Genomic DNA, 114,369 nt, shown 5'->3' on the forward strand with positions numbered 1-114,369 from the left:
TCGCATGCTTCAGCCGCAGGTCACATTGAAATCGGGCGGCTACATCATCATCAACCAGACGGAAGCGCTGGTTTCGATCGACGTCAATTCGGGACGCTCGACCAAAGAGCACTCGATCGAGGACACCGCGCTCCAGACCAACCTGGAAGCGGCGGAAGAGGTGGCGCGGCAACTGCGGCTGCGAGACCTCGCGGGACTTATCGTGATCGATTTCATCGACATGGAGGAGAACCGCAACAATCGTGCGGTCGAGAAGAAGCTCAAGGACTGCCTCAAGAACGACCGCGCCCGTATCCAGGTCGGACGGATTTCCCATTTCGGCCTCCTGGAAATGTCGCGCCAGCGCATTCGGGCAAGCGTCCTGGAATCCACGATGAAACCATGCCCGCATTGCGGCGGCACCGGCCACGTCCGTTCGGATTCCTCGATCGCGCTGCTCGTCGTGCGGGCCATCGAGGAGTTTCTCCTCAAGGACCCGCGGCATCACATCACGGTGCGCACGCCCGCTGCCACGGCGCTCTATGTTCTGAACCACAAACGCTCCACGCTGGTCGATCTCGAGCGGCGCTTCGGCTTGACGATCACGCTCGAGGCCGACGATACGATCGGATCGCAGCACTACGCCATCTTCCGGGGCGCGGTTGTGGACAAGCCTGTCGAGGCTCATCCCGTGGTGGCGCAACCGACCTATGTCGAGCCGGAAGAGCCCGAGGAGGAGGTTTTCGAAGAGGAGCTCTCGGAGGAAACCGCAGGCGGCGAGCATCGGGAAGATGGCGAAAGCCATCGCGACCGCAAGCGCCGCCGCCGCAGGAGACGCCGCGGCAAGGATCGTGATCGCGAGGCCGATGCCGCCCATGAAACAGATGCGGCCGAGGTCGTCGTTTCATCCGAACCGATCGAGGGCGAGGACGAGACCGAGGCGGCTCCGGCGGAGGCTGCGGAAGTCGCGACAGACGGTGAGGCCGACCGGAAGAAGCGCCGGCGCGGCAAGCGTGGCGGACGCCGCCATCGGGACGAAGCCGCATTCGCCGATGCTTCCGAGGAAGCCCCCCAGCCGTTCGAAGAAATGGTGAACGCCGAGGCGGCAGACGTTACGGAACCGGCGCAAGCCCTTTCGACGGAAGCCGCGGTGGAACCGGATGCGGCCGAGATCACCGCCGAACCGGCCGCGCCGGTCGAATCGGTCGAGGAAGCGCCCGTGGAGAAGCCGAAGCGCAAGCCACGCCGCACGACCAAGGCGAAGAAGGTAGAGCAGGAGGCCGTCGAGGCGGAAGCGGTCGCGGCCGAGCCTATCGTCACCGAGCCCGTTGCCGTAGAGGCGCCGGAAGAGCCGGCATCTGTGGACGTCGAGACGCCTGCCCCGGAAGCGCCGCCAACTCGGACACGTGCAACGCGGCGTAAGTCCGCCCCGGAGAAAGGCGCACCCGCGGAACCTGTCGTGGTCTCCTCGACCGCCGACCAACAGGAACCCAACGAAGAGGCCAAGCCCAAGAAGGCCGGTTGGTGGCAGCGCAAGGGCTTCTTCTGAGCTGCCTTGATAAACAATGAAAAAAGCCGGGGATTGCCCGGCTTTTTTCATTTCACCTCTGAAGTCGAAATTGAGGCCCCTATCTGTCGAGCCATCGTCCCAGGCGGTTCATGGCTTCGATCATTTCCTTCTCGTTGCCGGCGTAGGAGAAGCGCATATAGCGCTGCCCGGCGAGCGGATCGAAGTCGCGGCCCGGCGTGGCTGCGACATGAGCTTCGGCCAGCATCCGGCGCGCAAATTCCATGCTGTCATTGGTGAGGCCGGAGATGTCACAGAAAGCGTAGAACGCGCCGTCCATGGGTGCGGCAATGCGGAAGCCCAGTTCAGGCAACCGGCGCATCAGCAGCCTTCGATTCGCCTGATAGCGGGCCTTCACCCTGTCGAGCTCGGCGCTCGCCGAAAACGCCTCGATCGCGGCGATCTGCGACAGTTCCGGGGCGGAAATATAGAGGCTCTGCTGGATCCGCTCGACCGGCCGGACAAGCGCCGAGGGAAGTACCATCCAGCCGATCCGCCACCCCGTCATGCAATAATATTTGGAAAAGGAGTTGATGACGACTGCATCTTGCGAAAATTCCAGCGCGGTGACGTCTGGGGCCGAGTAAGCCAGGCGGTGATAGATCTCGTCGGAGATCACCGATATGCCCAATCCATCCGCCGTCGCGATCAGTTCCTTCAGGTCGTCGCGCGGTATGATGGCGCCGGTGGGATTGGCGGGGCTGGCGAAGAGGACGCCCTTGATGGGCCCTTCCTGATGCGCCGCCAGCAGATGCGCCGCGGTCAGGTGCCCTGCCCCCTCCAACTCGATCTCGACGATCTCCACGCCGAGCGCTGCCAGTATGTTGCGATAGGCAGGATAGCCCGGCGCGGCAATGGCCACGCGATCGCCCACGTCGAACATGGCCAGAAAGGCCAGATTGAACGCTGCGGAGGACCCTGTGGTCACCACCACGCGTTCAGGCGAAAGCGAAACGCCGTAATGGTCCTGATAGTGGGTGGCGATCGCGTCGCGCAGCGATGCCAGTCCAAGCGAATCAGTATAGCCGATGCGGCCGTCCCGCAGGGCTCTGGCGGCGGCGGCGCGCACCGTCTCGGGCGCCGGATCGGACGGCTGCCCGACTGCCATGGAGATGACGGGATGGCCCAGGCCTTTCAGCCGATTGGCTTCAGCCAGCACGTCCATGGCATGAAACGGCTCGACATCGCCGCGCCTTGAAATCGAAACCGGCATGAAATGAAGGCCTTTCCGCATCTACCAGTCTTGCCTGTGGCCGCACAAATGCCCGAATGCTGTGCGGTTCACAAGGGATGATACTTCCGACGCCGTCTTTTCATCGTAGGCAGGCTGGTTTACCAGTGCGTCCAGTCATGCGGACAGGATCCTTACTCACGACGACGCTCACGCGTTTCGGACGCGGCCTTCTTGCCTGTGCCCTCGTGCTGCCGCTTGCGCTGCCCGCGCCGGCCGGCGCGCAGCAGAGAAACGTGCCAATCGTCCGTGACGCCGAGATCGAGGCGCTGGTGCGCGACTATTCGCGCCCGATCTTCAAGGCTGCCGGACTTTCCAATTCAAGCGTCGGCATCGTCCTGGTCAACGATTCCAGCTTCAACGCCTTCGTGGCCGGACGCCGCATGTTCATCAACACCGGCGCACTGGTGACATCCGAGACACCGAACGAGATCATCGGAGTCATCGCGCACGAGGTCGGCCATATCGCCGGCGGCCATCAGGAGCGGCTGCGCGACCAGCTTGCCAGGGCCCAGACGATGGCGATCGTCGGGGCGCTGCTCGGCCTTGGCGCGGTGGTAGCCGGCGCCGCGGCCGATGCGGGTGGCCTGGCGCAGGCCGGCGGCGGCTTGGCGATGGCCGGAGGTGAAATGGCCCGCCGCGGGCTCCTCGGCTACCAGCGTTCGGAAGAAACCACCGCGGACCGCTCGGCGCTCACCTATCTCAAGGCAACCGGCCAGTCGGCCAAGGGCATGCTCACCACCTTCAAGCGTTTCGCAAGCGCGCTGTCGCTTTCCGGCTCGAGGGTCGATCCCTATACCGTCAGCCATCCCATGCCGCGGGAACGCATCGCCAATCTGCAGTCGCTGGCCGAGGCGAGCCCCTATTTCAACAAGACGGATTCGCCCGAGCTCCAGCTCCGCCACGACATGATGCGCGCGAAAATCGCCGTGCACTTGGACGGACAGGCTGCGGCCGCACGGCTCTTCCGCAAGGACCCGCGCGGCCTCGCCGCACAATATGCCGACGCGATTGCGACCTATGTCTACGGCAATCCGAGAAGCGCGTTGCAGAAAGCGGACGCGCTGGCGAAGGCGCATCCGAAAAACCCATATTTCCAGGAATTGCGCGGCGATATATTGATCAAGGCCAACCGGCCGGCCGAGGCGGCTCAGGCCTATGCCACCGCCGTCAAGCTCGACCCGGCCAAGTCGAGCCTCCTTCAGGTCGCCTACGGCCAGGCATTGCTCGCCACCGGCAAGCCGGACTCGGTCGAGAAGGCGGTGTCGGAGATCAACAAGGGGCTCAGCCGCGACCGCGAGAATCTGAGCGCCTATCGATATCTCGCCCAGGCCTATGGGCAGCTCGGCCAGGTTCCTGAGGCCGAACTTGCGACGGCGGAAGGTTATTTCTACGGAGGCTCCTACAAGGAGGCGAAGATCTTCGCGGCGCGCGCCCAGATGAAAATGAAGCGCGGCTCGCCGGGATGGGTGCGCGCCCAGGACATCATTAACTACAGACAGCCCGGCAAGAAGAAGTGACGGCACCAGGAACAAGTGCCGTTCCCCGGCTGCAGCGACAGGACGAACGGATATGACAAGGGCGATTTTGTTGGGCGCGACCGGGATTGCGGTCGCCTTCGGGATGCTGGCGTTCGGTTACCTGGCGGGCCAGCCGCGGGGCGCGATCGCCGAGGATATTCCATCGCCGGCGGTCTCCTCGGCCACGCCCGGCACGCTCGACCGTAAGGAAGTCGAGCTCATCGTGCGGGATTATCTCCTCGCGAATCCCGAAATCCTGCTCGAAGTCCAGCAGGCGCTCGAGACCAAACAGCAGGAAGAGCAGCGCATCTCGCAGCTCGGCATCATCAAGGACGCCAAGGAGGAGATATTCAATTCCTCCTTCGACGGAGTGATGGGCAATCCGAACGGCAAGGTCACGATCGTCGAATTCTATGACTATAATTGCGGCTACTGCAAACGCGCCATGGCGGATATGCATGCCCTGATCGAGGCCGATCCCGAGGTGCGCTTCGTGCTCAAGGAGTTCCCCATCCTCGGCCCGGACTCCCAGAGGGCCCATATCGTTTCACAGGCATTCCAGAAGCTGATGCCGGAAAAATACGCCGAGTTCCACACGCAGATGCTCGGCAGCCAGGGCCGGGCCGGCGAGGAGAGCGCCGTCAAGCTTGCCGTTTCGCTCGGCGCCGACGAGGCGAAGCTGCGCGAAACGATGAAAGACCCGACCATCACCGAGACTTTTGCAAGGACCTACGATCTCGCCAACAGGCTGGCGATTACCGGCACCCCGTCATACGTGGTGGGCAACGAGGTCGTGTTCGGCGCACTCGGCAAGGACGTGCTGGCGGAGAAGATTACTGCCGCCAAGGCATGCATTGACGACGCCAGCTGCTGATCCCCGAGCGTTCGAGATTTGTGGACGGTGAAAGAAGGCGCTTGCGCTCTTTGCGCGGCCGCCTATGCCCATTATAGAAGTTTCGCGCGTCGGCAGGGTTCCGGCGCGGAAAGGCTCGCATTTTGAAGACTGTCTTCGTTCTCAATGGCCCCAATCTGAACATGCTCGGCAAGCGCGAGCCGGGCATCTATGGCGGCAAGGACCTTGCCGCCATCGAGCAAGACTGCCGCGAGGCGGCAAAAGATCTCGGCCTGTCCATCGACTTTCGTCAATCCAACCACGAGGGAGACCTGGTCGACTGGATCCAGGAAGCAGGCGAGAAGGCCGCAGGCATCGTCATCAATCCGGGCGCCTATAGCCATACGTCCATCGCCATCCACGACGCGATCCGGGCCGTATCACCCCTTCCAGTCGCGGAAGTCCATCTTTCCAACATCCATGCCCGTGAGGCGTTCCGCCACAAATCCATGGTCTCGCCCGTCGCAACGGGGATGATCTGCGGCTTCGGCCCCATAGGATACGTGCTGGCGCTGCGGGCGCTGGCCGCGCGGCTCTGAGCCGACGGCCCCAGAACAAGGAACCGATCCACGATGTCGATCAAGAAATCCGGTGTTGACCAGCAGCTTATCCGCGATCTTGCGGGCATACTGAACGACACCAACCTGACCGAGATCGAAGTGGAACTCGGTGACCTCAAGGTGAGGGTCTCGCGACAGGCGCAGGCCGTGCACGCAATCGCGGCTCCGCCCGCCCTGCCCGTGGCGGCGGTTCCCGCGGCGCCGGCAGCTGTTCCCGCTGCCGCGCCTGCCGATCCCGGCAAGAACGCCGTGACGTCGCCTATGGTCGGCACCGCCTACGCCTCTCCTGCGCCTGGCGCGCAGCCTTTTATCGAAGTTGGCCAGAAGGTGCGCGAAGGTCAGACGCTTCTCATTATCGAAGCCATGAAGACGATGAACCAGATCCCCTCGCCTCGCTCGGGCACCGTCACGGCGATTCTCTTCGAAGACGCCCAGCCGGTCGAGTACGGTGAGCCCCTGGTCGTCATCGAATAGCCTTCGAGGACGATCCCCGTGTTCCAGAAGATCCTGATCGCCAATCGCGGCGAAATCGCCCTGAGGGTGCTGCGCGCCGCCAAGGAACTGGGCATCCAGACGGTGGTGGTGCATTCCACGGCCGACGCCGATGCCATGCATGTGAGGCTTGCCGACGAAAGCGTCTGCATCGGACCGCCGCCGTCGCGCGATTCCTACCTTAACATTCACCAGATCGTGGCCGCCTGCGAGATCACCGGCGCCGACGCAGTGCATCCCGGCTACGGTTTCCTCTCCGAGAACGCCAGGTTCGCCGACATATTGGCGGCCCACAAGATCACCTTCATCGGGCCCTCGGGCGACCACATCCGTATTATGGGCGACAAGATCGAGGCCAAGCGCACGGCCAAGCGCTTGGGAATTCCGGTGGTGCCCGGCTCGGAAGGCGCAGTCAGCGACGACCGCGAGGCTTATCGCATCGCCACCGAGATCGGCTTTCCCGTGATCGTCAAGGCTTCCGCCGGCGGCGGCGGGCGCGGCATGAAGGTGGCGCGCTCGGCCGAGGATCTGCCGGTGGCGCTCGCCACGGCCCGTTCCGAAGCGGGCGCGGCCTTCGGCGACGACGCTGTCTATATCGAGAAATACCTGGAGAAGCCGCGCCACATCGAGGTCCAGATCGTCGGAGACGGCGCCGGCAAGGCAATCCATCTCGGCGAACGCGACTGCTCGCTGCAGCGTCGCCACCAGAAGGTTTGGGAAGAAGCCAACTCCCCCGCTCTCAATGCGGAGGAACGTTCCCGCATTGGCGAAATCTGTTCCAAGGCGATCGCCGATCTCGGCTATTCGGGAGCCGGCACGATCGAGTTCCTCTACGAGAACGGCGAGTTCTATTTCATCGAGATGAATACGCGCCTCCAGGTCGAACACCCCGTGACGGAGGCGATCACGGGTATCGATCTCGTCCATGAGCAGATCCGCGTCGCGTCGGGCGGAGGCCTGTCGGTGCGGCAGGACGAGATCAAGTTTTCCGGCCATGCCATCGAGTGCCGCATCAACGCCGAGGACCCGCGCACCTTCACGCCGTCGCCCGGCACGATCACCCACTTCCACACGCCAGGCGGCCTCGGCATTCGCGTCGATTCCGGCGCATATTCCGGTTATCGTATCCCGCCCTACTACGACAGCCTGATCGGCAAGCTGATCGTGCATGGCCGTAACCGCGTCGAGTGCATGATGCGGCTGCGCCGGGCACTGGACGAGTTCGTCGTCGACGGCGTCAAGACCACGTTGCCGCTCTTCCGCGAACTGGTGGGGAATATCGACATCGCCAATGGCGACTACGATATTCATTGGCTGGAGAAGCACCTCGCGGAGACCGCCGCCACGGCATAGAGACACAAGGGCCATGACGCGCCCCTACGCACCAGGATACCGAATCCCGCCGGACCTTCTTTTGAAGGCTTATGCATCGGGCGTGTTCCCGATGGCCGAGAGCGCCAACGATCCGGAAGTATTCTGGGTGCGTCCGGAAACCCGGGGCGTCATCCCGCTTGGTGGTTTCCATGTTCCGAAGAGCCTCGTCAAGACGATCAAGCGGGGCCGTTTCGCGATCCGATTCGACTATGATTTCGAAGGGGTGATCGACGCCTGCGCCGAGCAACGGGCGGAACGCAGGAACACCTGGATCAACGCCCCGATCCGCGAAGCCTATGTGCAGCTTCACCGGCGGGGCCATTGCCATTCCGTCGAGGCATGGTGCGACGGCAGGCTGGCGGGTGGCCTTTACGGCGTCCGGCTTGGCCGCGCATTCTTTGGCGAAAGCATGTTTTCCCGCGAGCGCGACAGCTCCAAGGTTTGCCTGGTCCATCTCGTGGAGCGCCTTCGAGCGCGCAAGTTCCTGCTGCTCGACACCCAGTTCACCACAGAGCATCTGAAACGCTTTGGCGCGATCGACGTACCGCGGTCGAAGTACGAAAGGATGCTCGCCGAGGCGCTCGAGGGCGAATCCGTGTTCAATCCCTAGACCAGTGTTTTGAAAGGACGAGCGCGATGTCTCACGCGACCCACATGCGTAGCTTCGGTATCTGGAGCGCGATCTCGCGCAACGCTCTCGTCCATCGCGACCGTCTCGCCTTTACCGACGGCGAACTCACCGAAACGCATGGCGACTTCCGTGCCCGCTGCGAGGCGCTTGCGGCAAAACTTGCGGCTGGCGGGGTACAGCCTGGTGAACGGATCGCGGTGCTGTCCGAGAACAGTCTCGGCGTTCACGCGTTGCTGGGTGCCGCCGCGCGTCTCGGGGCCATCCTTGCGCCGCTCAACTGGCGGCTCAGCGAGGCCGAACTGTCCGCGGTCATCGCCGACTGCCAGCCGAGCGCGATCTTCGCGGACGATGCCACGCTTCCCCTCGCCTCGTCGTTCGCGAATGTCGCGGACGTAAAGCTGCGTGCTACCTTCGGCGCAGCGGCCGGCGACTTCGTGGCTGTCGATGCGCTTAAACCCGGTGACGTTGGCTCGCTGCCGGAGCCGGCTGGCGGCGATGCGCCGCTCTTGATGATCTACACCGCGGCCACAGACGGCGTGGCGCGCGCGGCGATCATCACCGGTGCCAATCTCGTCGCCTCGGCAGTGCAACTCGTCGATGCCATCGGGACTACTGAAGCAGACCGTTTCCTCGGCAATCTGCCGATGTTCCACATCATGGCGCAGAGTTTTGCCTTCGCCGCGCAATTCGCCGGCGGCGCGACGATCGTGCGTCCGCGCTTCGACGCTGTGGACGCCGCCGCGACGATCGCAAGGCACAAAGTCACGCTGCTCGGCAGTTTTCCGCCGATGTTGGCTGGCATCCTCGACGCCGCGCAGGCATCGGGAGCCGACATTTCGTCGCTGAGGGCCGCGATCGGGCTGGAAGGGCCGCCCGTCATCGAGCGACTGGAGCGCGAATGGCCTGGTGCTCGGTTCTGGACGGGCTTCGGCCAGACCGAGACCAGCGGGATGGCGACCATCACGCGCGCCAGCGACAATCCGGGCGCCGCAGGCACTGCCGGGTCCCTTACCGAGATCGCAGTTGTCGATGGCGCTGACCGCCCGGTTGCGACGGGTAGGGTCGGCGAAATCGTCGTGCGCGGGCCGGCCGTCATGGCGGGCTACTGGCGCCGTGACGAAGAGAACGCCGTCGTCTTCCGCAACGGCTGGCACCACACGGGCGATCTCGGCAAGCTTGATGACCAAGGCCGGCTTTACTACGCTGGGCGGTCGCCGGCGAAGGAGCTCATAAAAACCGGCGGCGAAAACGTCTATCCGGCCGAAGTCGAGAAGACGCTGCTGGAGCATTGCGCTGTGGCCGAAGCGGTGGTGTTCGGTGTGCCCGATGGCAAATGGGGCGAACGGGTTGTCGCGGTCGCGGTGCTGCACGATGGCGATAGCGCCGATGAAACCGAACTGAGGGAGTTTATCGGAAGCCGCATCGCAGCCTACAAGCGACCTCGCAGTATCGTCTTCGCCGACAAATTACCCAGGAATGCCAATGGCTTGATTGACCGCGCCGCAACCCGTGAGACATTCGCGGGCCAGCTCGCCTGATGAGCGAGCCCTCGGGACCCGTATCTCCATCCGCCTTGACATGGCGTAATGAATGTAATTCACTAGCACGTATGAAGAATGTATCGTTGAGTCGGACGGGAGGCCGATAACTGCATGCATCAACGACCGTTTGATCCGAACGCCTTTCGATCGCTATGCAAGAAGCCCGAAGGAATGGGCCTGCGGCCAAGGCCGTGCCACCGGACCTGCGCAAGCAATTAATGAACATCATTCACTACTGTCGGTGAGGATTGCCGCCGACGCGCTGGGGAACCGCGAGAGGCAGGCGCGGAAGGCAAGGGAGGAAGCGTGACCGACCATTCGGCACAGCATGGCAGCGAGGCGCGAGTCCTCAGCTGTCGTGGGATCGAGCGTTCGTTCGGTGGCCTGAAGGCGCTGAAGGGCGTCAGCCTGCACGTCAACAGCGGCGAAATTTTCGGTCTCGTTGGCCCGAACGGATCGGGCAAGACCACAATGGTCAATGTCATGACCGGCTTCTATCCGCCCGACGCCGGCCAAATCGAACTGTTCGGCGAGGACGTCACCCGCGTCTCGCCGCATCGCATCGCTGAACGCGGCGTCGCCCGCACCTTCCAAAACCTCGCGCTCTTCAAGGGCATGAGCGTGCTCGACAACATCCTGCTCGGCCGTCATGTTCACATGCGGCCGAGCGCGCTCGCCTCGCTGTTCTATTGGGTCTGGGCGCAGCGCGAGGAACTGGCGCATCGACGCGTGGCCGAGGAGATCATCGAGTTCATGCAGCTCGAGGACATCCGCGACGAGCCGGTCGATGTGATCCCGATCGGCCTGCAGAAGCGCGTCGAACTGGCGCGCGCGCTGGTCTCCGAGCCGCGCTTCCTGATCCTCGACGAGCCCATGGCCGGCATGAACCAGGAGGAGAAGGAATACATCGCGCGCTTCATCCTCGATGCGCGCGACGAGCGCAACGTCTCGATCCTGATCATCGAGCACCACATGGACGTGGTGACCGCCATCTGTGACCGCGTCGTGGTGCTGTCCTACGGCGAGATCATCGCTCAAGGCGAGCCGCGCAAGGCGATCGCCGATCCAGCGGTAGTGAAGGCCTATCTCGGCGAGCGCGCAGCGCAACGGCATATCGGGGTAGCAGCATGAACGTGCCAGCGAAGATCGATGCCAAGGTTTCAGCTTGGCCGGTGCGCGAGGATGGCCATCCCATGACGCTGGTGGCTGGTGTTGCGCGCAACGCGGCCGAGGCCGGCTCGCGCGTCGCCTTCCGAGAGCGTGAGCATGGCATCTGGCGCGAGTGGACCTGGACCGACGTTCTGGGCGAAGTGTTGGCATTGGCTGCGGGCTTCGAAGCGGCCGGGCTGAAGCGCGGCGACGCGCTCACCGTGGTGGGCGACAATCGCGCCTCGATCTACTTCGCCATGCTCGCGGCCAATGCGCTGTGCGCCTTCCCTTCGCCGGTCTACCCGGATGTCCCGGTCGACCAGTTCGGCAGCTACATGCGCTTCGGCGACCCGAAGCTGGCGCTGGCCGAGGATCAGGAGCAGGTCGATAAGCTGATCGATCTGCGCAACCGCACGGGCAAGCCCGAGCGCATCGTGTTCGACGACCGACGCGGCATGGCGGCCTATGGCGATGCGGGCATAGTCTCCATCGAGACGATCCGGGCGGATGGTGCCGCTCGGCTCGCAACCGAGCCGGGGCTGGCGGCGGAGCTGGTCGGTCGTGCGAGCGGTGACGACATCGCCGTCCTGCTCTACTCGTCGGGCACGACCGGCCTGCCAAAGGGCATCCCGCTACGCCACCGCAATGTGGTTGGAGGCGTCTTGAACGCCACGGCCGGACATTATTTCAAGCTGCACGAAGAGCTCTTCGCCTACCTGCCGACGGCCTGGGTAGGCGACTTCATCTTCACGCTGAGTGCCGGTGTTCTCCTGCAGGCGTCCATCAACATCCCCGAACGCCAGGAAACGGCGCTGCACGACCTGCGGGAAGTAGCGCCGACCTTCTATCTCGCCGCCCCGCGCGCCTGGGAGAACATGCTGACGCGTGTCCAGGTCGGCATGGCGGATTCGACGCCGCTCAAGCGCCGGCTCTTCGACTATTTCATGCCGCGGGCCATTCAGTTCGAGCGGCGTCGCCTGGCGGGTGAAACGCTGTCGGCCGGCGAAAGACTGATCGAGCGCATCGGCGAGGTGCTGGTCTACGGTCCCATCAAGGACTTCCTTGGCCTGTCGCGCGCCGAGCGTGCCTTCACCGGCGGTGAGGCGATGGGCGAGGAAACGTTCCTGTTCTTCCGCGGGCTCGGCATCAAATTGAAGCAGTTCTACGGGCAGACCGAGACTTGCGCGCTTTCGGCCGCGCAGACCGAGGGCAGTGTGAAGCTTCATTCGGTCGGCCATGCAATGCCGGGCGTCGAGGTCAAGATCGACGACAGCGGCGAGATACTGCTCCGCTCGGCCTCTGTGGTGGATGCCTATTTCGACGACGCGGAGGCAAGTGCCAAGACCTTCGTCGACGGCTGGCTGCGTACCGGTGATGCGGGTCACATCGAGGACGACGGCGCGCTGGTCGTGCTCGGCCGGGTGAGCGAAGTGGTGCGCACCGGCAAGGGCGAGCGCTATATCCCGAACTTCATCGAGAACCGCGTCAAATTCAGCCCTTATGTTCGCAATGTCGCGATCTCGGGCGCAGGGCGCAACGAGCTGACGGCTATCGTCTGCATCGATTACGAGGCGGTGGGCCACTGGGCCGAGCGGCGTGCGATCACCTACGGCTCCTACGCCGAACTGTCGCAGAAGCCGGAAGTGCTCGACCTCGTCGAGGGCGTCGTCGGCCATGTCAACAAGACCCAGCCGGAAGGGCTGCGGGTCCGCCGGTTCGTCAACCTGCACAAGGATTTCGACGCGGACGACGGCGAAATCACCCGCACCCGCAAGTTGCGCCGCAACATCATCGAACAGAACTACGCCGCGCTGATCGAGGCGCTTCATTCCACCCAGTCAAGCGTCACCTTCGATGCCCCGATCGTCTACGAGGACGGCACGCGCGCAACGCTGAGTCGCGAACTGCAGATCCGGGAGGTCCGCGCCTGATGGACTGGCTCCTCGTCGCCGAACTCGCCATCAACGGCATCTTCATCGGCCTGATGTACGCGCTGGTCGCGGCCGGCATCGTGCTCATCTACAAGACCTCCGGAATCGCCAACCTGGCGCAAGGCGCGCTCGCCATGACAGGCGGCTACGCCGCCTGGGCTTTCACCGCGCTGGTCGGCCTGCCGATCTGGCTCGCGATTCCGATCGCCCTCATCGCCATGTTCGTCTTCGGCTCGCTGCTCGAGCGCTTCGCCCTGCGTCGCATGGTCGGCCAGCCGATCATCATGGTGATCATGCTCACCCTTGGGCTGGAGATCATGTTGCGCGGCGTGTTGCCCGGTTTCTTCGGCGCGGCGGTGAAGAAGCTCGATATCGGCATCCCGCCATCGCCGCTTTTCCTGGGCGACATCTTCATCAACAAGGCGACTCTGATCGGCGGCTGCATCTCCCTGGGTCTGATCCTGCTCGCCATCCTGTTCTTCAACTCGCGTCTCGGCGTCATCATGCGCGCCGTCTCCGACGACCAGACCGCATCCTGGTCGGTCGGCATCAAGGTCGAACGCGCAATCGCTATCGCCTGGGGGCTCGCAGCCGTCATGGCCACCACCGCCGGCGTGCTGTGGGGCGCGACGCAAGGCATCGACTGGTCGTTGTCGCTACTCCTCATCAAGGCGCTGGCGATCGCCATCCTGGGCGGGTTGGATTCGCTCCCGGGCGTGCTCGTCGCCGGCGTCGTCGTGGGGCTCGCCGAAAGCCTCGCCACCGGCATCCTCGACCCGATCGTGGGCGGCGGTACGCGCGACGTGGTGGCTTCCGTCATCATCGTGATCACCCTGCTCATCCGTCCCCACGGCCTGTTCGGCCGCGAACATATCGAGCGTGTCTGATGTTCTACCGTCGCGCTGGCATCCGCCACACCAGGTACCAGAGCGAGCGGCAGATCTGGCCGCTGCCCTTCGACCGCCGCCTGGCGATCCTTCTCTTCTTCTTCGCGCTTGTCGCGCCGTTCCTGCTCGACCGGCTGCACCTCGTCGGCTATCTGCTGCCCTGGATCATCTGGTCGACGGCGGCGCTCGGCCTCAACTTCCTGATGGGCGGCGCAGGCCAGATCCATCTCGGCTACGGCGCGCTGATCGGCATCGGAGCCTATACGACCGTCCACATGGCGCGTGCCGGCATTCCGTTCGAGATCGCGCTGATTGGCGGCGGGCTGCTCAGTGCGGCGGTCGGCATCGTCTTCGGCGCGACCGCGCTGCGGGTGAAGGGCATCTACCTCGCCATGGCGACGTTAGCCATGCAGTACATCGTCGACTTCGTAATCGTGCATTTCCCGGCGATCAGCGGTGGCACGCAGGCGGCCCTCACCGTGCCACGCGTCACGTTCCTCGGCATCCCGGTCGTCGGCGACCTGCCGAGCTATTACGTGGCGCTCGCAGTCTGCATCATCGTCACGCTTTTCATGCTGAACGTGAAGCGCTCCAGCTTCGGGCGAGCGCTGGCCGCGGTACGCGAGAAGGATTACGCCGCAGCCGTCATCGGCGTGAACACGTTCCGCTTTAAGCTCACCGCCTTCTGGGTTTCATCCTTCATCGCCGGTGTGGTCGGCGGCATTCTGGCGGTCTGCTACTACCGCACCATCTCGCCCGACCAGTTCCATCTCGAACTGTCGATCCAGCTCGTCGCGATGGTGATCGTCGGCGGGCTGGGTAGCGTGCTCGGCTCCTTCTTCGGGGCCGCGCTCATCATGTTCGCGCCCATCGTCATCAATCAATTGATCGGCTCGCTCGCCGTCACGCTGGGGCTCGGCATCTCGGCCGACCTCAGGGCCCATTTGCCGCTGATGCTCTATGGCGCGCTGATCATCGGCTTCCTGCTCTGGGAGCCGCTCGGACTTGCCAAGATCTATGCCAACATCCGCAACTACTTCCTGGTCTGGCCTTTCCGCCATGCCAGGCACTGAATGACAACAACAAGTGGAGGAAAGTTTTTTCGATGGAACGCAGGACATTTCTGACAGCGACGGCCGCCGCCGCGCTGATGTCGCAGATGCCGATCCGCATCGCCGCCGCGCAGGACAAGGTGATCAAGTTCTCGATGCCGCAGGACTTCACCAAGGTCTATACTTTCGTCACAGCCGAATACAACCAGGGCCAGCGCGACTATATCAGCCTGGTCAACGCCCGCGGCGGCATCAATGGCTACCAGATTGTCGCCGACGTGTCGGACCACGGCAATGACCAGCCGCGTGCGATCGAAGCCTATGAGCGCGCCAAGGCCGGTGGCGCGGTGCTGATAGATCCGTTGTCGACGCCGGTCGCCCGCGCCTTGGTTCCGCGCGCGCTGGAAGACAAGATCAACCTGATCACCGCCTTCTCGGGCCGGTCCGACGCCGCGGACGGAACGGTCTTCCCTTATGTGCTGCCGCTTTCGCCGAACTACTGGACCCAGGCAGCACTCCTCATCGACTACTTCAAGCAGAAGGACGGCGGCAGCCTGCAAGGCAAGAAGATCTGCTACGTCCATATCGACACGCCATTCGGCAAGGAGCCGCTACCGATCCTCGAGAAGCTGGCCGAAAAGGAAGGCTTTGAGCTCGTCGCTTTCCCTTACACCCCGCCCGGCAACGATCAGTCGGCGATCTGGCCGCAGGTACGCCGCGCCCGTCCGGACTGGACGATGTTCTGGGGCGCGGGTGTGGGCCAGACGGTCGCCCTCACCGAGGCGATCCGCAATGGCCTTTCGATGGACCGCGTCTCTTCCAGCGTATGGCTGTCGGAATCCGATATGGATGTGGTGGGTGCTGCTGCCGCCACCGGCGTGCTCAAGGTCGAGCCTTGCGTCTCCGGCCGCGAGCCGAAGCTCATCCAGGACATCCTGAAGGAAGTGGTGGAGCCCGGCAAAGGTGCTGGTCCGGAGAACAAGGTCGGCACGGCCTACTACAATTACGGGGTAATGCTAGCGGCACTGATGGTCGAGGGCGTGCGCAAGGCTTTCGAGAAGGCGCCGGACGGACCTGTCACCGGGGAGTGGCTCAACGCTGGCCTGACCTCGATATCGAATTTCGAGGCCGAAGGGCTGATTCCGCCGACGAGCGTGACGCCAGAGGATCATCAGGGCGGCGGCAAGGCCCGCATAGCGCATTGGGACGGCTCGAAGTTCGCGCCGGACTCCGACTTCTTCTCGGCCAACCAGGACATCGTCTGGGAGGAGATCAAGAAATCGTCGGCCGTGTTCAAGGAGACCGGCAAGTGACACAGGCGGCGCGGTTTCCACACCGCGCCCCACTTTCTTTTTCGCGGGAACATTCGGATGGCGCTTCTTTCGCTGAATAACGTCGAGGTCGTCTACGACAGCGTCTTCCTGGCCGTGAAAGGCGTCTCGATCGAGGTACCGGAAGGCGGGCTGGTGGCTCTGCTCGGTGCCAATGGCGCCGGCAAGAGCACCGTGTTGAAATCGATCAGCGGCCTGCTCAAGGCCGAGCGTGGCAACGTCTCGCGTGGGCAGATCCTGTTCCAGGGTCAGGACGTGCTCGCCATGGATCCACCCGAGCGGGTGCGCCACGGGCTGGTGCATGTGCTGGAGGGGCGGCGCGTCTTCGAGCATCTGACGCCACAGGAGAATCTGCTCGCGGCCACCTCGATGCATTCCGATCGCGCCGAGGTGAAGCGATTGTCGGAAGAGATGTTCACGCTTTTCCCGCGCCTTGCCCAGCGCGCCGGCGCCAAGGCCGGCTACCTGTCGGGCGGGGAGCAGCAGATGCTTGCGATCGCCCGCGCACTGATGACCAAGCCGAAGCTTATCCTGCTCGACGAGCCGTCGCTCGGCTTGGCACCTTTCCTGGTTGACGAGATCTTCGACATCATCCGGCGAATCAATACGCAGTCCGGTACCGGCATCCTGCTGGTCGAGCAGAACGCCATCGCCGCGCTTGATGTCGCGCATTCGGCCTATCTGATCGAGCAGGGCCGCATCGTCATGAGCGGCACGGCCGAGGCGCTGAAAGCCAATCCTGACATCCAGCAGGCCTATCTCGGCGGCACGTCGCAGGTAGACTACCACGCCGTCAAACACTATCGCCGACGTAAGCGCTGGCTGGCCTGATCAGCGCGGGCTTCGGTGCGCGGCCGGTACTGGTGTCTGCTGGTGGAACATCATTTTCCAGCCGTCGGCCCGGCGCACATAGCCGGAACTCACCAGCGCGTGATACTCGTCCCCATCGGCCCTCATCGCCTTGGCTTCATAGGTCAGGAGAAAGAAATCGTCGGAGGGCTGCATCGTTCCCTTGAGATCGAGATCAAGCGTTTTCCAACGATTCCCGTCCTGAACGGTGGCCGCGAGCTCCTTGTTCTCCATCACGCCCGCCATGTCCGGTGAAAACGCCACGAGACACTCGGCGTCGGTGTTCTTCTCGAAGAAACGGCGATCGCCCGTCCAAAATGCCCTTTCGAGGGCCAGGAGTTCGTCCATGGCGGCTTTCATCGATGAAACCTCGTCTCTGAGGTCTGGCAACGGAAGAGACGCGGGAAAAGTTCCAGCCGGGAGCGGCGTGGCTCAGTTCGACTTGGACGCCTCGGGAGGCGGAACATCGGACTTCTGCTTGCAGTCCTTCAGCCAGACGTCATAGACGGCGTGCTCGACCGCATTGAGGCCTGGGCTCTGCGCGAACATCCATCCGGTGAAGATGCGACGGATCTTGCGGTCCAGCGTGATCTCGTCCACCTCGACGAAGGAATCCGTCTTGGGCTCTTCCGTGTTTGGGCGGGAATAGCAGACGCGCGGCGTCACCTGCAGGGCCCCGAACTGCACCGTTTCGTCGATATAGACATCGAAGGTGATGATACGGCCGGTGATTTTGTCGATGCCGGTGAATTCGGCCACCGGGTTTGAGATTCGCTCGGCGCGGGCCGCAGGCGCGGCAACCAAAGTCGCGGCAAGCAACGCCGCAAGGCCGATACGGATTCGTTTTGCAGGGAACGGCAATCTGTCGTTGGTCATCCGGGAAACCGCAGGGCCAGCAGCGCACGGTTTTTTGGCCGGCGCAGCATTGAAGTACCGAAATCGGTTACGCGGCAATTGTGGCGACAAAAGTAATCCTGCCCCTCCAACACTTCTGTCGGGTGTTTCAGTTGCCCGGCGTCCAGGCGTCATAATCGCCGGTCACCTGAGGCCGATGGGTATTGCCAAGCACCGAACCTTTGGGGCGGTAGGCTGCGGCGCTGCCGGTGAGATTCGGCTTGTGCGGCTTCTGCCAATCGCGCGGCTTGTAGTTTTCCTTGCTGGGCGGCGTGTCGACGCGATGGTGCATCCAGCCGTGCCAACCGGGCGGAATCGCGGAGGCTTCCGAATAGCCGGAATAGATAACCCAGCGCCGTGTGCGGCCTTCCGTATCCTGGCCACCTTCATAATAGACGTTGCCGAACTCATCCTCGCCGACGCGAACGCCGCGACGCCAGGTATGGAAACGGGTCCCGAGCGTCTGGCCGTTCCACCAAGTGAAAAACTGAAGCAGGAATTTCTTCATACCGTTCCTCGTCGCCGGTCGAACCGGTCCCCGCCTTATGGCGTCAGCCAAGCGCTTAGGCAAGGGTCTCGGCGCGATTGGCAGCGATTGAATCCCGACTTATCGTCGCGCCGTCGAGCGACGCGGCACAGGCAATGACGCGCGTGAAGGCCGCATCAGGATTGCACCATGGCATTGATGACCGTTCTGGAAATCATGACTCACATCGTCACCATCGTCGGTCTGCCGCTGGCTGTCTTCGTCTTCGTCTACGAACAGCGAAAACAGCGCCGCAACGAGGAAGAGGAAATTTACCAGCTGCTTTCCGACCGTTATATCGATTTCCTCAAGCTCGCCCTACAGCATCCTGATCTCAAGCTGCAGTCGATCGAAGCCACTTCAGGCCTCAGCGAAGAGCAGACCGAGCGTATGCTTACCATGTTCGGGATCCTGATTTCGCTCTTCGAGCAAGCTTATCTTGCCGTCCATGACGAGAAGATGCCGCCCCACAGGGAGCGACGATGGCGCTCATGGGAGGATTTCATGCGCGAGTGGTGCCGCCGGGAGGACTTCCGAGCGGCATTGCCGCAGCTCCTGCCCGGAGAAGACCCGGAATTCGCAGTCTACATAAGACGCATCGCCAAAGAAGAATACGCAGCCCTCACCTCAGCTTCATCTTGAAGCCGACGTGGCTCTGGGTGAATCCGAGCCGATGATAGAAGCGATGCGCGGCCTCGCGCTTGCTGTTGGATGTCAGCTGCACCAGCCTGACACCGGTTTCCCGCCCCTTTTCTACGGCGAAGCCGATCATCGCCGCACCAATGCCGCGGCCGCGCAGATCCGCTCGCGTCTGGACCGCCTCTATCGTGAGGTTGGTCGCTCCTCTTGCCGTCATCGTGGTGGTCAGCGTGGTCTGAAACGTGCCGACGACGTCGCCGCCGAGTTCCGCGACATAAAGTGTATCGTTCGGGCTATCGAAGATCCTGCGGAACGCGGCTTCATAGTCCGGCAGCGCGGCGGGATCCCTGGTGTCGCCATGCCCCCCCACTGCGTCGTCGGCGAAAAGCGCGACCAACGACGGAATGTCGGCCGCCACGGCCCGGCGAATGACGAGATCCCCGTCAAAACTCACGGCTCGTATCTTTCTCAGCCAAGCGCTCGCTCCATGACCATCGTGCCACCATCGGTATCTTGCGTGGCACCTCTCCTGGCGACAAAGCCCTGTCCCTCATAGAAGGCGACGGCTCGGCCGTTGGCCGACTCGACTTCCAGGCGGATGGCGCGGCCTTCCGGAAAGCTCTCGATCACCTCGTCCAGCAACATCCCACCGATGCCGCGCCCTTGTTGCCGCGGCAGGACGTAGAGCTGGCGAAGCACGACCGTCGCGCCGCCGTCCTCGGCCACGGCGAAAGCCACTCCACCGATTTCCTTGCCGTTATCGGCAACCAGGAACTCGGAATTCGGACAGGTCAGGCGCGCTCTCAGCGCGGAGATGGAGTGGCACTCGTCGGTGATCTCCGTGACCCGGGCGGGCCCGTAGATTTCGTCATAGGTAGCATGCCATGTCTCGACCAGCAGCGAGCGGATCGCAGCCAAATCGCGTTCGCTCGCCGTCCGGACGAACATGGTTTCGGGCCTATTCCTCGATGCCAAGCTTGGCCTTGACCAGCGCGTTCACCGCCTGCGGATTGGCCTTGCCGCCGGTCGCCTTCATCACCTGGCCCACGAACCAGCCGGCAAGCGTCGGCTTGGCGCGCGCCTGCTCGACCTTGTCGGGGTTGGCGGCGATCACCTCGTCCACCGCCTTCTCAATGGCACCGGTGTCCGTGACCTGTTGCATGCCGCGGCTCTTGACCAGTTCGCGCGGGTCGCCGCCCTCGCTCCACACGATCTCGAAGAGATCCTTGGCAATCTTGCCGGAAATGGTTCCTTCTTTGATCAGGTCGATGATCGCTCCGATCTGAACTGGCGAAACCGGAGCGTTCTCAATATCTTTCCCGGCCTTGTTCAAGGCGCCGAGGAAGTCGTTGATCACCCAGTTGGCGGCTGTCTTGCCGTCGCGCCCTCCTGCGACCTGCTCGAAATAGTCGGCGATCGCCTTTTCCGAGACCAGCACCGATGCGTCATATGCGGACAAGCCGAGCACAGAGACGAAACGGTCCTTCTTCTCGTCCGGCAGTTCCGGCAAATCCGAAGCGAGCGCGTCGACATAGGCCTGGTCGAATTCGAGCGGCAGGAGATCCGGATCGGGGAAGTAGCGGTAATCATGTGCTTCTTCCTTGGAGCGCATCGAGCGGGTTTCGCCCTTGTTAGGGTCGAACAGGCGCGTTTCCTGCTCGACGCTGCCGCCGTCTTCGAGAAGAGCGATCTGCCGGCGCGCCTCGTATTCTATCGCCTGGCCGACAAAGCGGATCGAGTTGACGTTCTTGATCTCGCAGCGTGTGCCGAAGGGCGCGCCCGGCCGGCGGACCGAGACATTGACGTCGGCCCGCATCGAACCTTCATCCATATTGCCGTCGCAGGTTCCGAGATAGCGCACGATCGAACGCAGCTTGGTCAGAAAAGCTTTGGCCTCTTCGGAAGAGCGCATGTCGGGCTTGGAAACGATCTCCATCAACGCGACGCCGGAGCGATTGAGATCGACATAGGAAAGCGTCGGATGCTGGTCGTGCATCGACTTGCCCGCATCCTGCTCCAGGTGCAGCCGCTCGATACCGACCTCGATATCCTCGAAATTGCCTTTGTTGTCGGGGCCGACGGAAACCGTCACGGTGCCCTCGCCGACAATCGGCTGTTTGTATTGCGAGATCTGGTAGCCCTGCGGCAGATCCGGATAGAAATAGTTCTTACGGTCGAAGACCGACTTGTGATTGATCTTCGCCTTGAGACCAAGGCCGGTCCGGATCGCCTGGCGCACGCACTCTTCGTTGATCACCGGCAACATGCCGGGCATGGCCGCGTCCACAAGGCTGACATTGGCGTTGGGCGCCGCGCCGAATGCCGTCGACGCACCTGAAAAGAGCTTGGATTCCGAGGTGACCTGGGCATGGACCTCCATGCCGATGATGACTTCCCAATCGCCGGTGGCGCCGGGGATGAGACGCTTGGGGTCTGGCGTGCGGGTATCGATGATGGTCATGAAGGCCCTGTCGTTTGCTAGCCCCGCGCAACGCGTGGTCCGCGGGACCGAATAGATCGGCCTTCGCTAGTGCAAACCGGCTGGCGAGGCAAGGGCTGGCTGGCCTGTCGCGACAGTCCGCCTCCCCGCACCTATAGGATGGTTCAGGCGGTCGCGATGTAGGTGCGAATGTCTTCCGCCTCTCGCTCGACATCCTCGATGCGCCGTTTGACCACGTCGCCGATCGACACGATTCCGTAGAGTTGCCCGTCCTTCTCGACAGGGATGTGGCGGAAACGGCCGACCGTCATGATCTCCATGACCTCGTGGACCGTATGATGCTCGTTGCAGATCTTGACCTTCGCGGTCATGCCGTCCCGCACCGGATGATCGAGGGCGGACGCCCCGTCCTTGGCCAGGACGCGGACGATATCCCGTTCGGAAAGCATGCCGACCACCTTGCCATCGCCATTGGTCACGACAAGCGCGCCGACCCTGTTTTCGGCGAGCGTGCGGATGGCTTCCGAGAGTTTCGCATTGGGGCCGATCGTAAGGACGTCGTGACCCTTCTGTTCCAGGATTGCCTTCACCGTCATGGCTGCCTCCAAAACATTCTGCCGCGAGCCCCCTCTTCTATGGTGCTCTTGACGTAACGGCATTTCAAGGCTGTGCTTCGCGAAAGGGCCGATCAGTCCCCACGGGATCGCGGCCCGTCTCGCCTCACGAACCAGCCGATACCGAGGAAACCGGCCAGGAAGCCGCCTATGTGGGCTTCCCAGGCGATCTGATCGACGCCCGGCGCCATGCCCACCAGCCCTGTCACGAGATTGATCACCATCCATACGGCCAGGAACGTCATCGCGGCGCGCGAGCGCAAGACATCCGCGAAAGGCAGCAGCGGCCCGTCGAAGGACGGCTTGCCCGCCGTTCTGCTGGTCCGGAAACCGAACCGCGCGGCAGCACCCATCATCCCCGAGATCGCGCCCGACGCGCCGACGAGCGGAGCCTGATCGAGAGGATGCAGGACATAATGAAGCCCCACGGCGGCCAGGCTGGTGACGGCCCAGAACAACAGGAAACGCCCGCTGCCGAGGCGGTTGGCAAGCGGCGAGCCGAAAGCCGCGAGCCAGATCATGTTGACCGCGAGATGCGCCAGCGAGCCATGCATGAACGCGTAGGTGAAAGGCGTCGTGAAAGCATAGACGTCCAGCGCGTATTGGCCCGAGTAGCGTACGGGAATAAAGGCGCCCCGTAGCAGCAGAGCCAGATATTGCTGGTCCGTCAGGACGTAGGCCTGCATGAGATAGACCGCCACGCACACGCCGATCAGCAGCGCGACGATCGCCGGCAGGTTGAACACCGGCTCGCGTCCCCTGGCCGGCATTTCCGGGGAGGCATCGTTCCTGTTACTATCCATTCCGTCTCGCTGATCATCCAGTGGCCAGATAGTGGTCGTCTAGAACAGCGGTGGAAAATCGGCAAAGGAAAAGCCGCCCAAGGTTTCCCCCGGACGGCTGGTCGAGCCCCCTGCTCGGACTTCTGAGCGCCTCTTTCGAAACGCCGCGGCCGCTTGGCTGCGACCGTCTCCCCTGTGGCGGCGGATGTGCCATGCAGCTTCGGCCCGATCAACGGAAACCATTCGTTAACCCTAACCGGGCCGGCTCGTGAATAAAGGTTAACGGCCGCTGGCATGCCGCGTGCAGGGCAACGCATGTAGGCCATCGGAAAGGAGCGAATCTGTTCACCGATGGCACAACGGGATGGCGCAACGGGGAGCGGCGCGGCATGAAACAGGACGGATCCATTCAATTGTTCCACTACTGGAATAGATTGCGGAGCGGACGCCGTGCACCCAGGCGCACGGAGATCGAGCCGTCCGATATCAAGTCGCTGCTGGCCGATACATTCATCCTCGAAGAAGACGCGCGCAAGGAAGCGGTCTTCCGCCTGGCAGGCACGAGGCTGTGCGCAACCTATGGCCGCGAGCTCAAGGGGTTCTCCTTCCCGTCATTGTGGAAGGAAAAAGACCAGCGGCTGATCGCCCGCATCACCTTTGGCGTCTTCGCGATGAAATCCGTCGCGATCGTGAACTTCAGCGGCGTGAATCGCGACGGGCGGATGATACCGTTCGAACTCCTGCTGCTGCCGCTTGATGGCGGCGCCGAAAGTCCTCGCTGCATGGGCATTCTGTCCGCTGACAGGCGGCCTCTGTGGCTGGGCGTCGAACCCGTTCGCGAAGCCCGGATCGAGGCCGTGCGGGTCATCGACCCTGATCGGGAACCGCTGTTCCTTGCAAACCGACCGGCAATCCCCGTGCCCGGCCTCGTTCCCAGCGACGCCGCCTTGGGCGGAGCGCCGCGACTCGGCAGACGGATCAGGCATCTCGTGGTGCTTGACGGAGGCCGCACCTGACCACGAGATCCACAGGCTTCGGAAGGCCCGAACTTACTGGTTCTTAACCCACTCGCTTCTATCCTTCGTTGAATCCCTCGCGATCGCATGAGGGAAGCAGACGAACGGATTGAGGCATATGATGAGGCCAGCGGCGGTCGATCTCGCGCCGTCCAGGGCGGAGCGCCGGAATTTCCAGCGTGTCCGGATCAAGATTTACGGCCGCTTCATGCTGGAGGATCGCAGCGAGCATCCGTGCCAGGTTATCGACATGTCGCCGGGGAACGTCGCCTTCCGAGCCGATCGCCAGGGCGCGCCGGGCGAGAAGGTGATCGCCTATCTCGATCATATCGGCCGTGTCGAAGGGGTCGTCACACGAAACCTCGACGACGGCTTCGCCATGACCGTGATCGCGTCCGACCGCAAGAAGGACAAGCTCGCCGCACAGCTCACCTGGCTTGCCAACAGGCACGAGCTGGATCTGCCGGAAGATCGACGGCACGAGCGCGTCGCCCCACGCAATCCGATGAGCACGCTGCAGCTTTCCGACGGCCGGGAATATCAGTGCCGCATCATCGACTTGTCGCTCTCCGGAGCCGCGGTCGAGATCGATGTCAGGCCGGCCCTGGGCGTGCAGGTCGCGCTCGGCACGATGCGAGGTCGAGTGGTGCGTCACTTCGAGGACGGCGTGGCAATCGAGTTCGCGGTTGTCCAAAGACCGGAATCGCTCGACTCCGAGTTCAACGGCCGGCAATCATAAAAAGCCGGCGCGGCGTGACAAAGCGCTGTTTTCGCGTGTAGCCTCCGCGCGCCGATCCGCCATCCCAGCCCCTTCCGCCACCGCCTCGCAGCTCGTCGCTCCTATCGGACGGCCTGCTCGAAACCACATGCCTTGATGTTTCAAGGCGCGTTCCTGCCCTTGTCATGAAAGCGCTGGAAAGATCGCTTGTCCGTCACCGAGGCGACCGGGGCTTGCACATGAGTCCCCACCCCGAACATCGACGCAATGGCTAAAATTTGAAGCAAATTATATTCTTCGAATACACACCTATTTCCAGGTTCTTTCCAAGTTAATTCAATAAATACTAGGCGATTTTGCATCGAATAAATCCGACCCTGTCATTGTGCTCTCAAACGGGGAGACACAAAATTGACCGGGATCAAGAGCAGCCTTCTCGCGCTCGTCATGCCGCTGGTCCTGTGGACCGGCATCGCTCAGGCCGGCGCATCATACATGCCGACGGGCGGACGCGCGACACAGCCTGTCGGGCATTACGAATTTTGCCAGCGCCTGCCGGAGGAGTGCCGGCAGGTCACCGGCAAGCACCGGCCCATCGAGCTGACCCGCACACTCTGGACGGCGATGGTCGGCATCAACACCGCCGTGAACACGACCGTGACGCCGCGCACCGACCTGGAGATCTGGGGCCGCGAGGAATATTGGTCGTATCCCGACGGCGTCGGCGATTGCGAGGACTATGTGCTGGAGAAACGCCGCGAGTTGATGAAGCTCGGCGTGCCGGCTGGGGACCTGCTCATCACGGTGGTGCGTCAGCCCAATGGCGACGGCCATGCCGTGCTGACCGTGCGGACCAGCCGGGGCGATTTCATCCTGGACAATCTCGAGCCGCGCATCCTGGCCTGGCACGAAACCGAATACACCTATTTGAAGCGCCAGTCGGAACGGAACTCAGGGGCCTGGGTGTCTATCAATGACGGCCGCGCCGTCGCCGTCGGCAGCGTTCCCTCGCAATAACCGATCGGCAGGGAAAACCCGGTCGAGCCCCACTCCCCGCCCCGAACGATCGGGTTCAGGAGCCGGCCTCCCAAGAGGGGCCGGCTCCGTCGGTTTGGCTCAGAGCTTCTTCAGCCCCGTCTTGAAGCGCCGCGCGTTGGCGACATAATGCGCCGCCGAGGCATGCAGGCGCGCAACCGCCTTGTCGTCCAATGTACGAACAACTTTAGCGGGGCTCCCGACAATCAACGAATTTTCGGGAAACTCCTTGCCTTCGGTGACCAGTGCGCCCGCTCCGACTAGGCAATTACGCCCGATCTTCGCTCCATTGAGCACGGTCGCACCCATTCCGATCAGGCTGTTCTCGCCGATGGTGCAGCCATGCAGCATCGCCCGATGGCCGATCGTGCAGCCTCTCCCCACCGTCAGGGGAAAGCCGATATCGGTATGCATCACCGTGTGCTCCTGCACGTTGGAGCCTTCGCCAATGACGATGGGTTCGTTGTCGCCACGGATGACCGCGCCGTACCAGATGCCGACGTCGCGACCGACATGTACCTTGCCGATGATCGTCGCGTCCGGGGCGATGAAATTGCTCTCTTGATCGTCGAAGCTGGGCTTCGCCTCGTCCAGTTCATAAAGCGGCATGGGGTTCCCTTCGGCACGCAATCGATGGCTCGGCCACACTAACCATCGACACAGTCGATGCAAGGGCGACCTGTCAGGCTCGAAATCGCTTCCCAGGCGCGTCTTTTACGGCTCGTTTACCATAAGCAGACAATGTCGTTGAGGCTTGGCAGGACAGCGCCATCGGCGCCGTTCGGAAAACACACGGCAGAAGGCACGCATGAAGAATTCGATCACGCTCGACGATGACGAGGTAAAGCTCGTCGATTCGTCCTTCATGATGCGCGTCTTCTACGGTTTCCTTGCCATGGCTCTCCTGTCTGTGGCCATCAGCGTGGGTGGAAAATGGTTCGGCAGGTCCGTTTCCCTCGCGGGACACACGGAAGATACGACTATCCATGAGACAGTGATCGGCAACGATGTCGTGGCTGCGCCGGCCAATGCGATTCGTTTCGAGCGGGCCCGCCGCGACGGAATCGCCGACCGCCTCGATCTTTATCTACGCTGGCCCGACATGCGCGGCTATTCGGCTGAAACGCGCGACGACTTCAATCATGTCGGCGGCAGCCGTCGCATCCTGTTCCTCACCTTCGAACATCGCATAATGTCCCGCGATATGAGTGGCCGCTTCGAGCCTATCTACCGATCCCTGATCGAAGACAAGGGCACACCGGCCCCTGGCGGGCTGGTGCTTTACGAGTTCAAGCCGAACTCCGGTTACCTCAACGAGGTTTTGGCCGTGGCTGAAACTTCGACCGGGCAGCCTTTCGTCGCGCGGTGCCTGATCGGCATGAGCGCGGAGGAATCGCTGGCGCCATGCGAGCGCGACCTCCATGTCGGCGACAATCTGAGCTTGACCTATCGTTTTCCCCGCGAGCTGCTGCAGGGGTGGCGTGCGTTGGATGCCGCCGTGCTTGCGCGGGCCGGGGATTTCGTCAGCACGGCCCGCCAGTCACGCTAAAGAGCTGTCGACTCAGGCCAGATCGACGTCGAGGATCGCCATGGAGAAGTTGTAGTCGCCATCGTCCTCGTCCTTGAAGACGATGCCCAGAAACTCGTCACCGACATAGACTTCCGCCGAATCGTTCTTGCGCGGCCGCGCCTTCACCTGCAACTTGGGGTTCTGGAAGGTGCGCTTGAAATAGGCGTCGAGTTTTTTGATTTCTTCCGGCTTCACGACTTTTCTCCGGTTATATGGCTCTGCGGGTTCGCTTGGGAAAGCGCTTCTGGCATGTACGGAGCAGCCGTGTAAAGGCAATCCTCGGCCGGCCCACACCAGACCTGCGGCACGAGCGGTCGGTTCGCCGTCAAATGTCGAAGCTGACGACGTGATCCATCGACTGGGACGGCAGCAGCTGATCCATCTGACGCGACGGCTGGTCGCAACCGGTTTCACCGACCACGCGCGCCGGAACACCGGCTACGGTCTTGTTGTGCGGCACCGGCGAGAGAACGACCGAACCGGCCGCGATCTTTGCGCAGTGGCCGACTTCGATATTGCCCAGGATCTTCGCGCCCGCGCCGATCAGCACGCCGTAACGGATCTTCGGATGGCGATCGCCCCCGGCCTTGCCGGTTCCACCCAGCGTGACGCCATGCAGGATAGACACGTTGTCTTCGATCACGGCCGTCTCGCCAACCACGAGACCGGTGGCATGGTCGATGAAAATGCCCTTACCCATTTTCGACGCCGGGTTGATGTCGGTCTGGAACACGGCCGAGGATCGGCTCTGAAGATAAAGCGCGAAATCCTTGCGGCCCTGGTTCCACAGCCAATGCGCCAGGCGGTGTGTCTGGATCGCGTGGAAGCCCTTGAAGTAGAGCACGGGCATGATGAAACGGTCGCAGGCCGGATCGCGGTCGTAATAGGCCTGGATGTCCGTCCGGACCACCGAGCTCCAGTTCGGATCGTCCTTCAGCATGGATTTGAACGTGTGCTGGATCAGGTCCGCACTGAGGTCCTGATGATCAAGACGCTGCGCGATCCTATGGATGACCGCGTCTTCGAGGGTGTCATGATTGAGGATCGTGGCGTAAAGGAAGGCGGCGAGCAGCGGATCGCGCTCGACCGCTTCGATCGCTTCATCCCTGATCGATCGCCAGATCGGGTCGACCGGCTGCAGATGCCCGCTGCGTGCGATGCTGATGGAATTCATGGGGCAGTCTCCGTAGCCGCAGTTTGCCTTGATCGAGCGATTATAGGTGAAGGCGAGGGTCGATTGAATTCTATTTTCGTTAGCGCTGTGTCAAATGGATTTGGTTCATGGAAATTCAAGTCGCGATGGAAAACGAGACCTTGATCACCGACAGCGACGGCGGTGTCGTCACGATCACCTTCAACCGCCCGGAAAAGAAGAATGCGATCACCCACGCCATGTGGCGCCAGCTCGCAACACGCGTGGCGACAGCCGCCGACGACCGGGCAACACGCGCCATCGTGATAACAGGTCAAGGAGGTGATTTCTCGGCCGGCGCCGACATTGGCGAGTTCGCAAGCCTGCGTTCGGGCGGCGACGACGCCCGCGCCTACGAGGCCGCGAACTCGGCAGCCTTCGCCGCCATCCGGCGCGCCGCCGTGCCGGTGATCGCGGCGATCCGAGGTGTTTGCTTCGGCGGCGGCTTCGGCATCGCTGCCGCATGCGACCTGAGGGTTGCCACGCCCGATGCACAATTCGCCGTGCCGGCGGCACGGCTCGGTCTGGCCTATCCTCACGATGCAATGGGCGACATTGTCGAGGCCCTCGGGCCGCAGGCGGCGCGGTATCTCGCTTTTACCGCGGCACGCATCGACGCCGCCGCCGCCCTCGCCGCCGGCTTTCTGCTCGAGATCGTCGAGCCCAGCCGCTTTGACGAGCGCATTACGGAAATCGCGCGGTCGATCGCCGGCAACGCACCGTTGTCGGTGCGCGCGTCCAAGGCGGCGGTCAGGGCGGCGCTTTCCGGCGCTGCCGATGATATCGAGCATGCCAGGGTGTTGGGCGACGCCACCTTCGACAGCCTCGACTATGCCGAAGGCCGCAGCGCCTTCATGGAAAAAAGGCGTCCTCTCTTCGAGGGGCGCTAAAGCATGTCTCCCGAAAGTGTGCAGCGGTTTCGGGAAAAAGACATGGGCTAAATCAAGAATCTACAGCGCGTCGCGTGAATCCTTTTTCACGCGACGCGCTGTAGTCGTGAGCGCGCATCGATGACGTTGATCGCTGGTCCTTTGAAGGCGGAGCTCGAAGCTCTCTATGGAGCCGCTGATCGCCACTATCACGGCCTTGCCCACATCAAGGAGCTGTTGCGCCTTGCTGCTGAGTATCATCGTGAACTTGCGGATCCCGACGCCGTCGAAGCCGCCATCTGGTTCCACGACGTCGTTTACGACAGCCGCAGGGCAGACAATGAACTGCGCAGCGCGGCCTTGGCCGGAGAACGCCTGGCCAGCCGTGTCGAACCGAAGCGGCTCCGGCATATCACCGGAATGATCGAAGCGACGGCGGGACACGCGCTTCCGGATTTCGACGATCCGGCGGCGTTGCGGGATGCCGCCCTCTTCCTCGACATGGATCTTTCGATCCTCGGCGCACCACCCCATGTCTTCGACGCTTACGAGGCGGGCGTCAGACGCGAATATGATTGGGTCAGCGAAGCCGACTGGCGAACAGGCCGCCGCTCCGTCCTTCAACGCTTTCTGTCGCGCGAACATATCTTCCATACCGATATCTTCCGGACTGCCTGTGAGACCAAAGCGCGCGAAAACCTGTCCCGATCGCTTGCCCGTCTCTGAGCGCCAGCTTGTCTTCAAGGGATTTGCGCCGGTGCCGGACACGGCGCTCCCTAGCGGATCCGTTGATTTGTCTAGGCTTTGTTGAGATAATATTGGGAGTGCGTACGGGCGTCCGGCCGAGGGTTGGGCTAGAGCGCACATATCCTCGTGGACGTTTGGGCTACGCTCGAATGAGCCTAGAGGAGTCTCGTCATGGCAACAACCGATAGAACCGGCCGCTTCGGGCTGATGGAACATCGAAGCTGGGAGGACATCCTCACGATGATCCTCGGCTTTGTCATCATGATATCGCCGATGTTCAGGTTCTTTGGCGACGCTGGCGGCGATCGCCGCGTGGTGGGGATCACCGCGCTCGTCGGCGCCGCGATCATCGTGATCAGTGCTCTGGAGCAATACGCGTTGCGGCGGTGGGAAGAATTCCTGGTGCTCGTCGCCGGCATCTGGATGATTATCTCGCCCTACGTCCTCAACTACACGGGCACGCTGCGAACCTGGCACGTGATTCTGGGCGCGGCCGTTGGCCTGCTCGCGCTTCTCGAACTGTGGCAGGATCGCAACCGTAGCCTCACAGCCTGACGAACCAGGCGCGGGGGCATTGACGAAGCGACCGCCGACGATCTGCCGACGGTCGCGCAATGCGCACGTTTCAGGCCTGGCGGTCTGCAAGTCCAATGCATGTCGCCCAAAGCAGCGGTTTGGGCAAACGGCATGCATGAACAACCGCTTAAAGCGGATGCTCGCGCAGAAATTCAAGCACGCGTTTTTTGAAAGTGCGATCGCCCACCGCCAACATGTGATCGCGCCCTTCGATCACGAAGCTCTCTGCGTTCGGCATGAGGGCCGCCAGCGCGTCAGCATCGCCACCGATATCGTCCTTCGTGCCGACCGCCACCAGGGTCGGTTGCATGATGCGCGCCATGTCCGCCTCCGTCAGAAGCTCGCGCGACGTGGCAATGCAGGCCGCCAGCGCCTGGCGGTCGCTCTTGGTCTGATCGGCAAAGGCTCGAAACATCCTTCCTCGCGACGTGGCGATCTCGGCGGGATCGGCGACCAAAAGCGCAGCAGCGATCGGATCCCAATCCCCCACTCCGTCCACCATGCCGATGCCCAGGCCACCGAAGACGAGTGTGGCGACCATCGCCGGCTCCTGGAGCGCGAGGAAAGCGGCAACCCGGGCGCCCATCGAATATCCCATTACATGGGCGCGAGGCAGCCCGAGATGAGCTATTAGGGCTGCGGCATCACCCGCCATGCGGTCGGGGGTGTAGTCCTCAGGATCGTAACTCTTGGTCGACGCGCCGTGGCCGCGATTGTCCAGGGCGATCGTCCTGTAGCCGGCGTCGGTCAGTGTCTTCACCCATCCGGGCGACACCCAGTTGACCATGTGGCTCGAGGCGAAGCCGTGAATCAGAAGGACAGGTTCCCCCTGCCCCTCGTCGATGAAACCGATGTCGAACCCGTCGTGGGCGAAGAATTCCATAATGGCTGACAATTCCTGATCTGCGTTCCTGGTCCCCATCGGCGAGGCGAATGCTCAGTTCCCCGCGATCCTGTCGACCGCCGGGTGACGGATGCGATCGCCCTCCTCGACGCCCGCCTTTTCGGCGATGCCGGCCTTGACTTCAAGTACGAAGCGCACAGGCACGCCGGGCGATATCACCGCCTCGGAAAAGGACTCGCCCGGAAGAACAGCGCGCACACGGCCATCCTCCCCAATGAAGATGAGATCGAGCGGCAAGGGAGTATTCTTCATCCAGAAGCCGACCTCGCTCGTTTCCTCGAAGACGAAGAGCATGCCCCTGGTGTCGTCCATCTCGTCGCGGAACATCAGCCCACGCTGACGCTCGAGAGGGTCATCCGCGATCTCGATGCGGAAGCTTCGGTTTCCGCCCGATGTCTCGGCGACGAGCGGTACCGGATCGACGGGCAGCATCATGGCCCGGTTGTCGGCAGCCGCGGTCGGCACCCCGGAGAACGACACGCTCGAAACGGCAAGAAAAATGGAAGCGATCAGCCAGGAATATCGAGACATGGACTCCCCTCGCGGTACCGCTGCCCCGAACGAACGAGCCCCGAAGCTCCGGATCGTCTTTCGTGGGACCCGACCGCTATCAATGGGAAACCGGCAGCGTCCCTATATCGGGGTGGATTTCGGCGGCCATAAGGCCTTTGTCGCCACGCCCGAAGCGAACGAGCACGACCTGTCCCGGTCTCAGTTCGGCGATGCCGTAGCGGCGCAGCGTCTCCATGTGGACGAAGATGTCTTCGGTACCGTCACCGCGCGTGAGAAAGCCGAAGCCTTTGGTCCGATTGAACCACTTCACCAGCGCACGCTCCAGACCGCTTTCCGGCGCCACCGAGACATGGGTGCGCTGCTGTAGCTCCGCCGGGTGCACCGCGGTCGAACTGTCCATGGTGATCACACGGAAGGCCTGCATGCCCCTCTCGCCACGTCGGGCGAGGCAAACGACGCGCGCACCCTCAAGAGCCGTCTGGAAGCCATCGCGCCGCAGACAGGTGACATGGAGCAGAACATCGCCAATGCCGGGCTGGTCGGGCAAGATGAAACCGAAGCCCTTGGCGACGTCGAACCATTTGATGGCGCCCGATACTTCGAACAGCTCGGTGGTATCTCCGCCATCGTCCCGGGTCGACGCGTCGTTCCTCGTTCCCGCGCCGAGGCCCATGAAAGAGGCTTTTTCCCCCATCCGAGCACCCCCTTTCCTGTGTTCACGCCGCATTGATTCTTGCAGTGAGAATAACATCTCGTATTCGCCTGGACGCAAGGGCCGCATCGCCTTTTTTCACCTTTTCGAACCGAAGATTACTGTGGGTCATCTTCAGCGGCCCCAAGGCGTACACCACGAAGGTTGCCCGAAACAGGAATCGCGCCCTATGTTTTCCTCCGACATCCGAATCCCATCGAACAGGAAAGACGCCATGCGCTATCTCCACACAATGGTCCGCGTGACCGATGTCGATGCTTCGCTCGACTTCTATTGCAACAAACTCGGCCTCGAGGAGGTCCGCCGCATCGAGAACGAAAAGGGCCGCTTTACCCTGATCTTCCTCGCCGCCCCGAAGGACAACGCCTCGTCCGCCGCCAACCGCGCTCCGGAGCTCGAGCTCACCTATAACTGGGACCCGGAAACCTATACAGGCGGGCGCAATTTCGGCCACCTCGCCTATAAGGTCGACAATATCTACGAGACTTGTCAGCGGCTGATGGACATGGGGGTCACCATCAACCGGCCGCCCCGCGACGGCAACATGGCTTTCGTGAAGTCGCCCGACAATATCTCCATCGAGTTGCTTCAGGAAGGCGAACCGCTCCCGGTGAAGGAACCGTGGGCATCGATGCCCAACACCGGCACCTGGTAGGGCGGTTGCCCGCTTGCGCTCCCCGGACGGCATGTTAACACATCCTCGGAGCTCGGCCTGTCCGGCCGCTCCGGAGATTTAATCTGCGCTACGGCTCGGAAATCGGCCTCGATTTTCGGGCCAGCGATGCAGGGCCGGTCGAGGAGAACCCCATGAAAGATGTGCTGAAGGAACTCGAGCGCCGCCGCGATATTGCGCGCGCCGGCGGCGGCCAGGCACGTATCGAGGCGCAGCACGGGCGCGGCAAGCTGACCGCTCGCGAGCGCATCGACATCTTCCTCGACGAAGGCTCCTTCGAAGAGTTCGACATGTATGTCGAACATCGCTCCACCGATTTCGGCATGGAGAAGACGAAGATCGCCGGAGACGGCGTGGTGACCGGCTGGGGCACGGTCAACGGCCGACCGGTTTTCCTTTTCGCCAAGGATTTCACCGTTTTCGGAGGCTCGCTTTCCGAGGCCCACGCCGAGAAGGTGATGAAGGTTCAGGACATGGCGCTGAGAAACCGGGCGCCGATCATCGGCCTCTATGATGCCGGCGGAGCGCGCATCCAGGAGGGCGTTGCCGCACTTGGCGGTTATGCGGAGATCTTTCAGCGCAATGTGCTGGCGTCGGGCGTCATTCCCCAGATTTCCGTGATCATGGGCCCTTGCGCCGGCGGCGACGTCTATTCGCCGGCCATGACCGATTTCATATTCATGGTGCGCGACACTTCCTACATGTTCGTCACGGGGCCGGACGTGGTGAAGACAGTCACCAACGAAACGGTGACGGCCGAACAACTCGGTGGCGCGTCGATCCATACGACCAAGTCCTCGATCGCCGACGGCGCCTACGACAACGACGTCGAGGCGCTGTTACAGATGCGGCGGCTCATCGACTTCCTGCCTGCTTCGAACACGTCCGACCTGCCCGAGATCGAGTGCTATCAATCGGTCACCGAGCCCGACACGTCGCTCGACCGGCTCATTCCCGACAATGCCAACAAACCTTACGACATTAAGGAACTGATCCTGAAAACCGCCGACGAAGGCGATTTCTTCGAAATCCAGCCGTCCTTCGCGAAGAACATCGTGACGGGCTTTGGGCGGATAGAGGGACGCACCGTCGGTTTCGTGGCGAACCAGCCGATGGTGCTTGCAGGAGTTCTGGATTCCGATGCCTCCCGCAAGGCCGCGCGCTTCGTGCGCTTCTGCGACTGTTTCAACATACCTATCGTCACCTTCGTCGATGTGCCGGGCTTCCTGCCGGGCACGGCGCAGGAATATGGCGGGCTGATCAAGCACGGCGCGAAATTGCTTTTTGCCTATGCCGAGGCGACGGTGCCGAAAGTCACGATCATCACCAGGAAAGCCTTCGGCGGTGCTTATGACGTCATGGCTTCCAAGCATCTCCGCGGCGACATCAACTACGCCTGGCCGACTGCCCAGATCGCGGTGATGGGCGCCAAGGGCGCGGTGGAAATCATCTACCGCAAGGACATTGCCGATCCCGAGAAGATCGCCCGGCACACAAAGGTCTATGAGGACCGCTTCCTCTCCCCTTTCGCGGCCGCAGAGCGCGGTTATGTCGACGAAGTGATCATGCCGCACTCCACCCGACGGCGCGTGGCGCGGGCACTCCGGCTTCTGCGGAACAAGAACCTGGATAACCCCTGGAAGAAGCACGACAACATTCCGCTTTAAGGCGGCGACGCTTTTTCACCCATGAAGAAAAAAATCCTGAGGAAAGGGGAGGATGCCTCGGGGGATCGCCACTAATTTGTGAATTCTCGGCCAGGGAAAAACGCTGGACTTCTCTGAATCTTGGAGTCAGGCTTCCTCTATAAGAAAGGGGGCTGGGCCACGATCCTCTACGGGAATGGAGGCCAGCATGAAGCACCAAAGCATAGACCAGTTAAAAGTCATTGCCGAAGTACACCCCGACGCACCTCCCGCCCCGCTTACGCGGAGCGAGCGGCTTCATCGTTGGGCCGATCTGCTTGAAAGACAGAGGGATCGGCGCCTCGCAACGCTCCACGGGACGGAGTATCAGCCGCCGGAGAGACGGGCGGAAATGCGTAGTCCGGACTCTCCTCTCTCCGTAGCCTTCGAAGACCCGATCCTGCGGTCGGACGGGCTCGGCGGAGACACCTATGGCGAGGCAAAACGCTACTTCGAGCTGACTGACTGGCAGTTGCACGAAATCGTCTGCTATTGCCATCTGGGCGAGACGATGAGCGCGGCAAGCGCCGCCAAACGCGTCCGCTCGGCAATGAATGCAGGACGCGGAGGCTGGTTCGCCCGCCTGCGCCACGCCCTCTCCGGTTGAGCCGCGAGGGTAAGCAAAGAATTGGCGGTCCGCCGGGTTCGGCGGACCGAAGGACGAAATGTTGAACGCATCGGCCAACATCACGCCGACGTGGACTATCTTTTTAAACTTCAGCGTCCTTCAAGACCGTCTCATCACCCGATTGAACTCATCGAGATCGACGTAGAAAATCTTCGTCATCTCCACGACGAGGTCCTCGCGCGGGACGCCTCGCGACTCCAGTATGTTCACGGCCGTCATTATGTCGACGCGCTCCGTGAGGCGTCGCTTCGCACAGTCATCGATTGCGATCTGCATCAGTCAATCCTTGCCAAGACAGGATCGGACTCGGAGATTTACGATCAGGGATACCGGCCAGGGCGGCTTCATGCCGTCAACGCGCCAACGCGAGGAGCAACGCATCCTCGAATCATGCTATGATGATAGCATCACCTTACTTGAGCAGGCACCGAAAAATCTTCGACACGCCAAGCATATTCGGCAAGTCCATGACTTCTGCTCGGCAATCTCCAGCTTCACGCAAGATTTCCCATACCTACGTCTTAAAGCGTGTCGGATTCGGGTGATCGACATCAGACTGTCAGGTGTCTCCTCACTTCCTGCCGGTCGAGATCCTTGGCTGGGCCGGTATGCACGACCTGGCCGCGGTCCATGATGTTCACTTCGTCGGCGAGCTCCCGGCAGAAATCGAGATATTGCTCGATCAGCAGCACCGCTATCCCAGCCTTGTCGCGCATATAGCGAATGGCATGGCCGATATCCTTTATGATCGATGGCTGGATCCCTTCGGTAGGCTCGTCGAGCACGAGCAGCTTCGGTCGCATAACGAGCGCGCGGCCGATCGCCAGTTGTTGCTGCTGGCCGCCGGAGAGATCTCCGCCGCGCCGGGCCAGCATCTGCCGCAACACCGGGAAAAGTTCGAAGACGTGAGGCGGGATGTGACGCTCGTCGCGCCCGAGCGGCGCAAAGCCTGTCTCGAGGTTCTCCTTCACCGTCAGGAGCGGAAAAATCTCCCGCCCCTGAGGCACGAATGCGATGCCCGACCGGGCGCGATCGTACGCCGCGCTCCGGTCGAGCGCCTTCCCCTCGAAGGCTACGCTTCCCGATGTCAGCCGATGATGGCCGACGATCGATCTCATCAAACTCGTCTTCCCGACGCCGTTGCGACCAAGCACGCAGGTGATCCGGCCGGCTCGCGCCGTCAGCGATACCCCGCGCAGGACCTGGGCGGCGCCGTAGTGCAAGGTGGCGTCGGTGACCTCCAGCATGCCGCTCACCTTCCCAGATAGACTTCGATGACGCGCTCGTCGGCCGAGACCGCGTCGAGCGAACCTTCCGACAATACGGTTCCCTCGTGAAGGCAGGTGACCTTCACGCCGAGCTCGCGCACGAAATGCATGTCGTGTTCCACCACGATGACCGAATGGTTTCTTGCGATATCCTTCAGCAGCCGAGCGGTTTCCTCCGTCTCGGCATCGGTCATGCCTGCCACGGGTTCGTCGATCAGAAGCAGCTTCGGATCCTGCGCCAGCAACATTCCGATCTCCAGCCACTGCTTCTGGCCGTGCGAGAGGCTCATCGCCAACTCGTGCCGCCTGGTTTCCAGCCTGATGACGGCCAGTATCTCCTCGATACGCCGGCTTTCGCCGTGAGAGGATCGATGAAACAGCGCCGATAGGATCGAGCGCGGTCCCTTGAGGGAAAGGACCAGATTGTCCTCCACCGTGTGGTTTTCGAAAACCGTCGGTTTCTGGAACTTGCGCCCGATGCCGAGCATCGCGATCTCGGTTTCGTCATGCCGCGTGAGGTCGATGTCGCCGTCGAAAAAGACTTCGCCCTGATCGGGACGGGTCTTGCCTGTGACGATGTCCATCATCGTCGTCTTGCCGGCTCCGTTCGGTCCGATAATGGCCCGCATCTCCCCCTTGTCGAGCACGAGGGAAAGGTTGTTGATCGCACGGAAACCGTCGAAGGTGACCGACACCCCATCGAGATAAAGGATCGTTTGGCTGCGGCCGGCCATGACTCACTCCGCGGGCTGGGGTTTGGTCGGCACGCCGTTTGACGGTAACGACCAGGGTGGCGCACCCGATGGCCGGACGATCCTGGGCTCGGGCTCCGATGCCGCCGCGCCGGAACCGGCGTCGCCCGGCACGCGTGCTCCTCTCCCCGCGCGCCACCCGTCCCACATGCCGATGATGCCCCTGGGCAGGAACAAGGTAACGGCGATGAAGAGGCCGCCCAATGCAAACAGCCATAATTCGGGAAGCGCGCCAGTGAAGTAGGATTTGCCTGTGTTGACCAGCAATGCTCCGACGATCGGGCCGAGGATGGTCCCGCGCCCTCCGACCGCCGTCCAGATCACCACCTCGATCGAATTGCCGGGATCGAACTCGCCGGGATTGATGATGCCGACCTGCGGCACGTAAAGCGCGCCGGCAACGCCAGCCATCATCGCCGACACGGTGAAGGCGAAGAGCTTCGCATTCTCCGCCCGCCAGCCGAGGAAACGTGTGCGGCTCTCGGCGTCGCGTACGGCCACCAGCAGCTTGCCGTATTTCGACCCAACGATCCGCCAGGCAACGAAAACACCGAGCGCAAGCGCTGCGGCGCTCGCGGCGAAAAGGGCCGAGCGGGTCGCATCAGCCTGGACGCTGTAGCCTAATATGTCCTTGAAATCCGTGAGGCCGTTGTTGCCGCCGAAACCCATGTCATTGCGAAAGAATGCAAGAAGCAGCGCATAGGTCATCGCCTGGGTCATGATCGACAGATAGACCCCCGTGACACGGCTGCGGAAAGCGAACCAGCCGAAGATAAAGGCCAGCAGGCCTGGCACGACAAGCACCATCAGGGCGGCGAACCAGAATTGGTCGAAGCCGTACCAGTACCAGGGCAGTTCCTTCCAGTTGAGGAACACCATGAAGTCGGGCACGTCGGGATTGCCATAAACGCCGCGGGCGCCAATCTGCCGCATCAGATACATGCCCATCGCGTAGCCGCCGAGCGCGAAGAAAGCGCCGTGGCCGAGCGACAGGATACCGGCATAGCCCCATACGAGATCGAGCGAGAGCGCCAGCAGCGCATAGCAGAGGTATTTGCCGGTGAGCGCCACGACGTAACTCGGCACATGAAGAGGATTGTCCGGAGGAACCAGAACGTTGAGCGCCGGAACAAGGGCTGCAGCGGCCAGGAGCACCGCAATCGTGAGCGCGATGCGCCGGTCGGCGCGCTGAGCGAAAAAGCGGCCGGTGACCATGTCAGACCTCGACCGCCCTGCCCTTCGGCGCAAACAGGCCGCGCGGGCGTTTCTGGATGAAGAGGATGATCAGCACGAGCACGAGGATCTTGCCGAGCACGGCGCCGGTGTGGGGCTCGAGGAATTTGTTGACGACACCGAGCGACAGGGCGCCGACCAGTGTTCCCCACAGATTGCCGACCCCGCCGAAGACCACCACCATGAAGCTGTCGATGATATAGCCCTGCCCGAGGTTGGGAGAGACATTGTCGATCTGGCTGAGCGCCACACCCGCGACGCCCGCGATGCCGGAACCGAGCGCGAAAGTCAGCGCATCGACCCACGGCGTCCTGATGCCCATCGAGGCAGCCATGCGCCGGTTGGCGGTAACCGCCCTCATCTGAAGGCCCCAGCGCGTTTGTTTCATGACGTAGAGCAGGATTGTGAAGACCGCGAGGGCGAACACGACGATCCAGAGACGGTTCCATGTGACCGTCATGTGGCCGAGCTCGAAACCGCCGGACATCCAGGACGGATTACCGACCTCCCGATTGGTCGGCCCGAAAATGGTGCGCACCGCCTGCTGGAGCACCAGCGACACGCCCCAGGTCGCCAGCAATGTCTCCAGCGGGCGACCGTAGAGGAAGCGGATGATGCCGCGCTCGATGACAAGGCCTGCGCCGCCGGCCACGATGAAGGCGAGCGGCAAGGCTATCGCCAGCGACCAGTCGAACAGGCCTGGAAAGGAAGTTCGCACCACGTTTTGCACGACGAAGGTCGTGTAGGCGCCGAGCATCACCATTTCGCCATGCGCCATGTTGATAACCCCCATCACGCCGAAAGTGATGGCAAGGCCGATGGCGGCCAGCAGCAGCACGGAACCCAATGAAATGCCGTACCAGACGTTCTGGGCCGCGGACCACAGCGCCAGCCTGCTGTTGACGCCGGCGATCGCCGTGGCCGCGGCTTCCTTCGACGCTCCCGATGCTCCCGCTTCGAACGCGGCAAGCAGCGAAAGGGCGTCGCGGTCGCCCCGCGCCCCCACAATTCCCACTGCGGCCAGCTTGTCAGACTCGGGCATGTCCGAACGCAAGACCGCGGCGGCCCTCGCCTCCTGGAGTGCCTTCTTCACCTCGCCGGCCTCCTCCCGCGCGATCGCGGCATCGAGCGCGGAGATCGCCGAGGCGTCGGGGTTCCGGAACATCGGACGGGCCGCGGCCAAACGTGTCGCTGCATCACTCGAGGACAGCGTCATCGTGCCCAGCATATCGCGCAGGGCGCGGCGCAGACCGTTGTTGACCTTGATCTTGGTGACGTCCGCCTTTCCGGCCGTTCCGTCCGCCTCTCCGGTAAGGGGATCCGACAGGTCGATCATTTGTCCGGCTTCCCGTCCGATGAGGACCCGCCTATCCGCTTTGCGGACATAAAGATCGCCTTGGGTGAGAGCCGTAAGCGCCCGTTCCACGGCCGGCTCTCCGGTGTCGGCAAGTCGCCGGGCAACCTCTTCGGTTTCCTTGAAATTCTTTGCCGTGGCGAACTCGGCGACGATGGTACGCAGCTCGACCTCGCCGGCTCGAGCGGTCGAACTCGCCGCGAAAACAAAGCACAGGATAAGGCCAAGGGCGCGCAAGAAGATCATTCAGCGGAACCGTCTATGTCGCTGTTTCGACCGGCTCCCGGGCAGGAGGAAACCTGCCCGGGAGCGATGCCGGGCTCAGTTCACACCCTTGCCGCCGCATTTGCCCGTGGCGACATTGAAATTTCCGCAGGACAGCGGCGCCCGCCAGTCGGCGATCAGGCCCTTGGAATCCGGCAAGTAATCGGACCATTCGTCACCCACGACCAGACCAGGCGTTTCCCATACGGTCTCGAACTGGCCATCCGCCTGGATTTCACCGATCAGCACCGGCTTGGTGATGTGGTGGTTCGGCATCATCGTCGAATAGCCACCCGACAGGTTCGGCACGGAAACACCAACGATGGAGTCGATAACGGCGTCCGGGTCGGTGGTGCCGGCCTTCTTCACCGCCTCGACCCACATGTTGAAGCCGATGACGTGAGCTTCCATCGGATCATTGGTGACCCGCTTCTCATTCTTGGTGAAGGCCCTCCACGCCTCGATGAAGGCTTCGTTTACAGGCGTGTCCACGGACTGGAAATAGTTCCAGGCTGCGAGATGGCCAACGAGCGGCGCAGTATCGAGACCGGCGAGTTCCTCTTCGCCCACCGAGAAGGCGACGACCGGAATGTCCTCGGCCTTGATGCCCTGATTGGCGAGTTCCTTGTAGAAAGGCACGTTGGCGTCACCGTTGATGGTGGAGACGACCGCCGTCTTCTTGCCGGCCGAACCGAAATTCTTGATGTCGGTGACGATGGTCTGCCAGTCGGAATGGCCGAAGGGCGTGTAGTTGACCATGATGTCGTCCGGCTTGACGCCCTTGGATTCCAGATAGGCCTGCAGGATCTTGTTTGTGGTCTGCGGGTAGACATAGTCGGTGCCGGCCAGGACCCAGCGCTCGACCCCCTCTTCATTCATCAGGTAGTCTACAGCCGGAATGGCCTGCTGGTTCGGTGCGGCACCGGTATAGAACACGTTCCGCTGACTCTCCTCCCCTTCATACTGGACGGGGTAGAAGAGCAGGCCGTTCAACTCCTCGAATACCGGCAGAACGGATTTGCGCGACACGGACGTCCAGCAGCCGAAGACCGCCGCGACCTTGTCCTTCTCGATCAGCTCGCGAGCCTTTTCGGCAAAGAGCGGCCAATCGGAAGCCGGATCGACGACCACGGCCTCGAGTTTCTTGCCGAGCACGCCGCCCTTCTTGTTCTGCTCATCGATGAGGAAAAGCATGGTGTCCTTGAGCGTCGTCTCCGAGATTGCCATGGTCCCGGACAACGAATGCAGCACACCGACCTTGATCGTATCCTCCTGGGCTATAGCCTGCGAGCCCATCAACATCGCCGCCAATGCGCCTGCGGTAAGCAGGCCTGCAATCGAACTACCCCTCATATCTGACACCTCCGTTGTTCTTGTTGCGTCGCGAAAGACGAAGCAACGGTCGTGCCAGTCCGACATCGCGGTTTCGAAGCGAGATATCCGCAGCTTTTCCAGTGGCTTATCGTATCCAGGGGGATTCGCTCCTCTGGAGGATCTTTCCTTTTGAACACAGCTCTGGCGATTTTCTGCGCAGTTCGAGCGAAAATTGCGCAAAATATAGGCAAATCTCACGACTGCATAATGAGGAGGCAATTTTGTCTTGCCGGAAAGCCGATCAACGGCACCTCCGCCCAAGACATGTAACTATTGGCGTCGCCCCAGACCGTGGAGTGGGTGCTATTGGGCCGACTACTGCGCCTCGGTCGTCGCCGTCCATTCGGGCCAATACGCATTCGCGCTTTCGGGGAAGCCGGACCTTCCAGGTCGGATCCAAGCTGTCTTCAAGCAGAAGCCGCAGGTTCCTGCCAACAAAAGCCTTTCGGTGGGCGCTTCCGGCGGCTATCCCTCAAGCATCTCCTTGACCACGGTGGCGAGCTGCTTCAGCGAGAACGGCTTCGGCAGGAAGCCGAAATGTGCGTCGGCAGGGAGGTTTTTCGCGAAGGCGTCTTCGGCATAACCGGAAACGAAGATGAACTTGATGTCGGGTTGGATCTTCCGCAGCTCGCCAAGCAAGGTCGGTCCATCCATCTCGGGCATGACGACGTCCGAGACCACGATATCGACTTTGCCGCCGAGCTCGTTGAAGAGCTCCAGCGCCTCGATGCCCGACGTCGCCTCGTGGACGGTATAGCCGCGCGAAGTCAACGCCCGAACGCCGCCCATGCGCACGGCGTCTTCATCCTCGACCAAAAGAACGGTGGCGGAACCCGACAGGTCCTTGGCCGCATCGACCGGCTTGGGCGCAGGCGCTTCGGCCGATCCGCTTCGCGCCTCTGACGGCTTGGCGTCTTGTGCCGCGGAGGCAGCCTGCACAACGTGCCTCGGCAGGAAAATGCGGAAAACGGTGCCCTTTCCGATTTCCGAGTCGCAGAAGATGAAGCCGCCCGTCTGCTTGATGATGCCGTACACCATGGACAGGCCGAGACCGGTGCCCTTGCCCACCTCCTTGGTGGTGAAGAAAGGCTCGAAGATCTTCTTCAGGACTTCGGGCTCGATGCCGGTGCCGGTGTCCTCGACCTCGACCAGCACATAATCCGCCGCAATGAGCTCACGGTAGGAATAGCCTTTCGTCTCGTCGGCCTTCACGTTCCGAGTGCGGATCGTCAGCTCGCCGCCCGTCGGCATGGCGTCTCGCGCATTGACCGCGAGGTTGACGACGACCTGCTCGAACTGGCCGATGTCGGCCTTCACCGGCCAGAGGTCGCGCCCATGATCGACCTTCAGCTTGATCTCGCTACCGACGAGGCGAGCCAGGAGCATGCGTAGATCCGCCAGGACATCGGTGAGGCTCAGCACCTCGGGCCGCAGCGTCTGCTTGCGCGAGAACGCCAGGAGCTGGCGTACGAGCGATGCCGCGCGATTGGCGTTCTGCTTGATGTTCATGATGTCCTGGAAGGACGGATCGGACGGGCGGTGGTTGGTCAGGAGCAGGTCCGAAGCCATGATGATGGCCGTCAGGACATTGTTGAAGTCGTGGGCTATGCCGCCGGCCAACTGACCGACCGCCTGCATCTTCTGGCTCTGGGCCATTTGGCTTTCCAGTGCCTTCTGCTCGGTCGTCTCAACGGCATAGACGATCGCGGCCTCCTCGGCCCCATCGCCGCCGGCGCCGTCCGCCACGGCGTTGACGTAGAAGCGCATGTGACGCTCCTCATTGTCCGGCAGCACGGTGTCGATCGGAGCGATGTCGGCCTGCCGCTGTCTGGCGCGCTCCAGCGCGGCAGCAAAGGCGTCGCGGTCCCGTGCGTGGATGACCGTGTCGAGGCGTGCGCGACGGTCGACCGCATCCCTGTCGACGACGCTCGAGAACAACGAGAGGAAGGGCGCGTTGGTGCGCAGGATGCGGCCCTGGGCGTCGACGCCCGCGATCGCCATGGGCGTCGAATTGAAGAAACGAGTGAAGCGCACCTCCGCGGCGCGCAGATCCGCAGAAGAATCCTCGCCTTGGGTACGGTTGAGCACGATGGTCCTGGTCGGGCCAGGCGCCCCGTCGCGGGTGGCCGTCACGCGGTGCATGAAACGGACAGGGAGCGCTTCGCCCGAGACGGTCGACAGGTCGAGGTCGATCACCGCGTTGCGGGTCGTTCCAGGGTCGGCCTTGACCGAACGGACAAGCGCCATGCCGTCGCCCGCGATGATTTCCGGCAACGTCATGGCGCCCGGCGTGAACGAGGCCAAGTCGATGCCCAGCCACTCCGCGAGCGTCGCGTTGATGTAGGTGACGCGCCCGTCCTGGTCGGCGGCGAAGAAGCCGGCCGGAGCGTGATCGAGATGGTCGATCGCCTTCTGGAGATCGAGGAAGAAGCGTTCCTGTTCGGCGCGCTCCGCCGAAATATCGGCGATCTGCCACGCCATCAACGGCTGGCGCAGGCCCGGTACGCTGAAGGTCCGCGCGCGAACGCGGTACCAGCGGGCGCCAGGCTCGGAGCCGGGCCTGATCGCCTGCCCGAGCCGAAATTCACCATCACCCGCCTGGCCGTCGCGCAAGCCGGAAGCGATAGCGTAGATCGTCGCCGAGGCTTCGGGGATATCCGAGAGCAAACCCTCCACCGTTTTCACGTCCGCCGCGGACGTGGCGCCCGTCATCTCGGCATAGGCGCGGTTCGCGTAGATGATGCGGCCCTTGGTGTCGGTGACCACGAGCCCTTGCGCCATGGAATCGATGAAAGCCTTGGACAGTTCGTCCGTCGTCGAGCGCGGCGCGATCTGGACAAAGCCGATGGCGGTGGCGAAGAGATAGCCGACGCCGATCATGGCCAGAATGCCGAGCAGGCCGAGCAGGAACGGGTCACCCAGGCTTTCGCGGAAAAGCACGAAGGCCAGTGCGGTAACGGTCAGCACGAGGATGAAGATGAGCAGGCGCGTGATGGCGCCCGGGCGCATGTTCTGGTCGACGATCGGGACCGGATAGAATTCGTTGCGGGTTTCCCTGACCATTCAACCTTTGCCCGTAATACCGCCGATTCCGGCCGTCCCTGCCGTTGCGGTTGAATCATATTCTCCCGGCCCGGGAAAGGCCCAGACGGCATTTCTCACACCGGATGCGCCCCTCGAACCGACCCGGGCCCGTTGCGACACCGGGACGGCTCCCTTTTTGAGGGACGAGGCTTGCAAATGCCATACTGTATTTTTCATACTTGATCGCGACCGCGCCGGTGAAGCCGGGAGAATGGGACGGGCCAGCTTGCGATTGGCCGCCTGCGCGGTCTAGTGTCGGCGCTTCAGCAACAAGAATCCTTGGCGGGAGGTAAGTCGGATGCCTGAGTGGCTGCAAAGCATCGCAGGTCCGGATTATGCGTCGGCGCTTTTGTGGACGATCGGTGCGCTCGTCCTTCTCATCGTGGTGCTCGTCCTTATCCGGCTCATCCGCGGCATGACGTTCGGAACGTTCGTAGCGGGCGGCCGGAACCGAAAGACCCGGCTTGCCGTGATGGATGCAACGGCCGTCGACAGTCATAGGCGGCTGGTCCTCGTTCGGCGCGACGACGTCGAACACCTCATTCTGATCGGCGGCCCGACCGACGTGGTGGTGGAGCAGAACATCAGGCTGAGCCAGACCCGACGTCCGGCGCTGGCCAGCGGGCCTCCGCAAGAGCCTCCGACCCGGTCACAGCGCGCCCCCGAACAACAGCGTCCGCCGCAGCCGCGTCCCGTGGCGCCCGGGCCGGTGAGCGCGCCACCCGCTCCGCGCGACCAGCGTCCAGCCGCGCCCCGCACACAGGAACCCGCCTACGCACCTCAGCCTCCAGGGGCTGCGCCGCAGCCGCAGCCAGGAGCCTCACAGCAACGCGCGGCGGCCGATCCGACCCCTACCCCGTCTCCGGCGCGCGATAATACTCAACCGCAGCGAGAGCCGCAGAGGCCCACCCCTGCCCGCAACGAGATCGCCGACGACATCGACCGGGCCCTGCTCAACGAGCTCAGCATGACGTTCGACACCCCCCCGAGCCCCACCGCCAAGGAAACGCCCTCGCTCGAAGACGAGATGAACAGGCTTCTGGGCGAGCTCTCGAGCAAGCGCTGACGCAAGACACGCAACATAGCGTGGAAACGTAAGCGACTTGCCGCAAATGCCCACATTGATTGGGAAATGCAAGCCTCAGGAATGGAACCCTGGGCAGCCACGCCCTGAGCGTTGAAGTGAATAAGCCGCGCTTCCTGCTCTCGTCATTTTAAGCTCGGGAGGAAGAGCGCGATCTCCGGAAAGGCCATGAGAAGACCGATCAGCGCGAACATGCACAGGACGAAAGGCAAGGATCCCAACATCACATCAGTGATACCGCCGCCGCGCCGGATCGCCTGGACGACATAAAGGTTGATACCGACCGGAGGAGTGATCAGTGCCACCTCGAGGAGGATGATGATCACGACACCGAACCAGATCGGATCGTAGCCGAGTGCCACAACGATGGGAGCAACAAGCGGCGTCATCGTCACCAACATCGACAAGGATTCGAGAAAGCATCCCAGAACAACGAAGAAAACAATGATGAGGAGCATCGTTGCCACTGGAGAAAGCCCCAGTTCCGAGATGAAGGCTGTAAGCTGCTGGGGGATCCCTAGAAACGAAAGCACGAAGTTCATGAAATACGATGCCAGCACGATCAGCATGATCATTGCATTGGTGCGCATCGCGCCGATGAAGGCCTCGTGAAGCATCGATATGCTCAGCTTCCTGTAAAAAGCAGCAAGGATCAATGTAAAAACGAGGCCGAGCGAGGCAGCTTCGGTGGGTGTCGCGAAGCCGGTGTAGATCGAGCCTACAACGACCAGGAACAGGAGGAGGATCGGAACGAGGCTGGTGAGGCTTCTGATCCTTTGACTCCAGGTCGCCTGAATACGCTCCCCGCCGAATTCCGGCCATATGCAGCATACCACCGTGACAAAACAGGAAAATACCACCGCTAGAATGAGACCGGGGATTGTGGCGGCAAGGTAGAGTTGCGGAATCGAGGTTCCGGTCATCATTCCGTAGAGGATCAGGTGGATCGACGGCGGGATCAGTATCCCGAGCGTGCCTCCCGCAGCGAGGCTGCCGAGAAATACGCGCTCATTGTAGCCGCGCTTGCGAATCTCGGGTAGCGCGACCGTTCCAATGGTGGCAGCCGTTGCGACCGAAGAACCCGATGTCGCGGAGAACAGCGTCGAGGCACCTATATTCGCGTGAAGTAACCCGCCGGGAAGCCGGTTCAGCCAGAGCGCGACCGATGCATACATTCTTTCCGCCACGCCCGCGCGAAGCAGAATTTCGCCCAAAAGCACGAAAAGCGGCACACTCGTCAGGGTAAACTCGTTGGAGACTTTCCAGAAGATCTCCGAGCCCGCAACGTGCAGCGGCATCGGCGAGTGCACCCATGCCATGCCTAACGCTATGAAGACGAGCACGGCAGCAATGGGTATCGACAGTCCGATAAGGACGATCAAGGCGACAGATGCTTGAGCAAGCATGTCAGTTCTTTCCGAGGGATTGCTGGACCGCTTCTTCGGCCTCCTCGCCGGGGGTAACGACGCGGTACCTGTCCGCTATCGCTCGATAGTTTCCCGAAGCCAAAGCCAGTACGGACTTGAAGAAGGCCACGCCAAGCGAAGCCGCAAACGCCAGCATGCCGAACGCCCAGATGGCCTGCGGTATCACCAAAGGAATCTGGAGAGAGGATGCGGATCTCGACGAGCGTAGCCACGAGGTCTCGAGCACCAGCCAACTGCTATAGATCAGGAAAACCGACAGCAGAAAAAGCGAGGCGATTGCCAACAAATCGAACAGTGCCCGGGGACCTGCTGCAAGCCGCTGATAGACGACATCAATGCGGATGTGGCTGCGGGCATAAAAGCCCGCCGCGAGAGACCAAGAAATGCCGATAGCGAACAGATAGCCCGCAATTTCATCCACACCGGTAATATTGGCCCCGGTAAGTTTGCGCAGCACGACGTCGATAGAAACGAGAAATCCCAGCGCGAGCATACCCCATCCGCTGGCCACGATCATCCACTGAGCCAAAGCCCTGCAGCTCCGATCGGCGATGTCGACCACCCCGCCGTCGCCGACGGTGGGGCGACGGCCTTGAGTGTCCTGGGGGCTCATCGAGAGGCAACCACGCCGACGACCTTGCCGACTGTCTGGTTCCATTCTTCGACGCATTCGGCCGAACAGCGCGCAGCCCACTTTTTCAGTACGACTTCCTCCAGGATTTTCTTGCGCTGGGCATCGTCAGTTTCCGAGGGGGCAACATACTTCATGGCGGCAGGTTGGCCGTAGGAGCATTCGCCCGCTCCGGTATTACAATCGATCCCCGCCTGATCATCCGTCGCGGTCAGAGTCCAGAGATCCGCCTCGAGCTTGGATACCGCCTGAGCAAGCTCCCCACGTTCGACGTCGGAAAGCGACTCCCATTTGTTCTTGTTGGCGGCGACGAGCGTCAGTCCCCAGCCGAAGCGCATCCCGAAGAGGTTTGACGTCACTTCGGGCCATTTAAAGGTGAAGCCCGTAAGGGTTCCCGTGATGCCGCAGTCCACCACTCCGCGCTGTAGTGCCGGGACGACCTCCGCCAGCGGCACACTCACGCCCGTGGCGCCGGCCGCCTCCACGAATTCATTCATGCTGGCGCCGTAAAAGCGAATCTTCCTTCCCTTCATGTCTTCTATGGATGTCACGGGCTCGCGGCAGTAGAGCACCTGGCTTGGATTGGGGTAGACGCCAAGAAGAACCAATCCCTTGTTTTCGAGGCTCTTCGCCATGATCGGACGGTAGGCGTCCAGCGCTTTCTTGCCCGTTTCAACGTCCTGAATAAGGCCCGCGAGCTCCAAGCCCTCGATGACCGGGTCGTCCGCAACTGAATAGCCGACCACGATGTGGGCGACATCGAAGACGCCCATCGTGGCCAGCCGCAGAAGCTCTGCTCCGGACAGGCCGAGTTCCGAGTAGTTCGATACGCGCGCGGTGAGCGCCTGTTGCGTGAGATTCGGAAGCTCATCTGACCAGAAAGGCCGCTCAATGGCCTCGTAGGCGTGAAGGTTCGACCAGGGTGTCACCACGTTTAGCTGCGTCTGAGCCATTGCAGGACCGCAAACAAGCAGCGCCACTGCGCACAAAGTGTTTCTGAGAAGCTCTTTCATCCGTTCCCCTTCGCTTATAATTTCAGTCCGGTTATCATTGCTCCCGGCTTGACCTCGAGTTCAGTGTGCCGTTGCCGGGGAGGCCACTCTTATGTCGAGCCAACCGGCCTCTGTCACCGCGGCCTCGTCGCCGGCATGGAGGATGACAGTGGTTGTCTCAGCTTCGATCAACGCAGGCCCGGCGATCCTCGCGTCGGGCTCGAGGCGTTCCATGTCAAGAACTGTTGCATCCATCCATTCTCCCGATGTGAACACTTTGCGGGTCCGGTGGGAGGTCGGCTCGCCCTTGACGACCGAGCGCAGGCCCACGCCCGTTCCACGCGCGACCTCGCCCACGACGGCGACGCGTGCGTTGACGAGATCGACCTCCTGCCCACGAGAGGCGTAGGTATAGAGTTCTTCGTGCCGCTGGTGAAATCGTTCGATGGCCGCGGCGGCGAAGCCGGACGCCTCCGGATCGAGCCCCACCAAGCTCACATCCACTTCGAAGATCTGCTCACCATAGCGCATCTCCGCGGAACGCTCGATGCGCTCCGACTGCGCGAGATGTTTCGGCAGTCGGTTCCGCGCCTCCTTCTCGAGCGACGCGTACAGGGCCCGCAAGGCATCATCGCGGAGTATTTCCAGATCGCCGACGCGGCTTTGGGATACCTCGTAGCGAAGATCGCTGGCCAACATGCCCCATGCCGACAGAACCGATGCCGTACTTGGAATGACCACACGCGCCACACCCATCTCGCGGGCGACCTCTACGGCATGCAGCCCGGCGGCACCGCCGAAGCTGAGGAGTGAAAAACGACGGGGATCGACGCCGCGTCGCAGTGTCATCAACCTGATTCCGTCCGCCATCTTGATGTTGATCAGCTTGTGGATGCCGGCTGCCGTGGCAACGGTGTCAAGACCGAGCTGTGCCGCGAGCGACTGCACGGCCGCTTCGGCGGCGGCAACGTCCAACGTCGCCTTGCCGCCGCGGAACGCTGCCGGGTCGAGGTAGCCTAATAGAAGGTTGGCGTCCGTCACCGTCGGCAGATTCCCTCCGCGCCCGTAGCATGCGGGTCCGGGCACAGCCCCTGCCGACTCCGGGCCAACTTGGAAACCGCCGATGCTGTCATACTTGGCAATTGACCCGCCGCCGGCTCCGATTGAGAGGATGTCGAAACTGCGCAGGCCGATCCGCTCTCCGGCCAGCCCCCTGTCGGATGTCAGCGCGATATTGCCATCGGCAATCATCGAGATTTCCGTGCTGGTTCCACCCATGTCGAACGGCAGAACATCTTCGGCGCCGAGCAATGCCGCGCAGGCTCGACTTCCGGCGATGCCGCCCGCTGGGCCGGAAAGGCAGGTGCCCGCCGCGAGAGCTGCCGCCTCCTCTATCAGCGCAATGCCACCGTGAGAGAGAATGATGAAGACCCTCCCCTCTTCTAACCCGTGGCCGAGAAGGCGGTCGCTGAGCTTGCCCAGGTAGTTCCTGACCGTAGGCCCGACATAGGCGTTCACGACGGTCGTGGAGAGCCGCTCGAATTCCTTAATCTGAGGCAATACCTTGCTTGAAATAGAGACATAAGCTTCGGGAAAATATTGGGCGAGCAGTTCCTCAGTCCGCTGTTCATGGGCCGGATTGCGATAGGAGTGCAGATAGCAGACCGCAATGGAATCGACCCCCGAGCGTTTCAGGACCCCGATTTCTTCCACAACAGCGGCTTCATCCAGTTCGACGATGATCCGCCCATCGAAGCCGATCCGCTCCTTGATACCCCGTCGCAGATTGCGCGGAACGAGCGGCTCCGGCGGCGGCATCAGCAGGTTATAGCGGTCTGGCTTCAGCCCTTCTCGCATCTCGAGTATGTCGCGATGCCCAGCGGTGGTGAGCAAGCCGACTTTTGCCCCCTTCCGCTCCAGAAGTGCGTTGGTAGCGACGGTCGTCCCATGAACGACCCTGGTGGTGGACTTCAGCAACTCCTCGAGAGAATGGTCGAGACGCTTCGCGAGATCTCGAAGTCCGGCTATGACCCCGACGGACTGGTCATGCGGGGTCGTGGGAGCCTTCGTGAAGGTCGTCGTTCCGCTGTTGTCGATCGCAACGACATCCGTGAACGTTCCGCCTACATCGATGCCGATCTGGTAGGAAACAGCCATTATTAAATTCCTGGGAAGTGTATTTCGGTCGAGGTGACGAATTCCCGTTCCAAGTCTTTGGCGCGGTCTTCAGCGCGTCGCTTCGCCGGGTCGCCCCATCCCCCGCCGCCGCCGGACCTGATCGCCAGCAAACTTCCACTTTCGATACGGATGCCGAATTCTTTGGTCCTGAGAGGGATGGATGCGTCTTCCGTTACCAGTCGATAGTCATGTGGAGCGCCATCCTTGCCACCACAGATGCCAGCCGCGCCGTGGCGGATGCCTTCGCCCGCGGTATGGGCGAAAGCCGGGACTTCCACCCGCAAATCCATCTTGGTGCCAAGGCCACCACGAAATTGCCCGTCGCCCCCGGATCCGGGCCTGAATTCGTGAGCTTCGAAAAGCAACGGAAAGCGTGCCTCGGTGACCTCGATGCTGCCGAATTTGATGCCGCCGACCGAGTGCCACTCACCCGCTGTGGACCATCCGTCTCCGCCGGGTGATGCTCCGCCACCTGGGCGCGCGTGGAACATGTGCCAAACGAACCGTCTACCGTTTCTCGGATTGTCACCGGTGACCGAAATTCGGAACCTGCGCCCCCATCCGCCCATCGTCCGGTCCGGACACGCCGGAGTAAGCGCCCTCACCACAGCTTCGACAATTTCATTGGCCGGGTGTGTGGTCGCCATCGTCACCGGCGCATTGTTGTCGGCATAAACGATGGTTCCGGGCTTCAGTTTCACGCTCAAAGGCCTGAAGGCGCCGTCGTTCTTGGGTGTCTCCGGGTCAATGAGGTAGGCGAAGGCCATGGCAACCGCGGCCTGCGTATTTGCGTGAGACGAATTCGCGAAGCTGGTCGATTGCGGATCGGATCCGCGGAGGTCCACCTCTAGATCGCTGCCACGCTTCGTGACCTTCGCTCTTACCGCGACATTCTCCCGACCGCGCCCATCGTCGTCCAGGAAGGCTTCACCGTAATACACACCGTCGCTCCAGGAGGCCACGACCTCACGCGCCTGCCGCTCCGCGCCGTCCAGAATGGCTTCGATCGCATCGCAAACCGTCCGCGTGCCGAACTCCTCGAACAGCCTGACCACCCGGCACCCACCCAGATGCGCAGCGCCGACCATGGCGTCCAGATCGCCACGAAAATCGCGTGGGAAGCGGACATTCATGAGAATCATGTCGACCAGATCGTCACGGATAACGCCGCCCTGCGCGAGCTTGATTGGCGGTATGCGGAGGCCCTCTTGCCAGATCTCCGTCGCGTTCGGATTGTAGGCGCCGTGCGTCGCGCCGCCGATATCCCCCATATGAGCGCGAACGACGGTCCAGAGCAGCCGCTCGCCATCGGAGAAAACGGGCACGAAGGCCGTCAGATCGGGAAGATGGCTGCCACCGGCATACGGATCATTCAGAAGGATGACGTCGCCTGGTCCTATGTCGCCGCCGAAGCGCTCCTCGACAGCGCGCACCGCCCAGGGAAGTGCGCCCACATGGATCGGAATATGATCGGCCTGAGCGATCAACCGGGAATTCCGATCCAGAATGCCGATGGAAAAGTCGCGACTCGCGTTCAGAATTTGCGAGTAAGAGGTTCTGAGCATCGCCTCTCCCATCTCTTCAACGATGGTGCCGAGACGATGTTGGACGACTGAAAGCGTTATCGGATCGGTTGTTCCTGCCACTTTGTTCCCCGCCGTTTCGATGCGGCGGCGAAATTAGTCGGCACTTGGAGGCAGGGTCCAATATCCATTACATATGATATTATCACCATGACTTAATAATAATGACAAATCAAATTGTTATGATGGCTTCTTCTGCATTTTGTCGACTATTCTCAGGAGCTCGCCCACCAAATTTGCCTTATCGTTAGGCAACCAGGCCGCATAGAGTTCAATTGGCGGGCTATAATCGAGCAGGGGCTTGAACACGACACCTTCTATGGCGAGACGCCGCGCCGAGGAAGGCACAAGCGCCATACCCGCTCCGGCCCCCACAAGACAGAGCATAGTCGTCATCTGCGGTGCGTCTTGGATAGCGACCGGGATGTAACCTCCCGAGCGGCAGACATGCAGAATGAGGTCGCGAAAGCCCGGTGCCTCAAGTCTATCGAATATAACGAGCGGCGTGCCGTTGAGATCGGCAAGACGCACCGCCGGCTGATCGACGAGAGCATGAGCGGGAGGCAAGGCCACCAGGAAAGAGTCCTGATGGACCAGCCGAATGCTGATCCTTTCGTCGATAACAGGAGGCCGGACGAACCCGATATGGATATCGCCCTTCTCAAGTGCCTCGAGTTGCATGGGTGAGGAAAGCTCCTTCAAAGACAGGCTCACATTGGGTCGCAATTTGCTGAATTCGGCAATTAGGGGCACGGCGAACTCGAGCGCGGCGGTGCCGGTTACGCCGATCGAAAGGCGCCCGTCTTCTCCTTTGGCGGCAAGACGAGTCATGGCTTCAGCGCGCGCCATTTGGGCAAGGATTTGCTGCCCCTCACGCAGCAGCGTCTGCCCCGCTGGAGTCAATTCGATCGGCCTGCGGCTGCGGTCGATCAAAGTGACATTAAGTTCTGCCTCGATCGATTTGATCTGCTGCGACAAAGGAGGTTGTGCCATGTTGAGGGCGTCGGCTGCCCGGCCGAAATGGCCTTCCTCCGCCAAGGCGATGAAGTAACGAAGCTGCCGCAGATCCATGCCTTCCTCCTACCGGCAAACAGTGGGGTCGCAAGCCGACCGAATGCTGGAATCGGCGGCAGACTATGGACCTCGCACGATTGTGGTCCAGATCGAAGTGACAAATCCGGTCGGCCATCATGAGCACGGAACGGTTCGATCCTACCAATGCGCGTTTGTTGCTGGCCGCGGGAACACCGGTGGCCCGACATAGCGCGCTCGCGGCCGGATGAGCCGCCCGGTGCCGATCTGTTCCATTGCATGGGCGAGCCAGCCTACGACCCGCGCCGCCGCGAAGATCAGAAACGGTGCATCCTTCGGGAGCTTGTGGACCATGGCGATGGCCACTGTGGCGAAATCTATGTTGGGCTTGAGGCCCGTTGCGGACAACGCCTCCCCGGCCAGTTCGCCGAGGAGAGGCGGCAGGCTTAGCCGCTCGAGCAGCGCGGCCCCCCGCGGATCGGCATCCGGATAAAGCTGCTGTCCGAAGCCAGGCAGCGGATCGCCATCGCCGAGCCGCTCCCTTATGGCCTGGCGCGCGCCTTTGGCTCCCGCCTCCTCGATCAGAACCTGAACCCTGCGCGTCGCTGCGCCATGGGCCGGGCCGAGCAGCGTGGCCAGCCCGGACAAGGCAGCTGCCGCGAGCGGCGCGCCCGTCGATGCCGTCACCCGCGCCGCGAAGGTGGATGCGTTGAGTTCGTGATCCGCCATCAGCACAAGCGCAACTCGGATGGCGTCCGCGCCGGAAGCATCGGCGTTCCAGCGGCGCGCCAGCCCGCCTGCTATATCGAGACCGGAGGAAAGATCGGCGCCCAGCGCCGCGGCGGCAGAGCGGACGATCTGCGCCGATTCGTCAATCAGCGAGTTAGCGGCCCGCCCCGAAGCGGGATCGCCTCGGCAGGCGGCGGCAGCCAGCATCGCCATTGCGGCCTCGACAGCAGGCAGGCTCCGATCGAACGGCAGAAGTTCTGCGGAGGCAGGAAAACCAGCCGCACCCCAAAGCAGCACTGCCGCCTCCTCGAGCGTTGCCGTTCTTGCCAGAACGACCGCGTCGCACCCCCGATAGAAAAGCCGCCCACCAACCACGGTCGAGATCGATGTCGCGAGCACGGCGTCTCCCCACGAGATCGCGCTTTCGGCCACTGCGGCCGCACGCCGCCCTCGCGCTCGCCGCTCCAGGAGCCTTGTCGCGTCGGATCTCGAATAGAGGCTGCGCCGCGGATCGGCCGGATCCTGCAGGGCAGTGACCAGCTTGCGGCTGACATAGGCGTAGAGCGTTTGTGGCTTCACGCCCAGCAGTTCCAGGACGGTATCGCGATCGATCCATTCAGTCATATCGATTCAGGCATGTTGATTATGTTGATCAAGATTGACGATCAACACGCGTTATCACACATCGGAAGAAACTGCGAAGGAGAAAATCATGCAGGGCCTTGATGGGATTGTCGCCGCTGAAACCGTCCTTTCCGACGTAGACGGAGCGAATGGCCGGCTGGTCATACGCGGTCATCCGGTGGAGGAGCTTGCGCGCGACGCCACGGCGGAATCAGTCGCGCATTTGCTGCTGTCCGGCTTCTTCGCTGATGAACCGGGTGGCGCGAATGAGCTGGCTTCGGCAATCGGGAAAGCGCGGGAGGAAGTATTCAGGCGCCTGTCCGCCCAGCTGGAAGTCATCGCATCGCGTTCCCCTGTCGAGGCATTGCGCGCCGGGCTGGCGCTTCTGCCCGACGGGGACGACTTTCCGGCGGCGCTCAGGCTGCTCGCCGCACCAGCGGTCCTGACGCCGGCCATCATCCGGCTGCAGCGCGGCGAGGCGCCGCTGGCGCCCGACCCGGAGATGAGCCAATCCGCCGACATGCTGCGCATGCTCTCGGGCCCCCCGGCCTCCGAGGCCAGCCAGCGGGCGCTCGACGCTTATCTGGCAACCGTTTCCGATCATGGTCTCAACGCTTCGACCTTCACGGCCCGCGTAGTGGCCTCCACACAGGCAGGCCTTGGCTCGGCGGCGATCGCGGCCCTGAGCGCGCTCAAAGGGCCCCTTCACGGCGGCGCGCCCGGCCCGGTGCTGGACATGCTGAAGGCGATCGATGCGCCGGAGGCAGCGGAGACATGGCTTGCCGGAGCGCTGGCGCGCGGCGAAAGGCTGATGGGCTTCGGCCACCGCATCTACAAGGTCCGTGATCCCCGGGCCGATGCGTTGAAGGCCGCGATTGAGGAACTTTCCAAGGCCGAGGCGCGCACGAGCCGCCTGGCGCTCGCCGAAGCAGTGGAAGTAGCTGCGCTTCGTACATTGCGGCGGAAAAAACCGGGGCGACGGCTGGAGACCAATGTCGAATTCTATACGGCCGTCCTGCTCGATGCGTTGGGCTTTCCGGCCGACAGCTTCACCTGTGTCTTCGCCGCGGGCCGCATGCCGGGCTGGATCGCCCATGCGCGGGAGCAGGAACTGACCGGCAGGCTTATGCGTCCGCAGTCGCGGTATGTAGGACCGGAGACGAAAGAAGCCGCATGAAATAACAGGGGCGGCTCCTGGAGCCGCCCCTGGTGATTTGCTTCGAGCGAGTTTAGCCGAACGGGATCAGTCGTCGCGATAGACCTTTTCGCGGCGCTCATGCCGCTCCTGCGCCTCGATCGACAATGTCGCGATCGGCCTGGCATCGAGACGCTTCAGTGCGATCGGCTCACCCGTTTCCTCGCAATAGCCATAGGTTCCTTCATCGATGCGCTGGAGGGCAGCATCGATCTTGGCGATCAGCTTGCGCTGCCGATCCCGGGCGCGCAACTCGATTGCGCGATCGGTCTCGGATGACGCCCGATCGGCAAGATCGGGATGGTTTGCGTTTTCCTGCTGAAGAATTTCGAGAGTTTCGCGCGCCTCACGCAGAATGTCGTTCTTCCAGGAAACGAGCTTTGCTCTGAAGTAAGATTTCTGCCGCTCGTTCATGAACGGCTCGTCTTCTGAGGGGACGTAATCGGCATCAACGAGTTCGTTCATTCGACTCACCCACAACCCTTTGATGGGCGCCTATATATTCGGCGACCAAAGGCCGCACAAGATCAAAGCTTCTCACCTTCACGCAAATGTTGACCGCAATTGTGAGCGCCTGATTCGCGGCGGCGATCTCTCTCCCGCGCGCTACGGGCTGTTGCACCTGCGCCAAGGGCACACTAATCCTTGATTTGAGCTTCAAGGCCGCTTCCCGGCCTATGCGAAAGGACCGGAGGGGATGACCTGGCTCTTTCTGTTGCGGCATTCCAAGGCCGGCTGGGCCGCTCCTGGGATGCGTGACTTCGACCGCCCTCTCGACGCCTCGGGTGAAGGCGACGCCGAGGCCGTCGGCGCAGCGATGCGCGCCAATGGCTACACGCCGGAACTCGTGATCTGCTCGAGTGCCCGGCGCGCCCGACAGACGCTCGACGGCGTGGCCCGCAACCTGCCCACCGGCCGGGTCGTCTACGCGGACGGGCTCTACAGCACCGACGCCATGGGTTACGTCGACATCATCCGCGACGCACCCGAGGCCGCTTCGATCCTGTTGATCGGCCACAATCCCATGACAGAGGATGTCGCGATTGCCCTGTCGGGCGACGGCGAGGAAGCCGCCAGATCGGCCATGCTCGGCGGCTTCCCGACATCGGCGCTGGCTGTTATCCGTTTTCCCGGCAAGCTTGCCGAGGCCGCACCGGGCAAGGGATATCTCGAAGCTTTCCTGACGCCGTCGGATCGTTAGCCACGATCGTCCTTGTCCGCGATGGTTTTAACACCCCACAACAGCCACTATATCGATCCAGGGTTTAGAGAAGGCGTATCTTGGCGACATCGCTGACGACATTTACCGACGAAGCGCGGATCGCCTTCGATACGCTGTCAGGCCGTGCGGCCGGCCTGTTCTCGCCGTCGCTCCGGCTGGGTGTCACCGGGCTTTCCCGCGCCGGCAAGACGGTCTTCATCTCGGCCCTGGTGCACAACCTGATCCACGGCGGAAGACTTCCTCTCTTCAACGCGCAGAAATCCGGGCGCATCGCGCGCGCATTTCTGGAGCATCAGCCGGACGACGCGGTGCCGCGCTTCCAGTATGAAGATCATGTCGAGGCGCTGGTCGCGAGCCGTATTTGGCCGGATTCGACACGTGCAATTTCCGAATTGCGGCTGACCATCGAATATGAGTCCGCATCGGGCTGGAACCGCATGTTCTCGAGCGGCAAGCTCTCGGTCGACATCGTCGATTACCCCGGCGAGTGGCTGCTGGACCTGCCTTTGCTCGGCAAGGATTACGCAGAATTCTCGGCCGACGCCTTCCAGCTCGCCGCCTTGCCGGTCCGCGACGACCTTTCCGCGGACTGGCGCGCGGCGGCAAGCACAGTGGACCCGCTCGCCGACGCCGACGAGATGACGGCGCGCCGTCTGGCCGAGAGTTTCGCCTGGTACCTCAAGGCTTGCAAGGCGGATAGCCGCGCGCTCTCGACTTTGCCACCCGGGCGTTTCCTGATGCCCGGCGACCTCGAAGGCTCGCCGGCCCTCACCTTCGCGCCATTGCCCGACCTCGGCCAGGGCGGAGCACGTCCCGGTTCGCTGCAGGCAATGATGGAGCGGCGTTACGAGGCCTACAAGACCCATGTGGTCAAGCCGTTTTTTCGGGAGCACGTTGCGCGCCTCGACCGCCAGATCGTGTTGATCGACGCCATGCAGGCGTTGAATGCTGGACCGGCCGCGGTAGCGGATCTCGAGCGCGCACTGACCGAGATCCTGGCCTGCTTTCGCCCGGGACGTGGAAACCTGCTGACCGACCTGTTCTCGCGCCGCATCGACCGCATCCTCATCGCCGCCACCAAGGCGGATCATCTCCATCACGAAAGCCACGACCGGCTCCAGGCGATCGTGCGCCGCCTGGTCGACCGTGCCGTCAAGCGAGCCGACGTGAGCGGCGCCGAAGTCGACGTTCTGGCGATGGCCGCCATTCGCGCGACGCGCGAAGGAACCGTCAAGCAGGGCCGGGAAACCCTGCCGGTCATCATCGGCACACCTCTTGCCGACGAGACGATCAATGGCGAGACATTCGACGGAGAGACCGAAACAGCCATATTTCCCGGTGACTTGCCGGAGAGACCTGAATCGGTTTTCGAAATTGCCGAGGAAATGGAGCGGCAGGGATCTCCGGTCCGCTTCGTTCGTTTTCGGCCGCCCAAGCTCGAACGAACCGCGGAGGGCGTCACGCTGTCCCTGCCGCACATCCGGCTCGATCGCGCCTTGCAATTCCTGATCGGAGACAGACTGGCATGAGGGAGCCGCGAAGACCTGCCGCCTTCCGGATCGAACCCGAAGCGCCGGGCCCGACGGAGCGCAGAGCTCCGGGCGATGGAGGCGAAACGAAGCCGCGTAAGCCGAGAGCCGTGAAAGCCGAGGCCGCAGTGGTCATACCCGACGAGATCGACGCCTTCGACCTGCCCGAAGCAACCTCCACGCCGCCGCCTGCGGAGGCCCCAAGGCGGCGCTCGACAATGGGCGTGGTCTTCGCGGGCGCTTTCGGTATACTGATCTCGCTCGCTGTCGGGCTCTGGACGGACCGCCTGATCCGCGATCTCTTCACTCGGGCCGATTGGCTCGGCTGGCTGGCACTTGCCACTGCAATCATCGCGGCCCTCGCGCTCGTCGTCATCATCGCCCGGGAAGTTTTTGCCCTGATGCGTCTTGCCTCGGTCGAGAAACTGCGTGCCCGCGCCGCCGACGCGATCGCACGCAACGACCCCAAGGCAGCCCGGGCGGTCGTGTCCGAGCTGACGAGACTGGTTTCCGCCAAACCTGAGACCGCCCAGGGACGCCGCGCCCTCGCCGAGTTGCACGACGATGTGATCGATGGCCGCGACCTCGTGCGCATCGCCGAGGCTGAAATCCTTGCGCCGCTCGACACCCAGGCGACGGTCCTGGTTCTCGACGCGGCAAAGCGGGTATCGCTGGTGACCGCCGTCAGCCCTCGCGCCGTCGTCGACATCGCCTATGTCGTGTTCGAAGCCGGCAGGCTGATCCGTCGGCTGGCCGAGCTCTATGGCGCACGGCCAGGAACGCTCGGCTTCTTCCGCCTCACGCGCAGCGTGCTTGCCCATCTGGCCGTCACCGGCTCGATCGCGATGGGAGACAGCTTCGTTCAGCAGATCGTCGGGCACGGGCTGGCGGCAAAGCTTTCCGCCAAGCTCGGCGAAGGGGTTGTCAACGGCATGATGACCGCGCGCATCGGTTTGGCTGCCATGGAGACTGCCCGTCCCCTGCCCTTCGAAGCCGTGAAGCGTCCGGGCATGGGTGATTTCCTGTCGGCGCTTGCCTCCTTCGCGGGCAGATCGAAAGGCGAAAAATAGGCTTGCGATGCACGGCTATCATGCGCATTCTGGCCTGCGGAGAGGCCCGATAGACGAAGCATTAACCAATCTTGTTCATGGTTCCGTCAGGCGGTTCTCAGTCTCGATGTAACCAGGTGTCCCCGTATGATACGCGCAGTTTTGTCCGCTTTCCTGCCGCTGGCCGCGGCCTCGGCCGCCCTTGGCGTGACGAATATCGCTGCCGCCAACGAAATGGACAAGAAGTTCTTCCAGCAGATCGAGGGCGAATGGGTCGGCCCGGGCGAGATCGTCGCCGGTAAATACAAAGGCACCAAATTCACCTGCAGCTTCACCGGCTCGACGCCGGAAGTGAAGGTGGGCATGACATTGGCCGGGAGCTGCCGTGTCGGCGTATTCACGCAAAAAATGTCGGCAACGGTCGAGCGTGGCACCGGCGGCTATCGCGGCACCTTCATGGACGGCGCCGCCGGCAAGGGACTCGACGTGGTATCCGGCAATGTCGATGGTCGTCGGGTGGTGCTCGGCCTCAACCGCGCCGCCCTGAAGGGCGCGATGATCGCCAAGCTTTCAAACGACGATGCCATGACTGTAACGGTCTCCGTCCGCGTCGAGAAGCAGATGATTCCAGTTATCGGCATGAACCTGAAGCGCGTCGACGGCGCAGCCGTCGGCTCGATCGCGCAACAGCAGTAATATCAGTAGTACTATCGGTCGATGAGCATCTCACCTTTTGGCGCGGCTCCCGGGGATGCGTGCCAAAGGGGTACAGGCTGTCCAGAGAACCCCATAGTCTCTCAACTCTGCGCTTTCCGCCGAGATGGCTGCATGTAGTGCAGGACGTTGCGGATGACCTGCTCGTGGATATCGGCCTGTTTGTCGATGTTGAAATGGCCGATATCGCTGGCTTGCGAATAGTCCTTGTTTTCCATGTCGCCATGGAATCCGGTGTCGCCCACCACCTTTTCGCCCCAGCCGTGGGTCTCGAAATAGTAGTTGTCCACTTTGCCGACATTGTCCGGCACGGGATCGGGGGCCGTCGCCGCGAAGGTGACGAGGTATTCGACCTGAATGTTCTCCTTCCGCAAGCGTTTCGCCATGAGAATGACGGCATTGGCGCCGAGCGAATGACCGATCAGGATAACCGGCTTGTGTCCGTACTTCTTCTGATTGGCGACAATCTCGGCCGCACCGGAAGCCCACGCGCCGTGGCTGACCACATGTACTTCGATGCCCCTCTCTTCCAGCTTCCGGCCCAACTCGTCCACACCGCGGGAAAAAACGTCGGCAAAACCGCGAAGCAGGTAGATATCGCCCCGGTACTGGGATCGCACAAGCGTATTCCCGTCGGGCCGGACGTAGTCAGACTTCCGCTCGCCGTCCGCCGCGGCGGAGCCGCGTGTGCCTGTCAGCGCGATCAGCAAAGCCAGCGCGAGGCTCAATGAGAACCGCATAGTGTTTTCCTGAGGTCCGCGGGCCACGTTGGGCAGACAGGATGCGCGGAAAGCGGCGTCCCGGCGGGGATCGCGGGGTGATGCTAAGAAGTCAAAGGATACGTGGGATCACGCGGCCAGTTCGAGCGGCATAAGCGTCATACGCTTCACCGAAGGTTTCCCGCATCATCGCTTCCTCGTGCCCTACCCTGTAGAAATAAAGCAGACCGACGCCGACCAGGCCGGCAAGTCCGGCAACGAAGTTCGGTATGAGCAGCGCCTGCGCGATCGCCCACAACCAGAACGACGAATACATAGGATGCCGCACGTATCTGTAAAGGCCGTCGGTCACCAATCTGTGGCTGTCTCGTATCTCGAGCGTCACGGACCAGTTCTTGCCTAACTGGCGATGGCTGGCGTGGAACAACAGCAGGAAGCAGAGCATCGCTATGGTCCCGGCCCAAGCCATCCACGGCCGGAACGGATAATCGGCCCAGGCGGGGATACCGGTTACGACATAAGCCAGCGGAATGATCGAAAGGCTGAAGCTCGCCACGGCCAACACGGTCCGGTCCCCAAGGGATCGATCGTCCCGGACCACCGTGATCTTCCTGGCGCGCCGTTGATAAGGCCAGCGTATCGCAAACCAGGCGACGAGCCCCGCGGCCCAGACGGCAAAGGCGACGGTCTCTGTCATGATGTCGGCTCCTGAGTGGCTCCCGCGCCGGTGACCTTTGCCTCGGCCCGGGCGCGAAGCGGCAGAGGTCCGCAGCAGATCATGAAGAAATCATAGAAATACTGCTTCGTGTTGCCAAAGATATATTGATAGTGAACCCGGAAGAAGTTGCGCTTGACGCGCTTGTACACGGCAGATTCAAGCATGTCGCGAACGCGCACTTGCCAGATCACTGGAAAAGTTCGGCCACTGTGGCGCGGCTCCAGCTTCATCTTCTCGATCGGATCGCATTTGTAGAAATTTATGACGTCGGTCAGGCACTGGACTTCGAGCCAATCCAGCCTGCCGTCGTCGACCAGCGCCTGGACCTTGCGCCGGAAGAGGCCTCCGGCAGGATGCAGTCCGACCTTGAGTGCTGTAGAGCCGAGCGTGAGGACGCAAACTTCGGCGCCGCGAGCGGTCAACAATGGATCCGCTTTCAGCGCCTCGGCGGCAATGTCCAGGGCCAGGGCGCCACCGGTGCTGTGGCCGACAAGCAGGATCTCGTCGAATCCTCGCCGATGGGCCTCGCTTGCGACCGCCTTCCCGCAGCGCGCCAGGAATGCTTCCGCGTCAGGCCGCTTTCCTCGCAGATAGTTGCGCGAGAAGGACCAGAGATCCATCAGATGCGTGACGGGCCACCTTTTCCCCAAAGTGGCGAGGAGCCCGAAAAAGAGAGCCACCCCGAGCAGGATCTCGACAAGAGCGCCGCCAGGAAGCATGCCGCCTGCTTCCATCCACCCGGCGACCAGCCAGGCCGCCACCGCGAACAGCATCAGCAGCGCGAACGGATAAAGGAAGTAGAGGGAAAAGCGCCAGCTTGCCCGCGCCATTCGGAAGAAAGTGCCGCTCGCCACATAGTCGGCGAAGGTGACGAGATATTTCCACAGGCGTACGGGAAGCGGCCGGGCGAAATCGCCGAGCACGATCTTGTCGAGCACGAAGAAGTTGAAATCGGTTTCGACCGCCCACTCTCGTGCGGTTGTGCGGATCGTCACCCGCCCCACTTCTCCGTCCGCCGAAACGTCGATCGGAGACACCTCGGCCGAAACGTCCCATGTCTTTTCGAAGCGCGCGATTTCCCTCGTCAGGCGATCGAAGAACGCTTCCGGCGTCTTCGGATCATATCCACCGATGAAGAAAACGCCGCGACGGGCAATCGTCTTGTCGTTCATTGCAATCCGAACTAGCGGTCGATCACGGCCATCCCCCCGGGACTCGCCGAAGGCTTCTAGCCAGCTTGGAGCCGGTAGAGAAGCCTTTAGATCATGTTCGGGTCAAGTCGCATCGTTCTGCCTGTGGTCGGTTGCCTTTGTCCATCCCGCTCCCCATAGTCGAACGAAACATGGCCGGCGCGGACGCGCCTGATGGAGACCGGCAGGAATGGCGGCGGAAGCAGCAACTGCAGAAAATGTGGTGCAGGCGGTCGCCCTGCTCGGTGCCGCAGTCATTGCCGTTCCCATATTTCGCCGGCTCGGCCTGGGATCTATCCTCGGCTACCTCAGCGCGGGTCTTGTCATTGGCCCCTTCGGCCTGGGCATCTTCTCCGATCCTGCCGCCATACTGCATGTGGCCGAACTCGGCGTGGTGATGTTCCTGTTCATCATCGGGTTGGAAATGCGACCATCGAGACTATGGAGCCTGCGCGGCGAGATCTTCTTTCTGGGCGCGCTGCAGGTCGGGGTCTGCTCTGCACTGCTCACCTGCCTCGGCCTGTTGGGCGGCTTCTCGGTGGCGCAGTCGTTCGTCGCGGGAGCCGGTTTCGTCCTGACCTCGACGGCCATCGTCATGCAATTGCTGGAGGAGCGCGGCGATATCTCCGCGCCGAAGGGCCAGAAGATCGTCTCGATTCTCCTGTTCGAGGACCTGGCGATCGTCCCGCTGCTGGCTGCCGTGGCGTTCCTTGCCCCGATTCCTGCCTCGGCCGAGGAGACGGGTCTGCTGGCGCGTCTGGCTGCGGTGGGAATAGGCGTCGGCGCCATCGTCGGCCTGGTGGTCGCCGGGCGTTATCTGCTCAACCCGCTGTTTCGACTCCTGGCGGATTCGCATGCCCGCGAGGTCATGACGGCGGCCGCGTTGCTCGTCGTGCTAGGATCGGCACTTGTCCTCCAGCTTGGCGGCCTGTCGATGGCGATGGGCGCCTTTCTCGCTGGCGTGCTCCTTTCGGAATCGACCTTCCGCCACCAGCTCGAGGCCGATGTCGAACCTTTCCGCGGCATCCTGCTGGGTCTGTTCTTCATGGCCGTCGGCATGTCGCTCGACCTCGGCGTCGTCGCGGCGAGCTGGCGTCTGGTCCTCGTGTACGTCCTGGCATACATGGCGGTGAAGGCTATTGGCATTTACCTCGTGGCCCGCCTCCTGAGGTCCAGCCACCGCGAAGCCGTCGAACGGGCGGTGCTGATGGCTCAGGGCGGCGAGTTCGCTTTCGTGCTTTATTCCTCCGCCATGGCCGTGGGCATCATCGACGGTCAGGCCAATGCAGTCCTCACGGCCATCATCATCATTTCGATGGTGCTGACGCCGCTGGCCATCTTCATGCTGCGCCGGATCATGCCGGAACAGGAAGAAGTGTCGCTGGAAGGTGTCGATGTTGTCGAGGAGCTCAACGGCAGCGTGCTGGTCATCGGCTTCGGCCGGTTCGGGCAGATCGCGAGCCAGCCGCTGCTGTTGCGCGGCGTCGAGGTGTCGATCATCGACAACGACGTGGAGATGATCCAGGCGGCGGCGACTTTCGGTTTCAAGGTTTACTACGGCGACGGCACGAGACTCGACATCCTGCACGCCGCGGGCGCCGGGCGCGCGCGGGCAGTGCTCGTCTGCGTCGACAAAGGAGACGTGGCGGTCAGAATAACGGAACTCATCAAGACCCACTATCCGCTGGTTCCGGTCCTCGTACGGGCGTACGACCGTGGCGTAGCCCTTGCGCTCCTCGGCGCGGGCGCCGATTACCAGCTTCGCGAGACCCTCGAATCCGCCTTAGCCTTTGGGCAGAAGACATTGGAAACGCTAGGAATCGAATCCCAGGAAGCGGCGGAATTGATAGAAGACGTACGACGGCGCGACGAGGCCCGCTTCGAGGCGCAGATCACCGGCGGGTTGCAAGCCGGCCGCGGCTTCATGAAAGGCAATATGCCCGAGCCCGTGCCCACACCGCTTCTGCCGCCGCGCAAGGCCGGCAAGGCCATGAACGAGGAAGCCGCGGCGGCACTCGACAAGGTGGCCGCCGGCGGCGAGCCGGCGCCGGAAGCGGGCAAGCCCAGCTCGCCCTAAGCTAGGGTTCCCACCAATCGGACCCTCCGCCCTGTCGTTCGATCCCCGCCCGATCGATCGCGGCAGCGTGTTCGGCGATCGTTTTTCCCGAAATGACGAACCCTGGCGCGATCTCGGCAAGAGGCACCAGGACAAAGGCGCGCTCCAGCATGCGCGGATGGGGAAGCTCCAGTCCTGGCTCATGCAGCGAGACGTCGTCGAAGGTGAGCACGTCGATATCCACGATGCGCGGCCCCCAGCGTTCCTTCCTCACCCGCTTCAGCGCGAGTTCCGCCTTGAGGCAGAGATCGAGCAGGCCGTGCGGCGTCTGTCGCGTTGCGATCTCGGCAGCCGCATTGAGGAAGTCGGGCTGGTCGAGCTTGCCCCAAGGCGGCGTGCGGTAGAGAGAGGAAACCGCGACGACGCGCGTCGTGGGGTCCGCATCCAACATGCGCAATGCCGCGGCCATGGCCTTGGCTGGCTCGCCGAGATTGCCCCCGAGGCTCAGATAGGCGCGCTGTTCATTCCGGCCAGACAACGGTCACCTCGACATGGTCGAGCACGCCCGGTACGGGCGCGCTCGGTTTGCGCACGGTAATCTCGGCGCGTTTGATCTGCGGGAATCGATCGCCCAGCGTCTTGGCGACGTCAAGAGCCAGCGCCTCGATAAGGAAGCGGCGCTTGCCGGTGACGACGCGCTCGATGACGCCGAAAGCGACTCCGTAGTCTACCGTACCCTCTAGCGAATCGTTCTCGAGGGCTTGCCCCGGATCGACGGTCAGGACGGCATCGACATAGAAGCGCTGGCCGAGCATCTCCTCTTCGTCATGGACGCCATGACGGGCGAAGAAGGCGCAGTTCTTCATGCGGATCAGATACATCGGCCCCCCGGTTTCGAAATTGCCTCATCAATCATAACATTGCCGGCGCGGCGCGTCCCGATGGATTGCGGCGTCGACAACGCTTCATGCCCATCGATGCGTCGACTGCCGCCGCGTGTCGGAAATGCAACGGACTCGCCCGGCCGGCACCGGCCGGGATGATTTTCATTGCGCAAAGGGACAGGCTCAAGCAAGGTGCACCGATGAGGGACTTGAGACCTGTATTGTGTACCGTCGCACTCTTGGCTTTGACGCCATGGCCCGCGCAAGGCGCCACCGTCAGCAAGACCTACAACTACTTTTCCATTGGTGGCAGCACGCTCGAGGAGATCGAGAACGAGCTCACGCTGAGAGGCCCCCAAGTGAAAAGCACCGGCAAACGCCATCCTGGCGCGACCCAGATGGAGTTCACGACACGGCTCACTTACGGGGAGAAGAACGGCCGCTGCTGGATCGCCGACGCCAAGGTCAACATGCGTGCGAAGGTGACCCTGCCCCGGTGGAAGCCGAGGACCAAGGCCGATGGCGACGTGCGCCTCATCTGGGAAACGCTCGCTTCCGATATCAAGCGGCATGAGGAAAGCCATATCGTCATCGCCAAGAATCATGCCCGCAAGTTGGAGCAGTCACTCAAGGCGATCGGCCGCCAGAAGACTTGCGCCGCGGTCGCAGCGAAGGCGCAAGCGGTCCAGAGTTCGGTGTTAGCCCGCCACGACGCTGCGCAAGACCGCTTCGACAAGATTGAAGGCATGAATTTCGAGAAGCGCATCCTTAGCCTGCTGGAGTACCGGCTGCAGCGCATGCGCGCTTCCGCCAAGGCGCGGTAGACCTCGAACGACCGGGCTGCCGGACCGGCATCGCCGCCCAGGATCTAGACCACTCCGAGCTTCTTCTGGAGGCTGGTGGACGAGGTTGTGTACTGGAACACGATCCTTTCGCCGGGGCTGACGATGCGCTTGGCCGCCTGTGCCATCAAGGCGGCCTCGTGGAATCCCGACAGGATCAGCTTGAGCTTGCCGGGATACCAATTGATGTCGCCTATGGCGAAGATCCCCGGCACCGAGGTCTCGAACTTCTCGGTGTCCACCGGGATCAGGTTCTCGTGAAGGTTCAACCCCCAATCCGCGATCGGACCGAGCTTCATCGTGAGGCCGAAGAAGGGCAGCAACCTCGTGCAGGCCACCTCGAACTCGCCTTCCGGCCCCTTGATTCTCGCCGATCGGAGCACCCCATCCTCGCCGGAAAGCCCCGTCACCTGCCCGACATGGAACTCCAGCTTCTTCATTTCCTGAAGCGCGTACATCTTGTTCACACTGTCGGGAGCGGCGCGGAATTCCGGCCGCCGATGGACGAGTGTGACGCTTCTCGCTACCGGCTGGAGATTGAGCGTCCAGTCGAGCGCGGAATCGCCGCCGCCGACGATCAACAAATCGTGGTCGCGGAAGTCCTCCATTCGGCGCACCGAATAGAAGACACTCTTGCCTTCGTAGTTTTCGATCCCGGGGATCGGCGGCCGCTTCGGCTGAAACGAGCCGCCGCCGGCGGCAATAACCACCACCTTGGCTTCGAAGACCTCGTCCTCGTCGGTGGTGACGCGAAAGCTGCCGTCATCGAGGCGCTCGAGGCTGCTGACCATGCGATTGAAAGTGAACCCCGCCTGGAAAGGCGCGATCTGCTCCAGCAAGCGATCGACCAGCCCCTGCGCCGAGATCGAAGGATACCCCGGAATGTCGTAAATGGGCTTTTCCGGATAAAGCTCGGCGCACTGGCCCCCGGGGCGATCGAGAATATCGATCAGATGGCACTTCATGTCGAAAAGGCCGAGCTCGAATACTGCGAATAGCCCGACGGGTCCCGCGCCGATGATGAGAACGTCGGTTTTCCCCAGCGAATTCATGCAGCACCTCTTCCGGCCTGGATAGCTCCGCGCGACCACAGTCCCGCTACGCTCGATGCCGCACAAGCTAGATCATTGCACCGCGAGGTGTGAACCGGCTTGTTGACATGGATTCGAGCCGAATGTCGCGCCTGGGGTCAGCCCTGCCGTTCGGGAATGCGGACGACAAGCCCATCAAGCTCGTCGCGCACCTTGATCTGGCAGGAAAGCCTGGAATTCGGCCTGACGTCATAGGCGAAGTCCAGCATGTCCTCTTCCATGGCTTCCGGCTCGCCGACGAGGTCGGTCCAGGCCTCGTCGACATAGACGTGGCAGGTCGCGCAAGCGCAGGCGCCGCCGCATTCGGCCTCGATGCCGGGCACCGCGTTGCGGATTGCATTCTCCATGACCGTGGACCCGTTCTCCGCCTCGACGTCGAACTGCGTGCCGTCAAAGGCGATATAGGTGATCTTGGTCATTAGACGATCCCGGCCCGGAAGGAGGAAGCCATGCCGAAATAATGACTCCGGCGCGCATGTCAACTGCGGCCGAAAAGCGCCGCCTCTAGCCGTTTCGCGACGATCAGCGGTTGATCGAAGCGATGAAGTCGCGCGCCTCGTCGATCAGCGTCGACAGCCGCTTCAAGGCCTGACGATCGTCGGGGTGCTTCTCGATCGCCTCCACGCAGTCGGCGATGGCGAAGGCGCCGATTCCGCGGGCGGAGCCTTTGAGCCCATGCGCCAGGCTGAGCCGCTCGGCCGAGGCTGCTTGGTCGAGCCGGTCGCGGACCGACAGTGCCTGCTGCACGAACAAAGCAAGGACTTCCTGCTCCACCTCCCGATCGCCTAAGGTCTGCCGCGATAGATGAATGAGATCGATAGGGCGGGCATGCGCAGCCTCGCGCGGCTCGCCTCCTGGCCTGTCGAATGCGACGGCCTCGACCCCGTTGTGCACCATCGAGACACTCCCCAATCGATAGTTGAGAACTTCTCTCAAACTAGCCCGGTCATGTGGACAACCAGTTAATGTTTGTCGGATACTGAAAGGCGCCGAAAGTGGCGAAAAAGCGCCGCATCCACCGGGTTGTTAACCCTATGTTTAAACTTTTAAGCATGTGGCCGTTTGCGTGTTCCCTTTACCCGCCTGTGCCACTACGATACGGCAGGACCATAGTGAGCCACTTGCGCGGCTGAGACAGTCGGAACAATCGACGATCCGCGCATCGAGTACAGGGTAACGGCGGCATGGCGCAGAAACCGACGACTAAGAATCTCGACCAGGAAGTCGCGCAAGAACTGGAAAAAGCGCTCGATTTCGACCTTTCCGCCGATGGCGATCTCGACATAGCGGCCTCGATGGAAGATCTCGAAGCTCAGATCTCGGCGGCCGCCGAGGAACTGGCCCGCGAAAGCCGCAACGGAAACGGCAAACCCGACCCTGTCAGCCAACGTCCGCAGCCGGAGGCGCAAGCGGCCCCCCCCTTGCAGCCTGCGAAGGCCGGCAAGCCCGCCGAGGCTTCCCCGCCGACTGCAGCCCAGCTTTCTCCCGCCAACCAGCCCCTCCCCAGCCAGCCCGCAACGGCGCAGTCCGGCGCGTTCGCGCCCGCCAATGATGACCGCCAGAAAGATTATCGTACGCTCATGCATGGCATGAACCGGCGCCCGTCCAAGGCGATCTACTGGTTCATGGGACTGCTGAGCCTGGCCTGGCTCGGCGCGGGTGCATTCTTCGGCCAGAGGCTGCTCGGGCCCGAGATCTGGCAGATCCGCTCCTTTGAGCAAGTGCTGGCGCGCCCCTATCTCGTCGTCCTTCTCGTCGCGACGATCGTGCCGATCATCATGTTCTGGGGCTTCGCGCTGATGATTCGCCGGGCCCAGGAGATGCGCTTCGCCGCGCAGTCCATGACGGAAGTCGCATTCCGTTTGGCCGAGCCCGAGAGCCTCGCGCAGGATCGCATCATGACCGTGGGCCAGGCGATTCGCCGGGAAGTAGCGGCGATGGGCGAAGGTATCGAGCGCACGATCGCGCGCGCGGTCGAGTTGGAGACACTGGTCCACAGCGAAGTCAACGAGCTGGAACGCGCCTATTCGGAGAACGAAGTGCGGATCCGCTCGTTGGTCGACGGGCTGGGAACCGAACGTGATGCCGTGGTCAGCCACGCCGAACGCGTTCGTTCGTCGATCAGCGGCGCGCATGAATCGCTCCGGGAGGAGATCAACGCCGCCGGCGATACGATCCGCGAAAGCATACTTGCAGCCTCCACGAAGCTGTCGATGACGATCAACAATTCGGGCGACACGCTCATCGATCGCGTCAACCAGAGCAGCGCGCTGCTTTATGAATCGCTCGATTCCCGCATGGATTCGATCTCCGATCGGATCAGCACGTCGGGCGAAGCCTTCGCCAGCCTGCTCGACACGCGTATCGCCAGCCTGGCCCAGAGCACCGACGAAGCGACCCGTTCGCTTTCGGAGATGCTCGATGAACGCGCCAATGGCATGGTTTCGCTGCTCGGCGGCGCGACCAAGACCCTGAATGCGGAGTTCGAGGAGCGCCTGCACGGCATCGAGCGCACCCTTGCTGAACGTGGCCAGGCGCTGATCAGCGAGTTCCAGACGCGTGCCGAGGCGCTGGATACCGGCACTCAGAAGCTCAATGCCGCGCTCGAGGCGCGCGCCCGCCAGATCAACGAGACGCTTGTCGAGCGCGCTCGTGAGATCTCCGACGTCTACTCCAACAGCAAGCAGACGCTGTTCTCGATGATCGACGAGGGCAAGGCACGGATCGGCGCCGAGATGGCCGACATCGTCATGTCGACCTCGACCATGCTCGAAGCTCGCGCCACGGATTTCGCCGAACGCCTCGACGCCGCGCGCCACGGCGTCTCGCGCGCCTTCGATGCCGACATACAGAAGCTGTCCGAAGCCCGGGCGAGCCTGGATGAAGCAGTTACCGAGCAGACGCAGCGCATCGCCGAAAGCCGCGAGCGCATGGCGGCAGCGCTGCAGGAAGAACTGCAGAAGTTCGCCGACGGCCGGGCCACGATCGACGATTCAGTGGGCTTCCAGATCCAGAGACTGGCGGAGAGCCGCGACCTGCTAACCCGTGCCCTGCAAGACGACCTGCGCAAGATCAACGAGTCGCGCACCGCTATCGATGCCTCCCTCGGCGAGCATCTGGAGCGCCTGGAACAGGGCCGCACCAATCTCGCCAATGTGTTGCAGGATGACTTGCAGAAACTCACTCAATCCCGCGTGCATATTGATGAAATGGTTGCCGGCCATGTCGGGAAGTTGGCAGAAGGGCGCAACATCCTCGCACGTGCTCTCGACGCCGACCTGCAGAAGATCGAGGAAAGCCGCGCCGGCATCGACAATCTCGTCTCGGGTCAGGTGGAGAAGCTCGCCCAGGGCCGTGACATTCTCAAGCGGGCGCTCGAAGCCGATCTCAATAAGCTGGCCGACACCCGGGCCGACATCGACAACGTCGTGGCCGCTCAGGTGAGCAAGCTGGCGGAGGGCCGCAACGTCCTCAAGGAGGCTTTGGAGGAAGATCTCAAGAAGATCGATGAGAGCCGTGCCGGAATCGACGGGCTCGTTGCCGGACAGGTCGAGAAATTGGCCGAGGGCCGCGACATACTCAAACGGGCGCTCGAGGCGGATCTCAAGAAGATCTCCGAGACCCGCGCCGACATCGATAGCCTCGTCAGCACCCAGGTGGGCAAGATCGCCGAGGGACGCGAGGTGCTGACGCGAGCACTCCAGGAGGATCTCCAAAAGATCGCGGAAAGCCGCACCGACATCGACGACATCGTGTCCGGCCAGCTCGAACGGCTTGCCGAAGGCCGCGAAAACCTGAAGCAGGCGCTTCGCGACGATCTCGACAGGATCGCCGCGACCCGCGCCGACATAGACGGCCTCGTCAGCGCCCAGGTGAGCAAGATCGCGGAAGGCCGCGAGGTGCTGACGCGGGCGCTCCAGGAGGATCTCCAAAAGATCGCGGAAAGCCGCACCGACATCGACGACATCGTGTCCGGTCAGCTCGAACGGCTTGCCGAGGGCCGCGAAAACCTCAAGCAGGCGCTTCGCGACGATCTCGACAGGATCGCGGAGAGCCGCGCCGACATCGACAATCTCGTCACGGGTCAGGTCGAGAAGCTCGCCCAGGGCCGAGGCATCCTCACGCGCGCCCTGGAGAGCGATCTGCAGAAGCTCGCCGAAACGCGTTCCGATATCGACAACCTGGTCGCCGCGCAGGTGGGCAAGCTGGCCGAAGGCCGCAATCTGCTGAAGGATGCTCTCGAGGATGATCTGAAGAAGATCGAGGAAAGCCGAGCCGGTATCGACGGACTCGTCGCGGGCCAGGTGGAGAAGCTCGCGGAAGGACGCGACCTGCTCACGCGCGCCCTCGAAGCCGATCTGCGCAAGCTTTCCGACAGCCGCACCGAGATCGATGGCCTCGTCGCCTCGCAGGTCGAAAAGCTTGCCGAGGGACGTGACGTCCTCAAGCGCGCTCTCGAGGACGACCTGAAGAAGATCGAGGAAAGCCGGGCCGGTATCGACGGGCTCGTCACCGGCCAGGTCGAGAAGCTGGCGGAGGGCCGTGACATTCTGAGGCGCGCCCTCGAGGCGGATCTGCAGAAGATCGCCGGTGCCCGCTCCGAGATCGACGACGTCGTCGCCGGTCATGTGAACAAGCTCGCCGAAGGTCGAGGCCAGCTCGCCAAGGCGCTTGAAGACGACCTCGGCAAGCTTGCCGAAACCCGCAAGGACATGGACGCCGCACTTTCGCAGCATATCCAGACGATCGCGGACAAGCGCAGCATTCTGACCGACGCGCTCGCCGCCGATGTCGAGAAGATCGAGGAGACTTTCCGCCACCAGACCGGCGTCATCGAAGAGCGTACCGGCACGATGGAGCGTGCGCTCGCCACCGGCATCGACAACGTGCGCGGCGTTCTGGAAAGAAGCGCCGTGGTCGTCGCCGGTGCGCTGCGTGAGAAGGTGCTGGAGGTTACCGCCGCTCTCAGCGAAGAGGCCGGCAAGGCCTTCACCGATGCTGACCGGCAGATCGCGGAACGCGCGGCCCAGACCTCGGACGCCCTGCTCGAGCGGGCCAACGACATTGCGCGGGCCTTCGAGGATGCCGACAGGCGCCTTACCGCACGCGCTTCTGAAACGTCAGACACCATGATCGCACGGGCCGAGGAAACGGCCGATCTGCTCTCGGTGAAGGCCGGCGACATCGCGCGCGTTTTCGACGATGCCGACCAGAAGCTGGTTGCGCGTGCCACCGAGACGGCTTCCGCCCTTGCCCTTCGCGCCGGCGACATCCTGCGCAACTTCGACGACGCCGACCAGCGACTCAGCGTCAGGATCGGGGAATCCGCCGACGCATTGGCGGCTCGGGCTGCCGAACTCGGCCGCATCTTCGACAGCGCCGACGAACGGCTCGCCGCCCGGGTCGAGGCGAGCGCCACGACGCTCGGCTCCCGCGCCAGCGAAGCCGTACGCCAGTTCGAGGAAGCCGACGAAAAGCTGGCCTCGCGGGTGAACGCGACGGCCGACAGCCTCGCCGCTCGTGCAACCGCGATCGGCTCGGTCTTCGAGGAAGCCGATCAAAAGATCGCCGCGCGTGTCGAGCAGACTGCTCAGTCCCTGTACGGACGCGCCACGGAGATCGGTTCCGTCTTCGAGGAGGCCGACCAAAAGATCGCCGCGCGCGTCGAGCAGGCTGCGCAATCCCTTACGGGACGCGCCACGGAGATTGGTTCCGTCTTCGAGGAGGCCGACCAGAAGATCGCCGCACGCGTCGAGCAGACCGCGCAATCCCTTTCGGGACGCGCCGCGGAGGTCGCGCGCGTCTTCGAGAGCGCGGACGAGAAGATTGCCGCGCGGGTCAACGAAACGGCCAACTCGCTTGCCGGGCGTGCAGTGGAGATCGGCAAGGTCTTCGAGACAGCCGATCGCGAACTGGCCGCACGTGTCAGCGAGAGCGCCGCGACGATCGGTGCCCACGCCGCCGACGTCGCGAATGCTTTCGCCGACAACGAACAGCGCATCGCGGCGCATGCCCGCCAGGCGGCGGCCGAACTCGATCAGCGCGCCCAGGCCATCCAGGAAGCGCTGGCCGGTGCGGGCAACAAGCTCGCGGCAAGCGCGGAAGCGACTGCAGCCCGCGTCGGAGAGCGCATGGCCGTTGCCGAAGACCGGCTGGCTCAGGGCGCCGACATTGTGGGCCAGAAGCTGAACGAGCGGATCGGTACCGTTGAGGCTCAGTTGACTGCCCGCGCCGAGGCCATCGCGGAGACCTTCTCCGCGGTCGGACAGCACGTCAGCCAGAGCACCAACGAGGCGGCCCGCACCATTGGGGCCAACACCCGCGAGCTCAATTCGATGCTCGCGGCCCGCTCCGCCGAGATCACCAAGATCCTCGACGAGACGGCGCGCCCGCTGGTCGAGCGCTTCTCGCAAAGCGGCGGGGACCTGCAGAAGAGCCTGGAGGACGCAACCGAGAAGGCGACCGAGCGGCTGCGCGCCGAAAACGCCGCCTTGGTCAACGCACTTGCCACGCGTACGGCGGAAACGCTGCAGGCCGTCGATGGTGCCCGTTCCGGCCTCGCCAAGGGCGTGTCCGACCTCATCGACCGCCTCACCGCCTCCAACCGGCAGCTTGGCGAGTTGATAGAGCTGGCTTCGGAGAACCTGTCCGGAATCGACGAGCGGCTGACCAACAGCACCCGCAGCTTCGCCACGACCACGGAACGCGCGGCTCAGACCTTTGCCAGCTCGGCAAGGCTGGTCGACACCAACACGCAGCGCCTGACGGATCTGTCGTCGAACACGCTGAAGGAGGTGGCTACGATCGCGACCCGCTTCGACGAGCACAGCAGGCTCCTCTCGAGCGCCTCCGACCTCCTGACGTCCGCCCAGAGCAATCTCGAGCACACGTTGGAGCGCCAGACGACACTGGAGGACCTGGCCGTCGGCCTGGTGAAGAAGTCGGATGACCTGGAACGCGTCATGAAGTCGTTCGAGGGGCTTGTCGGCCAGGCGCTCGACAAGGCGGAGAACCGGACAATGGCGTCGACGGACAAGATCCGCAACGCCATCACCGAAGTTGTCGAGGCCGCTACCAAGCGCTTCGCCGACGCCACCGAAGACATGCGGCGCACGGCCGGCACGATCCGCGCCGAGCTGGAGGAAACCCGTGCGGAACTGAAGCGCGGCGTGGTCGACATGCCGGTCGAAGCCAAGGAGTCGACCTCCGCGATTCGCCGAGCGGTAACCGAGCAGATCAACGCGCTCAAGGAACTGTCTGATATCGTGGCACGTTCCGGACGCACGGTCGATGTGGGTGGCCGCAACCAGACCCGCGCCAACCCGGCTCCTGCTCCAGCGGCGGCTCCCGCTGCTCCGGCGGTGGCTCCCGCGGCTCCGGCGGCGCGCCTGCCGGAATCGCCGCGCCGCACGCCGACCGCGACGCTGGAACGCCGGCCTGCCGATCCCGACCGCTCCGCCGCGGGGCGACAGCGCGAGGGCGATCAGCAGAGCGGCTGGGTGAGTGATCTCCTGCGCGGCGCTTCGCGCGAGGAGTCCCGACCGACGGCCAAGGCTGAGACCGCGCCGGTCGCAGCGCCCACCCAGCGGTCGCCCCTGCACGTCGTCGAGTCCCTCAACTCCCTCTCGGTCGATATAGCGCGGGCCATCGACCACGAGGCTTCGATCGAGCTGTGGGATCGCTACCGCCGCGGCGAACGCGACGTGTTCACGCGCCGTCTGTACACGCTGAAGGGGCAGCAGACCTTCGACGACATCCGCCGCAAGTACCAGTCCGAAACGGAGTTCCGGACCGCGGTAGATCGCTACTGCGAGGATTTCGAGAAGCTGCTGCGCGATGTCGCTCGCAACGACCGTGACAACATGATGACGCAGACATACCTGTCTTCGGATACGGGCAAGGTCTATACGATGCTCGCCCATGCCAGCGGGCGCCTGCGGTAGCAGGCAGGCAGCCGGCCAAGATCAGGCGGCGCTCCGTGACACGGAGCGCCGTTTTTTGTTTGTAGAGTAGAGAGCCCCTCGTCCGGCCTCGCATACCCCTCATCCGACCTCGTCGAATGAGGGGTATCACATCACTCCGGCGGACCAGCCGACGATCTCGGAAGCGGCTTTGCCGAAGGCTCGGTCGAGCGCGGCGACATAGGCATCGTTGCCGGCGCCCGAGACCGGCGAACTCGCCACGAAGGTTCGAGACGCGCGCACGACGCCGTTGCGATCGTTCAGCAGCCGGACGAACAACTCGACATCCGCCGTCTGCCCCGAGCCGGCACGGATTGCGAATTCGCGGATTTCCACGATGATCTGGTAGTCGATCGCCAGCCCCTCGCCCGGCTTCCCGACACCGCCGAACGCACCGGAACGCTGGAAGGTTTCGGCAAGGCGCGCCTGGACGATTCTCGGCAGCCGATCCGCCCACTGCGCGCCCTTGAGATATTCGATGACGTTGGGCGCCGGCCTGATCACGATATTCTGTCCGTCGAGCGCCTTGAGTGCCGAGGGCTCGGTGATCAGGACCTGCGTACGGCGCCTGCTGCCGGCTTCCGCAGCGGGCGCGGAAAGTTCGAAAGTATCGAGCGGCGCCGGGCCGCCGCCGGGTAAAAGCGCGCAACCGGGCAGCAGAGCCGCCAGGAAAGCAAAACCCGACGCAAGAGCTATCGCTTGCTTCACTCGCTGCCCCCGCCACGCCCCTTCATGGCAAGTCCCTGTTGTATTTTCTCAATAATCCGTGTTTGGGGCGCGAACGCGCCAATGTCAACGCCGGGCGCGCCCATCATACTCGCGCACCGTTCCTTCGCCACCTGTCAGGATACGCTGCGGATTGCGTTCGAGGCCGCTGATAGCCTCCTCGATCCGTCCGACGGCGCGGCGGCTTTCGCCGACGAGCGCCTCGACATTGCGTAATCCCTGCCCTGAAAATCGTGCGAACCCTTCGGTGATGGTCCCGAGCCGCGCGTTCAACGTCTCCGCCACCCTACGGAACTCCTTCAAGGTCTCGCTGGCGTCCGCCATCACGCCCTGCGCTTCCCCGGATCCGAGCAGCGAATCGACCTTGGCGAGCACGCCATCGACGCGGACCGACGCCCTGTTCAGCCGGCCGGAGATCTCGCGCGCATCGGCGATGATCTGGTCGATGTCGCCGGCCCGCTCGCCGAACTTGGCCGTGACCTTGGAGACGTCCTCCACCACCTGCTTCGCGTTCTCGCTGGCATCGCCGATATTGGCGAGCGCCGTCCTGACCGTCGCGGGATCGACGCTGTCGAGCAGGACGTCCACTTTCGTCACGGTCCGATTCGCGCTTTGGGCGAAATCGTTCACCGACTTCACGGCCGTGTCGACGCCGCGCATCAGTCCGTCGATCTCGTCTCCGGTCTTTTTGAGATTTCCGGTAAAGTCCTCGACGTTCGCAACGATCGTCGCCACCTTGTCTCGATCGACGGATTTGAGGAGGTCTTCGGCCGCTCGCAACGTCCCGTCGAGCTTGCCGGAAACACCGGCCAGTTCGGTGGACAGTTTCGAGACGCTCTCCAGAAAACGGTCGACACCTTCCGAATTCCTGGCCAGCGCGTTGGAGAACGTCTCGGCATTGCTTACGGTCTTGGCCAACGGGCCTCGGACGTCCTTGACGAAGCCCTCCAGTTGGGAAAGGACGGTGTTGGTCCGCGCGAATATGTCCTGAGCCGTCTGCAGCAGGTTCGTCACGGCCGACGGATTGGCGTTGATCACTGCAACTTCGCCGCGCGCCTCCGCTTCCGCCAACAGGTTGGGCTCCCGGGGGTCGGCCCCCGTCAGGTCGACGCTCGCCTGGCCGGTCAGGCCGGCTATGCCGATATCCGCACGCGTGGAGCGCGTAATGGGCGTAAGGCGATCGATCTCCGCGTCCGCCAAGGCTTCCGTGGGCTTGTTGACGTCCAGATAGACGCGACGGATGGTTCCTACCTTGACGCCGTTGAAGAGCACGGCGCTACCCGGCCCCAGCCCCGAAGCGGACCCCGGGATGCGGATTCGCAAGGTCGTCGTCTCGCCGCGGTCGCCGATGGCCGACGTCCAATAGACGAAAGCGAACGCGGACAGCACGGCCACGATCGTGAAAATGCCAACGATGATGTAGTTCGCCCTGGTTTCCATCGGCGATTACGCGCGAGCTTCACGGTCGATCTGCCGTGCCCGCTTTCCACGAAAGTAGGATTTCACCCAGGGCTCCTCGCTCGCCAGCATATCGTCGATCGACCCCTCGACCAGGACCTTCTTCTTGCCAAGAACCGCGATACGGTCGCAGACGGAGAACAGGCTGTCGAGGTCGTGCGTCACCATATAGACAGTCAAGCCCATTGTGTCGCGCAGTTTCGCGACAAGCTCGTCAAATTCGGCCGCGCCTATCGGATCGAGGCCCGATGTCGGCTCGTCGAGAAAGACGATATCCGGATCGAGCGCCAGGGCCCGCGCCAGCGCTGCTCTCTTGATCATTCCGCCCGAGAGCTCGGACGGAAACTTCGGTCCGGCGTCTAACGGCAGACCGACAAGCTCGAGCTTCAATTGGGCAAGTTCATCCATCAGCTTCTGCGACAGATCCAGGTACTCGCGCATCGGAACCTGAATGTTTTCCAGCACCGTCAGCGAGGAAAACAGGGCACCCTGCTGGAAAAGCACGCCGAGCCGCATGTCCAGGCGCATCCGCTCGGCATCGCTCGCCTTGTCGACGTCGACGCCGAACAACCGGATCGAGCCGGCACGCTTCTTGTTCAGGCCGAGGACCGTGCGAAGCAGGACGGACTTTCCGGAGCCCGATGCGCCGACGAAACCCAGGATTTCGCCACGGAAGACATCCAGCGACAGCTTGTCGAGGATGAGCTTGTCACCGAAGCCGACTGTCACGTCGCGCACGGAAAGGACGACTTCCCGTCCGTTACCGCCCCCTTTGGCTCCGCCCGATCCGTTGGAATCGCCAACCATTCGCCCTCGCTCAGAAGTCGATCTGCGCATAGAAGATCGCAAACAAGCCGTCGACGATGATGACGACGAAGATCGCTTTCACCACCGAGGAGGTCACCTGCCGGCCGAGCGATTCGGCGCTGCCGCCGACCTTGAGGCCTTCCACCGACGCGATGATGCCGATGATCATCGCCATGAAGGGTGCCTTGATCAGGCCGGCGAGAATGGTGCTGACGTCGATGCTGGTGCGCAGACGGTCGATGAACGCATCGGGCTCGATTCCCGAATAGAGCCAGGCTATCCCGATCGCTCCCCCGAGTGCTGCGAAATTGGCGAGCACGGTAAGGCATGGCAGGGCCACGACCAGGGCGACCAGCCGGGGGAAAACGAGCACGCCGATCGGATTGAGCCCTATCACCTTGAGCGCGTCGACCTCTTCGCGCATCTTCATCGAGCCGATCTCGGCCGTGATCGCGCTTCCCGAACGTCCGGCGAGCATGATGGCGGTCATCAGCACGCCGAGTTCGCGCAGCACCAGGATGCCGACAAGATCGACCACGAAAATCTCCGCGCCGAAGTAGCGAAGCTGGAACGCGCCCTGCTGCGCGACGATCGCGCCGACGATGAAGGACATCAGCACGACGACCGGAATCGCGCCGACTCCGATTCGATCGACCTGATTGAAGATGGCGGCGAGATTGACCGCGTGCCCCCGGCCGAGCTTCATCTGAGCTCCGCGGATCGTGGCGCCCAATATGTTCATCGCGGCCAGGAAGTCGTCGAGGAAACCATACATTGCCCGGCCGACGGCTTCCGGAAAGCGCAACAGGAACGGCGTCCGATGCTCCGGGCCGGGCTCTTCCCGTTCACTGATGGCCGTGCTGACAGCATCGAGCAGGATGCGCGCCGCGGCGTTCTGCCCCGACAGGGCCACCTCTGCCCCGTTCTCCGCAAATTTCGTGGCCAGCCGCTCGATCAGCCAGGCGCCGGCCGTGTCGATTTTGTCGATGGCGGAAAGGTCAAGCCTCAGCGATTTGATATCGCGTCGGACTTCTATTTCGCGAACGGCCTCGTCCCCCTCGCTCGCGGTGCGGGTGATCCAGGCGCCGGAGAAACGACAGACGAGCGCGCCGTCTTCCTCGCCGGTGGCGATCGTCGGCGCGCCGTTGCGCTCTTGGCCCAGCGTACCGCTTGCTTCCTCGTCGCCATTCGTCAACATGGCGCCAGTCTTAGACTCTCCTTTTCCGCCTGTCACTTTGCGTTACCGCGCTTGGTGGTAAATCTTTGGAAGAACAATGACACGCATTCTCACTGTGGAGGCTGAGCGGTTCCCCATCGCCGGAACCTTCACGATCTCGCGAGGCTCCAAGACGGAAGCCGAGGTGCTGACCTGCACGATACGAGACAATGGTTTTGTGGGCCGTGGTGAATGCGTGCCCTACCGCCGCTACGGCGAAACGATGGAAGCGGTGCGAGCCGCAATCGAAACGATGGGCCCTGCGATCGCCGCGGGTGTGTCCCGGGACGAATTGCGCGAAGCGCTCCCTCCCGGCGCTGCGCGCAACGCCATCGATTGCGCGCTGTGGGACCTGGAAGCCAAGAGATCGGGAAGGCCGGCCTGGCAAGCCGTCTGTGCCGCGGCGCCTGGCCGGCTTGTCACGGCCTACACATTGTCGCTCGGCGAGCCGGAAGCGATGGCCGCGCAAGCTCGCGCCAACGCCTCGCGGCCGCTGCTCAAGGTGAAGATCGGCGGCGAAGGCGACATCGCCCGTATACGCGCCGTCGCGCAAGCCGCGCCTGAGAGCCGCATCGTTCTGGATGCGAACGAAGGCTGGACGGCGGACAACATCGCTGAGAACCTCGCGGCGGCGGCGGCACTCGGCGTGGCCCTGATCGAGCAGCCCCTGCCCGCCGGCAGGGACGCGATGCTGGGGAGCATCCCTCACCCGGTACCGATCTGCGCCGACGAAAGCGTGCATACCGCCAAGGGCCTGTCCTCGGTGCGTGACCGCTATGACGCCGTGAACATCAAGCTCGACAAGGCTGGCGGCCTCACCGAGGCGCTGGCGCTGCGCGACGAAGCGCGCCGACTCGGCTTTTCCATCATGGTGGGCTGCATGGTCGGCACCTCCCTGGCCATGGCGCCAGCCGTGCTGCTGGCCCAGGGAGCCGACTTCGTGGATCTCGACGGTCCGTTGCTCCTTGCACGCGACCGCGTGCCGGGCCTCTCCTACGAGGGATCCTGGGTATCACCGCCCGACGCCGCGTTGTGGGGTTGACATGCGTGCTATGGCGATGAGCGTCAGGCCCAGGGCCGCGACAAACGCCATCGCATGGAACCCGCCGGCGCCGAAACGATCGTAAAGCGGTCCCGAGAGCAACGTCATGAGCGCCATGAACGTGCCGTTTGCGGCATAGGCTATGCCTTGTGCCGCGCCGGTGCGTTCCTCCTCGACACTTTCGGCGATAAGCTTCTGCACCCCGATGATGACGATCCCGGTCGAGAAGGCGTGCATGGCCTGCACCAGGAAGAACCCGACGATGCCCGCGCCCATCGGCCAAACCAACGGGAAAGCCAACCATCTCGCAATAGCGAAGCATGCCGCGAGCGCGAGCAACGTCGTCGCCGAGCGCCGGCCGAAGATGCGCGTGAAGAGCGCGAACATGCAGACCTCGGCGATGACGCTCCACGCCCAGAGCAGGCCGATGAGCGGATCGGAAAGCCCAAGCGACTTCCAGTAGATGGAAACGAAACCGTAGAGAAAGGCATGGCTTCCTACGACGATGCCGGCACCGCCGGCCAAAAGAAGGAAGTGGCGGTTGAGCAGTGTCGGGGCCGCTCCCTGCATGCCGCTGGCGGACAACGGCGAGGCACGACGGGGCCGGCCCAGGCGCGGAGCGAGCAGAACCGCGCCCAAGGCGCCTGACAGGCCGACTGCGATAAGAACCGGCACGATGTCCGGGCCCGTCCAGGCAAGTATCATTCCTCCGGCAAGGTTGGCGCACAGGAAGGATATCGACCCCCAGATCCGCATCCGAGCGTAGTTCGATCCGAAACGGCGCACGCCCGACAAGGCCAGCGAATCGGCAAGCGGCGGATGCGGAGTCCAGACTGCCGCGAGGGCGAGTGAGACTGCGAGCACGGTCGCGTAAGTGGGCTCCAGGAAATATCCGCAATTGATCAGCAGTGCTGCCGCCACAAGCACGATCAACACGTTGGCACGATCTTTCGCCCGATCGGCGAAGGCGGTGACGAAAGGCGTGGTCACGACGCGCAGGAACATCGGAGCCGAGAGGATCACCGCGATGTGCTCGGGACCGAACCCCTTCGCCTCCAGCCAGAGCGGAAAATAGGGAAGATGCATCCCCTGCGGAACGAACAGGAAAGCGAAAACGAGCGACATGCGCAGCTCGAAATGGCGTGGTTTGACGAGTTGTTCGGGCGAGAGCGGCGGGAGCGAGGGCAAAGGACATTCCGGGAAGGATGCCGGCCTTGTTGCTGACCGGCACGAAACCTTCGATACCACGCCCGGTAGCGGATCGGAATGTCCTGGTCCAATCGGTTGGCGGGCCTGCCATTCAGGCGGCGACGGCCTTGCCTTCGATCACCACGGGCACGAACGGTTCGGGCATGTTCCCCGGTCGCGCCGCCGATTCGGTCCAGCGCAGGATCTCCATCGATCCATCGAAATTTTCCACCACAGCGGTGCAGCTCTCCACCCAGTCACCCGTGTTGATGTAGCGGACGTCTCCGATCTCCTCCATTGCCGCGTGATGGATATGCCCGCAGATGACGCCATCGACCCCCGCATTGCTGGCCTGCTCGGCGACGATCGCCTGGAAAGCGCTGATGAAATTCACCGCCCGCTTCACGGTCACCTTCGCCCAGGACGAGAACGACCAATAAGGCAGATCGAGCGTCCGCCGGACACGGCCCACCACACGGTTGACCACGATTGCGAGATCGTAGGCCTTATCGCCGAGATAGGCGAGCCAGCGCACATTGTGGACGATGGCGTCGAACTGGTCGCCATGGATGACGAGATAACGGCGCCCATCCGCCGCGACATGGATCATCTGGTCGGCAACCTCGATGCCGCCGAAATGCCTACCCTGGAAGTCCCGCAGGAATTCGTCGTGATTGCCCGCGATATAGATGACCTTCGCGCCCTTGCGCGCCTTGCGCAGCAGCTTCTGGACTACGTCATTGTGCGATTGAGGCCAGTGCCAGGAGCGGCGCAGCCGCCAGCCGTCGACAATATCGCCGACGAGATAGATGGTTTCCGCTTCGTGGACGCGAAGGAAATCGATCAGATAATCGGCCTTGGCGATCTTCGAACCGAGGTGGACATCCGAGATGAAGAGCGTTCGAACTTTGCGCGGGGCAGTGCCGGACATGGGCTGATCCAAGGCTTGTCTTCGACCTGCCTATGCGCCGATTCATGCTACAGGCGTATGACGGTTGCGGATCGGTTCGGACGCGGGCTAGGTTGCTCCTGTGTTTTGAAAGGACTTACGACATGGACCTGGGGATCAAGGGCAAGAATGCGATCGTCTGCGCCTCCAGCAAAGGGCTCGGCCGTGGCTGCGCGATGGGCCTGGCCGAGGCCGGTTGCAATCTTGTCGTCAATGGGCGTGATGCGACGGTGCTGGCAAGGACAGCGGCCGAACTGCGCGAGCTCTACAAGGTCGATGTGATCGAGATCGCCGGCGACGTGGCTCAGCCAGGCGTGCAAAAGGCGATGCTTGCCGCCCTCCCCGCTCCCGATATCCTCGTCAACAACAATGGCGGTCCGCCGCCCAAGGATTTCCGCGAGCTCGACCGGCAGGCAATTCTCGACGGGGTGATGAAGAACATGATCACCCCGATCGAGCTCGTCAAAGCGGTGGTCGACGGCATGGCCGAACGCGGCTTCGGCCGCATCGTCAACATAACCTCGCTGTCCGTCTATGTTCCGATCGAAGGCCTGGACGTTTCCTCGGGCGCACGCGCCGGATTGACCGCCTTCCTCGCCGGAATCGCGCGCACCGTGGCGAGCCGCAACGTGACGATCAACAATCTGTTGCCGGGCAAACTGGACACCGATCGCCTGCGTGGGGCCTTTCAAGGCAACACCTCGGCCGAGGAACACCATGCGCGTCTGATCGCGGATATTCCAGCCAGGCGCCTGGGCACGCCGGAGGAGTTCGGGCAGATCTGCGCGTTCCTCTGCTCCGTACATGCCGGATACCTGACCGGGCAAAACATCCCGGTTGACGGCGGGGCCTATGTAAGCGCCTTCTGAAACGAGCTTTTTCGCGACCCCTCGCGAATCCACGATTGCTATAGACACCGCGCAAGGCTGGCTCCTTCGCCGGCCGACGAGGACGACAAAGGGACGGGTGGCCCGGGAATGAACGCCGAAACCAAGCAACAACGCTCCGACCTCGATGAGGCCGCTCTTTTCTTCCACAAATATCCAACGCCTGGAAAGCTCGAGATCCAGGCGACCAAGCCGCTCGGCAACCAGCGCGACCTCGCGCTCGCCTATTCTCCGGGCGTCGCCGCTCCCTGCATCGAGATCCGGGATGAGCCCGCCAGGGCCGCCGACTATACCGCCCGAGCCAATCTCGTTGCGGTGATCTCCAACGGCTCGGCGGTGCTCGGGTTGGGCAATATCGGGCCGCTGGCCTCCAAGCCGGTCATGGAAGGCAAGGCGGTACTGTTCAAGAAGTTCGCCGGGATCGACGTTTTCGACGTTGAGATCGACGCCCCGGAGATCGATCGCATGGTCGACACGGTCGCCGCGCTCGAGCCGACATTCGGCGGCATCAACCTCGAGGACATCAAGGCGCCCGAATGCTTCGAGGTGGAGGAGCGCCTGAAGGCGCGCATGGCCATTCCAGTTTTCCACGACGACCAGCATGGCACGGCCATCATCGTCGCGGCCGCCGTGCTCAACGCTCTCGAATTGGCGGGGAAGGACATCTCCAAGGTCAAGGTCGTGACTTCGGGCGCGGGCGCCGCTGCGATCGCCTGCCTGAACCTTCTGGTTTCGCTCGGCGCGCAGCGCGAAAACATCTGGGTCACCGACCGTTTCGGCGTCGCCTGGCGCGGCCGTGTCGAAGAGATGGACCGGTGGAAAGATCCGTACGTCAAGGACACCGACGCACGGTCGCTCGCTGATGTGATCGGCGGGGCGGATGTCTTTCTTGGCCTCTCCGCTGCCGGGGTGCTCAAGCCCGAACTGCTGCAGCACATGGCGGAAAAACCGCTGATCATGGCGCTCGCCAATCCCGTTCCCGAGATCATGCCGGAAGTGGCGCGCGCCGCGCGTCCCGACGCCATGATCTGCACCGGCCGTTCGGATTTCCCGAACCAGGTGAACAATGTCCTGTGCTTCCCCTACATCTTCCGGGGCGCGCTGGATTGTGGCGCGAGCGCCATCAACGAGGAGATGAAGATGGCGGCAGTGCGGGCCATCGCCGCACTTGCCCGCGAAGAACCGTCCGACGTCGCCGCCCGCGCCTACACCGCCGAAACGCCGACCTTCGGTCCGGACTTCCTGATCCCGTCGCCCTTCGATCCGCGCCTCATTCTGCGCATCGCCCCGGCCGTCGCGAAAGCCGCCTGCGAGAGCGGCGTCGCCACGCGGCCGATCGAGGACTGGCCGGCCTATCTGGACCGGCTGAACCGCTTCGTGTTCCGCTCGGGCCTCGTGATGAAGCCGATCTTCTCCGCCGCCAAATCGGCGAGCGCGAAGCGTGTCATCTACGCCGATGGCGAGGACGAACGCGTGCTGCGCGCCGCCCAGGTGGTGCTGGAGGAAGGCATCGCCGAGCCTATCCTGGTCGGCCGACCTCACGTGATCGACGTGCGTCTGAAGCGATACGGTTTGAAGATCCGCCCGGGCGTCGACTTCGAGCTCGTCAATCCGGAGGATGACCCGAGGTACCGTGACTATGTCGATCTGCTCGTGCAGCTTGCCGGACGTCGGGGTGTGCCGCTGGAAGCGGCACGTACGCAGGTGCGAACCGATACGGGCGTGATCGCGGCGATCGCGGTGAAGCGTGGCGACGCCGATGCCATGATTTGCGGCCTCGAGGGCCGCTTCGAGCGCCATCTGCGCAACGTGACCCTGATCATCGGAGCCCGGCCGGGCATTCGCGACCGTGACCTGTCGACGCTCTCGATGCTTATCTCGCAACGCGGCGTCACCTTCTTCACCGACACCTATGTGACGGTGGACCCGACCGCCGACGAAATCGCGGAGATGACCATCCTGGCCGCGGAAGAGATCAGGCGGTTCGGTATCGAGCCAAAGGCCGCGCTGCTGTCGCATTCGAATTTCGGCTCGCGCGACACACCGAGCACGAGGAAAATGCGCGAAGCATCGGAAATCCTGAAGCGAATCGCTCCCGACCTTCAGAGCGACGGCGAGATGCACGGCGACGCAGCCCTGTCGGAAACGCTTCGCCATCGCGTCTATCCCCACTCCACGCTCAAGGGCGAAGCCAACCTGCTCGTCTTCCCCAATCTCGATTCCGCCAATATCACGCTGACGACCGTGAAGAGCATGATGGACGCGCTCCATGTCGGGCCGATCCTGCTCGGGACCGACAAGCCGGCCCATATCCTCACACCGTCCGTCACCTCGCGCGGGATCGTGAACATGACGGCGTTGGCCGTAGTCGAGGCATCTCAGAAGGCCCAGAACCTGATCGAGGCAAGGTAGTTTCCATCGCGGCGCAAGGCTGGGTGGTCACATAGGCAATATGGTTGCCGGCGCGATTCGCGTGGCACCCATCTTGTCGATTGAAAATCCTTCAGCGGGTCGGCTCCCAACGATCCGTGCCTTCGAGCGGGCTAAGATGCGGATCACACAGAGGACCTTCGCGCGGACGGCACTCTTGTTTACGGTGCTCGCCGTGGCAGGCGCCGCCTCACCGTTGCCCGTTTCTGCCGATGAACGTCTCTGCGGAGAGCTTCGGGCGGAATTGGCTTCCGCTCCCGCAACTGGAGGCTCGCCCGAATACAGGAAATTTACGCGGGCAGTGAAGGCCCAGCGCGATCAGATCACGATCGCGCGCCGCCAAGCGCTGCATGTGCGCTGCGGTTTGCATGCCGAGTCGAACCGGCCGGAATGCGCTCCCATCGACGCCAAGATCGAGAAGATGGAACGCAATCTGGACAGCCTGGAAAGCCAGTTGGCCGAATTGACACAGCAGGAAAGCCGTCGCCCCGACCGCTCGCGCATCCTGGCCGCCCTCGACGCCAACCATTGCGGCGATCCGAGCTTGGTGGTGAAGGAAGTGCCTCATCCCCCTCAGGATGAAGAGCCCGCTCGCTTCGAGCCGCGCGACCTTGGAGGTTCGGTTGAGATCGTGATGCCGGCGGATGAGCCCCTCCGCTCACCAAGCATTGTCGAAACCGGGAACGGCGCCCCCGACGGTGAAGATGCGGCGGCCGAGAGGCCTGTCCGAAATTTCTCCATCATTGCAGGAAACCCACCCAACGACGAAACCCGGGCCGATCCGCCGACGGAGAATTCTCCCGTCGATGCAGAAGGCTCGGTTGAGCTGCCGGCTGGACCTCCAGTTTCTGCCGGAGAGGTCATCATGCCCAACAGCCCCGACGCCCCGTCGCCCCCCGCCGCCACTCTCGAGGATCAGGCAGAAGACATCGCCGATATTCCGGCTCGGCCCGAACCGGGATTGGCCGACTTGCCCCCGCGGATCGAGATGCCGCCACGTGCGCCTTCCGGAGGTGATAAAACGATTGCCCCGAACAATGGGGACACTCTGTCACCGTCAATTGTCATGCCCGGACGTTCGTTATCCAACACTATGGACGGCGAAGGGCGCACCGGTCCTGGCCCGGAAGGTGCTCAGGCGGCATCCAAGGACAAGTTGCCGGCCGGCCCGCCTTCGATGCCGGAGGCCGTGCCACACGATCCGGGGCAACGTAAGGTCAGGGTCGTCGGGCCAACGTTCCTTCCCGCCCCAGAAGCGGCAATAGATCTGCGAGCTCCGGTCCGGAAGCAAGCCCGGTGAGGGCGAGCCGGATCGGCATGAACAGGGCCTTGCCCTTGCGGCCGGTCGCCTCCCGCACCGCATCCGTCCAGGCCTTCCAGGTGGACCTGTCCCACGGCTCCTCCGGCAGCAGGTCAAAAGCCTGGTTCAGGAAGGCACGGTCGTCCTGCGAGAGTTCCGGCTCCGCGGCACGGCCCTCCCTGACGATCCGCCACCAGGCCACAGCGTCCGCAAGCGTATCGAGATTGCCGCGGACGGCTGTCCAGAAGGGCTCGGCCTTCTCGCCCGAAATGCTGAGCGCAGCCAGCCGCTCGCGCGCATCCTCGAACGGCATCTTGTGCAGAAGCGTCCGGTTGAGGACGGTGAGTTCCGCCGGGTCGAACTTTGCCGCCGATTTCGAGGTCTGAGCCGGGTCGAAATGCTCGGCGAGTTCCGCCATGCTGGAATAGGCCGATACGTTCTCGGACGTGCCGATCAGGACGGCGAGCGAAGCCACCGCCATGGGTTCTATCCCGGACTCCCGCAGGCTGCCAATGGACAGCGCTCCGGTCCGTTTCGACAAGCCCTCTTCCGCTGCCGTCGTGAGAAGGTTGTGATGTCCAAAGGCCGGCGGAACCGCGCCGAGAGCCCTGAAAAGCGCAATCTGAACGCCGGTGTTGGTCACGTGGTCGTCGCCGCGCATGACATGCGTCACGCCGAAATCGATGTCGTCGACCACGGAAGGCAAGGTGTACAGATATGTCCCGTCCTCGCGCACGAGCACCGGATCCGACAGCGAGGCGAGATCCACCGTCTCCTCGCCGCGGATGAGGTCCAGCCAATGCACCTCCGTACGGTGCGTCTCGAACGGGTCGCCCTCGAAATTGGGAAGCAGGAAGCGCCAGTGCGGCCGCCTGCCGTCGGCTTCGAGGGCCTGCTTCTCTTCCGCCGTCAGCTTGAGCGACTCGCGACCGTAAACCGGCGGCAGGCCTCGCGTCCGTCTGATCTTGCGCCTGAGATCGAGCTCCTCGGGCGTCTCGTAACAGGCATAGAGAAGTCCAGCCTGCTTCAGCCGCTCGACGGCTTCGTCATAGATGGCGAAGCGCTTGGACTGGTACTGGACGGTATCGGGAAAGATGCCCAGCCAGTGCAAGTCGTAAAGAATCGCGTTGGCATAGGCCTGGGTCGACCGCTCGACATCCGTATCGTCGAACCTCTGAATGAAGCGCCCCCGGTTCTTCAACGCGAAAAGCCAGTTGAACAGCGCCGAGCGGGCGTTGCCGATGTGAATGTGGCCCGTCGGCGACGGGGCGAAACGAACGGTGACTGTCATATAATGCGGCGTAGCGAATGGTTACTTGGTTGACAAGGCCACGTGCTTATCAAGGCCCCTTACAAGGATTAATGGAAGGAACGCCCTTTCGGGCGATTCCTCCTCATGTCAGCCCCTTGGTCAGCTCGAGCGCCTGGCGCTCGAACAACCGGCGATAGATGCCGCCCTCCATCCGGATCAGCGCATCATGGTCGCCTTCCTCTACGATCCTGCCCCGATCGAAGACAAGCAAACGATCGAGGGCCCTGACGGTCGAGAGCCGGTGCGCAATGACAAGCGTCGTCCTGCCGACCATCAGCCGTTCCATGGCCTGCTGGATCAGGACCTCCGATTCCGAATCGAGGCTGGAAGTCGCCTCGTCGAGGATCAGGATCGGTGCATCCGCCAGGAACGCCCGCGCGATCGCGACACGCTGGCGTTCGCCGCCAGAGAGCTTGACGCCCCGCTCGCCGACCAGCGTCGCATAGCCCTTCGGCAGCCGCATGATGAAGTCATGCGCGCTGGCAAGACGAGCTGCGTGTTCGATTTCCGCCTGCGTCGCCTGCGGCCTGCCATAGGCGATATTCTCGGCCAACGAACGATGGAACAGGATCGGCTCCTGCTGCACGATCGCGATCTGCTGCCTGAGCGAGGACTGCCTGACGGCCGCGATATCCTGCCCGTCGATCAGGATCTGACCGGCACTGAGATCGTAGAGCCGCTGGATGAGCTTCACGAAGGTCGTCTTGCCGGAGCCCGAATGCCCGACGAGCCCGACCCGCTCGCCTGCCTCGATCGTCACGGAGAAGTCCTTGTACAAGGGGGTCTCGTGGTTGCCGTAATGGAAGGTGACCCGCCGGAAGTCGATGCGGCCATCCGTGATGGCGATCGGCTGCGCGCCGGGCCGGTCCTCGATGCCGAGCGGCTGAGCGTGGATGTCGGCCAATTCTTCCATGTCGTTCACCGAACGCTGCAGGTTGCGCACATGCATCCCGACATCCCGGAGATAGCCTTGCAAGACGAAGAATGCTGTCAGCACGAATGCGATGTCGCCGGCACTCGCCTGTCCGTCCACCCACAGCGAGAGGGAAAGCCCTATCACCGCAAGCCGCAGCGCCAGCAAGGTGATGCCTTGCGCCGTGCCGTTGACGGTGCCGCGCGTCCATGTCCGCCAGGTTCGATCGCGCCATTTGGCGACGACGGCAGCGAGCCGGCTGTCCTCGCGCTCTTCAGCCCCGAATGCCTTGACCACCGCGTTGCAGCTCACCGCATCGGCGAGCGCTCCGCCGACGCGTGTGTCCCAGCGATTGGCTAGGCTGGCCGCCGGCGCGACATATGCCAGCGAAAGCGACACCGTGATAGCGATGTAGATCAGAGAGCCCGTCGCCACGATCGCCCCCATCATCGGCCAATACCAGCCGAGCAAAAGCGTTGAGCCGACCAGCATGACAAGCGACGGAAACAACGCCACCAGCAGGGTGTCGTTGAGAAGGTCGAGCGCCCACATGCCGCGCGTCACCTTGCGAACGGTCGAGCCGGCAAAGGAATTCGCGTGCCAGTCGGTCGAAAAGCGCTGGACCCTGTAGAAGGCATCCGCCGCAATGTCGGACATCATCTTCAGCGTCAGGTCGATCACCGTCTGAAACGCCACATGCCGCATGAGGATGGCCCCGTACGCCAGGGCGATCAGCATGGAAAACGCCGAGACGGCCGCATTCCAGGCGACCTCGTTGCTCGCCGCCCCCGACGCCACTGCGTCGACCAGGCGCCCGGAATAGAGCGGCGTCAGCACGTCGGCCGCCGTGGCCAGCAGGACCGCAATGACGATCACGGCCAGGCGGACGGGCTGACTATGCCAATGCCGCATGGTGAAAGCAAAAACACTACGGAATGCGCCACCGCGCAAATCGATGCGAAAACGGGTCATGATGTTGTCGGGCGCGGCAGACGCCCGGTCCCAGTATGAGTTGGTTGAAAACACCCGCAGCGAAGGCAGAGCCTTCGGAAGAAGCGGTTGCGAGGCAAGAACCGGCAGGGATCTCCCCGGTGGCGACCGGGGCAGGCGAAAGCCTAGCCTGAAATGGTCCTGTGTCCGGTACGGCCCATGGCCCGACCGAACGCTCGGGAACTAGGCCGAACGGCCTCGTGCAGCGATGTCAAATCCTGGCATTCGTCCCCTCCTCAAAAGGAGATTCGCGGGACGCCGTCTATAAACGAGTTCCGCGGCGCCGCCAATATGCCGGCTCGCGAAAAAACCGGCTGGCACAATTCTTGCGGTTGATCTGATATAGCGGGTGCAACCCGCCACGCCTGGAATCTAGCCACCGTCCCGAAAGCGGTTGGTTATCGGATATCGACGATCCCGACCGAAGTTCTTCTTTGTGATCTTGACACCAGGCGCGGCCTGCCGGCGCTTGTATTCGGCCACATAGAGCAGATGCTCAACCCGGGTCACAGTCGCCTTGTCGTGGCCGCGCTTTACGATATTTTCGACACTCATTTCATGCTCGACGAGACATTCGAGGATGTCGTCGAGCACGGGATAAGGCGGCAGCGAATCCTGGTCCGTCTGGCCGGGACGCAGTTCCGCCGATGGCGCCTTGTCGATGATGTTACGGGGGATGACTTCACCCGACGGTCCCAATGCCCCAGGCGGAACATTGCCGTTACGCCAGCGCGCCAGCGCATAGACCTGCATCTTGTAGAGGTCCTTGATGGGGTTGAAGCCGCCATTCATGTCGCCGTACAGCGTGGCGTAGCCGACCGACATTTCGCTCTTGTTGCCGGTCGTCACGACCATCGAGCCGAATTTGTTGGAGATGGCCATCAGGATCGTGCCGCGAGCACGGCTCTGCAGATTCTCCTCGGTGATCCCCTCGGACGTGCCCTCGAAGAGTTGCGTCAAAGCATGGGAAAAACCTTCGACGGGCTCGAAGATCGGCACCACGTCGTAGCGGCAGCCGAGAGCACGCGCGCATTCCTCCGCATCCCTCAGCGACTCGCTCGACGTGTATCGATAAGGCAGCATGACCGCACGCAAGCGCTCTTCACCCAAGGCATCGACCGCGAGCGCGGCACAGAGCGCGGAGTCGATCCCGCCCGACATGCCGATGACGACATTCTTAAAGCCGTTCTTATTGACGTAGTCGCGCAGCCCGAGCATGCAGGCGCGGTAATCGGCTTCTTCCTTCTCCGGGATCCGCGCCATCGGTCCCTCGACGCAGGCCCAGCCGCCGTCGCCTCTCCTGTTCCAGGTCGTGACGACCAGCGCTTCCTCGAACTGGCTCATCTGGAAAGCCAGCGACTTGTCGGCGGCGATCGCGAAGGACGCGCCATCGAAGACCAACTCGTCCTGGCCGCCGAGTTGGTTGGCGAAGATGAGCGGAAGGCCGCTCTCGATGACCTGGCGGATCGCCACCTGGTGGCGCACATCGACCTTGCCTCGATAGTAGGGCGAGCCGTTCGGGACGAGCAGGATTTCCGCGCCGCTCTCGGCGAGAGTCTCGCAAACGCCCAAGTCGCCCCAGATATCCTCGCAGATCGGTATTCCAAGCCGAACCCCGCGGAAATTGACCGGCCCCGGAAGATCCGGCCCGGCCACGAAAACCCGTTTCTCGTCGAACTCGCCGTAATTCGGCAGATCGACCTTGAAGCGTTCGGCAAGAATCTTTCCGCCGTCCGCGACGACGATCGAATTATGGATGCCGCTCTTGCGCTTGAGCGGCGACCCGATGATCACGCCGGGACCGCCATCGGCGGTATCCCGGGCAAACTCCTCGACCGCCTTCTCGCAAGCGGCAAGGAATGCGGGCTTCAGCACGAGATCCTCCGGCGGATAGCCCGTGATGAAGAGCTCCGTGTACAATACGAGATCCGCACCCTGCCGCGCGGCATCGGCTCGCGCTTCGCGCGCCTTGGAGAGGTTGCCTTCTATATCCCCGACGGTCGGGTTCAACTGGGCGACAGCGATGCGGAGAATATCGGGCGTCTTGGTCATGCCGTCGGTTTAGCGTGAGCGGCGGCAACCGGCAATGCCGATCGTCCGCCGCTATTCTCCCATATATTGGCGCAAAGCTTCAGGCGGATTGTTCGCGCCGATCGACATCGCGAGGATGCGGGACAGATGCGCGTAAGGCAGTCCGGTTTCCTCCTTCCATAGGTTGAGCTGCCACTGGATGCGTGCGAGGTCGCGCTTGGAGGAAGGGTTCTCGGCGATCTCCACCCCGGCGTCGCGCAGGGCCGCCCCCATATCCGCAGAAATGATGAATGTGTCCCAGCCGATCCAGCGCAGGAAATACTGGCCCGTATTGCCGCCGAGGCGGCTTCCGTGTTTGGCGAGATAGGCTGTAAGACCGATCTGGTCGTCGGCCGGCCATTCGGCAAGGAACCTGCCGAAGCCGCCATGCTCCTTCGAAACGTTTTCGACGAAGGCCGCGTTCTCCTTGACCGATCTGATCTTCTGCGGATTGCGCACGATGCGGCTGTCCGAAACAAGGTCGTGCCAGAAATCGTCCGGCTGGAACAGGAGCCGCTTGGGCTCGAACCCCAGGAATGCCTCCTCGAAGCCCGGCCATTTCTGCTCGATCACGCGCCACACGAAACCGGCGGCGAAAATGCGTTCCGCCATGATGGAAAGTATACGATCATCGGTCAGGCGAGCGGTAGCGCCATTGTCCGGCACAGGCCCGAGCAGTGAAGTAAGGACCGCGTCTCCACCCTTGCGCCTCGCGGCTCGGGCGCGGATCTCGGCGAAATCGAGCATGGCCGGCTCCTCCATCTTGATGTCACGAGGATTCCTATATGGAATCGTCACCGCCTGGGAGGGGCCGCAGATTCTCCGCGTGCTAGACCGGCAGGCCGAACAGTCGTTCGGCGACCGCGATCCCCCAGACACCGAGCGCGAGCACGATCGAGATCAGGACGGCCAGCGAGCCGCAATCCTTGGCGAGCTGGATATCGATGTTGAATTCGCGGCTGATCGCATCGCAAGTCGCCTCGATCCCCGTGTTGAGCACCTCGACCATGATCAGAAGAAGCAGGGACCCGATCAGAAGCGCAAAGCCGCGCCAGCTCTCGGCAATGAACCACGCAAGCGGGAGCGCGATGAGCAGCAGCGCGATTTCCTGCTGGAACGCCTTCTCCGTGCGGATCAGCCTGCGAAACGCTCGTACCGAGTTCTGAAATGCCTTGATGAGCCGTTCCATTCAGGCTGGATCCCCTTCGGCCGTTGGGAAAGGGATCCGTTTACAGCAAATGCAGCCTAATGGAAGAGATAGGAATCGAAGGCGAAGAAACCCATCTGCTTGGAAGCGTGGACCCGTTCGGCCTTCGCGGCTTCGCCGGCGGCGCCATAAGCGAAAAAGATCGGCATGAGATGTTCGTCGGTCGGATGGTTCTCCGCCGGGAAAGGCGCCCTCTGCTTCCAATTCATGACCGCATCCCTGTCTCCGGCGGCAAGCCGGTCGGCAAACCAGTTCGTGAACGCGTCCACCTTGCCGGCGAGGACCGGGTCGACCAGAGCCCCATGCCTGAACACCGTAAAGAAGGCGCGGAGGTTGTGCGTGATGTGGCCGGAACCGATCAGCAATATGCCTTCCCTGCGCAAGTCGCTGACGGCTTCGCCGATCGCGTAGTGCCAGGCGGCATCGCGCCGGGGGTCGATGGACACCTGGACCACAGGGATCCCGGCATCGGGAAAAGCGAGCAGCAAGGGCGTCCAGGTGCCGTGATCGAAGCCTCTCTTCTCATATGTGTGTGGATCGAGGCCCGCCGTCTCCAATCTCTCGACGACGGCTTGCGCGAGCAAGGGGTCACCCTTGGCCGGATAGACCATCTTGTAGAGTTCCGGAGCAAATCCGCCGAAGTCATGGATCGTCGTGGGGTCGGGGTCGGTGACCACGGCCACGCCGTCCGTTTCGAAATGCGCGGAGGCGACGACGATCGCTTTCGGCTTGGCAGGCAACAGCTCCGGGAGCTTTTTGAGGAAAGTCCTGGCAGGCGTGTCGTCCAGCACGATGTTGGGCCCGCCATGGGAAATGAACAGCGTCGGCATCGAGGTCATGGGTTATCTCCTTGTCAGAGATATAGCCGGACCCAGACCTTACGATCAGACGACGAAAGCTCGACGCAGCGTTCAACATTACCGAACGGCTGGCTAACGCGCGTCAACCGTCGGTGGCGATCTTTGGCGAGGAACGTTCGAACTGCGGGAGGCCGTCATCAATGGAATAATAGTCGCCCTTGCCGGCGACGAAGATGTGACACTCCCCCTTCAATCCGGAAGGCTGCTCGAAAGCTCCGGCCATCACCGAAATCTCGTCGAGTTGGTTGTGCTTCCAAAAGAGCAGCGATCCACAAGTCCTGCAGAAGCCCCGTCGAGCCAAGTCCGATGCGGCAAACCAGGTGACATGATCAAAACCACGAATATCGATGTCGGCGTCCGCCACATTGGTAGCCGCGTAGTAATGGCCACTCTGCTTCCGGCATTGAGAGCAGTGGCAATAGACGACCCCTCGCAACGCTCCCTTGGCCGAGAAGCGCACCGCGCCACATAAGCATGAGCCCGAATGGACTTCCTTCATTGCATCCTCCGATTGGAGCGCCCTGCATTGGGAAGAGACGCACCGACGCCTTGTATCTACCTTTCGCCCATCCCGAAATCGATTCCGATTGTCCGGTCGCAAGAACGATCCCCTTTGACCTCGCTCGGGCAGACTGCCGACGCAATCTTGGCGAGTACCGCGCAAAGGCGGAACGAACCTCCCGATCAGCAGGCCAGCGCCCGTGCGGATTGCGCCGGCGTTGGCCAAAAAAGGTCTATCCGGCACATTAGTCGTTCTAGATATTGCTGGTGAAACAACTGCTTCGAATATGACGTTTACGGAAACTTTAATTTACTGTGCCAAACATGCACAGGGAAATGCTTACCTTGCCTTGCGCCTGCCGACATGCGACGCAGCATGTGACTCCAAGGGGTCGGGGAATAACAAGATGCAACCGGCTGTTGCCCAGAACGAACAACGTGTCGCGCCCGATATCGCGACCACCATAGCAACGACGATGCGGCAAATGGGCGTCGTCGGGCTGCCGCGCAACTACGAGATCTTCTACGAGGCCATGACAGGCTCGAACCCGGAACTCAGCCTTGAATTCGTGACCTTGAGCAAACGGCCGACACAGATTGAGCTCGACCGGATCGGGCAGAAGTATTTTGCCCAGAGCCACGGCCAGGGCATTGTCGAGAATGCCCGGGACGTCATCGCTCGCGAACTCGAGGAAGTGGCCAAACTCCTGCGAAACGGCCAGAGCCACATCCAGAAATACGGCAGGATCCTGCACGAGACGTCGTCCGGACTGGAGAACCGCACTGCGATGAGCCGCGAATTGCTGCAGAAGATCGTCGGCGTGGTTTCCACCGCCACGACATCGACGATCGAGCGCGGCCAGGAGGTTGCCGCTACGCTCGGCGAGAAGACGGCAGAACTCGAAAACGTCAAGTCCAAGCTCGAGGAATACAAGCGCCTCGCAGACACCGACCCGCTCACGCATATCTGGAACAGGCGCGCCTTCGACAAGGAAATCGCCAAAATCTACGATGACAAGAAGAGCATCGCCTTCGGCGCCCTGATTCTTGCCGATATCGATGCCTTCAAGGAGATCAACGACCGTTTCGGCCATCCCGTAGGCGACAAGATCCTTCAGATCGTCGCCAACATCTTCAAATCGACCGTCCGCGACGACATGTTCGTTGCCCGTACCGGCGGCGAGGAATTCGCCATCATCGTGGCCGGCAGCGGCGAGGACACGACGGCACAGATCGCGGACCGCGTGCGCGTCGCCGTGGAACAGACGGTCTTCGCGAACAAGCAGACCGGCGTGAACTATGGGCCGATCACCATCTCGATGGGGGTGTGCATGGCCGCCGACGCGGAAGGTCCGGACGATCTCTACGCAAAGGCAGACAGAGCGCTATACGCCTCCAAGGTGGCGGGACGGAACCGCGTCACGAAGTTCTCCGCCATACCGGAGCATCGCACCGGAAAGAACTGGCTGATCTACAAGACGGACTGAGATGAGAAGCCGTTCTGCACCGTCGGGCAGCCGGCCGCTTTGGAGCGGAATGGATCCCCGGATCACCTCCGGCTTCGCTCGCCTGCGGGTCCGGGGATGACGAAGCTTCTATGTCGGTGCCAATCGCCAGCGTTGGCGATTTGGGACAGGCCTTCAATGCAGTCGTCATCCTCGGACGGGAGCTCGCGCCAGCGGGCGAGCTGATCCGAGGATCCATTCCGCTCCTAAGCGGCCGGCTGTCCGACGGTGAAGAAATATGCGCCAGGCAAAAGGGCCGCGCAACGGCCCTTTTCATGAGTGGCATTCGCGCCGGCAATCTCAGCCGTTCACGGCCTGCTTCTGCGCGGTACCCGTCTGCTTCTTCCTGAGAAGATCGGAAACCAGGAAAGCAAGCTCGATCGCCTGATCGGCATTGAGCCGCGGGTCGCAATGGGTATGGTAGCGATCCTGCAGTTCCTCGGCCGTGATGGCGCGGGCGCCACCCGTGCATTCCGTCACGTTCTTTCCCGTCATCTCCACATGGATGCCGCCGGGATGCGATCCTTCGGCGTGGTGGACATCGAAGAAGGATTGCACCTCCTTCAGGATGCGCTCGAACGGCCGCGTCTTGTAGCCGGCGGCAGTAATGGTGTTGCCGTGCATCGGATCGCATGACCAGACCACCTTTCGGCCCTCGCGCTGGACAGCCCGGACCAGCTTGGGCAGATGATCCTCGACCTTGTCGAAACCGAAGCGGGCGATCAGCGTCAGCCGGCCCGGCTCATTCTCCGGATTCAGCAGGTCGATGAGCTGCAGGAGGCCGTCGGGCGTCACCGACGGACCGCATTTCAGCCCGAGCGGGTTCTTGATGCCACGGCAATATTCGACATGGGCGTGATCTGCCTGTCGGGTACGGTCGCCGATCCAGATCATATGGCCCGAGGTCGCGTACCAATCCCCGGAGGTCGAGTCGACGCGCGTCAGCGCCTCCTCGTAGCCGAGCAGCAGCGCTTCGTGGCTCGTGTAGAAATCGGTCTCACGCAGCGCAAAGTTCGTCTCGGAGGTGATGCCGACCGCACGCATGAAATCCATGGTCTCGGTGATACGATTGGCAAGTGCCTCGTAGCGGTCGGCCTGCGGGCTGTCCGCTACGAAACCAAGCATCCATTTATGGACGTTCTCGAGGCTTGCGTAGCCGCCCTGCGCGAACGCCCGCAGCAGATTGAGGGTCGCGGCCGACTGCCGATACGCCATTTCCTGCCGCGCGGGATCGGGCAGGCGCGACTTCTCGTCGAACTCGATGCCGTTGATGATGTCACCACGATAGGACGGCAGGGTCACCGTCCCCTTCGTTTCGATGTCTGAGGAACGCGGCTTGGCGAACTGCCCGGCGACACGCCCCACCTTCACCACCGGCTGGGAGCCGGCGAAGGTGAGCACCACCGCCATCTGCAGGAAGACGCGAAAGAAGTCCCGGATATTATCTGCGCCATGCTCGGCGAAGCTCTCGGCGCAATCGCCGCCCTGAAGCAGAAAGGACTGGCCTTCGGCCACGCTCGCCAGTTGCCTCTTCAGCTTGCGCGCTTCACCTGCAAAAACGAGCGGCGGAAAGGTCGCCAGTCGAGCCTCGGTTTCGGCCAGCACGGCCGGATCCGGATAGGCAGGCACCTGCTGGATAGGCTTCGCTCTCCAGGAATTCGGCGACCATTTCGTCATGACAGCACCCAAACTTCTCGTCGCGGTCGTTGTCGTCCGCATAAGACCCGGCTTTCCCGGGAACGCGGCTCCTTACCTGATGTCAGGCTTTTATTCTAGACCGGAATCATGGCCGGCGCGACGGAGCAGAGGCGCGAGGCAAGCGCATTCTTGCCGCGTTATTCGCTCTGCGCCTGTCCAGGTGACAAATTCATTTGACTTTGACGTTAACGTCAATGGTATCGTCTCCCCAAATCGGTAGAAGGCGCGACCGAATGCCCAGTCATGCCGTTGATCCCTTTGTTTCCTTAAATGACCCCACCGGAGGGGCATCACAGTCGTCCGGCGATGCTCTCCGGAGCGACATCTCGTTCCTCGCGAAGGACGGCTTTCCCCTCGCCGGCACTCTTTTCGAAGGCAGCGGCGATGGCCCGCTGGTCTTGATTTCCTCGGCAACCGCGGTGCCTCGCGGTCTTTACGCCGCCTTCGCCGCCGCAATCGTCAAGGCCGGCGCCCGCGCCGCGCTCATCTATGACTACCGTGGTACCGGCGGATCGGTTCGCCCGCGAGGCTGGAGGGCACGCATCGGCATGAAGGATTGGGCGCTCCTCGACCTGCCTGCGGCCGCCGATGCCCTGAGCCGGACCGCCCCCGGTCATTCGATGGTCGGCGTCGGCCAGTCCTTCGGCGGCCAGGCCTTGGGACTTTGCGGCATATCTGGCCGCTTTGTCCGCTACGGCATGATCGCAACCATGTCCGGCTATTGGCGGGGGCTCGACGATCGGCTGGCAGGCCCGCGCATGTTCCTGCTCGGCGTGCCCGTATCGTTTCTGTTCCGCGACGTGCCGCGTCGGCTGGGCGTCGGAGAACCTATTCCCAGCAGCGTGTTTCGCGACTGGGCCCGCTGGTGCAGCATGCCGGACTACTTCTTCGACGATCCGTCCGTTCCAGAAACTTCGCGCTATCGGGAAGTGACGACTCCGATCCTGGCGCTCGGCTTGACCGACGACATATGGGGCACGAAGCGCGCCGTCGCGGCTCTGATGCGGCACTATGAGAATGCACCCATCGAGGAACGCTGGCTGTCGCCCGAAGACGCCGGAGGCCAGAAGATAGGCCATCTCGGCTTCTTCCGCTCCCGCTTTTCCGCCAGCCTTTGGCCTCCATTCATCGCCTGGCTCCTCGCCGGCGCGCCAATGACCCTAGGTACTAGACGTTAGACCAGGCGAACCTGCACTGACGGACGCAGCCGCGCCGGAGTCTCAGCGCTTATTCCACTCTCTTTCCGTTGCGGACGCTGTAGCTCGGCTTGTACATCGTGACCAGCTCTTCAGCCGCAGTCGGATGCAGCGCCATGGTCCGATCGAAATCGTCCTTGGTCAGACCCGCCTTCAGGGAAATGCCGAGCAGTTGCGCCATTTCGCCAGCGTCCGGCCCGAGCACATGGGCGCCCACGACCTGGCCGGTGGAGTGGTCCACGACGAGCTTCATGATCATCTTTTCGTCGCGACCGGCCAGGATATTGCGCATGGGCCGGAAGGCGGCGCGATAGATGTCGATCTGTTCGAACCGGGAACAGGCCTCGTCTTCCGACAAGCCGACCGTTCCGATTTCAGGCTGGGAAAATACCGCGGTCGGGATGCACTCGTGATCGGGATTGGTCGGATTGTTCTTGAAGGCCGTCTCGACGAAACACATCGCTTCGTGGATCGCCACCGGCGTGAGCTGCACCCGGTTGGTGACGTCGCCGATCGCCCAGATGTTCTCGACATTCGTGCGCGAATAGGCGTCCACGAGGATCTCGCCGATTTTACCGGTCTCCACCCCTGCCGCCTCGATACCGAGATTTTCCGTGTTCGGAAGGCGGCCCAACGCCAGCATGAACTGATCCGCGCCCAGGCGTTCGCCGTTGGAGAGCAGGATGTCGAGCCCTCCGTCAGGCCGTTTGGCCACCCACTCGCCGACGGCCTGCAGAATTATCCTGATGCCCTTCTGCTCCATCGCCTCGTGCAGGCCACGCCGCAGGTCCATGTCGAAACGGCTCAGAATTTCCAGGCCGCGATAGACCAGCGTCGTCTCGACCCCCAGCCCATGGAATATGTTGGCGAACTCGACGGCGATGTAGCCGCCCCCGGCGATGACAATAGATTTGGGAAGTTCCGGCAGGTCGAAGGCTTCGTTGGAGGAGATGCAATGCTCGCGACCGGGAAGCGCCTCGTGCGGATTGGGTCGGCCGCCGGTCGCGATCAATATCTGGTCCGCCGTTACCGTGCGGCCCTCCGTTTCGATGAATATGGTGTGTGCGTCGACGAGACGGGCGCGCGAATGGAAAATCTCACCACCCGCACCTTCGACGTTTTTGCGATAGATCCCCTCCAGCCGGGTGATCTCGCGTTCCTTGTTGGCGACGAGCGTCCGCCAGTCGAACTTCGCGTCCGGCACCGTCCAGCCATAGCCGGCCGCATCGGCGAAATGTTCGGGAAATTGCGAGGCATAGACATAAAGCTTCTTCGGAACGCAGCCGCGAATGACGCAGGTGCCGCCGAAGCGATACTCCTCCGCAATGGCGACTCTTTTACCTAGCCCCGCCGCGACCCGCGAGGCGCGCACGCCTCCCGAACCGCCGCCGATGACGAAGAGGTCGTAGTCATATTTGGCCATCGCGATCATCCCTCGAAGCAAGACAAGCGAGACGACAGGTAGAGGTGCCGCCGCCAAAATAAAAGCCCGGCCAACGGCCGGGCTGGTGTTTCGACAAGGTCGCGAGCGTCAAGAAGCCTCAGTTCGAGGTGCCCTGTGCAGGTGTGGCCGTGCCTGCGGGAGCGGCCGGATCCGTGGGCGCGGGCGTGACCGGCTGAGACGTGATCGGCGACACCTTGGCCAGTTCCTCGCCGACGGTTTGGGCGAGGTCGCGGGCCACGCCGCGCTGCCAGATCTCCGCGGCCTGGATCACCTGGCGGGTCACGATCGGTCCTTCGGTCAGCAGCTTCTTGCCAGGGCCGGAATTGTAGAAGGCGGCGATCGCCGTCAGCTCTTCTTCGGTGAAGGCACGCGTATACACATTCGCGGCTTCCTTCTCGAGGTCCGCGCGGCGCGCGGCCATCGCCAGCGTCTTCTCGTCGACTGTCTTGGTGATCAGCTGCTGCAGATCCGGATTCTTCTGGATGAGCTCGGCTTTCAAGGCGGCGGCCGCCTGAGGCAGGATCACATCGAACTGATCCGTGGCATTGAGTGCGTCGAGAGCGTCGCGGGCAGCCTTGACGTGCGTTTCCGAAGCATCCTGCGCGGCGGCGGGAAGGGCGAGCGCCATAACCGTAGCGGCGGCGACGGCTGCGGAGAGATGGCGAACGCGGTTGACCAAGGTCATGATGATGAGAACTCCCTATTGACGGGTGGCGTGCAGGGTTTCGATGCCGTCCGCTCCCGCGACGATCGCAGCGGTTGCCATCCCGAGAAACAATCCGTGCTCGACCACGCCGGGGATGGCGTGAAGTGCTTGAGAGAGCGCTCTTGTATCTGGAATGCGGCCAAAAGATGCATCGAGGATCAAATGTCCGCCGTCTGTAACAAAAGGCGCGGCGTTGGCCATGCGCAATTTGACCGCTCCGGAAAGGCCAAGCCCGGCGGCCGCCTTCTCGATGGCGATCGCGGTCGACGCGAGACCGAATTTATTGACTTCGATCGGCAGAGGAAATGCACCCAGCGTGTCGACCAGCTTTGAACGGTCGGCGATGACGATCATGCGGGTGGAAGCGGCAGCAACGATTTTCTCGCGCAGCAGCGCTCCGCCGCCGCCTTTGATCAGGGAAAGCGCAGGATCGATCTCGTCGGCGCCGTCGATGGTAAGATCGAGTTCCGGCGTCTCCTCGAGGGTCGACAATGTGATGCCGAGTTCGTCGCAGAGTTTCGCCGTGCGTTCGGATGTGGGGACGCCGGTGATGGTCAGGCCGGCCGCAACCTTTTCGGCCAACAGCCGGACAAACTCTTCAGCCGTCGAGCCCGTGCCGATGCCGAGCCGCATGCCGTCGGTCACGTGACCGAGCGCCACGCGCGCAGCTTCGATCTTCAGAGCCCTTGCATCCATCGGTCGATCGTTTTCCCTGTCATTCCCCGCGCGGCTCCTAGCATCTTTGGCGGGAACGGCAAAGGTTTTCTCCGGCATCCACCGTCCGAGTCTTGCCGGCTGCCTCCCAGGCAGGCTATCGCAATTCGCACTGGACATGGAAATCGATATGACCCGACCCATTATCGTCTTCGATCTCGACGGCACACTCATCGATACCGCACCCGACCTGCTCGACAGCCTTAATCACAGCCTCGAGGCGGGCGGGTTGGTGGCGGCCCAGTCTTCCCAGCTTCACGGCTTCATCGGCCACGGCGGCAAGGTGATGATCGAAAAAGCCTTTGCCGCGCAGGGCAAGCCCCTGGCCACCGACGAGCACGACAGGCTCTATGAACTTTTCGTCGACCATTATAACGGCAACATGCCCGGAAAGTCCGTGCCCTATCCCGGCGTGCTGGACGCCCTCGATCGATTCTCCGATGCCGGTTACCTGCTCGCCGTCTGCACCAACAAGTTCGAGATGATGGCCGTGCGGCTCTTGACCGAACTCGGCATCGCCCACCGCTTCCGCTTCATTTCCGGCCAGGACACATTTCCGTATCGCAAGCCGGACCCGCGCCACCTTACAGACACCATCGAGCGTGCCGGAGGGGATCTCGGCCGATCCCTGATGGTCGGCGATTCGCGCACGGACATCGACACGGCCAAGGCAGCCGGCATTCCGGTGGTCGCCGTGGATTTCGGTTATACGGATCGCCATGTGCGCGAATTCGAACCCTCGGCGATCATCTCCCATTTCGGCGAACTCACACTCGGCCTCGTCGACAGGCTGATCGCAGCAAGTCGCCGCTGAGATTGTGGGGATATTGCCGCCGATCCGCGCTTGACTTGCGCTGCCGCTGTCTCCTATATCGCGGCACGCTTGACCCCTTGGGGGTCACTGGCGGGCGATTAGCTCAGCGGGAGAGCACACCCTTCACACGGGTGGGGTCGCAGGTTCAATCCCTGCATCGCCCACCATTCAGCATCCTGAAATCGTCGAACGTTTCAGCCGACGCTGAATAGGGTATCGCGGCGTCCCAGAGACGATGGCGCGTCTTGGGGCGACACTTTCTTGAAGCTGTTATGTCCGCTTTGACGTGGACAACCTCTCCTACGGCACCACACTCGCAGTACGCTCGTTAAGGTCATTGAGCGAGGATGGCTGGCGCTTGCTTTTCAGCAGATGCGCCGTTGCGAGAGGCCCCCAGGCCCGCAACCGGAGTCCGGCAAAGCCCATAAGTATAAAATCCATAAAATGATTTAATATTCGATGAACACGAAACGCTCTCATAAGTACAATAAACCACTGGTTGATTTATTTCTGAATTTCGAAAATGACCCAATATCCAAATATAAACAACTATCGGTTGATTAACTTCGACTCGGTCAGAGATACCCCTATAGGTATAACGGAACATCATTGATGTTAACTTCAGATTGATAAGATGCACGTCAAAAAGGTGGCGTTAAATCTTTTCTCGGTTGGAATGTGATCCGACTGCAGGCCTGCCTCCGGGCCCTTGCCATCTTTTTGCCGTCCAGCGGCACTGAATTTTCAGCAAAATCGCCGCAGCCCAAATTGTTTGGCGATAATATGTTACGATTCATAATAATACCGAATAACCTGATGTGAATTGCGCCAAAAGCTCATCGCCGTTAGCCAGTTCTAGTCCATGCGATCTAGCTGGTTCTAGTCCATGCGATCTAGCTGGCTTTGTCGGGGACGGACCTAAGCCCGCGAACTGGCCGGCAAATCAACTGTCATCACTTCAGTAAAAGGACCACAAAATGGCCATTGATCCTGCTCGCTTCGGCTTGCCCGATGCATCCACAACCGGCGTAAAGGCCGGGACAACGCTCAAGCCGTATAGTGGCCCGATGAACATCACCGAGGACGGCACGGTCATCGAGAACGCCATCATCGACGGAACGCTTTCGGTCAAGGCGGCGAATGTCACGATCAAGAACAGCGTCATTCAGAATTTCGCCTGGTGGGGGATCGAAGGTGAAGGCGCTGAAAACCTTCGTGTCGAGAACAGCGAGTTCGTCGGATTGGGCGCCACGGAAGCCACAAATTCCGCGATCCTCGGGTCGGGCACGTTTGTCAATAATGACATTCAAGGCGTGGCGATCGGCATCCAGCTGACCGACGGCGCCAGCACGGTCCGCGGCAACTACATCCACGATCTAGCCAGCAACGCCGCCGACCCGCACTATGATGGGATCACCGCCCTCGGGGGGCAGAGCAATGTCCTGATGGAGGGCAATTCGATCATCGTGCCTCAAGATCATGGCACGGCTTCGATCCTGATCCAGAACACCTTCGGCCCCGTCAGCAATGTCATGGTCCGGGACAATCTCATGCTCGGGGATCCGTCATACTCGCTGTATGTGGATGCATCGAGGGATGGTGGCCCCATCACGGGAGTGACGGTCGAGGACAACTATGTCGATCAGGGAGCCTACGGCTACTTCTCGGTCACGAACTCGGACCCGATCATCCGCAACAATGTCCAATGGCAGGAGGGCGTAGACCCGACACCTTATCCGACCGACCAGAGCGCCACGACAGAAACGGCTCCGGCCGAAACTGAGGCCACGTCAGATGCGGCTCCGACCCAGCCTGAGGACACGTCGGATGCGGCTCCCGCCCAGCCTGAGGACACGTCGGATGCGGCTCCCGCCCAGCCTGAGGACACGTCGGATGCGGCTCCCGCCCAGCCCGAGGGCACGTCGGATACGGCTCCCGCCCAGCCCGATGACACGTCGGATGCGGCTCCCGCCCAACCCGAGGACACGTCGGACGCGGCTCCGGCCCAACCCGAGGACACGTCGGATGCGGCACAGCCCGAAGCTACAGGCGGCGCAGGCAACGATAGCTGCGGCGATCATGGCGATCATGGCGATCATAAGGACACGTTCGTGTTCGACACGGCCATCAGTGACTCGAACAAGGTCGACCGGATCACCGATTTCTCGGTGGCGGATGATGTCATCCATCTCGACAACGCGGTGTTCACGGCATTGGCCGACACCGGGGCGCTCGCCGACTCGGCCTTCGTCAAGAACAAGGCCGGGCTCGCCCAGGATGCCAATGACCGCATCATCTACGAGACCGACACGGGCGAGCTGTACTACGACGCCAACGGCAGTGCCGCCGGCGACTCGATCCACTTCGCAACCCTGAAGGCGCATTTGGACCTCGCCGCAGCCGACTTCACCGTGATCTAATAGCACCGGACGATTATCCGAGATCCCTGCCCAGAGCAGCGGCACCGAAATTCCGGTGCCGCTGCTCGACGCATTGGACGCGGGTGTGGCAGGTCCCGTCCTGAGTCACCCAGCATATCCATCCTGAGATCGTTGGCCTGACGATTTCCGACTAACGCCCGCAGAACTTTGGCGGCATCGAGATGAGGCACGCAGCATTGTCTGCGCCCAACATTATGCCTCATGAAGAAGAGTGATTGTCGGTCGCTGCACGCAGGTAGTTGCCGCGGAGTTCGGCGACGATCGCGCCACGGGCAGCCTCGAACCAATGTTCGTCACTCTAACGTGCCACGACTTTTCGAAACTGCCGTAGCCCGCTTGGGCATCGGCCAGTGATCGGCAACTCCACTACTTTGTCGCTATCAGCCATCTCAATAGCCGGAAAGCGCAGAAAGTGGGCGACGCAGAGGAGCATCGTGACGACAACTGATGCTTGTTTTTCGGCAGACACGCTTTCGTAAAAGTAGATTCCCCCCGGAACCCCGATTCCATCGAATCACCTAAAAGTATAACAAATCATCTAATTACTTAACTTCAGATTGTTAAATAATACGTCCATAGGTACACGTATCTTTCGGGATACCGAACTTACGATTGATCCATGGTGCGTCAAAAAGGCTGCGAATAACCTTTTTCACCATCAAATTGTGATCCAAATGCAAGAAACGCCTGTGGTTGATTGCCATTTTTTTGCCGCTAGATTCCATTGAAAAACCAGAGCAAATCGGCATCTACCTAAATTTTTGGCAGGAATATGTTACCTACCATAATAATACAAAATAATCTGATGTGAATTGCGCCAAAAGCTGAGCGCCACTAGCCAGTTCTAGTCCATGTCATCTAGCCGGCTTGGTCAGGGATGGACCTAAGCCCGCGAACGGACTGGCGAAAATCAACTGTCATCAATTCCAAAAAGGACCAAAAATGGCCATTGACCCTGCTCGCTTCGGCTTGCCCGATGCATCCACAACCGGCGTAAAGGCCGGGACAACGCTCAAGCCGTATAGCGGCCCGATGACCATCACTCAGGACGGCACCGTCATCGAGAACGCAGTCATCAATGGAACGCTAACGGTCAAGGCGGCGAACGTCACGATCAAGAACAGCGTCATTCAGAACTTCGCATGGTGGGGGATCGAAGGTGAACATGCCGCCAACCTTCGTGTCGAGAATAGCGACTTCATCGGATTGGGCGCCACGCAAGCCACCAACTCCGCGATTCTCGGGTCAGGCACGTTTGTCGGCAACGACATTCAAGGCGTGGCGATCGGCATCCAGCTGACCGATGGCGCAAGCACGGTTCGCGGCAACTACATCCACGATCTCGACAGCAACGCCGCCGACCCGCACTATGATGGGATCACCGCTCTCGGGGGGCAGAGCAATGTCCTGATGGAGGGCAACTCGATCATCGTGCCTCAGGATCATGGCACGGCTTCGATCCTGATCCAGAACACCTTCGGCCCCGTCAGCAATGTCACGGTCCGGAACAATCTCATGCTCGGTGATCCATCGTATTCATTGTATGTGGATGCATCGAGGGATGGTGGCCCCATCACGGGAGTGACGGTCGAGAATAATTATGTCGATCGCGGGGCTTACGGCTACTTCTCGGTCACGAACTCGGACCCGATCATCCGCAACAATGTCCAATGGCAGGAGGGCAAAGACCCGACGCCCTACCCGACGGACCAGGGCACAGCGCCGGAGACAGACCAGGGCACTGCGCCAAATCCGGCTCCGACTGAACCCACGCCCACTCCGACGCCCACTCCTACGCCGACCCCGACACCCACGCCTACTCCGGACGACCGCACGATTACGGGAACGAGCGGAAACGATTCCCTATCGAGCAAGGGGCTGGCAAGTGCGTGGAACGAGAAGTTCCTTGGCCTTGCAGGGAATGACACCCTGACCGGCGGCGCCGGCGCGGATCATCTCGATGGCGGCGCGGGCATCGACACCGCCAGCTATGCAGGCTCCGATGCCGCGGTCAATGTCCGGCTCGATACCGGCAAGGCCTCCGGCGGCCATGCGACCGGCGACAAGCTGGTCAGCATCGAGAACCTGACCGGCTCGAGCCACAATGACACGCTCCGCGGCAATTCCGGCAACAACGTGCTGGATGGCGGCAAAGGCGCCGACTATATGGCGGGTGGCGCCGGCAACGACACCTATGTCGTGGACAACGCCAAGGACGTCGTGTTCGAAGCAGGCAGGGGCGGCGGCCGGGATACGGTCAAGTCGTCGGTCAGCTACACCATCGCCTCCAACGTGGAAGAGCTGCATCTGACCGGCACGGCCAATGTGAACGGCACCGGCAACACCGGCAGCAACGTGCTGCGCGGCAACTCCGGCAACAACGTCCTGAACGGCCACAATGGCGACGATGTCATCAATGGCGGCCTCGGCAACGACACGCTGACCGGCGGCTATCAGAAGGACACCTTCGTGTTCGACACCGCCCTCAACGCCTCGAACAATGTCGACCGGATCACCGACTTTTCGGTGGTGGATGACGTCATCCATCTCGACAACGCGGTGTTCACGGCGCTGACCAAAACCGGGGTGCTCGCCGACTCGGCCTTCGTCAAGAACACCACCGGGCTCGCCCAGGATGCCAACGACCGCATCATCTACGAGACCGACACCGGCGAGCTGTACTACGACGCCAACGGCAGTGCCGCCGGTGGCTCGGTACACTTCGCGACCTTGAAGGCCCACTTGAACCTCACCGCGGCCGACTTCGTCGTGATCTAGTAATCCCGGATACTGTCCGAGATACACGCTACCGGAGCAGCGGCGCCGAAGTTCGGCGCCGCTGCTCTCAATCTTTTCGACATCGAAGGCGTAGCTGGCTTACAGCGAGGCTGACAAAGAGAGAGGCCACAGAAGCCTCACGCCCCCCGGAACACCTGGCCGGACGGCGCGTTCTGCAGGACATCGCAATAGCGAAAGGTCCTGCCGATGGCGCCGCGTCCCTTCTGGAAGGGATATCTCAAGCTCTCCCTCGTGACATGCTCCGTGGCAATGACACCGGCCACCACCGAGAGCGGGAAGGTTCGTTTCCACACCCTCAACCGCAAGACGGGGAACCGTGTGGTCAGCCAATATGTCGACGCCGTAAGCGGCAAGCCCGTGGACGAAGACGACGAGGTCAAGGGCTACCCGCGTGGTGAACAGGATTACGTGCTGCTCGAAGACGAAGAGCTGGATGCGGTGGCTTTGGAGAGCACACGCACGATCGACATCGACATGTTCGTGCCCGCCGACAGCATCGGCTGGATCTGGTACGACAAGCCGCATTATCTCACGCCAGATGATCCCGTTGCAGAGGAGGCGTTCTCCGTCATCCGCGATGCGATGGGTTCGACCGGCACGGTAGGGATTTCGCGGCTTGTACTTTATCGACGCGAGCGAGCGGTGATGCTGGAACCGAAAGGCAAGGGCATCGTGCTCTGGACGCTTCGTTATGGTGACGAGGTCCGCGAATCCGAGGACTATTTCGAGCGGATCGGGGCTGCGGACAAGGATCCCGAGTTGGCGAAACTTGTCGGCAAGCTGATCGAGGAACGCATCAAGCCGTGGGATCCATCTATGGTGGAAGATCCCGTCCAGGAACGCCTTCTCGATGTCATCGCCTCGAAGAAGAAGAAACGCTCGAAAAAGCCGGCCAAGGCGACTCTGGAAACCGAGGAGCAGCCGAGCAACGTCATCGACATCATGGATGCCCTGCGCAAGAGCATCGGGTCGGGCTCGAGGAAGCGTAAGTAGCCCTCCCCCGACGGATCACCGCGCGTCATACCGGCCGAGGCCTCCCTTCTCCACCAGCTTGTATCCGAACCTGCCGCGAATGAATGCATTGAAGAACCGGCCTTTGGAAAAGGCTTGCCGGAAGCGTGCATATGTTTCGGGAGGCACACCTTCATAATCGTAACGGCTGCCACTCGCCACGAACCACACCGAGAGCGTGCGCGTTGCCGGATTGTATTCAGCCTTGCGAATTGAGGTGGAAGGCATGGTGCCTGCCCTTGGCGCGTCGCGCCCATTCGGCGCTGCAAAAATGCTTCAGCCTGCCTTGCGTCGCGGAGCGGCTTCCCTGGTCTTTCCCGACTTCTTGGATTTCGTCTTGGCAGGCATTTTCTTCGAGGTCCTTTTCCCGGAAGCCCCTGCGCTTCGCCGCAACGCGTCCATGAGATCGACCACTTTTTCCGTTTTGGCCGGCTTCCGGACCTCGACTTTCTTGCCCTCGAGCTTGGCCTTCACAAGCTCCTCGAGTGCAGTTTCGTAGCGGTCGTCGAATTTGGTGGGGTCGAACTTTCCCCGTTTCGTATCGATGATGTGCTCGGCGAGTTCGAGCATCTCGCCTTCGATCTTGATATCGGGGATTTCTTCGAACGCATCCTTCGCAGAGCGCACTTCGTAGTCGAAGTTCAACGTGGTGGCGACCATGCCTTCGTCGTAGGCCCGAACCAGCAATGTGCGGACCCGTCTGAACAGGACGGCCTGCGCGATCGCCGCCACGTTCTTCTTGCGCATCCCTTCGCGGATCAGCGCGAAAGCCTCCTCGGCATGAACGTCCGAGGGGGCGAGGTAGTAAGGTCTCTCCAAATAGACGTCATCGATGTCGGAACATCGCAGAAAGGCCGAGATCGTCAATGTCTTGTCGTTCTCGGGAACCGCTTCGGCGACCTCTTCGGGTTCGAGCGTCACGTATTCCCCTGCCCCGAGTTCATAGCCTTTGATCTGATCGTCGTCCTCAACCTGCTTGCCGGACTTGCTGTCGACGAACTGGCGACGAACGCGATGCCCCGTTGCTCTGTTTATAGTATGGAAGCTGACCCGTTCCGATGTCGACGCGGCAGTGTAAAGCGCAATCGGACAGGTTACTTCCCCAACCTTCAAAGTCCCTTTCCAATTCGCTCGCGGCGCCAAGATACACCCTCGAAATTGCGGGCGGGAAAAGACATCCCGCATCTGGGCGAACGTGCCGCGCGACGAGTTGTTCCATGAACCTGCCAACCGCGACAATTGGAGTGAGAGCATTTCGCAGCCGACCGGATTCGGTCGGCGTCGCGAGAATGCGGCAAAAACAAAGACCTAAAGCGTGTCACCCAAATCCGATTGCCAGCGAGACGCTTTAGGCCGGAGCTACGCCTTTTGTTCTAATCGAGAGGTCTCCCGCCAAGCGCTATCATAACAGCGATTCCGGCTGGCTTCGCGGCGTCGGGCAAGAGACAAAGAATGCGACTGGCTGCATTCCCCAACCGGCACAGTCGCATACAAAGAGCCGGTCGTCCGACCGGCTCTTTGTTCGTCTCGCCGGCGTCGCGATGTCTCAACCGCCGGTCAGCCTTGCGGCGGAAGTCTTCTCGATGGCGGCCTGCAGATATGAATCCCGATCATAGATGTCGTGGAAGTACTGCACTTTTCCCGCATCGTCCGGCCAGGCCGTGAAGTAAGCGACATAGACCGGAACCTTGCGCGTCACCATTTCCGAGGAATGGCCATGCTCGAGCCTCTCGGCTATATGTTCGACCGACGTGCCGAGAACCGCGGCGGCCATGCCTCGCGGATCCTGAAGCCGTATGCAGCCATGGCTGAATGCACGGACATCCTGCTGGAAAAGTTCCTTGGCCGGCGTGTCGTGCATGTAAATGGCATGCTTGTTCGGGAATAGGATCTTCAACTCGCCGAGCGCGTTGGCCTCGCTCGGCACTTGGCGAATATTGTAAGGGATTTTCGCCCCATAGGCGCCCCAGTCGATAGCCGAAGATGGTATGCGACGCCCTTTCGCGTCCGTCACCTCGTATCCTGAGCGGTCGAGGTAGCCGGGATCCCTTCTCAGGCGCGGAAGCATCTCGTTGACGATGATCGATTGCGGCACGCCCCAGTAGGGATTGTAGTCCACTTGCTCGATTTCATCGTAGAAGAAGCTCGTCTGGTTCGTCGGCATCCCGATGACCGTTCGCGTGGCGAGACGGGTTCGAGCGCCCTCGATGTAGCTTGCCGTGAAGGCTGGCTGATTGATGAAGACGCGTGGATTCCCAAGATCCGAAGGCAGCCAGCGCATTTGCTCCAACGCGACAAGAACCTTGTTCAGCCGCATTGCTTTGGGCATTCCGGCGAGCGCCGTCACTGTACGCGGGCCGATAACCCCGTCCGGCTTCAGGCCCAGCTTCTCCTGCGCCGCACGGATGACCGGCACCAGTTCGTCGCCATAGACTTGGCTGGCGGTATTGCGTGAAAGCACGTCTTCGAATTCGTTGCCGTCGCCGAGATCGCGCGAGACGGCGGCCAGAAGCTTCGGCAACTCCGTGCTTGTCTCTCCGGGCTTGAGCAAAAGCTTGCTATCGATCTCCACGTCCTCCTCGGCGTCGTCGGCCCGCAGCATCTCCAATTCGACACGCAGGGCTTGATATTCGGCATTCTGCGGGTGTCGTGATTCGAGGTAAGTCCGCACCTGAGACGTATGCGATAGCGACTTCAGCACAGCGACGAGATCGAGCGGCTTGGCTGGAAAATCGTAATAACCCGACATCCTGTTGGGATCGACTCGCCCACCCTCCGCATCCCGGACGTAGCGAAGCACACGCGCAGACAATTCCATCTCGAAGTCCAAAAGCGCGTCCAGCCGGGCGCCTATGTTATCGAGCGAGAGGTTCCGGCGTGGTACCGGAACCGAATATTCGGCGGCGACGAGGCCGTATGCCTCGGCCTCGTCGAGCGTGCGCACCGCTTGCATGGCCCGCTCGTTCGCATCGAGGCCGGAAACCCAGATGAAATCCGGATTGCTGGAATAGTAATCGACCAACGCCTCGGCGATGTCCTTCTCAACCCGCAGGTGCGACCCCTGAATCCGCGAGATGGTTTCCTGAAAGACAGCCCCAGCAAGCTTCGGCTCGAGCCCCGAGAGCTTGGGTGTCGCTTCAAGAGCCGTCTGAAGAGCCAGAAAATCGGCCTCCACCAGCGGCTCGGCCTTGTAGTCGTGATAGGACGGGCTCGCTATCCTGGGAGGTCTGTTTCGTTTGACCTTCTGATTAGGTCTCGCCGGTTCGGCCCGCTGCCTTTCTGGCTGCGCAGTTTGCCTGCCCCATCCCCCGAACAGAATCTGGAACAGGTTCTGGGCCTCCGCCTGAGGCGGCGGTGCAAGCAGCAACGCCGACACCGCGGCGAGCGGAAGCATTATGGCCCTGCCGAGGATTGCCATTGATTACCTCGTAGTGAGACATTGCCCCCGCATTTCGCCCGCGAGATAAAAGGCCCCTGCTTCCCGTCTCGTCAACGGGAAACAGAGGCTTGTCACATCACATCATACTATCGCTCGTTGCGATCTCCGTCGGGATTGTAGTCCCGATCCCGCTCGGATGCTGGCTTGCGCCCTTGCCGGCGCATGTCCTCGTCGGAAAAGCCACCTTGCTGACGGCCACCTCTGTTTTCGGCCTGCTGCTGGCCGTGCTGGCCGAACCCGCCCTGCTG

General features: G+C 62.3%; 103 protein-coding genes and 1 tRNA gene (2 of these 104 only partly in view). 45 read left to right on the plus strand and 59 right to left on the minus strand.

Annotation, left to right across the window (positions count from 1 at the left end; all coding sequences use genetic code 11):
• Positions 1–1,528, plus strand: partial view of an Rne/Rng family ribonuclease gene (locus ACCO56_RS14110; protein WP_433641380.1) — the 3' portion only. Its footprint begins 1,364 nt before the window's first position; 1,528 of the gene's 2,892 nt are visible here — the last part of the coding sequence; its start codon lies beyond the left edge, outside the window; it ends in the stop codon at positions 1,526–1,528.
• Positions 1,529–1,607: 79 nt separating this feature from the next.
• Here the strand turns inward: ACCO56_RS14110 and ACCO56_RS14115 are convergent, their stop codons facing one another.
• Positions 1,608–2,759 (minus strand): pyridoxal phosphate-dependent aminotransferase, encoded by a 1,152-nt coding sequence (locus ACCO56_RS14115; protein WP_433641381.1) that lies wholly within the window; start codon positions 2,757–2,759, stop codon positions 1,608–1,610.
• Positions 2,760–2,896: 137 nt separating this feature from the next.
• Between ACCO56_RS14115 and ACCO56_RS14120 the strand changes: the two genes are divergently transcribed.
• The 13 genes from ACCO56_RS14120 to ACCO56_RS14180 all read left to right on the plus strand — a co-directional run bounded on the left by ACCO56_RS14120 (position 2,897) and on the right by ACCO56_RS14180 (position 16,968).
• A complete protein-coding gene (locus tag ACCO56_RS14120; RefSeq protein WP_433641382.1) occupies positions 2,897–4,297 on the plus strand; it encodes a M48 family metalloprotease in 1,401 nt (466 codons plus the stop codon).
• A 52-nt stretch (positions 4,298–4,349) separates the two neighbouring features.
• Positions 4,350–5,171 carry a DsbA family protein gene (locus ACCO56_RS14125; protein WP_433641383.1) on the plus strand — a complete coding sequence of 274 codons (822 nt, stop codon included), beginning with the start codon at positions 4,350–4,352 and terminating at the stop codon, positions 5,169–5,171.
• A gap of 122 nt (positions 5,172–5,293) precedes the next feature.
• Positions 5,294–5,728, plus strand: a complete 435-nt coding sequence (aroQ, locus tag ACCO56_RS14130) for a type II 3-dehydroquinate dehydratase (protein WP_433641384.1) — start codon at positions 5,294–5,296, stop codon at positions 5,726–5,728.
• A gap of 33 nt (positions 5,729–5,761) precedes the next feature.
• Positions 5,762–6,223: an acetyl-CoA carboxylase biotin carboxyl carrier protein gene (accB, locus tag ACCO56_RS14135; protein WP_433641385.1), complete on the plus strand. Its 462-nt coding sequence runs from the start codon at positions 5,762–5,764 to the stop codon at positions 6,221–6,223.
• An 18-nt stretch (positions 6,224–6,241) separates the two neighbouring features.
• The gene (gene accC, locus ACCO56_RS14140) at positions 6,242–7,594 is read left to right on the plus strand and encodes an acetyl-CoA carboxylase biotin carboxylase subunit (RefSeq protein WP_433641386.1); all 1,353 of its coding nucleotides are present in this window, start codon (positions 6,242–6,244) and stop codon (positions 7,592–7,594) included.
• Between the two features lie 13 nt (positions 7,595–7,607).
• A complete protein-coding gene (aat, locus tag ACCO56_RS14145; protein WP_433641387.1) occupies positions 7,608–8,225 on the plus strand; it encodes a leucyl/phenylalanyl-tRNA--protein transferase in 618 nt (205 codons plus the stop codon).
• Positions 8,226–8,251: 26 nt separating this feature from the next.
• Entirely contained in the window at positions 8,252–9,784 is a 1,533-nt protein-coding gene (locus tag ACCO56_RS14150) for an AMP-binding protein (RefSeq protein ID WP_433641388.1), read from the plus strand.
• Between the two features lie 309 nt (positions 9,785–10,093).
• The gene (locus tag ACCO56_RS14155) at positions 10,094–10,918 is read left to right on the plus strand and encodes an ABC transporter ATP-binding protein (protein WP_433641389.1); all 825 of its coding nucleotides are present in this window, start codon (positions 10,094–10,096) and stop codon (positions 10,916–10,918) included.
• Positions 10,915–12,867, plus strand: a complete 1,953-nt coding sequence (locus tag ACCO56_RS14160; RefSeq protein ID WP_433641390.1) for an AMP-binding protein — start codon at positions 10,915–10,917, stop codon at positions 12,865–12,867. The genes ACCO56_RS14155 and ACCO56_RS14160 overlap by 4 nt, the downstream gene beginning before the upstream one ends.
• Positions 12,867–13,754, plus strand: a complete 888-nt coding sequence (locus ACCO56_RS14165; RefSeq protein ID WP_433641391.1) for a branched-chain amino acid ABC transporter permease — start codon at positions 12,867–12,869, stop codon at positions 13,752–13,754. Before ACCO56_RS14160 ends, ACCO56_RS14165 begins: the two co-directional genes overlap by 1 nt.
• Positions 13,754–14,827: a branched-chain amino acid ABC transporter permease gene (locus ACCO56_RS14170; RefSeq protein ID WP_433641392.1), complete on the plus strand. Its 1,074-nt coding sequence runs from the start codon at positions 13,754–13,756 to the stop codon at positions 14,825–14,827. Before ACCO56_RS14165 ends, ACCO56_RS14170 begins: the two co-directional genes overlap by 1 nt.
• A gap of 32 nt (positions 14,828–14,859) precedes the next feature.
• On the plus strand, positions 14,860–16,119 hold the full coding sequence (locus tag ACCO56_RS14175; protein ID WP_433641393.1) for an ABC transporter substrate-binding protein: 1,260 nt from the start codon (positions 14,860–14,862) through the stop codon (positions 16,117–16,119).
• A gap of 57 nt (positions 16,120–16,176) precedes the next feature.
• Positions 16,177–16,968, plus strand: a complete 792-nt coding sequence (locus ACCO56_RS14180) for an ABC transporter ATP-binding protein (RefSeq protein WP_433641394.1) — start codon at positions 16,177–16,179, stop codon at positions 16,966–16,968.
• Here the strand turns inward: ACCO56_RS14180 and ACCO56_RS14185 are convergent, their stop codons facing one another.
• From ACCO56_RS14185 to ACCO56_RS14195, 3 genes are all read right to left on the minus strand, one after another.
• Positions 16,969–17,346: a hypothetical protein gene (locus tag ACCO56_RS14185; protein ID WP_433641395.1), complete on the minus strand. Its 378-nt coding sequence runs from the start codon at positions 17,344–17,346 to the stop codon at positions 16,969–16,971. It abuts the gene before it with no gap.
• Between the two features lie 72 nt (positions 17,347–17,418).
• Complete coding sequence (locus tag ACCO56_RS14190) at positions 17,419–17,862, minus strand: DUF2155 domain-containing protein (RefSeq protein ID WP_433641396.1); 444 nt, start codon at positions 17,860–17,862, stop codon at positions 17,419–17,421.
• Between the two features lie 127 nt (positions 17,863–17,989).
• Positions 17,990–18,388, minus strand: coding sequence for an NADH:ubiquinone oxidoreductase subunit NDUFA12 (locus tag ACCO56_RS14195; protein WP_433641397.1), 399 nt, complete (start codon positions 18,386–18,388; stop codon positions 17,990–17,992).
• 168 nt (positions 18,389–18,556) lie between these two features.
• On the opposite strand from ACCO56_RS14195, the gene ACCO56_RS14200 reads away from it, so the two are divergent.
• The gene (locus tag ACCO56_RS14200; RefSeq protein WP_433641398.1) at positions 18,557–19,048 is read left to right on the plus strand and encodes a hypothetical protein; all 492 of its coding nucleotides are present in this window, start codon (positions 18,557–18,559) and stop codon (positions 19,046–19,048) included.
• On the opposite strand, the gene ACCO56_RS14205 is transcribed toward ACCO56_RS14200, so the two are convergent.
• From ACCO56_RS14205 to ACCO56_RS14225, 5 genes are all read right to left on the minus strand, one after another.
• A complete protein-coding gene (locus ACCO56_RS14205; RefSeq protein WP_433641399.1) occupies positions 19,029–19,499 on the minus strand; it encodes an N-acetyltransferase family protein in 471 nt (156 codons plus the stop codon). The genes ACCO56_RS14200 and ACCO56_RS14205 overlap by 20 nt on opposite strands.
• A gap of 14 nt (positions 19,500–19,513) precedes the next feature.
• Positions 19,514–19,993, minus strand: coding sequence for an N-acetyltransferase family protein (locus ACCO56_RS14210; RefSeq protein ID WP_433641400.1), 480 nt, complete (start codon positions 19,991–19,993; stop codon positions 19,514–19,516).
• 10 nt (positions 19,994–20,003) lie between these two features.
• Positions 20,004–21,506, minus strand: a complete 1,503-nt coding sequence (gene gatB, locus ACCO56_RS14215) for an Asp-tRNA(Asn)/Glu-tRNA(Gln) amidotransferase subunit GatB (protein WP_433641401.1) — start codon at positions 21,504–21,506, stop codon at positions 20,004–20,006.
• A 143-nt stretch (positions 21,507–21,649) separates the two neighbouring features.
• A complete protein-coding gene (locus ACCO56_RS14220) occupies positions 21,650–22,081 on the minus strand; it encodes a CBS domain-containing protein (protein WP_433641402.1) in 432 nt (143 codons plus the stop codon).
• A 92-nt stretch (positions 22,082–22,173) separates the two neighbouring features.
• Entirely contained in the window at positions 22,174–22,902 is a 729-nt protein-coding gene (locus tag ACCO56_RS14225; protein ID WP_433641403.1) for a rhomboid family intramembrane serine protease, read from the minus strand.
• A 368-nt stretch (positions 22,903–23,270) separates the two neighbouring features.
• Between ACCO56_RS14225 and ACCO56_RS14230 the strand changes: the two genes are divergently transcribed.
• The 3 genes from ACCO56_RS14230 (at position 23,271) to ACCO56_RS14240 (ending at position 25,632) form a co-directional block, all read left to right on the plus strand.
• The gene (locus tag ACCO56_RS14230; protein ID WP_433641404.1) at positions 23,271–23,897 is read left to right on the plus strand and encodes a PAS domain-containing protein; all 627 of its coding nucleotides are present in this window, start codon (positions 23,271–23,273) and stop codon (positions 23,895–23,897) included.
• 121 nt (positions 23,898–24,018) lie between these two features.
• Complete coding sequence (locus tag ACCO56_RS14235) at positions 24,019–24,636, plus strand: PilZ domain-containing protein (RefSeq protein ID WP_433641521.1); 618 nt, start codon at positions 24,019–24,021, stop codon at positions 24,634–24,636.
• A gap of 426 nt (positions 24,637–25,062) precedes the next feature.
• Positions 25,063–25,632, plus strand: a complete 570-nt coding sequence (locus tag ACCO56_RS14240; protein ID WP_433641522.1) for a transglutaminase-like cysteine peptidase — start codon at positions 25,063–25,065, stop codon at positions 25,630–25,632.
• Between the two features lie 99 nt (positions 25,633–25,731).
• Here ACCO56_RS14240 and ACCO56_RS14245 read toward each other — a convergent pair whose 3' ends face one another.
• Positions 25,732–26,259: a gamma carbonic anhydrase family protein gene (locus ACCO56_RS14245; protein WP_433641405.1), complete on the minus strand. Its 528-nt coding sequence runs from the start codon at positions 26,257–26,259 to the stop codon at positions 25,732–25,734.
• Positions 26,260–26,458: 199 nt separating this feature from the next.
• Between ACCO56_RS14245 and ACCO56_RS14250 the strand changes: the two genes are divergently transcribed.
• Positions 26,459–27,199, plus strand: coding sequence for a hypothetical protein (locus ACCO56_RS14250; RefSeq protein ID WP_433641406.1), 741 nt, complete (start codon positions 26,459–26,461; stop codon positions 27,197–27,199).
• 12 nt (positions 27,200–27,211) lie between these two features.
• On the opposite strand, the gene ACCO56_RS14255 is transcribed toward ACCO56_RS14250, so the two are convergent.
• Positions 27,212–27,415 carry a DUF3126 family protein gene (locus ACCO56_RS14255; RefSeq protein ID WP_433641407.1) on the minus strand — a complete coding sequence of 68 codons (204 nt, stop codon included), beginning with the start codon at positions 27,413–27,415 and terminating at the stop codon, positions 27,212–27,214.
• 130 nt (positions 27,416–27,545) lie between these two features.
• Entirely contained in the window at positions 27,546–28,394 is an 849-nt protein-coding gene (gene cysE, locus ACCO56_RS14260) for a serine O-acetyltransferase (RefSeq protein WP_433641408.1), read from the minus strand.
• 107 nt (positions 28,395–28,501) lie between these two features.
• On the opposite strand from cysE, the gene ACCO56_RS14265 reads away from it, so the two are divergent.
• The 3 genes from ACCO56_RS14265 to ACCO56_RS14275 all read left to right on the plus strand — a co-directional run bounded on the left by ACCO56_RS14265 (position 28,502) and on the right by ACCO56_RS14275 (position 30,583).
• Positions 28,502–29,302, plus strand: coding sequence for an enoyl-CoA hydratase-related protein (locus ACCO56_RS14265; RefSeq protein ID WP_433641409.1), 801 nt, complete (start codon positions 28,502–28,504; stop codon positions 29,300–29,302).
• A gap of 120 nt (positions 29,303–29,422) precedes the next feature.
• Positions 29,423–30,007, plus strand: coding sequence for an HD domain-containing protein (locus tag ACCO56_RS14270; protein ID WP_433641410.1), 585 nt, complete (start codon positions 29,423–29,425; stop codon positions 30,005–30,007).
• Between the two features lie 192 nt (positions 30,008–30,199).
• Positions 30,200–30,583, plus strand: coding sequence for an SPW repeat protein (locus ACCO56_RS14275; protein ID WP_433641411.1), 384 nt, complete (start codon positions 30,200–30,202; stop codon positions 30,581–30,583).
• Positions 30,584–30,731: 148 nt separating this feature from the next.
• Here ACCO56_RS14275 and ACCO56_RS14280 read toward each other — a convergent pair whose 3' ends face one another.
• The 3 genes from ACCO56_RS14280 to ACCO56_RS14290 all read right to left on the minus strand — a co-directional run bounded on the left by ACCO56_RS14280 (position 30,732) and on the right by ACCO56_RS14290 (position 32,715).
• Complete coding sequence (locus tag ACCO56_RS14280; RefSeq protein WP_433641412.1) at positions 30,732–31,487, minus strand: alpha/beta fold hydrolase; 756 nt, start codon at positions 31,485–31,487, stop codon at positions 30,732–30,734.
• A 54-nt stretch (positions 31,488–31,541) separates the two neighbouring features.
• Entirely contained in the window at positions 31,542–32,039 is a 498-nt protein-coding gene (locus ACCO56_RS14285; RefSeq protein ID WP_433641413.1) for a DUF192 domain-containing protein, read from the minus strand.
• A 79-nt stretch (positions 32,040–32,118) separates the two neighbouring features.
• Complete coding sequence (locus ACCO56_RS14290; protein ID WP_433641414.1) at positions 32,119–32,715, minus strand: cold-shock protein; 597 nt, start codon at positions 32,713–32,715, stop codon at positions 32,119–32,121.
• Positions 32,716–32,947: 232 nt separating this feature from the next.
• Here ACCO56_RS14290 and ACCO56_RS14295 point away from each other — a divergent pair, with 232 nt between their 5' ends.
• The 3 genes from ACCO56_RS14295 to ACCO56_RS14305 all read left to right on the plus strand — a co-directional run bounded on the left by ACCO56_RS14295 (position 32,948) and on the right by ACCO56_RS14305 (position 35,698).
• Positions 32,948–33,388 carry a VOC family protein gene (locus ACCO56_RS14295; RefSeq protein WP_433641415.1) on the plus strand — a complete coding sequence of 147 codons (441 nt, stop codon included), beginning with the start codon at positions 32,948–32,950 and terminating at the stop codon, positions 33,386–33,388.
• 152 nt (positions 33,389–33,540) lie between these two features.
• On the plus strand, positions 33,541–35,073 hold the full coding sequence (locus ACCO56_RS14300) for an acyl-CoA carboxylase subunit beta (protein WP_433641416.1): 1,533 nt from the start codon (positions 33,541–33,543) through the stop codon (positions 35,071–35,073).
• Between the two features lie 187 nt (positions 35,074–35,260).
• Positions 35,261–35,698, plus strand: coding sequence for a hypothetical protein (locus ACCO56_RS14305; RefSeq protein ID WP_433641417.1), 438 nt, complete (start codon positions 35,261–35,263; stop codon positions 35,696–35,698).
• Between the two features lie 120 nt (positions 35,699–35,818).
• Here the strand turns inward: ACCO56_RS14305 and ACCO56_RS14310 are convergent, their stop codons facing one another.
• The 7 genes from ACCO56_RS14310 to cckA all read right to left on the minus strand — a co-directional run bounded on the left by ACCO56_RS14310 (position 35,819) and on the right by cckA (position 45,027).
• The gene (locus ACCO56_RS14310) at positions 35,819–35,995 is read right to left on the minus strand and encodes a hypothetical protein (protein ID WP_433641418.1); all 177 of its coding nucleotides are present in this window, start codon (positions 35,993–35,995) and stop codon (positions 35,819–35,821) included.
• A gap of 275 nt (positions 35,996–36,270) precedes the next feature.
• Positions 36,271–36,966, minus strand: coding sequence for an urea ABC transporter ATP-binding subunit UrtE (gene urtE / locus ACCO56_RS14315; protein ID WP_433641419.1), 696 nt, complete (start codon positions 36,964–36,966; stop codon positions 36,271–36,273).
• Positions 36,967–36,971: 5 nt separating this feature from the next.
• Complete coding sequence (gene urtD / locus ACCO56_RS14320; RefSeq protein WP_433641420.1) at positions 36,972–37,721, minus strand: urea ABC transporter ATP-binding protein UrtD; 750 nt, start codon at positions 37,719–37,721, stop codon at positions 36,972–36,974.
• Between the two features lie 3 nt (positions 37,722–37,724).
• Positions 37,725–38,954: an urea ABC transporter permease subunit UrtC gene (urtC, locus tag ACCO56_RS14325; RefSeq protein WP_433641421.1), complete on the minus strand. Its 1,230-nt coding sequence runs from the start codon at positions 38,952–38,954 to the stop codon at positions 37,725–37,727.
• A gap of 1 nt (position 38,955) precedes the next feature.
• Complete coding sequence (gene urtB, locus ACCO56_RS14330; protein ID WP_433641422.1) at positions 38,956–40,572, minus strand: urea ABC transporter permease subunit UrtB; 1,617 nt, start codon at positions 40,570–40,572, stop codon at positions 38,956–38,958.
• 75 nt (positions 40,573–40,647) lie between these two features.
• Positions 40,648–41,943: an urea ABC transporter substrate-binding protein gene (gene urtA / locus ACCO56_RS14335; protein ID WP_433641423.1), complete on the minus strand. Its 1,296-nt coding sequence runs from the start codon at positions 41,941–41,943 to the stop codon at positions 40,648–40,650.
• 486 nt (positions 41,944–42,429) lie between these two features.
• Positions 42,430–45,027, minus strand: a complete 2,598-nt coding sequence (gene cckA, locus ACCO56_RS14340) for a cell cycle histidine kinase CckA (protein ID WP_433641424.1) — start codon at positions 45,025–45,027, stop codon at positions 42,430–42,432.
• 319 nt (positions 45,028–45,346) lie between these two features.
• On the opposite strand from cckA, the gene ACCO56_RS14345 reads away from it, so the two are divergent.
• Positions 45,347–46,114, plus strand: a complete 768-nt coding sequence (locus ACCO56_RS14345) for a hypothetical protein (RefSeq protein ID WP_433641425.1) — start codon at positions 45,347–45,349, stop codon at positions 46,112–46,114.
• A 143-nt stretch (positions 46,115–46,257) separates the two neighbouring features.
• On the opposite strand, the gene ACCO56_RS14350 is transcribed toward ACCO56_RS14345, so the two are convergent.
• The 7 genes from ACCO56_RS14350 to ACCO56_RS14380 form a co-directional block, all read right to left on the minus strand.
• Entirely contained in the window at positions 46,258–47,538 is a 1,281-nt protein-coding gene (locus ACCO56_RS14350; protein ID WP_433641426.1) for a TRAP transporter large permease, read from the minus strand.
• A gap of 1 nt (position 47,539) precedes the next feature.
• On the minus strand, positions 47,540–48,172 hold the full coding sequence (locus tag ACCO56_RS14355) for a TRAP transporter small permease subunit (RefSeq protein ID WP_433641427.1): 633 nt from the start codon (positions 48,170–48,172) through the stop codon (positions 47,540–47,542).
• Entirely contained in the window at positions 48,169–49,203 is a 1,035-nt protein-coding gene (locus ACCO56_RS14360) for a TRAP transporter substrate-binding protein (protein ID WP_433641428.1), read from the minus strand. Before ACCO56_RS14360 ends, ACCO56_RS14355 begins: the two co-directional genes overlap by 4 nt.
• A 60-nt stretch (positions 49,204–49,263) precedes the next feature.
• On the minus strand, positions 49,264–51,339 hold the full coding sequence (locus ACCO56_RS14365; protein ID WP_433641429.1) for a hydantoinase/oxoprolinase family protein: 2,076 nt from the start codon (positions 51,337–51,339) through the stop codon (positions 49,264–49,266).
• A 2-nt stretch (positions 51,340–51,341) separates the two neighbouring features.
• Complete coding sequence (locus ACCO56_RS14370) at positions 51,342–53,006, minus strand: hydantoinase B/oxoprolinase family protein (protein ID WP_433641430.1); 1,665 nt, start codon at positions 53,004–53,006, stop codon at positions 51,342–51,344.
• Between the two features lie 117 nt (positions 53,007–53,123).
• A complete protein-coding gene (locus ACCO56_RS14375) occupies positions 53,124–54,014 on the minus strand; it encodes a LysR family transcriptional regulator (protein ID WP_433641431.1) in 891 nt (296 codons plus the stop codon).
• Positions 54,015–54,155: 141 nt separating this feature from the next.
• Positions 54,156–55,328: a citrate synthase gene (locus ACCO56_RS14380; RefSeq protein ID WP_433641432.1), complete on the minus strand. Its 1,173-nt coding sequence runs from the start codon at positions 55,326–55,328 to the stop codon at positions 54,156–54,158.
• Between the two features lie 85 nt (positions 55,329–55,413).
• Here ACCO56_RS14380 and ACCO56_RS14385 point away from each other — a divergent pair, with 85 nt between their 5' ends.
• Positions 55,414–56,505, plus strand: coding sequence for a citrate synthase (locus tag ACCO56_RS14385; protein WP_433641523.1), 1,092 nt, complete (start codon positions 55,414–55,416; stop codon positions 56,503–56,505).
• 66 nt (positions 56,506–56,571) lie between these two features.
• Here the strand turns inward: ACCO56_RS14385 and dksA are convergent, their stop codons facing one another.
• Positions 56,572–56,988, minus strand: a complete 417-nt coding sequence (gene dksA, locus ACCO56_RS14390; protein ID WP_202305125.1) for an RNA polymerase-binding protein DksA — start codon at positions 56,986–56,988, stop codon at positions 56,572–56,574.
• Positions 56,989–57,220: 232 nt separating this feature from the next.
• Between dksA and ACCO56_RS14395 the strand changes: the two genes are divergently transcribed.
• The 4 genes from ACCO56_RS14395 to ACCO56_RS14410 all read left to right on the plus strand — a co-directional run bounded on the left by ACCO56_RS14395 (position 57,221) and on the right by ACCO56_RS14410 (position 61,019).
• The gene (locus tag ACCO56_RS14395; protein ID WP_433641433.1) at positions 57,221–57,724 is read left to right on the plus strand and encodes a SixA phosphatase family protein; all 504 of its coding nucleotides are present in this window, start codon (positions 57,221–57,223) and stop codon (positions 57,722–57,724) included.
• Positions 57,725–57,804: 80 nt separating this feature from the next.
• Positions 57,805–59,274 carry a YcjX family protein gene (locus ACCO56_RS14400; protein ID WP_433641434.1) on the plus strand — a complete coding sequence of 490 codons (1,470 nt, stop codon included), beginning with the start codon at positions 57,805–57,807 and terminating at the stop codon, positions 59,272–59,274.
• On the plus strand, positions 59,271–60,344 hold the full coding sequence (locus tag ACCO56_RS14405; protein WP_433641435.1) for a YcjF family protein: 1,074 nt from the start codon (positions 59,271–59,273) through the stop codon (positions 60,342–60,344). Before ACCO56_RS14400 ends, ACCO56_RS14405 begins: the two co-directional genes overlap by 4 nt.
• 126 nt (positions 60,345–60,470) lie before the next feature.
• Positions 60,471–61,019 carry a hypothetical protein gene (locus tag ACCO56_RS14410; RefSeq protein WP_433641436.1) on the plus strand — a complete coding sequence of 183 codons (549 nt, stop codon included), beginning with the start codon at positions 60,471–60,473 and terminating at the stop codon, positions 61,017–61,019.
• Positions 61,020–61,120: 101 nt separating this feature from the next.
• Here the strand turns inward: ACCO56_RS14410 and ACCO56_RS14415 are convergent, their stop codons facing one another.
• From ACCO56_RS14415 to ACCO56_RS14425, 3 genes are all read right to left on the minus strand, one after another.
• A complete protein-coding gene (locus ACCO56_RS14415) occupies positions 61,121–61,777 on the minus strand; it encodes a thioesterase domain-containing protein (protein WP_433641437.1) in 657 nt (218 codons plus the stop codon).
• 91 nt (positions 61,778–61,868) lie between these two features.
• Positions 61,869–62,453: a protein-S-isoprenylcysteine O-methyltransferase gene (locus ACCO56_RS14420; protein ID WP_433641438.1), complete on the minus strand. Its 585-nt coding sequence runs from the start codon at positions 62,451–62,453 to the stop codon at positions 61,869–61,871.
• Positions 62,450–63,646 carry a lipase gene (locus ACCO56_RS14425; RefSeq protein ID WP_433641439.1) on the minus strand — a complete coding sequence of 399 codons (1,197 nt, stop codon included), beginning with the start codon at positions 63,644–63,646 and terminating at the stop codon, positions 62,450–62,452. The genes ACCO56_RS14420 and ACCO56_RS14425 overlap by 4 nt, the downstream gene beginning before the upstream one ends.
• 208 nt (positions 63,647–63,854) lie before the next feature.
• Here ACCO56_RS14425 and ACCO56_RS14430 point away from each other — a divergent pair, with 208 nt between their 5' ends.
• Positions 63,855–65,741 (plus strand): monovalent cation:proton antiporter-2 (CPA2) family protein, encoded by a 1,887-nt coding sequence (locus ACCO56_RS14430; protein ID WP_433641440.1) that lies wholly within the window; start codon positions 63,855–63,857, stop codon positions 65,739–65,741.
• Position 65,742: 1 nt separating this feature from the next.
• On the opposite strand, the gene folK is transcribed toward ACCO56_RS14430, so the two are convergent.
• Both folK and folB read right to left on the minus strand, forming a co-directional pair.
• Entirely contained in the window at positions 65,743–66,258 is a 516-nt protein-coding gene (folK, locus tag ACCO56_RS14435; protein ID WP_433641441.1) for a 2-amino-4-hydroxy-6-hydroxymethyldihydropteridine diphosphokinase, read from the minus strand.
• The gene (gene folB, locus ACCO56_RS14440; protein WP_433641442.1) at positions 66,242–66,601 is read right to left on the minus strand and encodes a dihydroneopterin aldolase; all 360 of its coding nucleotides are present in this window, start codon (positions 66,599–66,601) and stop codon (positions 66,242–66,244) included. The genes folK and folB overlap by 17 nt, the downstream gene beginning before the upstream one ends.
• Positions 66,602–66,687: 86 nt before the next feature.
• Between folB and ACCO56_RS14445 the strand changes: the two genes are divergently transcribed.
• Positions 66,688–67,428 (plus strand): DUF922 domain-containing Zn-dependent protease, encoded by a 741-nt coding sequence (locus ACCO56_RS14445; protein WP_433641443.1) that lies wholly within the window; start codon positions 66,688–66,690, stop codon positions 67,426–67,428.
• Between the two features lie 44 nt (positions 67,429–67,472).
• Here ACCO56_RS14445 and ACCO56_RS14450 read toward each other — a convergent pair whose 3' ends face one another.
• The 3 genes from ACCO56_RS14450 to ACCO56_RS14460 form a co-directional block, all read right to left on the minus strand.
• A complete protein-coding gene (locus ACCO56_RS14450; protein WP_433641444.1) occupies positions 67,473–68,498 on the minus strand; it encodes an NAD(P)/FAD-dependent oxidoreductase in 1,026 nt (341 codons plus the stop codon).
• Positions 68,499–68,635: 137 nt separating this feature from the next.
• A complete protein-coding gene (locus tag ACCO56_RS14455; protein WP_433641445.1) occupies positions 68,636–68,956 on the minus strand; it encodes a 2Fe-2S iron-sulfur cluster-binding protein in 321 nt (106 codons plus the stop codon).
• A 103-nt stretch (positions 68,957–69,059) separates the two neighbouring features.
• Positions 69,060–69,434, minus strand: a complete 375-nt coding sequence (locus tag ACCO56_RS14460) for an Hpt domain-containing protein (RefSeq protein WP_433641446.1) — start codon at positions 69,432–69,434, stop codon at positions 69,060–69,062.
• Between the two features lie 287 nt (positions 69,435–69,721).
• On the opposite strand from ACCO56_RS14460, the gene ACCO56_RS14465 reads away from it, so the two are divergent.
• Positions 69,722–76,480, plus strand: coding sequence for a kinesin (locus ACCO56_RS14465; protein WP_433641447.1), 6,759 nt, complete (start codon positions 69,722–69,724; stop codon positions 76,478–76,480).
• A 126-nt stretch (positions 76,481–76,606) separates the two neighbouring features.
• Here ACCO56_RS14465 and ACCO56_RS14470 read toward each other — a convergent pair whose 3' ends face one another.
• From ACCO56_RS14470 to ACCO56_RS14485, 4 genes are all read right to left on the minus strand, one after another.
• Positions 76,607–77,206 carry an ABC-type transport auxiliary lipoprotein family protein gene (locus ACCO56_RS14470; protein ID WP_433641448.1) on the minus strand — a complete coding sequence of 200 codons (600 nt, stop codon included), beginning with the start codon at positions 77,204–77,206 and terminating at the stop codon, positions 76,607–76,609.
• An 84-nt stretch (positions 77,207–77,290) separates the two neighbouring features.
• Positions 77,291–78,664, minus strand: a complete 1,374-nt coding sequence (locus ACCO56_RS14475; protein ID WP_433641449.1) for an MlaD family protein — start codon at positions 78,662–78,664, stop codon at positions 77,291–77,293.
• A gap of 6 nt (positions 78,665–78,670) precedes the next feature.
• The gene (locus ACCO56_RS14480; protein ID WP_433641450.1) at positions 78,671–79,489 is read right to left on the minus strand and encodes an ABC transporter ATP-binding protein; all 819 of its coding nucleotides are present in this window, start codon (positions 79,487–79,489) and stop codon (positions 78,671–78,673) included.
• 10 nt (positions 79,490–79,499) lie between these two features.
• On the minus strand, positions 79,500–80,687 hold the full coding sequence (locus ACCO56_RS14485; RefSeq protein ID WP_433641451.1) for an ABC transporter permease: 1,188 nt from the start codon (positions 80,685–80,687) through the stop codon (positions 79,500–79,502).
• A gap of 76 nt (positions 80,688–80,763) precedes the next feature.
• On the opposite strand from ACCO56_RS14485, the gene dgcA reads away from it, so the two are divergent.
• Positions 80,764–81,747 (plus strand): N-acetyl-D-Glu racemase DgcA, encoded by a 984-nt coding sequence (gene dgcA / locus ACCO56_RS14490; protein ID WP_433641452.1) that lies wholly within the window; start codon positions 80,764–80,766, stop codon positions 81,745–81,747.
• Here dgcA and ACCO56_RS14495 read toward each other — a convergent pair.
• Entirely contained in the window at positions 81,718–82,872 is a 1,155-nt protein-coding gene (locus tag ACCO56_RS14495) for an MFS transporter (protein WP_433641453.1), read from the minus strand. The two genes, dgcA and ACCO56_RS14495, sit on opposite strands and share 30 nt — an antisense overlap.
• A gap of 175 nt (positions 82,873–83,047) precedes the next feature.
• Positions 83,048–83,866, minus strand: coding sequence for a UDP-2,3-diacylglucosamine diphosphatase (locus ACCO56_RS14500; RefSeq protein ID WP_433641454.1), 819 nt, complete (start codon positions 83,864–83,866; stop codon positions 83,048–83,050).
• 122 nt (positions 83,867–83,988) lie between these two features.
• Between ACCO56_RS14500 and ACCO56_RS14505 the strand changes: the two genes are divergently transcribed.
• The 3 genes from ACCO56_RS14505 (at position 83,989) to ACCO56_RS14515 (ending at position 88,501) form a co-directional block, all read left to right on the plus strand.
• On the plus strand, positions 83,989–84,753 hold the full coding sequence (locus ACCO56_RS14505) for an SDR family oxidoreductase (RefSeq protein WP_433641455.1): 765 nt from the start codon (positions 83,989–83,991) through the stop codon (positions 84,751–84,753).
• Positions 84,754–84,861: 108 nt separating this feature from the next.
• Positions 84,862–87,183, plus strand: a complete 2,322-nt coding sequence (locus ACCO56_RS14510; protein ID WP_433641456.1) for an NADP-dependent malic enzyme — start codon at positions 84,862–84,864, stop codon at positions 87,181–87,183.
• Positions 87,184–87,502: 319 nt separating this feature from the next.
• Positions 87,503–88,501 carry a hypothetical protein gene (locus ACCO56_RS14515; protein WP_433641457.1) on the plus strand — a complete coding sequence of 333 codons (999 nt, stop codon included), beginning with the start codon at positions 87,503–87,505 and terminating at the stop codon, positions 88,499–88,501.
• On the opposite strand, the gene gltX is transcribed toward ACCO56_RS14515, so the two are convergent.
• The 7 genes from gltX to ACCO56_RS14550 all read right to left on the minus strand — a co-directional run bounded on the left by gltX (position 88,419) and on the right by ACCO56_RS14550 (position 96,352).
• Positions 88,419–89,792, minus strand: coding sequence for a glutamate--tRNA ligase (gene gltX, locus ACCO56_RS14520; RefSeq protein ID WP_433641458.1), 1,374 nt, complete (start codon positions 89,790–89,792; stop codon positions 88,419–88,421). The two genes, ACCO56_RS14515 and gltX, sit on opposite strands and share 83 nt — an antisense overlap.
• Positions 89,793–89,895: 103 nt before the next feature.
• Complete coding sequence (locus ACCO56_RS14525; protein WP_433641459.1) at positions 89,896–91,698, minus strand: ABC transporter ATP-binding protein; 1,803 nt, start codon at positions 91,696–91,698, stop codon at positions 89,896–89,898.
• Between the two features lie 390 nt (positions 91,699–92,088).
• Positions 92,089–93,768, minus strand: a complete 1,680-nt coding sequence (locus ACCO56_RS14530; protein WP_433641460.1) for an NAD+ synthase — start codon at positions 93,766–93,768, stop codon at positions 92,089–92,091.
• 51 nt (positions 93,769–93,819) lie between these two features.
• Positions 93,820–94,533, minus strand: coding sequence for a DNA-3-methyladenine glycosylase I (locus ACCO56_RS14535; protein WP_433641461.1), 714 nt, complete (start codon positions 94,531–94,533; stop codon positions 93,820–93,822).
• 82 nt (positions 94,534–94,615) lie between these two features.
• A complete protein-coding gene (locus ACCO56_RS14540) occupies positions 94,616–94,975 on the minus strand; it encodes a diacylglycerol kinase (RefSeq protein ID WP_433641462.1) in 360 nt (119 codons plus the stop codon).
• Positions 94,976–95,031: 56 nt separating this feature from the next.
• Positions 95,032–95,832, minus strand: coding sequence for a DODA-type extradiol aromatic ring-opening family dioxygenase (locus ACCO56_RS14545; protein ID WP_433641463.1), 801 nt, complete (start codon positions 95,830–95,832; stop codon positions 95,032–95,034).
• A 103-nt stretch (positions 95,833–95,935) separates the two neighbouring features.
• Positions 95,936–96,352, minus strand: a complete 417-nt coding sequence (locus ACCO56_RS14550; protein WP_433641464.1) for a GFA family protein — start codon at positions 96,350–96,352, stop codon at positions 95,936–95,938.
• Between the two features lie 409 nt (positions 96,353–96,761).
• Between ACCO56_RS14550 and ACCO56_RS14555 the strand changes: the two genes are divergently transcribed.
• Complete coding sequence (locus ACCO56_RS14555; protein WP_433641465.1) at positions 96,762–97,841, plus strand: GGDEF domain-containing protein; 1,080 nt, start codon at positions 96,762–96,764, stop codon at positions 97,839–97,841.
• Positions 97,842–98,159: 318 nt separating this feature from the next.
• On the opposite strand, the gene ACCO56_RS14560 is transcribed toward ACCO56_RS14555, so the two are convergent.
• Positions 98,160–99,536 (minus strand): class II 3-deoxy-7-phosphoheptulonate synthase, encoded by a 1,377-nt coding sequence (locus ACCO56_RS14560; protein ID WP_433641466.1) that lies wholly within the window; start codon positions 99,534–99,536, stop codon positions 98,160–98,162.
• A gap of 254 nt (positions 99,537–99,790) precedes the next feature.
• Between ACCO56_RS14560 and ACCO56_RS14565 the strand changes: the two genes are divergently transcribed.
• The gene (locus ACCO56_RS14565; protein ID WP_433641467.1) at positions 99,791–100,735 is read left to right on the plus strand and encodes an alpha/beta hydrolase family protein; all 945 of its coding nucleotides are present in this window, start codon (positions 99,791–99,793) and stop codon (positions 100,733–100,735) included.
• A 49-nt stretch (positions 100,736–100,784) separates the two neighbouring features.
• Here ACCO56_RS14565 and gor read toward each other — a convergent pair whose 3' ends face one another.
• The 3 genes from gor to rpiA all read right to left on the minus strand — a co-directional run bounded on the left by gor (position 100,785) and on the right by rpiA (position 103,599).
• Positions 100,785–102,176: a glutathione-disulfide reductase gene (gene gor, locus ACCO56_RS14570; protein WP_433641468.1), complete on the minus strand. Its 1,392-nt coding sequence runs from the start codon at positions 102,174–102,176 to the stop codon at positions 100,785–100,787.
• 118 nt (positions 102,177–102,294) lie between these two features.
• The gene (locus ACCO56_RS14575) at positions 102,295–102,882 is read right to left on the minus strand and encodes a DUF2059 domain-containing protein (protein ID WP_433641469.1); all 588 of its coding nucleotides are present in this window, start codon (positions 102,880–102,882) and stop codon (positions 102,295–102,297) included.
• Between the two features lie 15 nt (positions 102,883–102,897).
• Positions 102,898–103,599, minus strand: a complete 702-nt coding sequence (gene rpiA / locus ACCO56_RS14580) for a ribose-5-phosphate isomerase RpiA (RefSeq protein ID WP_433641470.1) — start codon at positions 103,597–103,599, stop codon at positions 102,898–102,900.
• Positions 103,600–103,747: 148 nt separating this feature from the next.
• On the opposite strand from rpiA, the gene ACCO56_RS14585 reads away from it, so the two are divergent.
• The 5 genes from ACCO56_RS14585 to ACCO56_RS14605 all read left to right on the plus strand — a co-directional run bounded on the left by ACCO56_RS14585 (position 103,748) and on the right by ACCO56_RS14605 (position 110,664).
• Complete coding sequence (locus tag ACCO56_RS14585) at positions 103,748–104,431, plus strand: phosphoglycolate phosphatase (protein WP_433641471.1); 684 nt, start codon at positions 103,748–103,750, stop codon at positions 104,429–104,431.
• 92 nt (positions 104,432–104,523) lie between these two features.
• Positions 104,524–104,598 (plus strand) — tRNA-Val (locus ACCO56_RS14590).
• Positions 104,599–105,408: 810 nt separating this feature from the next.
• On the plus strand, positions 105,409–106,851 hold the full coding sequence (locus ACCO56_RS14595; protein ID WP_433641472.1) for a right-handed parallel beta-helix repeat-containing protein: 1,443 nt from the start codon (positions 105,409–105,411) through the stop codon (positions 106,849–106,851).
• Positions 106,852–107,814: 963 nt separating this feature from the next.
• Positions 107,815–109,650, plus strand: a complete 1,836-nt coding sequence (locus ACCO56_RS14600) for a hypothetical protein (RefSeq protein WP_433641473.1) — start codon at positions 107,815–107,817, stop codon at positions 109,648–109,650.
• A 207-nt stretch (positions 109,651–109,857) separates the two neighbouring features.
• Positions 109,858–110,664 carry a Ku protein gene (locus tag ACCO56_RS14605; RefSeq protein WP_433641474.1) on the plus strand — a complete coding sequence of 269 codons (807 nt, stop codon included), beginning with the start codon at positions 109,858–109,860 and terminating at the stop codon, positions 110,662–110,664.
• A 15-nt stretch (positions 110,665–110,679) separates the two neighbouring features.
• On the opposite strand, the gene ACCO56_RS14610 is transcribed toward ACCO56_RS14605, so the two are convergent.
• From ACCO56_RS14610 to ACCO56_RS14625, 4 genes are all read right to left on the minus strand, one after another.
• Positions 110,680–110,910, minus strand: a complete 231-nt coding sequence (locus ACCO56_RS14610; protein ID WP_433641475.1) for a KTSC domain-containing protein — start codon at positions 110,908–110,910, stop codon at positions 110,680–110,682.
• Between the two features lie 48 nt (positions 110,911–110,958).
• The gene (locus ACCO56_RS14615; RefSeq protein ID WP_433641524.1) at positions 110,959–111,867 is read right to left on the minus strand and encodes a Ku protein; all 909 of its coding nucleotides are present in this window, start codon (positions 111,865–111,867) and stop codon (positions 110,959–110,961) included.
• A gap of 361 nt (positions 111,868–112,228) precedes the next feature.
• The gene (locus tag ACCO56_RS14620) at positions 112,229–114,100 is read right to left on the minus strand and encodes a L,D-transpeptidase family protein (RefSeq protein WP_433641476.1); all 1,872 of its coding nucleotides are present in this window, start codon (positions 114,098–114,100) and stop codon (positions 112,229–112,231) included.
• A 107-nt stretch (positions 114,101–114,207) separates the two neighbouring features.
• Positions 114,208–114,369: the 3' portion of a hypothetical protein gene (locus tag ACCO56_RS14625; protein ID WP_433641477.1), read on the minus strand. 117 nt of this gene lie beyond the right edge of the window; the window shows 162 of its 279 coding nt (coding positions 118–279); the start codon falls outside the window, past its right edge — the gene reads right to left on this strand; its stop codon occupies positions 114,208–114,210.

Source organism: Mesorhizobium sp. 1B3, from assembly GCF_050958605.1.
Classification (GTDB): domain Bacteria; phylum Pseudomonadota; class Alphaproteobacteria; order Rhizobiales; family Rhizobiaceae.

Excerpts from the sequence above, each read along its gene's own strand:
- gatB (WP_433641401.1), bottom strand. The coding sequence starts at position 21,506 with ATGACCATCATCGATACCCGCACGCCAGACCCCAAGCGTCTCATCCCC.
- ACCO56_RS14565 (WP_433641467.1), top strand. The coding sequence starts at position 99,791 with ATGCCCAGTCATGCCGTTGATCCCTTTGTTTCCTTAAATGACCCCACC.
- ACCO56_RS14220 (WP_433641402.1), bottom strand. The coding sequence starts at position 22,081 with ATGACGGTGAAGGCAATCCTGGAACAGAAGGGTCACGACGTCCTTACG.
- urtE (WP_433641419.1), bottom strand. The coding sequence starts at position 36,966 with ATGCTGGAGGTCACCGACGCCACCTTGCACTACGGCGCCGCCCAGGTC.
- cysE (WP_433641408.1), bottom strand. The coding sequence starts at position 28,394 with ATGAATTCCATCAGCATCGCACGCAGCGGGCATCTGCAGCCGGTCGAC.
- rpiA (WP_433641470.1), bottom strand. The coding sequence starts at position 103,599 with ATGGATGCAAGGGCTCTGAAGATCGAAGCTGCGCGCGTGGCGCTCGGT.
- cckA (WP_433641424.1), bottom strand. The coding sequence starts at position 45,027 with ATGGTCAGGGAAACCCGCAACGAATTCTATCCGGTCCCGATCGTCGAC.
- ACCO56_RS14610 (WP_433641475.1), bottom strand. The coding sequence starts at position 110,910 with ATGCCTTCCACCTCAATTCGCAAGGCTGAATACAATCCGGCAACGCGC.
- ACCO56_RS14605 (WP_433641474.1), top strand. The coding sequence starts at position 109,858 with ATGGCGCCGCGTCCCTTCTGGAAGGGATATCTCAAGCTCTCCCTCGTG.
- ACCO56_RS14355 (WP_433641427.1), bottom strand. The coding sequence starts at position 48,172 with ATGAGCCCCCAGGACACTCAAGGCCGTCGCCCCACCGTCGGCGACGGC.
- ACCO56_RS14420 (WP_433641438.1), bottom strand. The coding sequence starts at position 62,453 with ATGACAGAGACCGTCGCCTTTGCCGTCTGGGCCGCGGGGCTCGTCGCC.
- ACCO56_RS14535 (WP_433641461.1), bottom strand. The coding sequence starts at position 94,533 with ATGCTCGATTTCGCCGAGATCCGCGCCCGAGCCGCGAGGCGCAAGGGT.
- ACCO56_RS14415 (WP_433641437.1), bottom strand. The coding sequence starts at position 61,777 with ATGCGGTTCTCATTGAGCCTCGCGCTGGCTTTGCTGATCGCGCTGACA.
- ACCO56_RS14500 (WP_433641454.1), bottom strand. The coding sequence starts at position 83,866 with ATGTCCGGCACTGCCCCGCGCAAAGTTCGAACGCTCTTCATCTCGGAT.
- ACCO56_RS14150 (WP_433641388.1), top strand. The coding sequence starts at position 8,252 with ATGTCTCACGCGACCCACATGCGTAGCTTCGGTATCTGGAGCGCGATC.
- ACCO56_RS14300 (WP_433641416.1), top strand. The coding sequence starts at position 33,541 with ATGAAAGATGTGCTGAAGGAACTCGAGCGCCGCCGCGATATTGCGCGC.
- ACCO56_RS14505 (WP_433641455.1), top strand. The coding sequence starts at position 83,989 with ATGGACCTGGGGATCAAGGGCAAGAATGCGATCGTCTGCGCCTCCAGC.
- gltX (WP_433641458.1), bottom strand. The coding sequence starts at position 89,792 with ATGACAGTCACCGTTCGTTTCGCCCCGTCGCCGACGGGCCACATTCAC.
- ACCO56_RS14600 (WP_433641473.1), top strand. The coding sequence starts at position 107,815 with ATGGCCATTGACCCTGCTCGCTTCGGCTTGCCCGATGCATCCACAACC.
- ACCO56_RS14450 (WP_433641444.1), bottom strand. The coding sequence starts at position 68,498 with ATGAATTCGCTGGGGAAAACCGACGTTCTCATCATCGGCGCGGGACCC.
- ACCO56_RS14195 (WP_433641397.1), bottom strand. The coding sequence starts at position 18,388 with ATGAAGAAATTCCTGCTTCAGTTTTTCACTTGGTGGAACGGCCAGACG.
- ACCO56_RS14210 (WP_433641400.1), bottom strand. The coding sequence starts at position 19,993 with ATGTTCGTCCGGACGGCGAGCGAACGCGATTTGGCTGCGATCCGCTCG.
- urtD (WP_433641420.1), bottom strand. The coding sequence starts at position 37,721 with ATGGCCGGCCGCAGCCAAACGATCCTTTATCTCGATGGGGTGTCGGTC.
- ACCO56_RS14125 (WP_433641383.1), top strand. The coding sequence starts at position 4,350 with ATGACAAGGGCGATTTTGTTGGGCGCGACCGGGATTGCGGTCGCCTTC.
- dgcA (WP_433641452.1), top strand. The coding sequence starts at position 80,764 with ATGACACGCATTCTCACTGTGGAGGCTGAGCGGTTCCCCATCGCCGGA.
- ACCO56_RS14345 (WP_433641425.1), top strand. The coding sequence starts at position 45,347 with ATGCCTGAGTGGCTGCAAAGCATCGCAGGTCCGGATTATGCGTCGGCG.
- urtB (WP_433641422.1), bottom strand. The coding sequence starts at position 40,572 with ATGATCTTCTTGCGCGCCCTTGGCCTTATCCTGTGCTTTGTTTTCGCG.
- ACCO56_RS14120 (WP_433641382.1), top strand. The coding sequence starts at position 2,897 with ATGCGGACAGGATCCTTACTCACGACGACGCTCACGCGTTTCGGACGC.
- gor (WP_433641468.1), bottom strand. The coding sequence starts at position 102,176 with ATGGCCAAATATGACTACGACCTCTTCGTCATCGGCGGCGGTTCGGGA.
- ACCO56_RS14360 (WP_433641428.1), bottom strand. The coding sequence starts at position 49,203 with ATGAAAGAGCTTCTCAGAAACACTTTGTGCGCAGTGGCGCTGCTTGTT.
- ACCO56_RS14405 (WP_433641435.1), top strand. The coding sequence starts at position 59,271 with ATGAGGGAGCCGCGAAGACCTGCCGCCTTCCGGATCGAACCCGAAGCG.
- ACCO56_RS14250 (WP_433641406.1), top strand. The coding sequence starts at position 26,459 with ATGAAGAATTCGATCACGCTCGACGATGACGAGGTAAAGCTCGTCGAT.
- ACCO56_RS14295 (WP_433641415.1), top strand. The coding sequence starts at position 32,948 with ATGCGCTATCTCCACACAATGGTCCGCGTGACCGATGTCGATGCTTCG.
- ACCO56_RS14160 (WP_433641390.1), top strand. The coding sequence starts at position 10,915 with ATGAACGTGCCAGCGAAGATCGATGCCAAGGTTTCAGCTTGGCCGGTG.
- ACCO56_RS14230 (WP_433641404.1), top strand. The coding sequence starts at position 23,271 with ATGAAACAGGACGGATCCATTCAATTGTTCCACTACTGGAATAGATTG.
- ACCO56_RS14480 (WP_433641450.1), bottom strand. The coding sequence starts at position 79,489 with ATGGTTGGCGATTCCAACGGATCGGGCGGAGCCAAAGGGGGCGGTAAC.
- ACCO56_RS14550 (WP_433641464.1), bottom strand. The coding sequence starts at position 96,352 with ATGAAGGAAGTCCATTCGGGCTCATGCTTATGTGGCGCGGTGCGCTTC.
- ACCO56_RS14410 (WP_433641436.1), top strand. The coding sequence starts at position 60,471 with ATGATACGCGCAGTTTTGTCCGCTTTCCTGCCGCTGGCCGCGGCCTCG.
- ACCO56_RS14495 (WP_433641453.1), bottom strand. The coding sequence starts at position 82,872 with ATGTCGCTCGTTTTCGCTTTCCTGTTCGTTCCGCAGGGGATGCATCTT.
- ACCO56_RS14270 (WP_433641410.1), top strand. The coding sequence starts at position 29,423 with ATGACGTTGATCGCTGGTCCTTTGAAGGCGGAGCTCGAAGCTCTCTAT.
- ACCO56_RS14475 (WP_433641449.1), bottom strand. The coding sequence starts at position 78,664 with ATGGAAACCAGGGCGAACTACATCATCGTTGGCATTTTCACGATCGTG.
- ACCO56_RS14175 (WP_433641393.1), top strand. The coding sequence starts at position 14,860 with ATGGAACGCAGGACATTTCTGACAGCGACGGCCGCCGCCGCGCTGATG.
- accB (WP_433641385.1), top strand. The coding sequence starts at position 5,762 with ATGTCGATCAAGAAATCCGGTGTTGACCAGCAGCTTATCCGCGATCTT.
- ACCO56_RS14540 (WP_433641462.1), bottom strand. The coding sequence starts at position 94,975 with ATGGAACGGCTCATCAAGGCATTTCAGAACTCGGTACGAGCGTTTCGC.
- ACCO56_RS14380 (WP_433641432.1), bottom strand. The coding sequence starts at position 55,328 with ATGACTGAATGGATCGATCGCGATACCGTCCTGGAACTGCTGGGCGTG.
- ACCO56_RS14555 (WP_433641465.1), top strand. The coding sequence starts at position 96,762 with ATGCAACCGGCTGTTGCCCAGAACGAACAACGTGTCGCGCCCGATATC.
- ACCO56_RS14560 (WP_433641466.1), bottom strand. The coding sequence starts at position 99,536 with ATGACGAAATGGTCGCCGAATTCCTGGAGAGCGAAGCCTATCCAGCAG.
- ACCO56_RS14165 (WP_433641391.1), top strand. The coding sequence starts at position 12,867 with ATGGACTGGCTCCTCGTCGCCGAACTCGCCATCAACGGCATCTTCATC.
- ACCO56_RS14585 (WP_433641471.1), top strand. The coding sequence starts at position 103,748 with ATGACCCGACCCATTATCGTCTTCGATCTCGACGGCACACTCATCGAT.
- ACCO56_RS14530 (WP_433641460.1), bottom strand. The coding sequence starts at position 93,768 with ATGACCAAGACGCCCGATATTCTCCGCATCGCTGTCGCCCAGTTGAAC.
- dksA (WP_202305125.1), bottom strand. The coding sequence starts at position 56,988 with ATGAACGAACTCGTTGATGCCGATTACGTCCCCTCAGAAGACGAGCCG.
- ACCO56_RS14595 (WP_433641472.1), top strand. The coding sequence starts at position 105,409 with ATGGCCATTGATCCTGCTCGCTTCGGCTTGCCCGATGCATCCACAACC.
- ACCO56_RS14115 (WP_433641381.1), bottom strand. The coding sequence starts at position 2,759 with ATGCCGGTTTCGATTTCAAGGCGCGGCGATGTCGAGCCGTTTCATGCC.
- ACCO56_RS14430 (WP_433641440.1), top strand. The coding sequence starts at position 63,855 with ATGGCGGCGGAAGCAGCAACTGCAGAAAATGTGGTGCAGGCGGTCGCC.
- ACCO56_RS14575 (WP_433641469.1), bottom strand. The coding sequence starts at position 102,882 with ATGACCTTGGTCAACCGCGTTCGCCATCTCTCCGCAGCCGTCGCCGCC.
- ACCO56_RS14200 (WP_433641398.1), top strand. The coding sequence starts at position 18,557 with ATGGCATTGATGACCGTTCTGGAAATCATGACTCACATCGTCACCATC.
- ACCO56_RS14510 (WP_433641456.1), top strand. The coding sequence starts at position 84,862 with ATGAACGCCGAAACCAAGCAACAACGCTCCGACCTCGATGAGGCCGCT.
- ACCO56_RS14365 (WP_433641429.1), bottom strand. The coding sequence starts at position 51,339 with ATGGCTGTTTCCTACCAGATCGGCATCGATGTAGGCGGAACGTTCACG.
- ACCO56_RS14375 (WP_433641431.1), bottom strand. The coding sequence starts at position 54,014 with ATGGATCTGCGGCAGCTTCGTTACTTCATCGCCTTGGCGGAGGAAGGC.
- ACCO56_RS14455 (WP_433641445.1), bottom strand. The coding sequence starts at position 68,956 with ATGACCAAGATCACCTATATCGCCTTTGACGGCACGCAGTTCGACGTC.
- ACCO56_RS14525 (WP_433641459.1), bottom strand. The coding sequence starts at position 91,698 with ATGACCCGTTTTCGCATCGATTTGCGCGGTGGCGCATTCCGTAGTGTT.
- ACCO56_RS14305 (WP_433641417.1), top strand. The coding sequence starts at position 35,261 with ATGAAGCACCAAAGCATAGACCAGTTAAAAGTCATTGCCGAAGTACAC.
- ACCO56_RS14265 (WP_433641409.1), top strand. The coding sequence starts at position 28,502 with ATGGAAATTCAAGTCGCGATGGAAAACGAGACCTTGATCACCGACAGC.
- folB (WP_433641442.1), bottom strand. The coding sequence starts at position 66,601 with ATGTATCTGATCCGCATGAAGAACTGCGCCTTCTTCGCCCGTCATGGC.
- ACCO56_RS14245 (WP_433641405.1), bottom strand. The coding sequence starts at position 26,259 with ATGCCGCTTTATGAACTGGACGAGGCGAAGCCCAGCTTCGACGATCAA.
- ACCO56_RS14290 (WP_433641414.1), bottom strand. The coding sequence starts at position 32,715 with ATGGGGGAAAAAGCCTCTTTCATGGGCCTCGGCGCGGGAACGAGGAAC.
- ACCO56_RS14425 (WP_433641439.1), bottom strand. The coding sequence starts at position 63,646 with ATGAACGACAAGACGATTGCCCGTCGCGGCGTTTTCTTCATCGGTGGA.
- aat (WP_433641387.1), top strand. The coding sequence starts at position 7,608 with ATGACGCGCCCCTACGCACCAGGATACCGAATCCCGCCGGACCTTCTT.
- ACCO56_RS14185 (WP_433641395.1), bottom strand. The coding sequence starts at position 17,346 with ATGAAAGCCGCCATGGACGAACTCCTGGCCCTCGAAAGGGCATTTTGG.
- ACCO56_RS14460 (WP_433641446.1), bottom strand. The coding sequence starts at position 69,434 with ATGGTGCACAACGGGGTCGAGGCCGTCGCATTCGACAGGCCAGGAGGC.
- ACCO56_RS14240 (WP_433641522.1), top strand. The coding sequence starts at position 25,063 with ATGCCGCTGGTCCTGTGGACCGGCATCGCTCAGGCCGGCGCATCATAC.
- ACCO56_RS14350 (WP_433641426.1), bottom strand. The coding sequence starts at position 47,538 with ATGCTTGCTCAAGCATCTGTCGCCTTGATCGTCCTTATCGGACTGTCG.
- ACCO56_RS14465 (WP_433641447.1), top strand. The coding sequence starts at position 69,722 with ATGGCGCAGAAACCGACGACTAAGAATCTCGACCAGGAAGTCGCGCAA.
- urtA (WP_433641423.1), bottom strand. The coding sequence starts at position 41,943 with ATGAGGGGTAGTTCGATTGCAGGCCTGCTTACCGCAGGCGCATTGGCG.
- ACCO56_RS14280 (WP_433641412.1), bottom strand. The coding sequence starts at position 31,487 with ATGGAATTCTTCGCCCACGACGGGTTCGACATCGGTTTCATCGACGAG.
- urtC (WP_433641421.1), bottom strand. The coding sequence starts at position 38,954 with ATGGTCACCGGCCGCTTTTTCGCTCAGCGCGCCGACCGGCGCATCGCG.
- ACCO56_RS14225 (WP_433641403.1), bottom strand. The coding sequence starts at position 22,902 with ATGGATAGTAACAGGAACGATGCCTCCCCGGAAATGCCGGCCAGGGGA.
- ACCO56_RS14170 (WP_433641392.1), top strand. The coding sequence starts at position 13,754 with ATGTTCTACCGTCGCGCTGGCATCCGCCACACCAGGTACCAGAGCGAG.
- ACCO56_RS14190 (WP_433641396.1), bottom strand. The coding sequence starts at position 17,862 with ATGACCAACGACAGATTGCCGTTCCCTGCAAAACGAATCCGTATCGGC.
- ACCO56_RS14615 (WP_433641524.1), bottom strand. The coding sequence starts at position 111,867 with ATGCGGGATGTCTTTTCCCGCCCGCAATTTCGAGGGTGTATCTTGGCG.
- ACCO56_RS14235 (WP_433641521.1), top strand. The coding sequence starts at position 24,019 with ATGAGGCCAGCGGCGGTCGATCTCGCGCCGTCCAGGGCGGAGCGCCGG.
- ACCO56_RS14445 (WP_433641443.1), top strand. The coding sequence starts at position 66,688 with ATGCCCATCGATGCGTCGACTGCCGCCGCGTGTCGGAAATGCAACGGA.
- ACCO56_RS14485 (WP_433641451.1), bottom strand. The coding sequence starts at position 80,687 with ATGTTGACGAATGGCGACGAGGAAGCAAGCGGTACGCTGGGCCAAGAG.
- ACCO56_RS14180 (WP_433641394.1), top strand. The coding sequence starts at position 16,177 with ATGGCGCTTCTTTCGCTGAATAACGTCGAGGTCGTCTACGACAGCGTC.
- ACCO56_RS14395 (WP_433641433.1), top strand. The coding sequence starts at position 57,221 with ATGACCTGGCTCTTTCTGTTGCGGCATTCCAAGGCCGGCTGGGCCGCT.
- ACCO56_RS14545 (WP_433641463.1), bottom strand. The coding sequence starts at position 95,832 with ATGACCTCGATGCCGACGCTGTTCATTTCCCATGGCGGGCCCAACATC.
- ACCO56_RS14285 (WP_433641413.1), bottom strand. The coding sequence starts at position 32,039 with ATGTCTCGATATTCCTGGCTGATCGCTTCCATTTTTCTTGCCGTTTCG.
- ACCO56_RS14310 (WP_433641418.1), bottom strand. The coding sequence starts at position 35,995 with ATGCAGATCGCAATCGATGACTGTGCGAAGCGACGCCTCACGGAGCGC.
- ACCO56_RS14620 (WP_433641476.1), bottom strand. The coding sequence starts at position 114,100 with ATGGCAATCCTCGGCAGGGCCATAATGCTTCCGCTCGCCGCGGTGTCG.
- ACCO56_RS14275 (WP_433641411.1), top strand. The coding sequence starts at position 30,200 with ATGGCAACAACCGATAGAACCGGCCGCTTCGGGCTGATGGAACATCGA.